Origin of the sequence: Kytococcus schroeteri, from assembly GCF_002847825.1 — a bacterium.
Lineage (GTDB): Bacteria > Actinomycetota > Actinomycetes > Actinomycetales > Dermatophilaceae > Kytococcus > Kytococcus schroeteri.
In genome coordinates this window covers 80,412-172,891 of sequence record NZ_PKIZ01000003.1, presented here as the reverse complement: position 1 = coordinate 172,891, position 92,480 = coordinate 80,412, and the positions used below count along the sequence as shown (strand labels likewise).

The 92,480-nt window shown below is 73.0% G+C and carries 80 protein-coding genes, 1 tRNA gene and 2 pseudogenes; 46 read left to right on the top strand and 37 right to left on the bottom strand.

Translation table 11 applies throughout. The features are described 5' to 3' along the window. Positions 1-124: 124 nt before the first annotated feature. Both CYJ76_RS02840 and dcd read right to left on the bottom strand, forming a co-directional pair. A pseudogene (locus CYJ76_RS02840) lies at positions 125-772 on the bottom strand (ABC transporter ATP-binding protein); the annotation flags it as partial. A gap of 77 nt (positions 773-849) precedes the next feature. Further along, complete coding sequence (dcd, locus tag CYJ76_RS02835; RefSeq protein ID WP_101849195.1) at positions 850-1,434, bottom strand: dCTP deaminase; 585 nt, start codon at positions 1,432-1,434, stop codon at positions 850-852. A gap of 111 nt (positions 1,435-1,545) precedes the next feature. Between dcd and CYJ76_RS02830 the strand changes: the two genes are divergently transcribed. Continuing rightward, positions 1,546-1,619, top strand: a tRNA-Gly gene (locus CYJ76_RS02830). Positions 1,620-1,695: 76 nt separating this feature from the next. Here CYJ76_RS02830 and CYJ76_RS02825 read toward each other — a convergent pair. From CYJ76_RS02825 to CYJ76_RS02810, 4 genes are all read right to left on the bottom strand, one after another. Continuing rightward, positions 1,696-3,387 (bottom strand): dipeptide ABC transporter ATP-binding protein, encoded by a 1,692-nt coding sequence (locus CYJ76_RS02825; protein ID WP_238138128.1) that lies wholly within the window; start codon positions 3,385-3,387, stop codon positions 1,696-1,698. Between the two features lie 5 nt (positions 3,388-3,392). Further along, positions 3,393-4,271, bottom strand: a complete 879-nt coding sequence (locus tag CYJ76_RS02820; protein ID WP_101849193.1) for an ABC transporter permease — start codon at positions 4,269-4,271, stop codon at positions 3,393-3,395. 128 nt (positions 4,272-4,399) lie between these two features. Next, positions 4,400-4,849, bottom strand: coding sequence for an anthrone oxygenase family protein (locus CYJ76_RS02815; protein ID WP_180802185.1), 450 nt, complete (start codon positions 4,847-4,849; stop codon positions 4,400-4,402). Between the two features lie 22 nt (positions 4,850-4,871). Beyond that, positions 4,872-5,576, bottom strand: coding sequence for an NAD(P)-dependent oxidoreductase (locus tag CYJ76_RS02810; protein WP_168168492.1), 705 nt, complete (start codon positions 5,574-5,576; stop codon positions 4,872-4,874). A 100-nt stretch (positions 5,577-5,676) separates the two neighbouring features. Here CYJ76_RS02810 and CYJ76_RS02805 point away from each other — a divergent pair, with 100 nt between their 5' ends. Next, on the top strand, positions 5,677-6,603 hold the full coding sequence (locus tag CYJ76_RS02805) for an AraC family transcriptional regulator (RefSeq protein WP_101849191.1): 927 nt from the start codon (positions 5,677-5,679) through the stop codon (positions 6,601-6,603). Here the strand turns inward: CYJ76_RS02805 and CYJ76_RS02800 are convergent. From CYJ76_RS02800 to CYJ76_RS12360, 7 genes are all read right to left on the bottom strand, one after another. Further along, a complete protein-coding gene (locus CYJ76_RS02800) occupies positions 6,598-7,545 on the bottom strand; it encodes an ABC transporter permease (protein WP_070705577.1) in 948 nt (315 codons plus the stop codon). The two genes, CYJ76_RS02805 and CYJ76_RS02800, sit on opposite strands and share 6 nt — an antisense overlap. A gap of 25 nt (positions 7,546-7,570) precedes the next feature. Continuing rightward, positions 7,571-9,028, bottom strand: coding sequence for an alanine/glycine:cation symporter family protein (locus CYJ76_RS02795; protein WP_101849190.1), 1,458 nt, complete (start codon positions 9,026-9,028; stop codon positions 7,571-7,573). 75 nt (positions 9,029-9,103) lie between these two features. Then, on the bottom strand, positions 9,104-10,642 hold the full coding sequence (locus tag CYJ76_RS02790; protein WP_070705579.1) for an ABC transporter substrate-binding protein: 1,539 nt from the start codon (positions 10,640-10,642) through the stop codon (positions 9,104-9,106). Between the two features lie 106 nt (positions 10,643-10,748). After that, positions 10,749-11,420 (bottom strand): hypothetical protein, encoded by a 672-nt coding sequence (locus CYJ76_RS02785; RefSeq protein ID WP_141494201.1) that lies wholly within the window; start codon positions 11,418-11,420, stop codon positions 10,749-10,751. Beyond that, positions 11,417-12,652, bottom strand: coding sequence for a hypothetical protein (locus tag CYJ76_RS02780; protein ID WP_070705581.1), 1,236 nt, complete (start codon positions 12,650-12,652; stop codon positions 11,417-11,419). The genes CYJ76_RS02785 and CYJ76_RS02780 overlap by 4 nt, the downstream gene beginning before the upstream one ends. After that, positions 12,649-13,404: an ABC transporter ATP-binding protein gene (locus CYJ76_RS02775; protein ID WP_101849188.1), complete on the bottom strand. Its 756-nt coding sequence runs from the start codon at positions 13,402-13,404 to the stop codon at positions 12,649-12,651. Before CYJ76_RS02775 ends, CYJ76_RS02780 begins: the two co-directional genes overlap by 4 nt. A 13-nt stretch (positions 13,405-13,417) precedes the next feature. Beyond that, on the bottom strand, positions 13,418-13,588 hold the full coding sequence (locus CYJ76_RS12360) for a hypothetical protein (protein WP_180802184.1): 171 nt from the start codon (positions 13,586-13,588) through the stop codon (positions 13,418-13,420). Between the two features lie 204 nt (positions 13,589-13,792). On the opposite strand from CYJ76_RS12360, the gene CYJ76_RS02770 reads away from it, so the two are divergent. Continuing rightward, positions 13,793-14,950 carry an oxidoreductase gene (locus CYJ76_RS02770; protein ID WP_070705584.1) on the top strand — a complete coding sequence of 386 codons (1,158 nt, stop codon included), beginning with the start codon at positions 13,793-13,795 and terminating at the stop codon, positions 14,948-14,950. Between the two features lie 114 nt (positions 14,951-15,064). Further along, positions 15,065-15,781, top strand: a complete 717-nt coding sequence (locus CYJ76_RS02765; RefSeq protein ID WP_070705585.1) for an arsenate-mycothiol transferase ArsC — start codon at positions 15,065-15,067, stop codon at positions 15,779-15,781. A 65-nt stretch (positions 15,782-15,846) separates the two neighbouring features. Here CYJ76_RS02765 and CYJ76_RS02760 read toward each other — a convergent pair whose 3' ends face one another. Further along, the gene (locus CYJ76_RS02760) at positions 15,847-16,161 is read right to left on the bottom strand and encodes an ArsR/SmtB family transcription factor (protein ID WP_070705586.1); all 315 of its coding nucleotides are present in this window, start codon (positions 16,159-16,161) and stop codon (positions 15,847-15,849) included. 145 nt (positions 16,162-16,306) lie between these two features. Between CYJ76_RS02760 and arsB the strand changes: the two genes are divergently transcribed. The 5 genes from arsB to CYJ76_RS02735 all read left to right on the top strand — a co-directional run bounded on the left by arsB (position 16,307) and on the right by CYJ76_RS02735 (position 21,965). Further along, positions 16,307-17,416, top strand: a complete 1,110-nt coding sequence (gene arsB, locus CYJ76_RS02755) for an ACR3 family arsenite efflux transporter (protein ID WP_101849187.1) — start codon at positions 16,307-16,309, stop codon at positions 17,414-17,416. Next, positions 17,416-18,312, top strand: coding sequence for an arsenate reductase/protein-tyrosine-phosphatase family protein (locus tag CYJ76_RS13145; protein ID WP_101849186.1), 897 nt, complete (start codon positions 17,416-17,418; stop codon positions 18,310-18,312). The genes arsB and CYJ76_RS13145 overlap by 1 nt, the downstream gene beginning before the upstream one ends. 7 nt (positions 18,313-18,319) lie before the next feature. Continuing rightward, the gene (locus CYJ76_RS02745; protein WP_101849185.1) at positions 18,320-19,450 is read left to right on the top strand and encodes an ArsO family NAD(P)H-dependent flavin-containing monooxygenase; all 1,131 of its coding nucleotides are present in this window, start codon (positions 18,320-18,322) and stop codon (positions 19,448-19,450) included. Beyond that, on the top strand, positions 19,447-20,229 hold the full coding sequence (locus CYJ76_RS02740; protein WP_180802183.1) for a class I SAM-dependent methyltransferase: 783 nt from the start codon (positions 19,447-19,449) through the stop codon (positions 20,227-20,229). Before CYJ76_RS02745 ends, CYJ76_RS02740 begins: the two co-directional genes overlap by 4 nt. A gap of 134 nt (positions 20,230-20,363) precedes the next feature. Further along, entirely contained in the window at positions 20,364-21,965 is a 1,602-nt protein-coding gene (locus CYJ76_RS02735) for an HNH endonuclease signature motif containing protein (protein ID WP_238138122.1), read from the top strand. Positions 21,966-22,041: 76 nt separating this feature from the next. On the opposite strand, the gene bsaP is transcribed toward CYJ76_RS02735, so the two are convergent. Then, a complete protein-coding gene (gene bsaP / locus CYJ76_RS13285; protein WP_083323651.1) occupies positions 22,042-22,284 on the bottom strand; it encodes a biotin synthase auxiliary protein BsaP in 243 nt (80 codons plus the stop codon). Positions 22,285-22,309: 25 nt separating this feature from the next. Continuing rightward, positions 22,310-23,347 carry a biotin synthase BioB gene (gene bioB, locus CYJ76_RS02725; protein ID WP_101849183.1) on the bottom strand — a complete coding sequence of 346 codons (1,038 nt, stop codon included), beginning with the start codon at positions 23,345-23,347 and terminating at the stop codon, positions 22,310-22,312. Positions 23,348-23,483: 136 nt separating this feature from the next. Between bioB and CYJ76_RS02720 the strand changes: the two genes are divergently transcribed. The 4 genes from CYJ76_RS02720 to CYJ76_RS02705 all read left to right on the top strand — a co-directional run bounded on the left by CYJ76_RS02720 (position 23,484) and on the right by CYJ76_RS02705 (position 27,469). Further along, complete coding sequence (locus tag CYJ76_RS02720; RefSeq protein WP_101849182.1) at positions 23,484-23,753, top strand: hypothetical protein; 270 nt, start codon at positions 23,484-23,486, stop codon at positions 23,751-23,753. 251 nt (positions 23,754-24,004) lie between these two features. Continuing rightward, entirely contained in the window at positions 24,005-25,864 is a 1,860-nt protein-coding gene (locus CYJ76_RS02715; protein ID WP_070705593.1) for an acyl-CoA dehydrogenase, read from the top strand. A 220-nt stretch (positions 25,865-26,084) separates the two neighbouring features. Next, positions 26,085-26,738, top strand: coding sequence for a hypothetical protein (locus CYJ76_RS02710; RefSeq protein WP_070705594.1), 654 nt, complete (start codon positions 26,085-26,087; stop codon positions 26,736-26,738). 98 nt (positions 26,739-26,836) lie between these two features. After that, positions 26,837-27,469, top strand: a complete 633-nt coding sequence (locus tag CYJ76_RS02705) for a hypothetical protein (protein WP_101849181.1) — start codon at positions 26,837-26,839, stop codon at positions 27,467-27,469. Between the two features lie 48 nt (positions 27,470-27,517). On the opposite strand, the gene CYJ76_RS02700 is transcribed toward CYJ76_RS02705, so the two are convergent. The 4 genes from CYJ76_RS02700 to CYJ76_RS02685 form a co-directional block, all read right to left on the bottom strand. Continuing rightward, positions 27,518-28,360 carry a carbon-nitrogen family hydrolase gene (locus tag CYJ76_RS02700; RefSeq protein WP_070705838.1) on the bottom strand — a complete coding sequence of 281 codons (843 nt, stop codon included), beginning with the start codon at positions 28,358-28,360 and terminating at the stop codon, positions 27,518-27,520. 97 nt (positions 28,361-28,457) lie between these two features. After that, positions 28,458-30,548 (bottom strand): cytochrome c oxidase assembly protein, encoded by a 2,091-nt coding sequence (locus CYJ76_RS02695; RefSeq protein WP_101849180.1) that lies wholly within the window; start codon positions 30,546-30,548, stop codon positions 28,458-28,460. A 204-nt stretch (positions 30,549-30,752) separates the two neighbouring features. Further along, positions 30,753-31,418, bottom strand: coding sequence for a hypothetical protein (locus CYJ76_RS02690; protein WP_101849179.1), 666 nt, complete (start codon positions 31,416-31,418; stop codon positions 30,753-30,755). Continuing rightward, positions 31,418-32,032, bottom strand: coding sequence for a DUF2380 domain-containing protein (locus CYJ76_RS02685; RefSeq protein WP_144043022.1), 615 nt, complete (start codon positions 32,030-32,032; stop codon positions 31,418-31,420). Before CYJ76_RS02685 ends, CYJ76_RS02690 begins: the two co-directional genes overlap by 1 nt. Positions 32,033-32,518: 486 nt before the next feature. Here CYJ76_RS02685 and CYJ76_RS12160 point away from each other — a divergent pair. Next, positions 32,519-32,835, top strand: a pseudogene (locus CYJ76_RS12160) (ISL3 family transposase); the annotation flags it as partial. A 101-nt stretch (positions 32,836-32,936) separates the two neighbouring features. Here CYJ76_RS12160 and rplI read toward each other — a convergent pair. From rplI to CYJ76_RS02650, 5 genes are all read right to left on the bottom strand, one after another. Continuing rightward, positions 32,937-33,383, bottom strand: a complete 447-nt coding sequence (gene rplI, locus CYJ76_RS02670; protein WP_070703327.1) for a 50S ribosomal protein L9 — start codon at positions 33,381-33,383, stop codon at positions 32,937-32,939. A 33-nt stretch (positions 33,384-33,416) separates the two neighbouring features. Next, positions 33,417-33,662, bottom strand: coding sequence for a 30S ribosomal protein S18 (gene rpsR / locus CYJ76_RS02665; RefSeq protein WP_070703328.1), 246 nt, complete (start codon positions 33,660-33,662; stop codon positions 33,417-33,419). 103 nt (positions 33,663-33,765) lie between these two features. Next, complete coding sequence (locus tag CYJ76_RS02660; protein ID WP_070703329.1) at positions 33,766-34,329, bottom strand: single-stranded DNA-binding protein; 564 nt, start codon at positions 34,327-34,329, stop codon at positions 33,766-33,768. Positions 34,330-34,404: 75 nt separating this feature from the next. Beyond that, positions 34,405-34,692 carry a 30S ribosomal protein S6 gene (gene rpsF / locus CYJ76_RS02655; RefSeq protein ID WP_070703330.1) on the bottom strand — a complete coding sequence of 96 codons (288 nt, stop codon included), beginning with the start codon at positions 34,690-34,692 and terminating at the stop codon, positions 34,405-34,407. A 175-nt stretch (positions 34,693-34,867) separates the two neighbouring features. Next, positions 34,868-35,923: a hypothetical protein gene (locus CYJ76_RS02650; protein WP_144043021.1), complete on the bottom strand. Its 1,056-nt coding sequence runs from the start codon at positions 35,921-35,923 to the stop codon at positions 34,868-34,870. Between the two features lie 595 nt (positions 35,924-36,518). On the opposite strand from CYJ76_RS02650, the gene CYJ76_RS02645 reads away from it, so the two are divergent. The 10 genes from CYJ76_RS02645 (at position 36,519) to CYJ76_RS02600 (ending at position 51,663) form a co-directional block, all read left to right on the top strand. Beyond that, complete coding sequence (locus CYJ76_RS02645; protein WP_101849175.1) at positions 36,519-37,598, top strand: inositol-3-phosphate synthase; 1,080 nt, start codon at positions 36,519-36,521, stop codon at positions 37,596-37,598. 112 nt (positions 37,599-37,710) lie between these two features. After that, complete coding sequence (locus tag CYJ76_RS02640) at positions 37,711-38,793, top strand: glycosyltransferase (protein ID WP_083323410.1); 1,083 nt, start codon at positions 37,711-37,713, stop codon at positions 38,791-38,793. Continuing rightward, positions 38,790-39,908, top strand: coding sequence for a glycosyltransferase (locus tag CYJ76_RS02635; protein ID WP_070703520.1), 1,119 nt, complete (start codon positions 38,790-38,792; stop codon positions 39,906-39,908). The genes CYJ76_RS02640 and CYJ76_RS02635 overlap by 4 nt, the downstream gene beginning before the upstream one ends. After that, positions 39,905-42,016: a WcbI family polysaccharide biosynthesis putative acetyltransferase gene (locus CYJ76_RS12155; RefSeq protein WP_144043020.1), complete on the top strand. Its 2,112-nt coding sequence runs from the start codon at positions 39,905-39,907 to the stop codon at positions 42,014-42,016. The genes CYJ76_RS02635 and CYJ76_RS12155 overlap by 4 nt, the downstream gene beginning before the upstream one ends. Further along, positions 42,013-43,302, top strand: coding sequence for a glycosyltransferase family 2 protein (locus tag CYJ76_RS02625; RefSeq protein ID WP_101849174.1), 1,290 nt, complete (start codon positions 42,013-42,015; stop codon positions 43,300-43,302). Before CYJ76_RS12155 ends, CYJ76_RS02625 begins: the two co-directional genes overlap by 4 nt. Next, complete coding sequence (locus CYJ76_RS12150; RefSeq protein WP_141494831.1) at positions 43,299-44,489, top strand: glycosyltransferase; 1,191 nt, start codon at positions 43,299-43,301, stop codon at positions 44,487-44,489. The genes CYJ76_RS02625 and CYJ76_RS12150 overlap by 4 nt, the downstream gene beginning before the upstream one ends. Then, positions 44,486-45,343: a glycosyltransferase family 2 protein gene (locus CYJ76_RS12145; protein WP_141494830.1), complete on the top strand. Its 858-nt coding sequence runs from the start codon at positions 44,486-44,488 to the stop codon at positions 45,341-45,343. The genes CYJ76_RS12150 and CYJ76_RS12145 overlap by 4 nt, the downstream gene beginning before the upstream one ends. 106 nt (positions 45,344-45,449) lie before the next feature. After that, positions 45,450-47,549 (top strand): acyltransferase family protein, encoded by a 2,100-nt coding sequence (locus CYJ76_RS02610; RefSeq protein ID WP_238138121.1) that lies wholly within the window; start codon positions 45,450-45,452, stop codon positions 47,547-47,549. Next, positions 47,546-49,516 (top strand): glycosyltransferase, encoded by a 1,971-nt coding sequence (locus tag CYJ76_RS02605; RefSeq protein ID WP_101849173.1) that lies wholly within the window; start codon positions 47,546-47,548, stop codon positions 49,514-49,516. Before CYJ76_RS02610 ends, CYJ76_RS02605 begins: the two co-directional genes overlap by 4 nt. Next, the gene (locus CYJ76_RS02600; RefSeq protein WP_101849172.1) at positions 49,513-51,663 is read left to right on the top strand and encodes an acyltransferase family protein; all 2,151 of its coding nucleotides are present in this window, start codon (positions 49,513-49,515) and stop codon (positions 51,661-51,663) included. Before CYJ76_RS02605 ends, CYJ76_RS02600 begins: the two co-directional genes overlap by 4 nt. 194 nt (positions 51,664-51,857) lie before the next feature. On the opposite strand, the gene CYJ76_RS02595 is transcribed toward CYJ76_RS02600, so the two are convergent. After that, positions 51,858-53,900, bottom strand: coding sequence for a glycosyltransferase family 2 protein (locus CYJ76_RS02595; RefSeq protein ID WP_180802182.1), 2,043 nt, complete (start codon positions 53,898-53,900; stop codon positions 51,858-51,860). A 221-nt stretch (positions 53,901-54,121) separates the two neighbouring features. Between CYJ76_RS02595 and CYJ76_RS02590 the strand changes: the two genes are divergently transcribed. The 8 genes from CYJ76_RS02590 to CYJ76_RS02555 all read left to right on the top strand — a co-directional run bounded on the left by CYJ76_RS02590 (position 54,122) and on the right by CYJ76_RS02555 (position 63,797). Then, complete coding sequence (locus CYJ76_RS02590; protein ID WP_101849170.1) at positions 54,122-54,535, top strand: hypothetical protein; 414 nt, start codon at positions 54,122-54,124, stop codon at positions 54,533-54,535. Then, complete coding sequence (locus CYJ76_RS02585) at positions 54,525-57,758, top strand: glycosyltransferase (protein WP_101849169.1); 3,234 nt, start codon at positions 54,525-54,527, stop codon at positions 57,756-57,758. Before CYJ76_RS02590 ends, CYJ76_RS02585 begins: the two co-directional genes overlap by 11 nt. Continuing rightward, complete coding sequence (locus tag CYJ76_RS02580; RefSeq protein WP_101849168.1) at positions 57,755-58,867, top strand: glycosyltransferase; 1,113 nt, start codon at positions 57,755-57,757, stop codon at positions 58,865-58,867. Before CYJ76_RS02585 ends, CYJ76_RS02580 begins: the two co-directional genes overlap by 4 nt. Beyond that, positions 58,860-59,483: a hypothetical protein gene (locus tag CYJ76_RS12355; RefSeq protein ID WP_101849167.1), complete on the top strand. Its 624-nt coding sequence runs from the start codon at positions 58,860-58,862 to the stop codon at positions 59,481-59,483. The genes CYJ76_RS02580 and CYJ76_RS12355 overlap by 8 nt, the downstream gene beginning before the upstream one ends. A 128-nt stretch (positions 59,484-59,611) precedes the next feature. Next, entirely contained in the window at positions 59,612-60,877 is a 1,266-nt protein-coding gene (locus CYJ76_RS02570; RefSeq protein ID WP_070703759.1) for a nucleotide sugar dehydrogenase, read from the top strand. Further along, complete coding sequence (locus CYJ76_RS02565; RefSeq protein ID WP_101849166.1) at positions 60,874-61,815, top strand: ABC transporter permease; 942 nt, start codon at positions 60,874-60,876, stop codon at positions 61,813-61,815. The genes CYJ76_RS02570 and CYJ76_RS02565 overlap by 4 nt, the downstream gene beginning before the upstream one ends. Further along, complete coding sequence (locus tag CYJ76_RS02560) at positions 61,802-62,686, top strand: ABC transporter ATP-binding protein (RefSeq protein WP_101849165.1); 885 nt, start codon at positions 61,802-61,804, stop codon at positions 62,684-62,686. Before CYJ76_RS02565 ends, CYJ76_RS02560 begins: the two co-directional genes overlap by 14 nt. Positions 62,687-62,690: 4 nt before the next feature. Further along, on the top strand, positions 62,691-63,797 hold the full coding sequence (locus tag CYJ76_RS02555) for a glycosyltransferase family 4 protein (RefSeq protein WP_101849164.1): 1,107 nt from the start codon (positions 62,691-62,693) through the stop codon (positions 63,795-63,797). A 36-nt stretch (positions 63,798-63,833) separates the two neighbouring features. Here CYJ76_RS02555 and CYJ76_RS02550 read toward each other — a convergent pair whose 3' ends face one another. Beyond that, positions 63,834-65,147 carry a UDP-glucose dehydrogenase family protein gene (locus CYJ76_RS02550; protein ID WP_101849163.1) on the bottom strand — a complete coding sequence of 438 codons (1,314 nt, stop codon included), beginning with the start codon at positions 65,145-65,147 and terminating at the stop codon, positions 63,834-63,836. A gap of 116 nt (positions 65,148-65,263) precedes the next feature. Here CYJ76_RS02550 and CYJ76_RS02545 point away from each other — a divergent pair, with 116 nt between their 5' ends. Continuing rightward, positions 65,264-65,482 (top strand): biotin/lipoyl-binding carrier protein, encoded by a 219-nt coding sequence (locus CYJ76_RS02545; RefSeq protein WP_070705070.1) that lies wholly within the window; start codon positions 65,264-65,266, stop codon positions 65,480-65,482. Between the two features lie 4 nt (positions 65,483-65,486). Here CYJ76_RS02545 and CYJ76_RS02540 read toward each other — a convergent pair whose 3' ends face one another. Further along, on the bottom strand, positions 65,487-66,941 hold the full coding sequence (locus CYJ76_RS02540; RefSeq protein WP_101849162.1) for a CCA tRNA nucleotidyltransferase: 1,455 nt from the start codon (positions 66,939-66,941) through the stop codon (positions 65,487-65,489). A 111-nt stretch (positions 66,942-67,052) separates the two neighbouring features. Between CYJ76_RS02540 and CYJ76_RS02535 the strand changes: the two genes are divergently transcribed. The 6 genes from CYJ76_RS02535 to trxA all read left to right on the top strand — a co-directional run bounded on the left by CYJ76_RS02535 (position 67,053) and on the right by trxA (position 74,975). Continuing rightward, entirely contained in the window at positions 67,053-67,535 is a 483-nt protein-coding gene (locus CYJ76_RS02535) for an NUDIX hydrolase (RefSeq protein WP_070705064.1), read from the top strand. After that, positions 67,523-69,565: a hypothetical protein gene (locus tag CYJ76_RS02530; RefSeq protein ID WP_144043019.1), complete on the top strand. Its 2,043-nt coding sequence runs from the start codon at positions 67,523-67,525 to the stop codon at positions 69,563-69,565. Before CYJ76_RS02535 ends, CYJ76_RS02530 begins: the two co-directional genes overlap by 13 nt. A gap of 22 nt (positions 69,566-69,587) precedes the next feature. Next, positions 69,588-71,273 carry a murein biosynthesis integral membrane protein MurJ gene (gene murJ / locus CYJ76_RS02525; RefSeq protein WP_070705058.1) on the top strand — a complete coding sequence of 562 codons (1,686 nt, stop codon included), beginning with the start codon at positions 69,588-69,590 and terminating at the stop codon, positions 71,271-71,273. A 65-nt stretch (positions 71,274-71,338) separates the two neighbouring features. Further along, entirely contained in the window at positions 71,339-73,417 is a 2,079-nt protein-coding gene (locus CYJ76_RS02520; protein ID WP_070705054.1) for a hypothetical protein, read from the top strand. A gap of 118 nt (positions 73,418-73,535) precedes the next feature. Then, positions 73,536-74,612, top strand: coding sequence for a thioredoxin-disulfide reductase (gene trxB / locus CYJ76_RS02515; protein ID WP_414467270.1), 1,077 nt, complete (start codon positions 73,536-73,538; stop codon positions 74,610-74,612). A 36-nt stretch (positions 74,613-74,648) separates the two neighbouring features. Further along, complete coding sequence (gene trxA, locus CYJ76_RS02510) at positions 74,649-74,975, top strand: thioredoxin (RefSeq protein WP_070705051.1); 327 nt, start codon at positions 74,649-74,651, stop codon at positions 74,973-74,975. A 231-nt stretch (positions 74,976-75,206) separates the two neighbouring features. Here the strand turns inward: trxA and CYJ76_RS02505 are convergent, their stop codons facing one another. The 9 genes from CYJ76_RS02505 to rpmH all read right to left on the bottom strand — a co-directional run bounded on the left by CYJ76_RS02505 (position 75,207) and on the right by rpmH (position 80,983). Next, positions 75,207-76,259: a ParB/RepB/Spo0J family partition protein gene (locus CYJ76_RS02505; protein ID WP_101849159.1), complete on the bottom strand. Its 1,053-nt coding sequence runs from the start codon at positions 76,257-76,259 to the stop codon at positions 75,207-75,209. A gap of 212 nt (positions 76,260-76,471) precedes the next feature. Continuing rightward, complete coding sequence (locus tag CYJ76_RS13185; protein ID WP_371327537.1) at positions 76,472-76,576, bottom strand: 50S ribosomal protein bL37; 105 nt, start codon at positions 76,574-76,576, stop codon at positions 76,472-76,474. A 101-nt stretch (positions 76,577-76,677) separates the two neighbouring features. Continuing rightward, complete coding sequence (locus CYJ76_RS02500; RefSeq protein ID WP_101849158.1) at positions 76,678-77,793, bottom strand: ParA family protein; 1,116 nt, start codon at positions 77,791-77,793, stop codon at positions 76,678-76,680. Further along, on the bottom strand, positions 77,790-78,512 hold the full coding sequence (rsmG, locus tag CYJ76_RS02495) for a 16S rRNA (guanine(527)-N(7))-methyltransferase RsmG (protein WP_070705897.1): 723 nt from the start codon (positions 78,510-78,512) through the stop codon (positions 77,790-77,792). Before rsmG ends, CYJ76_RS02500 begins: the two co-directional genes overlap by 4 nt. Next, positions 78,505-79,017: a Jag family protein gene (locus tag CYJ76_RS02490; protein WP_101849157.1), complete on the bottom strand. Its 513-nt coding sequence runs from the start codon at positions 79,015-79,017 to the stop codon at positions 78,505-78,507. Before CYJ76_RS02490 ends, rsmG begins: the two co-directional genes overlap by 8 nt. Before the next feature lie 3 nt (positions 79,018-79,020). Further along, the gene (gene yidC / locus CYJ76_RS02485) at positions 79,021-80,103 is read right to left on the bottom strand and encodes a membrane protein insertase YidC (protein ID WP_101849156.1); all 1,083 of its coding nucleotides are present in this window, start codon (positions 80,101-80,103) and stop codon (positions 79,021-79,023) included. A 57-nt stretch (positions 80,104-80,160) separates the two neighbouring features. Continuing rightward, positions 80,161-80,466, bottom strand: coding sequence for a membrane protein insertion efficiency factor YidD (yidD, locus tag CYJ76_RS02480; protein WP_083323712.1), 306 nt, complete (start codon positions 80,464-80,466; stop codon positions 80,161-80,163). After that, complete coding sequence (gene rnpA, locus CYJ76_RS02475; RefSeq protein WP_070705894.1) at positions 80,466-80,834, bottom strand: ribonuclease P protein component; 369 nt, start codon at positions 80,832-80,834, stop codon at positions 80,466-80,468. The genes yidD and rnpA overlap by 1 nt, the downstream gene beginning before the upstream one ends. An 11-nt stretch (positions 80,835-80,845) precedes the next feature. Beyond that, positions 80,846-80,983, bottom strand: a complete 138-nt coding sequence (rpmH, locus tag CYJ76_RS02470) for a 50S ribosomal protein L34 (protein WP_070705893.1) — start codon at positions 80,981-80,983, stop codon at positions 80,846-80,848. 441 nt (positions 80,984-81,424) lie between these two features. Here rpmH and dnaA point away from each other — a divergent pair, with 441 nt between their 5' ends. The 7 genes from dnaA to gyrA all read left to right on the top strand — a co-directional run. Further along, complete coding sequence (dnaA, locus tag CYJ76_RS02465) at positions 81,425-82,876, top strand: chromosomal replication initiator protein DnaA (protein WP_238138125.1); 1,452 nt, start codon at positions 81,425-81,427, stop codon at positions 82,874-82,876. Positions 82,877-83,474: 598 nt separating this feature from the next. Next, complete coding sequence (gene dnaN, locus CYJ76_RS02460; RefSeq protein WP_070703499.1) at positions 83,475-84,611, top strand: DNA polymerase III subunit beta; 1,137 nt, start codon at positions 83,475-83,477, stop codon at positions 84,609-84,611. A gap of 62 nt (positions 84,612-84,673) precedes the next feature. Continuing rightward, the gene (gnd, locus tag CYJ76_RS02455; protein WP_070703500.1) at positions 84,674-85,660 is read left to right on the top strand and encodes a phosphogluconate dehydrogenase (NAD(+)-dependent, decarboxylating); all 987 of its coding nucleotides are present in this window, start codon (positions 84,674-84,676) and stop codon (positions 85,658-85,660) included. Further along, the gene (recF, locus tag CYJ76_RS02450; protein ID WP_101849154.1) at positions 85,657-86,829 is read left to right on the top strand and encodes a DNA replication/repair protein RecF; all 1,173 of its coding nucleotides are present in this window, start codon (positions 85,657-85,659) and stop codon (positions 86,827-86,829) included. Before gnd ends, recF begins: the two co-directional genes overlap by 4 nt. Then, a complete protein-coding gene (locus CYJ76_RS02445) occupies positions 86,826-87,398 on the top strand; it encodes a DciA family protein (RefSeq protein WP_238138120.1) in 573 nt (190 codons plus the stop codon). Before recF ends, CYJ76_RS02445 begins: the two co-directional genes overlap by 4 nt. 291 nt (positions 87,399-87,689) lie before the next feature. Continuing rightward, entirely contained in the window at positions 87,690-89,807 is a 2,118-nt protein-coding gene (gyrB, locus tag CYJ76_RS02440; RefSeq protein WP_070703502.1) for a DNA topoisomerase (ATP-hydrolyzing) subunit B, read from the top strand. A gap of 189 nt (positions 89,808-89,996) precedes the next feature. Beyond that, on the top strand, positions 89,997-92,480 hold a 2,484-nt coding region (gene gyrA, locus CYJ76_RS02435), incomplete at its 3' end, for a DNA gyrase subunit A (RefSeq protein WP_269148601.1).

Genomic DNA, 92,480 nt, shown 5'->3' with positions numbered 1-92,480 from the left:
CGTTAGCGTGGGACACGAAGGCCTCCTAGGTGCGTGCAGCGGTTCTTAGACAGCTCCACTCTCGCAACAGGAGGCCTTCACCTGTCAGCGAGTCACGCAACAACGTCCCTGGACATCACACCTAGGCCAGGTGGCCGCCCTCACGGAGGATGGCCACCTGGTGCCCCAACTTCATCGCCTCGTCGATGTCGTGGGTGACCATGACGATGGTGGTGCCGAACTCCTCCTGGATGCGCAGGAACTCGTCCTGCAGGTGCTCACGCACGATGGGGTCGACGGCGCTGAACGGCTCGTCCATGAGCATCAACGGCGGGTCCGCCGCGAGCGCCCGGGCCACGCCCACGCGCTGCTGCTGGCCACCGGAGAGCTGCGCGGGGTAGCGGTCGGCGAGCTGCGGGTCGAGCCCCACCCGCTCCAGCAGCTCCAGCGCCCGCGTGCGGGCCCTGCGCTTGTCCCAGCCCACCAGCATCGGCACCGTCATGACGTTGCGCAGCACCGTCTGGTGCGGGAAGAGCCCGCCGTGCTGGATGACGTACCCGATGGTGCGGCGCAGCTCGTCGGCGTCGAGCTCGGTGTTGGGCCGGCCGTCGAGGAGGATCTGCCCCTCGGAGGGCTCCACCATGCGGTTGATCATGCGCAGGCTGGTGGTCTTGCCGCAGCCGGAGGGGCCCACCAGTGCCGTGATGTGCCCCCGCGGGCACTCCAGGTGCAGGTCGTCCACGGCCACGGTGCCGTTGGGGTACCGCTTGGTCACGCCCTCGAAGCGGATCATGGCCTCGACCCTACGCGGGCCCACCGACAACCGCAGGCCGACGGACTCGGGGCCCTCACCGCATCGCGGCGGAGGGGTCAGATGGCGGTGCGGTGGAAGTTGCTCCAGCTGCGCGAGGCGGTCGGCCCGCGCTGGCCCTGGTAGTGCGAGCCGTACTTGTCGCTGCCGTAGGGGTGGTCGGCGGGCGAGGAGAGCTGGAAGAAGCACAGCTGGCCGATCTTCATGCCCGGGTGCAGCACGATCGGCAAGGTGGCGACGTTGCTCAGCTCCAAGGTGACGTGGCCGGAGAACCCCGGGTCCACGAAGCCGGCCGTGGCGTGGGTGAGCAGCCCGAGCCGCCCCAGGCTGCTCTTGCCCTCCACGCGGGCGGCGATGTCGGTGGGCAGGGTGATCTGCTCGTAGGTGCTGCCCAGCACGAACTCGCCGGGGTGCAGCACGAAGGACTCCTCGCCGTCCACCTCCACGAGGCGCGTCAGGTCGGGCTGCTCCTGCGCGGGGTCGATCACCGGGTACTTGTGGTTGTCGAACAGCCGGAAGAAGCGGTCGAGGCGCACGTCCACGCTGCTGGGCTGCAGCATCGACGGCTCCCACGGGTCGAGGCGCACGGCCGAGTCGTCGCCGGCGTCGATGCGGGCGGAGATGTCGCGGTCGGACAGCAGCATGGGGCGAGGTTACCGGGGCGAGTGCGGTGGCTCACAGCCGTTGAACGAGACCTCGCGCGCCCGTGGCGGGCACCCCCGGGAGCCCGTGTACCATGGGCTCCCGCAACCCCCGCGGGTGTAGTTCAATGGTAGAACATCAGCTTCCCAAGCTGAATACGCGAGTTCGATTCTCGTCACCCGCTCCACCACCCCGTCCGGCACCGCCGGGCGAGGTTCTTGCGTCCCGGGACGCCTGCGCCGCACGCACGGACCGCGCCGCACTCAGACCGCCATGCGCGGGATCGCCTCGATGAGGGAGCGGGTGTAGTCCGTCCCCGGCGCGGACCACAGCTGCTCGGTGGGCGCCACCTCCACCAGCTCACCGCGCCGCATCACGGCCACCCGCTCACACACGTGCCGGACCACCGAGAGGTCGTGGCTCACGAAGACCAGGGTCAGCCCCAGCTCGTCCACCAGCTCCCCGATGAGGTCCAGCACCTGCCCGCGCACGCTCACGTCCAGGGCGGAGACCGGCTCGTCGGCCAGCAGCACCCGCGGCGAGGGCGCCAGGGCCCGTGCGATGCTGATGCGCTGCCGCTGCCCGCCGCTGAACTGGTGCGGGTGGCGCCGCATCATCGACGGCTCCAGGCCCACCCGGCGCAGCAGCTCGGCCACGCGGTCGTCCCGGTCGCCCCCGGACCACCCCTGCGCCACGAGCGGCTCGGCCACCACGTCGCGCACGGTCATCCGCGGGTCCAGCGAGTCGCGCGGGTCCTGGAAGACCATCTGCACGCTCTCCCGCAGCCACCCGAGCCGGCGCTCCGGCACGCCCGAGACCTGCCGCCCGAGCACCTCGACCCGCCCCGATGCGGGGGACTCCAGCCCCGCGACCAGCCGCAGCAGCGTCGACTTGCCCGACCCCGACTCCCCGACGATGCCGAAGCGTTCGCCGGGCTCGACGGTGAGGCTCACCCCATCGAGCGCCACGACCTGCGGCCGGGCGGAGAACAGGCTCCGGCGGGGGCGGGTGTAGACCTGCCGGACGTCCTCCACCGCGACGGCGGGAGCCTCCGGCGGGGTGCTCTCGCCGGGCTCGGCCACCGCATCGACGCCGGGCGAGCCGGCGAGGTCGAGCGCCGTGGTACCGGTGCCCGCGCGGGGCTTCAGGCGCGAGGCTGCCACCAGGGCCTGCGTGTACGGGTGCTGGGGGGCGCCGAGGACCTCGGCCACCGTCCCGCGCTCCACCACCTGCCCGTCCTTGAGCACCACCACGCGCTCACACACCTGCGAGACCACGGCGAGGTCGTGAGTGATGAACAACAACGCCGCGTCGTGCTCGCGGGCGCCGTCGAGCACCTGGCGCAGCACGGTGGCCTGCACGGTCACGTCCAGGGCGGTGGTCGGCTCGTCGCAGATCAGCACGTCGGGGTCGTTGGCCAGCGCGATGGCGATGACCACCCGCTGCCGCTGCCCGCCGGAAAGCTGGTGCGGGTGGGCGCGGGCGACTCCCTCGGCATCGGTGATCCCCACGCTCTCGAGCAGCTCCACGGCTCGGCGGGAGGCGGCGTCCCCGCGGGCGGTGCCGTGGATCTCCATCACCTCGGCCACCTGGTCGCCGACGCGCATCGTGGGATTGAGCGCGCTCATGGGCTCCTGGAAGACCATCGAGAGGTCCAGGCCGCGGATGCGCGACATCGCACGGTCGCTGGCGCCGACCACCTGCGTGGTGGCACCCCCCTCGGGCGTGAGCTCGATGCTGCCCGTGGCGTGCAGGTTGTCCGGCAGCAGCCCCATGATCGCCAGGGCCGTGAGCGACTTGCCCGACCCGGACTCACCGATCAGACCGACGCGCTCGCCCGCATCGAGGGACAGGTCCACCCCGGAGACCAGGGTGCGGTGGCGGGTGCCGACGGACAGGTCGCGCGCCACCAGGCGGGGGCGCGGGTCAGGCGGTGCGGGGGTGTCGGCGGCCATGTCACTCACTGGTCGACCACCTGCATCTGCGGGTCGAAGCGGTCACGCAGCCCGTCGCCGAGCAGGTTGAACCCCAGCACGGCCAGCGCGATCGCCACCCCGGGCACGATCGCCAGGCGCGGATCCGAGGCCAGCAGCGACTGGCTCTCCTGCAGCATCCGACCCCAGCTGGGCGTGGGCGGCGGGGTGCCGAAGCCCAGGAAGCTGAGCCCGGCCTCGGCGAGGATCGCCAGCGCGAAGCTCACCGACGCCTGCACGATGACCAGGCCGAGCACGTTGGGCAGCACGTGCCGCCAGCCGATCGATGCGGGGCGCCGCCCGGCCACGCGGGCGGCGGTGATGAACTCCCGCGGCAGGACGCCCAGCGCCCCGGCACGGGTGACGCGGGCGAAGCTGGGGACGCTGGCCAGCCCGATGGCGACCATCGCCGAGGTGGTCGAGGCCCCGAAGACCGCGGCGAACATGATGGCCAGCAGCAGACCGGGGAAGGCCAGGCCGATGTCGGCGGCGCGCATGATCAACCCGTCGAGCCAGCGCGGCCCCATCGCCGAGAGGATGCCGAGCGGCACCCCCAGCAGCGCGGCCACGCCCACGGCCACGAAGCCCACGTAGAGCGTCGTGCGCGCCCCGACGAGGACCTGGCTGAAGGTGTCGCGCCCGAACTTGTCGGTCCCCAGCCAGTGCTCGGCGCTCGGCCCCTGGAGCCGGTCGGAAGCGACCACCCGGGTGGGGTCGAAGGGGGTCCACACGTAGGAGAGCAGCGCCATCGCCACCATCACGGCCACGATCACCCCGCCGACCACCAGATAGGCGCGGCCGGCACGGCTCGGGGGGCGGGCGGCGACCGGAGCGGGGGCCGCGGCAGCCAGGGACGGGGTGGGCATGGAGGCAGCCTACGGAAGCGGGTGGAACCCCTGGTGCATCTCCCAGGTGTCAGGAGTCCATCGTGCCGCAGCACGTCGACGAGTCCGGCAGCGCGCAGTTGTCCCGTGTCGACAGGGACAGGAAGGCGTCAGGACATACGCGCGGCGACCAGCAGCACCACCAGCGCGGCCAGCCCGGAGGCCGTCCGCACCAGATTGGCCCGCTGCCACGGCCCACTGAACGCCGCCCAGGCTTCCGACGGCGCACCTTGGGCCTCGGCCAGCGCGCCGTTGAGGGGCACGTTGACGAACCCCGTCACGACCACAACGCCCACCACCTGCAGCACCACCGCGAAGCCGACCAGCAGCGCAGGCAGCCACGCCCGCTCCAGCAGCAGACCCACCCCGCCGGCGGCCGCCGTCAACGGCGCCGTCGCGAACGGCACGAGGAACAGCGGCGTGAGCACCGTCTCGTTGCATCTCCGCATTGCCGCCACGGCCACGGGCGCCGGCAGGGAGTCCAGGGCCGGCAGGACCACGACCGACCAGGTGGCCCAGAACCCAGCCAGCACAGCGGCGAGCACCAGGGCGAGACCCATCACGACATCGAGCACGGGGGCCTCAGCTCGAGAGCGCAACGGTGGCCCCGAGGTGCTCCGAGGAGGTTGCCCAGCGGGCCAGGCAGTCGGCCACCTGGTCGATGCCGACATCCATGGAGACCACCCGACCGTGCGGGTCGGCCACCACCGGCGCGCTCGCGGCGGGGCGCAGGTTGACCGGCCGGGCGATGGTCCAGTCGAGGCAGGAGGACCGCACCAGCTCCTCCTGACGGGCGTGGTCGGCGAACTGGGGGTGCAGCAGCCCGGCGATGACGAGCCGCATGCCAGGTGTCAGGACCCCGGCGGAGTCCCCCACCCCGGTGCTGGAGAGCACGACGAGGCGCCGGGCGCCCGTGGCGCGCATCGCCTCGATGACGTGACGCGTCCCGCGGGAGCGGACGTCGTCCGCCGTACCCCGGGAGCCGCGCAGTCGCACCCGCAGCGGGTTCTCGGAGATGCCGAGGGCGACGACCACGGCATCGACCCCCTCCAGCGCCGCGCGGACCGCCTCGGGATCCAGCGCGTCCACCGGCCGATGGGGAGGCGGGGCACCGGGGTCGGGCGTGCGTGAGACGGGCACCACGCGGTGGCCGGCCTCGCGGAGGCGCTGCGACACGCGCTGGCCGACGCGGCCGGAGGCTCCGACGACGGCGACGGTGACCGGGACCGCTGCAGGCAGGGCACCGTCCGCGGCGGGGGCGGTGATGGGGGCTTCTGGGTGAGTCATGACGGGTCCTCTCTGATCGTGTGGTGTCATCGTGGCGAGGAATCGAGGGACGATCCATGCCCGGAAGTCCTCCATCCATGATCGATCGTCCGGAGGACCGATGGACCCGAGCCCCTTGGGTGCCCTGCTGCGCTCGCGTGGGATCTTCCACTGCGACACGAGGCTCGACGGGTCGACCGCCGTCGACCTCCCGGCGCTGCCAGGGTCAGTGATGTATCACCTGGTCCTGCAGGGCACGTGCGTGGTGATCTGCGACGACACCACGGTGACCCTCGGGGAGGGGGAGATCGTCCTCGCCCCGCACGGCACCGGACACCGCATCGCGGCCCACGGAACGCCCCTGTGGACAGTGGGTCTGGCCGAGAGCGGCCGGGTCGACCTGGGCGGCGGTATCGAGCAGCTGGACCTCGGTGGGCGCGACCCGGCCCTGCACCTGGTGTGCGGCGCTATCGCCCTGGAGCACCCGGCCTCCCCCCGGTTGCCCGCGCGCCTGCCGCCCCTGCTGCGGGCCGCGGCCGAGGGGGAGGACGTCGCCGCTCTGCGGGCCGTGGCCGCCTTGGTGCTGCGGGAGGCGCAGGAACAGGCCGAGGGGTGGGCTCAGGTCAGCGCACACCTGGTGGAGGGGCTGGCACTGCGTGAGGTTCGGCGAGCCGTGAGGGAGGCGCCGACCGAGGCGGGGTGGTGGGCCGCCAGCCGGGACGACGCCATCGGACCGGTGCTGGGCGCGGTGCTGGCGAACCTGGCCCACCCGTGGGGCGTCACGGGGATGAGCCGGGTGGCGGGCCTGTCGCGCAGCGCCTTCAGTGCTCGGTTCACCGCGCTCACCGGGGAGGCGCCGATGGCGTGGGTTACCCGGGTACGCATGGCCGAGGCGCACCGGCTCCTGCGGGAGGGTTCCGGCGTCGCGGCCGTCGCCCGGGCCACCGGCTACGGGTCGGAGGTGTCGTTCCGCCGGGCGTTCCGGCGGGAGACCGGCATCCCCCCGGGGCGGGTCAGAGCACACCCCGGGACGCCGCAGTGGTCATGAACGGCCTCCGATGCGGGGGTCGATCACCACGTACAGCACGTCCACCAGGAAGTTGACCACCAGCACCATGGCCACCAGCACCATGACCACGTCCTGCACCAGGATCAGGTCGCGCTGCGCGACGGCGTCCACCAGCATCGAGCCCACCCCGGGGATCACGAAGACGCGCTCGATGACCACGGCCCCCACCAGCATCGAGGTCAGCGACAAGCCCAGCACGGTCACCACCGGCACCGCGGCGTTCCGCCACCCGTGGCGCGCCAGCGCCCGACCCCGGGTGAGCCCCTTGGCCCGCGCGGTGCGGATGAAGTCGGTGTCCATCACCTCCAACACGGCGTTGCGCACGTAGCGGGCCAGGATCGCCGCCTGCACCAGCGCCAGCGAGACCGCGGGCAGCACCAGGTTGCGCAGGAACTCCCCCACCCCCTCGATGGGGGGAGTCCACCCGCCGGAGGGCAGCCACCCCAACCGCACCGCGAACAGGGCAATGAGCAGGATGCCCGCCAGGAAGGCCGGCACCGCCATGCCCACCTGGCTGGCCGCGGAGAGCACCACACCCACGCCGGACCGGTGCCGCAGGGCCATCACGGCTCCCAGCGGCACGGCGACCAGCACCGCGAGCGCCATCGCCGTGCCCACCAGCCACAGGGTGACGGCGAAACGGTCCACCAGCTGCGGGGCGATCTCCGCCCGGGAGACGTAGGACTGCCCCAGGTCCAGGGTCAGCAGGCCGGTCACCCACTCGGTGTAACGCACCGGCCAAGAGCGGTCGAGCCCGAACTCCTCCCGCATCTGCGCCACGGACTCCTCAGAGGCGTTCAGCCCCAGGGCCACCCGCGCCGGGTCACCGGGCAGCACCGCCATCACCGCGAACACGATGAGGCTCGCCACCGCCAGGCTGACCAGCAGGACGGCGAAGCGGGAGGCCAGGCGCAGCAGCATCAGACCCGCCCGAGATCCATGCCGCTCACCGCTTCTCCCCCGCGGCGGCGCGGACCTCGGGCATGCCCATGCCGTCACCCCACAGCGAGACGTTCCGGGCCTGCGGCAGCTCGGAGCGGCGGAACACGGGCTCCTCGCCCCGCTTGCGCTGATCGTCGTAGTTCTTGAGCATCGCGATGGCCAGACCGCCCAGCGGCAGGATGGCGATGAGGTTGATGGTGGCCATGAAGCCCATCACCAGGTCGGCCAGGTTCCACACCAGCGCCACCGAGCCGAGCGCGCCGCCGACCACGCACAGCACCACCAGCACGCGGAAGACGATGATGGCCAGCTGGGCGTTGCGCTTGCCGGCCAGGAACCGGATGTTGGCCTCCCCGTAGTAGCTGTTGCCCAGGATGGAGGACCACGCCAGGAAAAAGATGACCACCGACAGGAACGGCCCGGCCCAGCTGCCCACCTGCTCCTGCAGGGCGCTCTGGGTGAGGCCGATTCCCTGCGGGTCGTCGACGCCGAACTGGGGGTTGGACAGCAGGATCACGAAAGCCGTGGCCGAGCAGACGATGATGGTGTCGAAGTAGACGCCCAGGGCCTGCACCAGACCCTGCTTGGCCGGGTGGCTCACCGAGGCCGTCGCCGCCGCGTTGGGCACCGAACCCATACCGGCCTCGTTGGAGAACAGGCCGCGGCGCATGCCCTGCATCAGCGCCGCGCCGATGCCGGCCCCCGCGACCTCCTTGAAGCCCAGCGCGTGCCCCACGATGTGGGCGAACATGGCCGGGACCTCGGTGATGTTCAGCGCCACGACCACCAGGGCCACCAGGATGTACAGCGTGGCCATCACCGGGACGATGACCTCGGTCACCGCCGAGACCCGCTTCACGCCACCGAAGATGACCACGCCGGTCAGCCCCGCCAGCACCAGGCCGGTGATCAGCGCGATGTTCTCCACCCCGGAGAGCGTGTCCTGCAGCGAGTAGCTGATCGAGTTGGACTGCACGGCGTTGAAGACGAAGCCGTAGGTGAACGTGATGATCACGGCAAAGAGCACGGCCACCGGCTTCCAGCCCAGCCCGTCGCGGATGTAGTACGCCGGCCCACCGACGTACCCGTCCCCGCCCTTGACCTTGTACAGCTGGGCCATGGTGGACTCGACGAAGGCCGTCGCGCCGCCGATGATGGCCAGCACCCACATCCAGAACACCGCCCCGGGGCCACCGACGGCGATGGCGACGGCCACCCCGGCCACGTTGCCGGTGCCCACGCGGGAGGCCGCGGAGACGGTGAAGGCGCGGAAGGCGGAGATGCCGTCATCGGAGTCCGAGCCGGGCTTCTCCAGGATGTTGCGCACCATCTCCGGCAGCAGGCGCAGCTGCACGACGCCGGTGCGGAGGGTGAACCAGACACCGGCGATGACCAGGAGCACGATCACCAGGTACCAGTAGTACCCGTTGATGTCGGAGATCTTGGTGGCGAGAGCATCCATGGGGGGCAGCGTACGTGGGCCGCGGGCCGGAACCGCAGTTCCTGATGGGGTGACGCGCGCCGGAGGACGCTCACCTCATCGGCGCAGGGCGGTGAGGTCGAACCCCTCGGTGACGGCGTTGGTGGGGATGCCCTGGATGTCGGCGTCGGCCACCACCAGGTTCGGCAGGAGGAAGAGGAAGTCCGCCGCCGCGTCGGTGCTGATGATCTCGGCCGCCTTCCTCATCTGCTCGGTCTGCTCCTCCTGCGTGCCGGCGTCCGCGGCCTGCAGGGCCTTGGTCAGCTCGGGGTTCTCGTAGCGCAGGTAGTACTCGGGGTTGCCGAACACGTTGCCGAGGTCGCGCGGCTCCACGTGGGCGACGATGGACAGGTCGTAGTCGGCGCTCGAGTACACCTGCTCCAGCCACGATGCGGGGAACTCGAGCTGGTCGAGCTGCACCCGCAGACCGGCCTCCTCCAGCTGCGACTTCACCACCTGCCCGCACTCGGTGGCGTACGGCAGGGTTGGCACGCGCAGGCGCAGGGGGCGGTCGACGCCGGCCTCCTCCACCAGGTCCTTGGCCTTCTCCAGGTCGTGGGGGAAGTCGCCGGTGCGGTCGGTGTACCAGGGGTCGGTGGGCGGCACCATGGAGCCGATCAGCTCGCCCTTGCCCGCCCAGCAGGTGTCCAGCAGCGCCTGGTGGTCGATGGCATGACGGATCGCCTGGCGCAGCGGCTCGGACTGCATGGTGGCGTTGCCGTGGTTGAAGCTGAGCACGACCTCGCCGTTGGTGGTGCCCTCGATGACCTGCAGGTCGTCCTTGCCCTCGAACTGGCTGAGGGACTCCGGAGCCTGCACGGTGGTCTCGATGTCGATGTCGCCGGTGAGCATCGCGTTGTTCAGCGCAGTGCCGTCCTTAAAGTACCGGAAGACGGCCGTGGCGAAGTACGGCTTCTCGCCCGTGAAGTCCTCGCGGCGCTCCAGGGTGATGCGGTCACCGCGCTTCCAGTCGGTGACGTCGTACGGGCCGGAGCCGACCGGATTGGTGGCCAGCTCCGCATCGGTCTCGCTGGGGAAGACGGCGCCGACGCGGGTGGTCATGGCGTACAGCCAGCTGTTGCTGGGCTCGGACAGGGTGACCTCGACGGTGTGGTCGTCGGTGGCCTCGGCGGACTCGACGACGTCCATCTGGGACTTCAGCGAGCTGGTCCAGGCCGTGCCCTGCACGGCCTCGATGCTGGAGACCACGTCCTGCGCGGTGAGCTCGCTGCCGTCGGAGAAGGTGCGGTCGGTCGGCAGGGTGAAGGTGTAGGTGAGGCGGTCGTCGGACACCTCGTGCGACTCCGCGAGCGCATCGACGATCTCGCCGGACTCGGGGTCGACGGTCACGAGGGTCTCGTAGACGTTGCCGAGCAGCAGCTGCGGGATCGCGGCACCGTCACCGGTGCGGAAGTCCAACGTGGCGGGCTCGGCCACCAGGCCGAGGGTGACGGTCTCGTCGGAGGGCCCGCTGGCCCCCTCGGAGCCGGAGGTGCCGGAGCCGTCGGGGTCGGTGGAGCTCCCGGCGCTGCAGGCAGTGAGGACGAGCAGTGCAGCCCCGGCGAGGGCTGCGGCGCGGCGGGTGGAACGGTTCACGGTGACTCCCAGATCGCGGGGCGGCACCCTTGCCACCCTCGGACGGCGCACAGTCTGCGCCGTCGGGGGCCCTCTTGGCCAGTTCCCGGCGCCCGGGGGTGGTGGTTCAGGCGTCCAACCCGACGAGGGTGGGCCGCGTGGTGCGCCAGACCCACACCGCCGTACCCGCCGCCCACACACCCCAGGCCGCGGGCATCGATGCGGGGTGCGGCGTGCTGGCATCGACCGCCCACGGCAGTCCCACGTCCCCCACCAGTGCCTGGCACACCACCAGCGCGGCGGCGAGGGCCACCGCGAGGACGGAGCCCACCCAGCGCCCCAGCAGACCGATGCAGGCCAGCGCGATCCCGGCCGCCGTGAGCCCAGCGCCCACGGACTGCTCGACGACACCCGGGTAGACGATGAGGTGGACCGCTTGGCCAGGGGCCTGGCTGACGGCATCTCGCACGGACTCCGGCCACCACCCTGCGAGCACCTTCGCGAGCCGGGGGACGGCCACGGCCACCAGGGCCACAACCAGGCACGGAACGAGGGCCCACCCCCTCAGCCGTGGGTGCCCGGTGACCTCCCACAGCCGGTGGGCCGGAGCCCACGCCGCGGCCGTGGCCACTGCGGTGAGCACTGCGAGCACCTCCCAGAAGCGCACCATGCGTGGGTGGACGAGGTCCACGTGGACGGCCTGTCCCCAGCTGATGGACATCGCCACCAGTGCCAGCGCGACCGCCGCGCCCGCGGCACCCGCCGAACGGCCCGACAGCCACATTCGCCAGGGGCTCACCGGAGGGCCTCGGGGCCCAGGCGGCAGGACTTGATCTCGCTCCGGTGCTCGGCGTACCAAGCGCGGAACTCCTCGACCGACAGGGCGGACGCACCTGTCCCCTTCTCCGCCGGCCCGGGGGAGGCAGCGCGACGGCGGATCTCCTCGGCCAGGTCCGTCGAGGCCTCCATGTTCCCCTGGGCGACCCCCGGCCCGCAGGAGCTGCTGCCCGCAAGCTGTGATGCCACGCCGCGCGTCACCGTGCCCACCGCGGAGGACCGGTCCCGTTGCCCGAGGCCCCGCAAGGGGAGGTCGGTGGGTTGGTGGGATGCCGCCGCCTCGGTGGCCAGCGTCATCGGACCCGCTCCGGTCGCGCCCACCATCGCGTCGATGCTGCCGCTCGCCGCGGCCACGAGCTGCTGCTCCTCGGGGGCCGAGCAGAGGGTGACGTGCTGCCGCTCGAGGCACACCGCCTCACCGCTGGCGGTGACGATGTCGGGTCGAAGCCCCACCGAGACGGCCGCCAGTGCGACCGCACCCGCCCCCGCCGCCAGGGCACTGGCCGGCAGTTGACGGGCTCCTCGTGGGGTGGCCAAACGCCAAGCGGCCAGCAGCAGCAGCGCCCCGGCCACCAGCGCCAGCACAGCCAGTCTCGAGAGCGTCGCAGGCCAGGCCATCTCCCACCCGGGCGCGGGGAAACCATTGCCCCACCACGGCGTGATGCTGGCCAAGGGGGTGCCTCGCACCTGCGCCGGCAGGAAGAGCAGGGCGAGGGTCACGAGCGGGGCCAGGAGCACACCCCATCGGCCCAGCAGGGTGCCGAGGGCCATCCCGAGGATCGGCCACAGGGCCAGCAGTGCGATGCCGGCGACGGTCGCCAGAGCGTCCCCGAAGCCGAGCGATCCGGGCGCTCCCCGGGCGAGGGTGATGGTCAACGGCACCAGTCCAATCACGCCCCCCGCCCACAACGCGACGACCAGCGAACCCACCTCACCGGCCAAGAGACTGGGGATGCTGCGGCCGGTCGACCGCCCGGGGGCGACGCTGCCGGGACCGTGCCGCAAACCCGTCACCGCCCCCCACACCGCACCGAGCACCGCCGCCCAGACCGAGTAGTCCCGGACGGTCAAGGGAAGGCGCCCCCAGTCAGCCGGGGGCCAGTCACGGGGTGCCTCCACGGCGAAGGAGAGCGCCACGAGCAACGCCAGCACCGCGAGCGACAGCGGGTGGTGGGCGGCGGACAGGCGCCTCATGCGGCGGGCACCGGGTCGGCCAGGACGGCGCGGTAGCCCGCCTCGAGGGGAGACACGACATCGCCCCCGCCGAGATCAGCCAGATCCGCCACGGTGCCGTCGAACCGGAAGCTGCCGTGGCCCATCACGACAGCACGCTGGGCGATGTGCGCGATGTCCTCGACGATGTGGGTGGTCACGACCACGATGCGATCGCGTCCCAGCTCAGCCAGGTCGTCGCGCAACCCAGCGCGCTGGACCGGGTCCAGAGCTGCGGTGGGCTCGTCCAAGAGCACCACCTGCGGGTCATGGGCCAAGGCACACGCGATGCCGAGGCGCTGGCGCATGCCGCCGGACAGGGAGCGTGCGCGGGAGGTGGCCCGGTCCGACAGGCCCACCCGCGCCAGGGCGCGGTCTGCGGCGGCGGGCACCTCCGCCGCATCGACCCCCTGCGCCCACGCCGCGACCTCCACGTTGCGGCGGACACTGGAGAAACCCATGATCGTGAACTTCTGCGGCAGGTAGCCGATGAGGCGGCGGGCCCCCTCCAGACCCGGGCCGGGCCGCTGGCCCTCGAAGACGCGATGGTCCCCGATGGCCAGCGAACCGGCGGTCGGTGCGACGTGCGTGGCGAGGATCGACATCAGCGTGCTCTTGCCCGCTCCGTTCGGCCCCAGCAGACCGAACACGCCGGGCTCGAGGGTGAGGTCGACCGCATCGAGCGCGGTCCTGGTGCCGTACCGCTTGGTGAGCCCTGCCGCCTGCAGCTGCACGTCGTTCCTCTCGTCAGAACGTGAATCGGTCCGAGGCCACGGATGCCCCGGTGGCACCGTACCCCGGCGTGGCTGCGTAGATCTTGCACCCGCTTCCGTCCGTCGTGCCCGCGGCCTGAGCGATCATCGGGGTGGCACAGATCGTCGCCGCCGCGACCATCAACCCCGTCCACTTCTTGTTCACGATTCCTCCAGTGTGTGAAGTGCCGGCATGTGCCGACTCACGAATTCCACACACACACGATGTCCATACCCAGGGGAGATCTTGGGCAAACCTTTACCCAACTGAACTGGTCGAGGGCAGACGAGGTTCACGCGGACTGAGGAATTGCGGGCCACAAGGGTGCGTTCACGCCCCGGACGCCCGCCCCACCACATCGGAGGACCCATGCCCCGCCCCATCGCCCTGTTCGAGCCCATGACGCTGCGCGACCTGGAGGTCCGCCACCGGGCGTGGGTGGCCGCGATGTGCCAGTACTCCTGCGACCCCGTGACCGCGCCCGGCGTGCCCAACGACTGGCACCTGGTGCACCTGGGTGCCTTCGCCACCGGTGGAGCCTCGATGATCGTGACCGAGGCAGCGGCCGTCACCCCCGAGGGCCGGATCTCCCCCCACGATGCGGGGATCTGGAACGACGAGCAGGTGGCCGGCTGGCGCCGCGTGAACGACTTCGTGCACGGCCTGGGCACGGGCGTGACCACCGCGGTGCAGCTCGCGCACGCCGGGCGCAAGGCCTCGACCTGGCGCCCGTTCGGCACCGACGGCCGCAGCGGGTCGGTGCCGGTGGGGGCCGACGCGCAGGGCTACGCGCACAGCATCGAGACCTCCGGGTGGCAGACGGTCGCCCCCACCGACGAGGCCTTCGGCGACCTCGATGCGCCCCGCGCGCTGACCGATGCGGAGGTCCGCGCCACCGTGACCGCGTTCGGCGACGCGGCCGAGCGCGCTGTGGCGGCCGGCTTCGACGCGGTCGAGATCCACGGCGCCCACGGGTACCTGGTGCACCAGTTCATCTCGCCGTTGGTGAACACGCGCACCGACGCCTGGGGCGGCGACGAGGCGGGCCGTCACCGGTTCGGCCTCGAGGTGGTGCGCGAGGTGCGCGGGCGCGTCCCCGCATCGATGCCGGTGCTGCTGCGCATCTCCGCGACCGACTGGGAGGACGTCGAGGGCGACGTGGCCTCGCTGCAGCGGTTCGTGGTGGCCGCGGCGGAACTGGGGGTCGACTTCGTGGACGTCTCCAGCGGTGGCAACCTGCCGGCGCCGAAGATCGTCTCCGGGCCGGGCTACCAGGTGCGCTTCGCGACGGCCGTGCGGGAGGCGTTGCGGGAGGCCGGGTTCGAGGTACCGGTGGGGGCAGTGGGTGAGATCAGCTCGCCGCACCAGGCCGAGACGATCGTCGGGCAGGAGCAGGCCGATGCGGTGCTCCTCGCGCGGGCGGCTCTGGCGGACCCGCACTGGTGGATGCGCGCCGCATCGGAGCTGGGGGCGCAGCCGGTGGCCATCGGGCAGTACGAGCGGGCCCGGGTGGACCGGCTGGCCTGAGCCGCCCAACTCGCCGGGCGCCGAAACCCTTCCCCGAAAGTGAATACTGGGTTAACATCGGGTGAATTACCGGGGCGGAGGCACGGGATGCCCCGCCGCACGCAGGAGGCACCCATGACCATCATCGGCACCGCCCAGCAGTACGAGCACGCGGTGGAGCGACTGGCCAGCGAGTTCGACGCCGTGTTCACCCGCGACGAGGTGGCCCGCGAGCTGCACGCCGTCCGCGAGGACATGGAGGCCACCGCCAGGGTCCGCGACCACATCCCGGTGCTGGCCGAGCGCTACGCCAAGGAGAACCTCCAGGCCCTGGCCCACGCCCGCGGCGCCACGGTCACGGGGCACCCGGTGGTGATGTTCGTCAGCCCTCGCAACGCCAGCGCCACCCAGATGGCCGCCGTGATGACGGACAAGTACTCCGGCGGCCGCATCCACGTGCTCTCCGGCGGGGTCCGCCGCGCCAAGGAGATCGCCCCCGCCGTGATCCAGGTGATGCAGGAGCACGGCATCGACACCACCACCCTGTACCCCCGCGCCGTGAACCGCGACGTGCTCCACGCCGCCGACGTGGTGGTGAGCATCGCCAGCCCCGACCTGGGCGAGGACTTCACCGCCAAGCAGCACGTGGACTGGCACATCACCCTGGACGAGGACGACGTCGAGTCCGTGCGCGCCACCCGCGACGAGCTCAAGGTCCGCGTGGACGCGCTGATCGAGTCCCTCCTGGGCGAGGGTTCCGTCCTCTCGGCCGAGGAGGCCGCCGCCTACCAGGCCGCCAAGCAGGGCAGCCGCACCCAGACCACCCCGGCCCGCGAGGCCCAGCCCGCCTGACGGACCTGATGGGGTGAGCCCGGCCGGTGCCTCGTCGCACCCGCCGGGCTCACTCGCGCCGCGACTCAGGCGAAGAGCTCCCCCACGGCCGCCCACGCCTGCTGGTCGAGTGCGTACCAGGCCCACTGCCCCCGCTTCTCGCGCGTGAGCAGCCCCGCATCGACCAGCACCTTGAGGTGGTGGCTGACCGTCGGCTGCGCCAGGTCGACCACCTCCTGCAGGTCGCACACGCAGGCCTCGCCGCCGTCGGCCGCGCGGATGGCGGCCACCAGCCGCACCCGCGCCGGGTGCCCGAGCGCCTTCATGACCGATGCCGTGTGCTCGGCCTCCGCGTCCGAGATCGCCACCGGGAGCCCACCACAGCACACATTGACGTCCATCGATGCATTGTGTCACGATTCCTCCATCGACAGCTGTCGATGCACGGGCGCGTCATTCCCCTCACGTCGTGGCGCGTCCCGTGTCCACCCCTGCACGATCCCCGCCGACGCCCTCCCCCCCGACCGCCCACCGAGAGGACCCCCGGTGACCACCACCCAGACCCCACCGGATGCCGCCGAGGCCCAGGTCACCGAGCGCCTCTCCACCCTGGACCGCTACCTGCCGCTGTGGATCGGCGCGGCGATGGTGGCCGGGCTGCTGCTGGGCCGCATCGTGCCCGGGGTGGGCGAGGCGCTCAACACCGTGCAGGTGGACGGCATCTCGCTGCCCATCGCCATCGGCCTGCTGGTGATGATGTACCCGGTCCTGGCGAAGGTCCGCTACGACCGCCTCGACACGGTGACCGCCGACCGGCGCATGCTGGGCAGCTCCCTGCTGCTCAACTGGGTGCTGGGCCCGGCGCTGATGTTCGCCCTGGCGTGGATCTTCCTGCCCGACCTGCCCGAGTACCGCACGGGCCTGATCATCGTCGGTCTGGCCCGCTGCATCGCGATGGTCATCATCTGGAACGACCTCGCCTGTGGTGACCGCGAGGCCGCCGCCGTCCTGGTGGCGATCAACTCGGTCTTCCAGGTGGTCATGTTCGGCCTGCTCGGCTGGTTCTACCTGGCCGTCCTGCCCGGCTGGCTCGGCCTGGACACCACCGGGCTGGACGTCTCGATGTGGCAGATCGCCAAGAGCGTGCTGATCTTCCTGGGCATCCCGCTGGTGGCCGGCTTCCTCACCCGCCACCTCGGGGAGCGCCGGATGGGCCGCGAGCGCTACGAGAACCGCTTCCTGCCGGCCATCGGCCCGTGGGCGCTGTACGGGCTGCTCTTCACCATCGTCGTGCTCTTCGCCCTGCAGGGTGAACAGATCACCTCGCGCCCGCTGGACGTCGCCCGCATCGCGCTGCCGCTGCTGGCCTACTTCGTCCTCATGTGGGGCGGTTCGTACGCCCTGGGCCGGGCGCTGGGGATGGGGTACGAGCGCACCACGACGCTGGCGTTCACCGCCGCGGGCAACAACTTTGAGCTCGCCATCGCCGTCGCGATCGCCACCTTCGGACTCACCTCCGGTGAGGCCCTGGCCGGTGTGGTCGGGCCGCTCATCGAGGTGCCGGTGCTCGTGGGGCTGGTCTACGTCTCCCTCTGGCTGCGCCGCCGCCTGTTCACCGCACCGTCCGCCTCGTCGACCACCGCAGGAGCCCGCTGATGACCACCTCCGATGCCGTGCCCCCCACTCCGTCGACGACTGGCCGCGGACCGGGCGACCGCCCCGCCGTCATGTACGTCTGCGTCCACAACGCCGGCCGCTCGCAGATGGCCGCCGCGTGGACGCGCGCGCTGGGCGGCGACCGCGTCGAGGTGCGCTCCTCGGGCTCCCAGCCGGCCGAGGCCGTGAACCCGGCCGCCGTGGAGGCGATGGCGGAGGTCGGCATCGATGTGGGCGCCGTGGCCCCGCGCGTGCTCAGCCGCGAGGACATGGAGGCCTCCGACGTGGTGGTCACCATGGGCTGCGGCGACGAGTGCCCGTACGTGCCCGGGGTGCGTCGCGAGGACTGGGCGCTGGACGACCCGGCTGGGCGCCCCGTCGAGGAGGTCCGTCCGGTGCGCGACGAGATCCGGCGGCGTGTGGAGGAGCTGCTGCGCTCCCTCGGCGTGGAGCCGATGGCGTGGCCGCGGCCGCAGGAGCGCGTGGTGACCTTCGTGTGCTCGAGCAACCGGGGCAAGTCGCAGATGGCCGCCGGGCTCATGCGGCGTCTGGTCGTGCCCGGCGTGCAGGTGCTCAGTGCCGGCGTGGCCGCCGCGCCGTGGGAGAAGGGCGTCAACGGGGAGTCGGCGGAGTCGCTGGGCCTGGTGGGCGCCTCGCTGGCCGGGGAGCACCCCAAGCAGCTGACGCCGGAGCTGGCGGCGGCGAGCGACGTCATCGTGCTGGTGGGCGACAACGCGCAGCTGCCGGCGGAGCTGGAGGGGCACCTGCCCGGTGACGTGCGCCGGTGGAGCACCGAGGAGCCGTCTGAGCGCGGACTCCAGGGCGCCGAGCGCATGGCGGCCCTGCGCGACGAGATCGACGGCCGGGTGCAGGCGCTGGCGGACGAGCTGCGCTGAGGCACCGGTGGACGCGGAGGCGGACGTCGTCGTCATCGGCGGCGGGCAGGCCGGACTGGCCACGAGCTACTGGCTGCGGCGCGCCGGCATCGGGCACGTGGTGCTCGACGACGCCGACGGGCCGGGTGGCGCGTGGGCGCGGATGTGGCCGAGCCTGCACGCGTTCAGCCCGCCGCAGCACTCGTCGCTGCCCGGGTGGCTCATGCCGCGGTGGACCGGTGAGGGAGCGTTCCCCTCGCGGCAGCACGTGGCCGACTACCTGACGGCGTACGAGGAGCGCTACGAGGTGCCCGTCCAGCGGCCCGTGCGGGTCGATGCCGTGCGGCGCGAGGGCGAGCGACTGGTGGTCGAGGGGCGACGCGAGGGCGAGAGATCGGCCTGGTGGGGGCGGGCCGTGGTGAGCGCCACCGGCACGTGGTCGCGGCCGTTCTGGCCGAGCGTGCCGGGCCTGCGGGAGTTCGCAGGCGCACAGCTGCACTCGGCGCAGTACCGGGGGCCGGAGTCGGTGCCGGGCGGGCGGGTGCTCGTGGTGGGTGGAGGCAACACCGGGGCGCAGCTGGCGGCGGAGCTCGCGGCATCGCGCGAGGTGGTGTGGGCGACGCAGCGTCCGCCACGCTTCATGCCGCCCGAGGTGGACGGACGGGTGCTCTTCGACGTGGCCACAGCACGGCGGGCCGCCCTCGATGCCGGCCGTCCGGACGACGGCGGGGTGGGGACGCTCGGCGACATCGTGCAGGTGCCGGAGGTGCGCGCGGCCCTGGCCGAGGGGCGCTTGGGTGCCGTGCCGATGGTGGCGCGGCTCACCGCATCGGGCGTGGTGTGGGGCGAGGAGGCGGCGGAGGCGGCCGGTTCCACGTGGAACAGCCCGCCCGTGGCGCCGGGCGAGGAGCTGCCGGTGGACGCCGTGCTGTGGTGCACGGGGTACCGACCGGCGCTGGCCCACCTGCGACCGCTGGGGGTGCGCGGTGAGCGCGGGCACGTGGCGGTGGCACCGGGGTCGATGACGCGGGCCGCCGGGGAGCCGCGGCTGCACCTCATGGGCTACGGAGACTGGACGGGGCCGGCGTCGGCGACGCTCATCGGAGTGGGGCGGCCCGCACGCGCGGCGGCGCGGGAGATCGAGGAGGTGCTGCGGTGAGCGGGGCGGGGTCGGACGGTGCGTGGGGCGCGGTCGAGGCGTACCGACGGTCGTTCGGGGCGCTGTGTGCCGGGGTGCACGACCTGCTGCTGGACGCGCTGCCCGCCGGGCGGGTCCTGGACGTCGGGTGCGGTCCGGGCGGGCTGCTGGGACGGGCGCTCGACCGAGGGTGGGACGTGGCGGGGGTCGACCCCTCACCCGCGATGGTGGCCTGCGCCGCGCGCGTGGCACCCGGACGGGTGGAGGTCGGCGGGCTCCCGCGCCTCACGGTGGCGAGCGGGAGCCAGAGCGGGGTGGTGGCGAACTTCGTCGTGAACCACCTCGGCCACCCGGTCGACGGGGTGCGCGAGATGGCGCGCGTGCTGGCGCCGGGCGGACGCGTGGCGATGACGGTGTGGCCGGCAGGAGGCGCCGGGTGGGGTGGGCTGGTGGGCGAGGTCTTCTCCGCAGCGGGCGCACGGGAGGTGGCGCCGGAGCGACTGCCCGAGGAGGTGGACTTCCCGCGGACCCCGCAGGGCCTGGCCGGCCTGTGTCGGGAGGCCGGGCTGACGGTGCGCGAGGCCCGGACCGTGGAGTGGGAGTGGGCGGTGGCCCCGGCGGACCTGTGGGCGGGTGTCGAGGCGGGGATCGCCGGGCCCGGGCGCAGGTTCCTGGCGCAGGACCAGGCGACCCGGGTGCGGGTGCGGGAGGCGTGGAGGGTTCGGGCGGGAGCCCGGGCGCAGGGTGGCGTGCTGCGCTTCTGGAACGAGGCGGTGCTGGTGGTGGGTGAGCACCGATGAGCGGATGTCCACAGGGTCCGCTGGCCGGGCAGCCCCAGCATCACACCGTTCACATGTTCGATGCACGGGTTGCACTTGATGCAATACATGTACTATTCTTGAGGTAGCCGGTCGGACAGGGGGTCCGACCCTCGGTGAGCCACGAGGGGGTGGTGTACGTGCCCAAGACGATGCCGGAACGGTTCCCACAGGACGCGGGTGCGCCACCCCGCGTGGTCGACGGTGGCTCGACCACAGCCCCGATCGCGCCGGGGCAGCCGCCGGGCAGCGCCGGCGCCTGGCACGAGGTGACCGAGGCGTTCGCCGCCGCGGACCAGGCCGTGGACCGACTGCTGGCCGCGCTGACCGCGGCCGGCTCCGAGGAGGACCTGCCCGTCAGCCCCTCGGAGCTCGAGTGGTTGACCCGGACCGCCACGCGCTTCGGGGACCGGGGCCAGCAGGTCCGCGTACGCTCCCACTCGGTGCTGGCCACCGCGCGCCGGGCCGGGCGGGCCGTGCACGACGACGACGCACAGTTCGCGGCGGCAAAGAACGCCCGCACCTCTGGCGGGACGCGGCGCGACGCGGTACTGGCCGAGGCACTCGCGGAGCCCGTGGGCCCTCCCCCGTCTCCGGGGACCACGTCGGACGAGGCGGGAAGTCCCTCGACCCCTGAACCGGGGCCGCCCACCGCGCCGGGACCGCGTCCGTTGGCACGCGCGCTCGATGCGGGGCTGCTCTCCCAGGAGCACGCGATGGTGGTCCTGCAGGAGCTCGACGCCCTCCCCGCAGACGTGGACCCCGCACTACGACTCCGGGCCGAGGAGGTGCTCGTCCGCAAGGCCGAGCGACTGACTCCTCGTTCGTTGCGCCGGGCGGCTCGCCGCGTCCTGGGAGAGCTGGGCGTGCCGGAGGCCGTGGTGGACAGCCACCAGGACGAGCGCGTGCGCACTCAGGAGCAGAAGGCGTGGGAGGCCGCGTCCTTCTGGATGCGCGACAACGGCGACGGCACCGTCCACGGGCGGTTCACCCTCCCCGCGCTCCAGGGCCACATGCTCGGCAAGGTGCTCGATGCGCTCGTGGCACCGCGGCGACTGGCGCGCAAGGACGCGACGGACAGGACCCCAGTCGAGACTGCGGGGCCAGAGGCAACCGGGAGGGAGCACCTCTCGTGGAAGGACCGGCAGGTCGACTGGGCCCACGAGAAGGGCAAGGCCCTCTGCGAGCTGATCGACCACCTGCCCACCCACGAGTTGGGCGGTCGGACCAACGTCACGGTGCTGGTGACCACCACCCTGGAGACCCTGCGCGGTGAGACCGACCGAGCCGGCCTCACCGACACGGGGGTCGAGGTGTCTGCCGGCGAGGTGCGCCGACTGGCTGCCGGCGCGGGCATCGTCCCGGTGGTCCTCGGCGGCGACTCCGTCCCCCTCGACCTCGGGCGACGGACCCGGTTGTTCACCGAGACGCAACGCCGGGCCCTCGCCCTGCGCTACACCGAGTGCGCCGAGGAGAACTGCGATCGACCGTTCGCCTGGTGCGAGGTCCATCACGTGGACCCCTGGGGGTCCGGGTCGGCCCGGGGCGGCCCCCCGGGCGGGGCCACGGACCTGGTCAACGCCCTCCCCCTGTGCGGCCGGCACCATCGGCGGCTCGAGGACCCCTCGCTCACCCACACGATCACCTGCGACGGCGAGGGCCGCGGGGTCCTGCGTTTCCACCGGCGGGGCGGGCGGAGCAGGAGGGCGGACCAATGAGTGGACACCGCCCGCCCTGCCGTCGACCCACACGGGTCGGTCAGGTCGCTCATGCTGCCCAGGACACTCGGGCCGCTCAGGCCGTGGTGACCCCGTGGCGGGAGCAGGACGCCGTCCACCCGCGTGGCGTCACCTGCACCACCATGCGCCGACGGCAGGCAGGGCAGTACCGGGGCGGCTCCAGCTCGAGGCGCCGGGTGCAGGTGTCGTGCCCGGCATCCGCGAGCGGCTCGCCGCAGTGTCCGCAGTACGTGGGATGGACGGCGTGGGCGTCAGGGGTGGCGGCGCCGGCGTCGGCACCCCTCCCACCGCCGGCCACGACCCTCGGACCCTCAGCCGCCACGTCAGATGGTCTTGCTGAGCGCCTGGATGGGCATCTTCAGCTCGGCCAGCAGGTCGAGGTCCTGCTGCGGGTCGCGACCCAGCGTCGTGAGGTAGTTGCCCACGATGATCGCGTTGATGCCGCCGGTGAGGCCCTGGCGGGTCCCGAGCTCCCCGAGGGTGATCTCACGGCCGCCGGCAAAGCGCAGGATGGTGCGCGGCAGGGCCAGGCGGAAGGCGGCGATGGTGCGCAGCGCGTCCTGGGCCCCCATCGGCTCCAGGTCGCCGAACGGCGTGCCGGGGCGCGGGTTGAGGAAGTTCAGCGGCACCTCGTGCGGCTCCAGGGCCCCCAGCTCGGCGGCGAGCTCGGCGCGCTGGCGGACGGACTCGCCCATGCCCACCAGGGCGCCGCAGCACAACTCCATGCCGGACTCGATGACCATGGCGCAGGTCTCGAGGCGCTCGTCGTAGGTGTGGGTGGTGACCACCTGGTCGAAGTAGGAGCGCGCCGTCTCGAGGTTGTGGTTGTAGCGGTGGACGCCCATCTCCACCATCTGGTCCACCTGCTCCTGGGTGAGCATGCCCACCGAGACCGCGATGTCGATGTCCACCTCGGCCTTGATGGCGGCGATGGCGTTGCGCAGCTGGTCCATGAGGCGCTCGTCCGGACCGCGCACGGCGGCCACGATGCAGAACTCGCTGGCCCCGGTCTCCTTGGTCTCCCGGGCGGCCTTGATGAGCTCCTTGACGTTGAGCCACACCGCGCGCACCGGGGAGGTGAACTGCCCGGACTGGCTGCAGAAGTGACAGTCCTCCGGGCACCCGCCGGTCTTCAGCGAGACGATGCCCTCGACCTCGACGCCCTCACCGTTGTGACGCACCCGCACCTCGTGGGCCAGGGCCAGCAGCTCCTCCACGCGCTCGTCGGGGAGGTTGAGCACCTGCTCCACCTGGTCGGCGTCGAGGCCCACGCCGCGCTCGAGCACCTGCTCACGGGCGACGGCGAGGATGTCCCCGGAGTCGGCGGGGCGGGCAGCGGTCAGGGTGGTGGCGTCCGTCATACGGACCAGTGTGACCCACGGCACGCAGCGGCCGGCACCCGGGGCCGGGTGTCTCGGCAATCCTCGTGTGCGAGGCTGGTTGCACCGAGAGTCGTGACCGCACCAGCACCAGCACCAGCACCGAGGAGAACCTCGTATGACCACCCGTCTCACGCCGCGCCTGCTCCCGATCGGAGTCGGCCTGCTGACCCTGGGCCTCGCCCTGTTCCTGTGCGTGTGGTTCTCCACGGACATGGCTGCCATCGACGCCATGGAGCAGGGTGGCCCGGACGCCCCCGGGATGACCACGGCCGAGCTCACGGCGATGCTCGCCTCGCCGGCCCTGCTCCTGGCGGGCCTGGTGCTCGCCCTGGTCGGCTGGGCCCGCCGGGAGGCACCTGCAGGAGCCAGCACACAGCGCCGGTGACCGGAGGCAGGGACAGGCGGTGCACGCTGCCCCGGAGGCAGGGGCACGGGTGGCGCACGCTGACCCCGGGCGCGCGGACAGAGGCGGTGCACGCTGACCCGCCCCCGCTGGCCACAACGGTTCCACCCCTCCGCAGTATCCGGTGCACGGTGTTGCACACAGTGCCGGGGCCGGGCATCATGTGTGACACAGCGCACCGGGTACTTGCCTCCGCCCGGCACGACCCCACCCTCGACGAGGAGCAGGCACCGATGAGCCACTACAAGTCCAACGTCCGCGACCTGGAGTTCAACCTCTTCGAGGTGTTCAACCGCCAGGAGGTGCTCGGTCAGGGCGTCTTCGAGGAGGTCGACGCCGACACCGCCCGGGAAGTGCTGTCCGAGGTGGCCCGCCTGGCGGAGAACGAGATCGCCGCCTCGTTCGCCGAGGCGGACCGCAACCCGCCGGTGTTCGACCCGCAGACCCACTCCGCGACCATGCCCGAGGCGTTCACGAAGTCCTACCGGGCGTGGGCCGACGCAGAGTTCTGGCGCCTCAACTTGGAGCCCGAGCTCGGTGGCACCCTGGCCACCCCCAGCCTCAACTGGGCCATCGCCGAGATGGTGCTCGGCGCCAACCCGGCCGCGTACATGTTCTCGGCCGGCTTCAGCTTCGCCAACATCCTCTTCCGCAACGGCACCGAGCAGCAGAAGAAGCTCGCCCAGCTCATGATCGACCGCCAGTGGGGCGCCACGATGGTGCTCACCGAGCCCGATGCCGGGTCCGACGTGGGCGCCGGCACCACCAAGGCCGTGCAGCAGCCCGACGGCACCTGGCACCTCACCGGCGTGAAGCGGTTCATCACCAACGGTGACGCCGACTTCTACGAGAACAACGTGCACTTCGTGCTCGCCCGCCCCGAGGGCGCCGGCCCCGGCACCAAGGGCCTCAGCCTGTTCATCGTGCCGAAGTTCCACGTCGACCTGGAGTCCGGCCAGATGGGTGAGCGCAACGGCGCGTTCGTCACCAACATCGAGCACAAGATGGGCCTCAAGGTCTCCACCACGTGCGAGCTGCGCTTCGGCGAGGACCCCGACGTTCCTGCCGTCGGCACGCTGCTCGGCGAGGTGCACGACGGCATCGCGCAGATGTTCCAGGTCATCGAGTACGCCCGCATGATGGTGGGCACCAAGGCCATCGCCACCCTCTCCACCGGCTACCTCAACGCGCTCGAGTACGCCAGGAGCCGCGTGCAGGGCGCCGACATGCTGCAGATGGGCGACAAGGCCGCCCCGCGCGTGACCATCACTCACCACCCGGACGTGCGCCGCAGCCTCATGCTGCAGAAGGCCTACGCCGAGGGCCTGCGCGCCCTGGTGCAGTACACCGCCACCTTCCAGGACACCGCCCACGCGTGGCGCGCCCAGAACCCCGGCGCCGAGCCCGAGGCCGGGTCCGAGGCGGCGATGGCCGACCGCATCAACGACCTGCTGCTGCCGCTGGTGAAGGGCGTCGGCTCCGAGCGGGCGTGGGTGCTGCTGGGCACCGAGTCGCTGCAGACCTTCGGCGGTTCGGGCTTCCTGCAGGACTACCCGCTGGAGCAGTACGTCCGCGACGCCAAGATCGACACCCTCTACGAGGGCACCACGGCCATCCAGGCCCAGGACTTCTTCTTCCGCAAGATCCTGCGCGACCGCGGCGAGGCCCTCGGCGCGGTGGCCGGTGAGGTGCAGGCCTTCCTGCAGGCCGGCGGGGCCGAGGAGCTCGCCGGTGCCCGCGAGCAACTCGGCAAGGCCCTGGCGGAGCTGCAGCAGCTGCTCGGGCTGCTCACCGGGTGGGCCCAGGCCGCCCAGTCCGACCCGCAGGAGCTCTACAAGGTGGGCCTGCAGTCCACCCGCCTGCTCATGGCCGCCGGCGACGTAGTGATCGGCTGGCTGCTGCTGCGCCAGGCCCAGGTGGCCTCCGAGAAGCTGGCCGCGGGCGCCGCCGGCGAGGACCGGGACTTCTACACCGGCAAGGTGGCCGCCGCGCGCTTCTTCGCCACCGAGGTGCTCCCGCGCATCGGGGCGGACCGTCGGGCGGCCGAGGCGACCGGCCTGGACCTCATGGAGCTCCCCGAGAGCGCCTTCTGAGCCCGGGCGGCCGAGACCACCCGGAGGGTGACCGCGCCCTCCGGGACCGCACCGGGAGCCCGACCACGACCGGTGGTCGGGCTCCCTCCCTCCACCCACGGAGTGACGGCCCCCGCCGGGACGGCCGCCTAGCGTGAGGTCGATCCCACCCCCACCGCGTCGTCCCGGTGCCGCACACCCCGTGCCGCCACCCGCGCCGCGCCATCAGAAGGAGAGCACCATGCGTACCACCCGCACCCTCGCCCTGCTGACCTCCGGCCTCGTCGCGGTCGGCACCCTCACCGCCTGCGGTGGCACCGACCCGCTGAGCAACGACGAGGCCAAGGAGGTGCTGCTCACCGAGGACAACTTCCCGCTGGACGGCTACAAGCGCGGCACCGTCGAGGACGGCGAGGCCAAGGACGAGGCCATGGACGTCTCCGAGATGGAGAATGGCCTCAAGCAGCTGGGCGAGATCAGCGAGGAGTGCCAGAAGGCCCTCGACGATCTGGACGGCCTCAAGGCCTCGGACCACATCGACCAGGGCGCCTCGGTGGACTTCACCAAGGGCCAGTCCAACGTCTCCGTCATCGCCGCTGGTGTGAAGGACGACGGCAAGAAGCTGCAGGACGCGTTCGCCACCCTGGGTGCGCACTGCGACGACATCGAGAAGTCCGAGGGGGGTCTGTCCGTGAAGATCGGCTTCGATGAGGTGGACCAGGACGACTTCAAGGGCACCCAGATCACCGTCGACGCCATGGGCCAGAAGAAGGAGACGACCATGGGCGGTCGCCTCGTCGGCGAGAACTTCGTCGGTGTCTTCGGCAGCGACGTCAGCAAGGACGACGTGCTCAAGGTGGCCGACGCGCAGGCCAAGGCCATCGAGGACAAGTGAGCCTCGGGGCCACCCGGCCCTGACCACCGCGAGGGGGCGGTCCACACACGGTGCGGACCGCCCCCTCGGCGTGCACGCGGCTCTGCCACACTCGCGGCATGACCTCCCTGCGCCGCCCCGCCGCCGTGCTGACCGCCCTGCTCACCGTGCCCGCCGTCGCCGCCTGCGGTGGCGGCCCCGACGCCCTCGACGACGCCGCCGCCGAGAAGGCCCTGCTCAGCCAGGACGACTTCCCCCTCGACGGCTTCACCCGTGGCGAGGTGACCACCGGCGTGCAGAAGGCCACCGACTTCGACCCCTCCACCCTCCCGGACACCGACGAAACGTGCCACAAGGCCCTCGAGGACTTCAGCGCCGTGAAGCCCGAGGAGTACCTCTCCAGCTCGGCCTCCGCCCGCTTCGAGGACGGCAAGGACAAGAGCGTGGACCTGCAGGTCTCCGGCACGAGCAAGGAGCCGGAGAAGCTCATCGAGATCACCCGCGCCCTCGGGGAGTGCAAGGAGGTCAAGAGCTCCGGCGGCGGGGTGGACCTGACCACGTCCTTCGAGGAGTTCGAGAACGACGACGTGCGGGGCGTCCGCGTCCGCTCCGAGGCCGGTGGCCAGACGCAGGAGATCTGGATGGGCGGCCGCACGGCCGGCGACAACGTCGTCTACGCCACCGCCACCGGCGTCTCCGAGGACGACCTCGCGAAGGTCGTCAACGAGCAGGTCTCGACGATCGAGGACTGACGCCCGAGGTGACCCGGCGGCCGGGCGACGCCCCCGGCCACGCCCGCCTCACCACCGCCGCGCGGCGAGCACGGGGAAGTCCTCCCGCTGCTGCGCCGTGTGCGCGGGGTCGAGGACGGCGCGCAGCACCTGCTCGCCGTCCCCCGCCTCGGCCAGCACGCTGCCGGCGGCGTCGACGACGACGCTCGCCCCACCCATCTCGTGGTCGCCGGCGTGGGTCCCGGCCGTGTTGCACGCGATGACGGGCATCTGGTTCTCGATGGCGCGCGCCCGCAGCAGGGTGCGCCAGTGCTCGCGGCGCGGCATCGGCCACGCGGCGGGGATGACGAGCAGGTCGGCCCCGGCGTCGAGACCGGCGCGGAAGAACTCGGGGAAGCGCAGGTCGAAGCAGGTGGCCAGGTGCGCGGTGAAGCCCTCGATCGGCACCGTCACCAGGTCGGAACCCGCCTCGATGGTGCGCGCCTCGCCGCTGCTGAAGCCGAAGCGGTGCACCTTGCGGTAGGTGGCCCGCAACGCCCCGTCGGGGCCGAACACCAGCGAGCTGTTCCACAGGTCCTTGCCCTCCGGGCCGGGCTCGGCGCTGCGCTCCACGGTGGACCCGGCGTGCAGGTGCACCCCCGCGTCGCGGGCCGCGGCAGACATCGCCCGCACCACCGCCAGGGCGGGGTCGTCCGGGCCGTCGGCGGGCACCGTGCCCACGGCGGGCACCTGCTGGGCCCGCTCCGCCCAGTGCTTCACGTCGAAGCCGCCCACGGGCCACAGCTCGGGCAGCACCACGAGGTCCTGCCCCGCCTCGGCCCGCACCATTCCGGCCACGCGCTCGATGCGGTCGGCCATGGCCTCGTCGTCGCCGTAGGACACCTGGATCACGCTGACGGAGAGCTCGCTCATCCTCCGCACGGTACCGGCAGCGCCCCCGGGCCGACGGGCCACCGGGGGCGCTGCAGGGCAGCGGGTGCGGCCGGTCCGGGGAGGCGGCCGCACCGGGTCAGGGCCGCGGGTTGCGCCCCATCCGCGAGAGCTGCTCGTTGTACGCGCGCAGCTCGGCGTCCTCGTCGCGGGCGGCCTTGCGGTCGTAGCGGCGGCTCTCCCGCTCGTCGCTGTTGGACCACTCCAGACCCACCATGATGGCCAGCACCACCACCGGCAGCTCGCCGATGCCCCACGCGATGCCGCCGCCGAGCTGCTGGTCGGCCACGAGGTCCTTGACGTACGGCAGGTCGATGGTCTGGAAGAAGTCCGGCGCCAGCAGGTAGGTGCCCATCATCATGGCCACGCCGAAGAAGGCGTGCCCGGCCAGCGTGGCCAGCATGACCACCAGGCGCAGCGGGGCGGGCCACTTGACGCCGCCGGGGTCGGGGCCGGCCAGCGTCCACACGAACAGGTAGCCCACCAGCAGGAAGTGCGCCACCATCGCGACGTGCCCGCCGTGGGTGGTGAGCGCGATCTCCAGCGCGGGCGACCAGTAGAAGACCACCAGCGAGACGAAGAAGAGCAGCGCCGCCACCACCGGGTGGCCGATGAACTGCGCGTAGCGCGAGTGCACGATGCCCAGCAGCCACTCCCGGGGGCCGATGGTGCGGTCCTTGCGGGCCGGCAGGGTGCGCATGGCCAGGGTCACCGGCGCGGCCGGCACGAGGAAGAACGGGATGGCCATCATGAGCGTCATGTGCATGACCATGTGCATGGAGAACATGACGCGGCCGTAGACCGTGGGTGCGCCGTTGACCACGTAGAGGAAGAGCAGCCAGCCGAAGACCCACAGCGGCAGCCGGTACCAGGGCCAGGCGTCGCCGCGGCGGCGCAGGCGCAGCCACCCCCACGTGTACAGGGCGATGGCCACCACGCCGATGGTGGTGAACAGCCACTCCACCTGCCAGGCCGTGAACCAGCTCGATGCCGTGAGCGCGGGCGGGCGCGGGTAGCCGGTGAGCGCCACCGCCGGGTCGCCGATGGCCTCGCCGGTGAGCTCGGGCACGGGGGTGGGTGTGCGGGCCAGCGCGGAGCCGAGGCCGGCGGCCACGGCCATGACGAGCAGCTCGAGGGTGGCCAGGCGGGCGAACAGGCCACCGGCACGCTCGGCGGCGGGGCCCTCCCCGACCTCGGTGGCCCCCGCCCCGCGCTCCGCCTGCTCGAGGCGGGCCACCACCTGGCGGCGCATCACCGCGCCGAAGACGCCGAGCACCACCAGGAGCCCCACCTTGGCCAGCAGCAGCTGGCCGTAGGCGGTGGTGAGCAGGTCGCCCCACCCCACGCGGAGGCTGGCGTTGAGCACGCCGCTGAGCCCGGTGACCACGAAGGCGCACAGCGCCACCACGGAGTAGCGACGCACGGCCACCGCGCGGTCCTGCCCGAGGCCGCTCCACAGCAGCGCCAGCCCGAGCAGGCCGCCCACCCACACGGCCACGCCGATGAGGTGGCCGCCGTAGCCGTTGACGGCGGCGTCGTGGTCGAGCGAGCCGCCGGAGTGGCCGGTGAAGGCCAGCGGCAGGGTGGCCCCGATGGCCAGCCAGAAGGCCCAGTGCAGGCCGCTGCGCCCGGTGCTCCAGGCGCACAGCGCCGCCACCACCAGGGCCAGGATGCCGGTGAGCTGGAACTGCACGAGCAGTCCGAGGTCCCACCAGAAGGCGAAGTACTGCTGCCAGAAGCCCTCGGCCCCGATGGGGGTGCCGAGCACCTCGGAGAAGGTGAGCACCGCCAGCACCCAGCTGGCCAACCCCCACAGGAGCGACCCGACGAGGGCCACGCGCCCGAGCAGGGCCAGACGGTGCGTGGACCGCCGTTCGGGGACCACGAAAGCCGCGACGCCGAGCGCACCGACGGTGGTGACCATGCCGGTCATGACCAGCGCCCGGACCACGGGCAGGGCCCAGCGGACGAATGCCCCCGCATCGACCAGGAGGAGCTGCCGCGTGGCGCCGCTCAGCCAAGAGGCACCCACCGCCGTGACCGCCATCAGCAGCGCAATGGCGCCCAGAGCAGCCCACGGGGCACGCTGGCGGGCTGACTCCTGCACTGCGGGAGCGGGGTTCTCCGGCGATGCCGTGGGGCGGGGCGGGGACTGCTGGGACTCGGACATCACCGACACAGCGTAGTTTGTCGGCTCTTCCGATCTGAGTGTGTAGCAGTGGTGGTGTGACCGACCAGACCAGCGCCCACGACCCGCTGAGCTACCTGCCGCTGGGCATCGAGGTGGCCGAGGGCTGAGTGACCCGCCTGCCGAACGCCCGAGATGCGCACTGGTGCGCATCTCGGGCGTTTCCGTCTGCGGTGTGTGGGTCGATCAGGTGGTGGCTGGGCGCAGGAGCTCGGGGCAGCAGCCGGGGTCGGGCCAGTCGGCGAAGTCGACGCCCATGCGCTGTCGCCATGCCTCGGCCTGGTTGTCGCACTGCTCGGTGTCCCAGACCGGGTGGGGGTGGCGTCCGACTTCCACGAGGCGGACATCGACCCCGGCTGTGGTGAGGGCGTTGGCGACACGTTGGGTAACGTATTGGTAGCCCGTGTCGCCGGGGTGGTAGACGTCGCTCCCGTCCCAGCCCTGGGGCGTGGGGTCGGTGCAGTAGGACTCGATCGTCCACGCGGCAGGCATTCGCACCACGCGCACGTGTTCGTCGTGGAAGTCATCGGAGTAGGCCGGTGAGGTGCCGGTGATCTCCAGGCCCCACCAGGCGCCGGGCTTGATGGCCTGCACCTTCTCCGAGGGTGGCGGCAGCTCGTGGAAGGTGACGCCGGTGGCGCCGATGGCTTCGATCGCGTTCTTGAAGGAGTCATGGACGACGGTGCCGATGATGTCCACCGGGACGCCGAGTTCGTGCAGCCCGATGGCGCTCGTCAGGTCACCCTTGAGGGTACGGCGATCGGTGGTCTCCAGGTGGCCGCCGCGGTGCACCAGCCCGTTGCCCATGTACTTGTCCTGCAGGAAGAAGTGCGGCTCGGTACGCGTGATCATCAGAAGTGGATCCTGTAACCAAACTCCGCACTGAGCTTCCGTGCGAAGTTGAACGTCTCAAGCTGCGTTGCTGTGCGATTGCGACCGATCCACTCCTCCCACTTTTTGTTGTAGGCGTAGGCTTCGCGGCGGTGCTTGTTGAGTTGCACCCACGAGCCGTAGGTGGGGTTGTGGATGTTGAAGCGCCTCGAGTCGAAGAATGGCGAGAACTTCTTGGGGAAGACGTGGTGGGCGTCGAAGTCCGCCATCCGGTTGTGTTCCTTGTTGGTTTGCACCTTGAGGTTGTAGCGGAAGTTCGCCGATGTCATTGCGCGGAAGTTCATGCCCCCGCAGTCAGGGTGCTCGAGGTCTCCACCGCGAGTTTGCTGCAAGGCCTCGAGGTCCAGCTGCTGTACCGTCGGGTCGGGATTGGAGAAGAACTGTCCTGCATCGAGTTCTGGTCCGTCGAAGAGTTCCCCGTCGGTCATGGGGGCGGGCTCAACGGATGGAAGCTCGACAGCAGTCTTGATGGGGGCGGAGGAGGTGTCGGAAAAGACACTCTGGGAAGCGTTGTCTGGCTTGTCCATGATGCTGCAGAGCGCGTTCGCACTGGTTGGTGCGAGGGTGGCGATCATGGTTGCTGCAATGAGCGTGAAAAGCCTTCTCACGGTGGTCTCATCTCTCGGTTGGGTTGATGTTGAGTTGAGTCTTGTGTGGGGGGGTAGGGGTGTCAAGACGTTGTGGGTCACGGTTGCGTAACACGGCTCTTCCGATCTGAGGGTGTAGCAGTGGTGGTGTGACCGGGTCGAGGTAGGGGTCGAGGTCCCCTGATGATGGGGGTTCCTACACCGACCCGACCAGAAGACCTCGACCTGCGTGAACTTACCTTTGATGCCCCTGATCTGACGACCTTCGCCCGCCTGGACGAGCTTGGCCTCGTCGCGGATGGGGCAGCGCGTGGAGCCTGACCGGGCGGGCGCTGGAATGCCGGGTGGTCGCGGGCGATGACGACGCGTTCGGCCGGCACTGCGGGGCCGAGGGCCGCCGGGTCCTGATCGATGACCCCACCCGGTTTGACGGCCTCACCGTCGTCATCGATCTGACCCCGATCCGCGACGGGACGGGTCGGGCAAGATCTCCACGGCCACCGCGGCCGGGCCGGCGATCCGCTCTACTGCGCGCGGCGGACCCCGCACACTGGCGCCAACCTGCTCATCGGCAAGCAGGCCCGCAGAATCGAGTCCCTGATCGCCGCCTACCACCACCCAGACCGGCGCGAAGGCCGGGCACGAGCAACGGCCCGACCGACGCGATCAACGGCCGCCTCGAGCACCTCCGAGGGTCCGCCCTCGGCTTGCGCACCCTGACCCACGACGTCGCCCGATCCCTCCTCGAAGCCTGCGGCTTCAGACCACGACTACACCCACAGATCGGATGAGCCAGTGTGTCGGGCCCGACCCCGCCCGCGCCCCGGGCACGCGAACGGGCCCACCCCCCGGAGGAGTGGGCCCGTCCTGCGTGGAGCGGGTGCTCGGCCGATCAGGCCTCGACGACCTGCAGCTTCACGGTCGCCAGCACCTCGGGGTGCAGGCGGATCGTGGCGGTGTGGTCGCCCAGGGCCTTGATGTGGCCGCCCATCTCGATGCGGCGCTTGTCCACCTGCGGACCGCCGGCGGCCAGGATGGCCTCGGCGACGTCGGCGGAGGTCACGGCACCGAACAGGCGACCGCTCGCGGTGGTCTTGCCCTTGACCTTGACGGCGCGGCCCTCGAGCTGCGCCTTCTGGGCCTCGGCCTCCTCCAGCGACTTCACCGCACGCGAGGCGCGGGCCGCACGGATGGCCTCCACCTGCTTCTCACCGCCCTTGGTCCACGGGGTGGCCAGGTTGCGGGGCAGCAGGTAGTTGCGGGCGTAGCCGTCCTTGACGTCGACGACGTCGCCGGGCTCACCGAGGCTGCTCACCTCGTGGGTCAGGATGATCTTCATGGCTTCTCCTCCTCGAAGTCTCTACGGCTGCGATCAGCGAGCGGAGCTCGAGTAGGGCAGCAGGGCCATCTCGCGGGCGTTCTTCACGGCCTTCGCGATCTGGCGCTGCTCCTGCACGGAGACGCCGGTGACGCGACGGGCGCGGATCTTGCCGCGGTCGGAGATGAACTTCCGCAGCAGGGCGGTGTCCTTGTAGTCGATCTTCTCGATCTTGGCGGCCTTGAGCGGGTTCGCCTTCTTCTTGACGGGCTTGGGGTTGCGCACAACGGACTTGGCCATCGTGGTGCTCTCCTTCGAAAGGTGTGGTGACGGTCAGGTCACCGGTGATTGAGAGCCCGAGCGGCAGTTCTCACCGACTGCTCGGGATGGGTGCGACCGAGGATCAGAACGGGGGCTCGTCGTAGTTCGGAGCGGCATCCCAGGAGCCCTGGGGCTGGCCGCCACCGGTGTTGCCACCGGAGGCCCACGGGTCGTTCTGCTGCTGGTTCTGCTGCGGGGCGCCGCCCTGCGGGACGGAGTTCCAGCCGCCGCCCTGGCCACCGGCGTTGCCGCCGGAGTTGCCACCGAAGCCGCCACCGCCGGAGCGCTGGGTCTTGGTGGTGCTGGCCGTGGCGTATCGGAGGGAGGGGCCGATCTCGTCGATCTCCATCTCCACCACCGTGCGGCGCTGGCCGTCCTGCTCGAACGAGCGCTGCTTGAGGCGCCCCTGGGCGATGACGCGGGTGCCCTTCTTCAGCGACTCGGCGACGTTCTCCGCCGCCTCGCGCCAGATGGAGCACCGCATGAACAGCGTCTCGCCGTCCTTCCACTCGTTCGCCTGACGGTCGAACTGGCGGGGGGTGGAGGCGATGGTCAGGTTCGCCACCGCTGCACCGTTCGGCGTGAAACGCAGCTCGGGGTCAGCGGTGAGGTTTCCGATGATCGTGATGACGGTGTCGCCGGCCATGACCGGCCTCCTTCTCTCGCGGTGTGCAGTTCCTCAGTCGTGACGGCTGGGGTGACGGTCGCGTGGACCGTCGCCTCAGACGGTCGGACGCTGGAGCTTGAAACGCAGCACGGACTCGTTGAGTCCGAGCTGGCGGTCGAGCTCCTTGGCGGTGTCCGTGCCCATGGTCAGGGTGGTGACCACGTACAGGCCCTCGGACTTCTTCTTGATGTCGTAGGCCAGACGGCGACGACCCCAGATGTCGGTCTCGTCGACGGAACCACCCTCGGCCTTCACGACGGTGAGGAGCTTCTCCACCATCGCCGGCAGGGTGCGCTCGTCGGTCTCGGGGTCGATGATCATCATCAGCTCGTACTGACGCATGCGTGAACCCACCTCCTTCGGTCTCGGCGGCCACGGTCTCTCCGTGGCAGGAGGGTCACTGTCGTCGCGCCCCACGCCCCCATGATGGCGGTCGACCGGCCCCGTCGCCCCTCCCCGTGACGGGGCCTGTGGACGACCTGACACCGGCATCGCGGCGCACGACAACTTGTGGAGTCTACCGGAGGCGGGCAGTCCTCGACGACCGCAGCACCAGCAGCGTCACCAGCACCACCCAGGCCGCCAGCCGGAGGGCCACCACCGCCGCGTAGCCGTCCTCCGGCATCCCCATGCGGGTGTTCGAGGCCCGCCCCAGGTACATCCACACGAAGACGAAGTGCAGCCCCTCCACGAGCACCCACCACAGGTGCGTCCGCCAGCCCCACCCCGCCAGCGCGACGAAGGGGACCGCCAGCAGGCCGAACTGCGTGGGCACCTCCGGCTGCAGCGCCGCGGCCACCAGCGCCCCGGCCCCCAGGGCTGCGCCCACCTCCTGGCCGGTGGTGGCGCGGCGGGCGAGCACACCGCCCAACAGGGCGCCGAGCACCAGGCCGCCCACCGCCAGGGTGGCCACCGCCCAGCCCGGCGGCGCCGCACCCAGGCCGCGCACCACGCTCCACACGCCCCCGTTGCCCGCCCCGGCGTCCCAGAACGCCAGGCCGGAGAGGCTCCGCCGGTTCCACACCAGCCACGGGACGCACACCGCCACCGCCGTGAGCACCATCGGCACCCACGCCCAGCGCAGCGCACGCGGGGCGGCCACCACACAGGCCACCGGCAGCACCACCAGTAGGGGCATCGCCAGCACCGCCAGCACCCACACCACGCCGGCCGCGGCCGCCGACCCCGTGGAGCCGCGGCGCCACAGCACGCACCCCCACACCGCGAGCGCCAGCCAGACCAGCAGGTCCGACACCATCGCCAACGGCACGAGCAGCGGGGAGAGGGCCACGTGCGAGGCCGCCCACGGGTCCGAACCCTCGGCGCGTGCCCAGTCCACGACCGCCACCACCAGCGCGGCCACCGCGAGAACGAGCAGCACCGCCCACACGGCGAAGTAGGCCTGCTGGTCGAAGCGCTGCGGCACCGGGCCCAGGGGCAGGCCGGCCAGCCACAGCAGCGTGGTGCGCACGGGCGCCACCTGGGCCATCTCGGTGCCGGGGCTGGACCAGGGCACGTGGCCGTCGTCGAGGCCGGCGTTGGCCCAGCGCACCACCGGGTCGGAGTAGCACATGCGCCAGATGAGCTGCGGGCTGCGCCAGCCGCCGGTGATGCAGTTGNACCGCGGCCGGGAACCACGGCCCCCGGACCCGCGGCAGGGCGCTCAGGGCCACGAGCACCGCGGCCGGGAACCACGGCCCCCGGACCCGCGGCAGGGCGCTCAGGGCCACGAGCACCGCGGCCGGGAACCACGGCCCCCGGACCCGCGGCAGGGCGCTCAGGGCCACGAGCACCGCGGCCGGGAACCACGGCCCCCGGACCCGCGGCAGGGCGCTCAGGGCCACGAGCACCGCGGCCGGGAACCACGGCCCCCGGACCCGCGGCAGGGCGTGGCGGCCGGTGGAGCCCCCGACCGCCCCCATGGCCAGGCGGGGCACCGGATCGGCGGCGGGGCGGGAGCGACGCCCCCGCACGGCCTGCCGCACCGCCTCGAGGCCGCGGGCCCCCTGCACACGCCTGATCCGCTCCACTGCCACTCCCGTCGGGCTCGTCCTGACGCCCCATCATCACCCGTCACACCCCCGGCACGCGGCCTACACTCGGTCGCGCGTGGAACAACCTGCCGGGCTGCGGCGTTTGTCACGCCGGAAAGCAACAAAGGGAGAGACATGTCCACTGTCCGTGTCGCCATCGCAGGCGTCGGAAACTGCGCCACCTCGCTCATCGAGGGCGTCGAGTACTACCGCAACACCCCGGCCGACGGCACCGTGCCGGGCCTCATGCACGTCGACTTCGGCGGGTACCACGTCGGCGACGTGGAGTTCGTGGCCGCGTTCGACGTCGACGCCGACAAGGTGGGCAAGGACCTCTCCGAAGCCACCCGTTCGGGCCAGAACAACACCATCCGGATCACCGACGTGCCGCACACCGGCGTGGAGGTGCAGCGCGGCCCCACCCTGGACGGCCTGGGCAAGTACTACCGCCAGACCATCGAGGAGTCCTCCGCCGAGGCCGTGGACGTGGTGCAGGCACTCAAGGACTCGCAGGCCGACGTGCTCGTGTCCTACCTGCCGGTGGGCTCGGAGGAGGCCGACAAGTTCTACGCCCAGTGCGCCATCGACGCCGGCGTGGCCTTCGTCAACGCGCTGCCGGTGTTCATCGCCAGCGACCCCGAGTGGGCGCAGAAGTTCCGCGACGCGGGCGTGCCGATCGTGGGCGACGACATCAAGTCCCAGGTGGGCGCCACCATCACCCACCGCGTGATGGCCAAGCTCTTCGAGGACCGCGGCGTGGAGCTGGACCGCACCTACCAGCTGAACGTGGGCGGCAACATGGACTTCAAGAACATGCTCGAGCGCGAGCGCCTGGAGTCCAAGAAGATCTCCAAGACCCAGGCCGTCACCTCCAACGTGCAGCACCAGTTCGAGGACCGCGACGTGCACATCGGCCCCTCGGACTACGTGCAGTGGCTGGACGACCGCAAGTGGGCCTACGTGCGCCTCGAGGGCCGCGCGTTCGGCGACGCCCCGCTGAACCTGGAGTACAAGCTGGAGGTCTGGGACTCCCCCAACTCCGCCGGCATCATCATCGACGCCATCCGCGCGGCGAAGATCGCCAAGGACCGCGGCATCGGCGGCCCGATCCTCTCCGCCAGCGCCTACCTCATGAAGTCCCCGCCCGAGCAGCGCCCGGACGACCTGGGCCGCGCCGAGCTGGAGAAGTTCATCCGCGGCGAGGTGGACAGCTGACCCGAGGGGGTCGCTGAGCCCGCGCGAGGGCACCGACTGTTCGGGTTGCCGAGGGGGCGGGGTGGGTCGACACTGGACCCGCCCCGCCCCCTCCTCGTCGCCCGGGAGTCCCATGGCCGCCCCGCCCCGCCCGATGAGCATCCTGCTCGCGGGCCACTGCCGTTCGGCCATCGCCCTGCCGTTCGCCGGGGGGCTGGAGGCCATCACCTGGCACCTCGCCCGCGGGCTCGTGGCGCGCGGCCACCGGGTGACCCTCTTCGGCGCGCGCGGCTCGGACTGCGGGCCACAGGTTCAGGTGGTGAGGCCGGAGGACCTGGGCGTGCACGTGGACCCGGTGGCGCCGTGGGACGAGACCCGGGCCGACGTCAACCGCGCCTTCAAGCGGCTGGCCGAGCACGTGCCCACGCTGGACGTGGACCTGGTGCACAACAACAGCCTCAACCCCACGCTGCTGGAGCACGACCTGGGGCGCCCCGTGGTCACCACGCTGCACACCCCGCCGCTGCTGCCGATGATGCACGCCTTCCGCCGCCGCCCGCCGGCGCCGGGGAGCGTGAACGCGGTGAGCGCCTTCACCGCCCGCCAGTGGGGTCCGGTGGTGGACGCCTCGGTGGTGCACAACGGCGTGGACGCCGACCTGTGGCCGGCGGGCCCGGGCGGGGGCGGGTTGGTCTGGTTCGGGCGGCTGGTGCCGGAGAAGGGGCCGGACGTGGCCGTCGCGATGGCGCGCCGGCTGGGGATGCCGCTGCGCCTGGTGGGGCCGGTGAGCGACCGGGCGTGGTTCTCCGACCACTTGGAGCCGATGCTGGGCGGGGACGTGGAGTACCTGGGGCACCTGCGCACCTCGGAGCTGGCCGAGGTGGTGGGCTCCAGCGCGGCCACCCTGGCGACCCCGCTGTGGGACGAGCCGTTCGGGCTGGTGGCGGCGGAGTCCGGGGCGTGCGGGACACCCGTGCTGGGGCTGGCGCGGGGTGGCCTGCAGGAAGTGGTGACCCCGGAGGTGGGCCGGCTGGTGACGCCCGACGCCTGGGAGGAGCAGGTGCACGCAGCCGCCGAGGAGGTGCTGGCGCTGGACCGCGCGGACGTGCGCCGCCGGGTGGAGCGCGACTTCTCCATGGACACGATGGTGGCCGAGCACGAGGCGCGCTACGCCCGGCTGCTGCAGGCCAGCGCGCACCTGAAGGCGGTGCGGTGAGCACCCGCCGGCACCCGGTGCGCGTGCTCAGCCTGCCCGCCGGCCACGCGTACGTGCGCAGCGTGCTGGCCGGCGCGTCTGGGGTGGAGCTGCTGCCCGACCCACCCGTCCCCGGGGCACCGGCCGGGCAGTGGTGGCCCTCACCGGCCTGGGACCCGCAGTGGGTGCGGGCGCACCGCACGGAGGTGGACCTGGTGCACGTGCACTTCGGCTTCGAGCACCTCGCGCCCGCCCAAGTGGCCGACTGGACCGACACCCTGCGCCGGGTGGGCCTCCCACTGGTGGTCACGGTGCACGACCTGGACCTGCCGCACGCGGTGGAGCAGGACGACCACCGCGCCCGGGTGCGCCTGCTGGTGGAGGCGGCCGATGCCGTGCTGACGCTCACGCCCGGCGCGGCCGACCGCATCGAACGGGCGACCGGGCGGCGGGCGGTGGTGGTGCCGCACCCGGCGATGGAGCCGCGCGAGCACATCGAGGAGGCGGTGCGTGCACCGCGCCCGGAGGGGCCCGTGCTCGTGGGGGTGCACCTGAAGTCCCTGCGCGCCAACGCCGGCCGGACCCGCCTGCTCGACGGGCTGCTGGCCGCTACCGACGCCCTGGGCCCGGCCGCGTGCCGGCTGGAGGTGACGCTGCACCGCGAGCTGCTGCGCCCGGGGGTGGCCGGGGACGTGGCCGCCTGGGTGCGGGACGCCCCCGAGCGGGTGGACGTGCGCGCCGTGGACCCGTTGGACGACGCGGCGTTCAGCACCTACCTGCAGCACCTGGACGTCTCCGTGCTGCCGCACCGGTGGGGCACGCACTCCGGCTGGGTGGAGCAGTGCCACGACCTGGGCGTGGTGCCCCTGGCACCCAGCGTGGGCCACCTGGCTGAGCAACGCGTGGAGCACCTGTGGGCGTGGGAGGGAGAGCGGCCCGAACCGGCCTCGCTGCGGACGGCTCTGGAGGGCGCGGTGACCGCGGCGCGGGCCGGGCGGTCGGCGGAGCAGGCACGCGCCTGGGCCGACCACCGGGCCCGGGAGACCGAGGCGGTGGGGCGTGCCCACGTGGCGGTGTACGAGCAGGTGGTGGACGAGCAGGCGGCACGGGACCGTGCCGCGCGGGAGGCGTCGTGAACGGGCAACAGGGCACGGGAACGGGTGTGGACGAGGGGCGCCGTCGCCACTACGGGGGCTTCTACGGCATCGAGGAGGTGCCCGACGGCCCGGTGGGGATGGTGCACGGCAACTGCCAGGCCGAGTCGCTGCGGGTGCTGCTGGAGTTGGCCGACCCCGCGCGCACGTGGGTGCGGGTCCCCCCGGTGCACGAGCTGACCGCCGAGGACCTGCCCCACCTGGACCGGTTGCTGGCCCGCACCACGGTGGTGGTCACCCAGCCGGTGCGCGACGACTACCGCGACCTGCCGCTGGGCACCGCGCAGGTGGTGGCCCGGGCGGCGCGCGGCGCGCAGCACGTGATGGCGCCGATCGTGCGCTACCGCGGTCTGCACCCGCAGCAGCGGCTGGTGCGGGGCCCCGGCCTGCCGGACCCGCCCCTGGTGCCCTACCACCACACGGGGGCCGTCGCCCGGGCCGCCGGGCTGGCCGACCCGCTCCCGGGAGCCGATGCGGTGCGTGCGGTGGCGCAGGCGTCACTGGCCGAGCTGCGGCGCCGGCAGGAGGCCGCCGGGGCGGTGCCGGTGGACGACCTGCTGGTGGGCGCCGGCGCGCGGGCCACGAACACCATCAACCACCCGGGCAACCCGGTGCTCATGGGCCTGGCGCAGCGCGTGGCCGAGCGGGTGGGGGCCGGGGCGGTGCCGGACCCGGGGCGCGAGCTGCTGCGCTCGGTGTTCGCCCCGGTGACCGCCGCCACCCTGGACGCGCTGGGACTCGAGGGCGAGCCACGCGATGACTGGCTGGTGGACGGGCGGGCGGTGCCCGACGAGGAGGTGGTGGCCACCCAGGCCGCGTGGCTGCGCGCGAACCCGCGGGTGCTGGCCGCCTGTGCGCGGGCGGTCCGCGACGACCTGCTGCTCGCTGGGGTGGTGGGCCGGCCGCGCCGGGGTGCGGGCGCCGGGGCCGGTGGAGCGGCCGGCTCCGGTGGGCTCGAACCGAGCGTGGCGCCCTCCGGCGACCCCGAGCAGGTGGCCACCACGGACACCGACGACGCGCTGCACGTGGTGGTGGGACCGGACCAGCACGGGGTGGTGCTGCACGCCCGGCGGCTGGCGCACGCGGGAGCGGGTGAGCTGCTGCGGCTGGCCACCGAGGACCTGGCCCCCGATGACGTGGCCGCCAGGGCCTGGAGCGCACCGGACGGCCCGGCCACCCGTCTGGCCGGGCGCACCGTGGTGGTGCACTTCACCGACCGCGCGTTCGGCCCCACCCCGTCGGCGGCCGCCGACGCGCTGGAGCGCCTGGTGGCCGCCACGGCATCGGTGCAGGTGGTGCTGCACGACGTGCCCCAGCCCAGCGACGGCACCGGACAGGAGGCCCGCACCGCGGCCTACCACCGCGTGTGCGCGGCGGCCGACGCGGTGGTGGTGAGCAGCGAGCACGAGCGGGGGCTGCTGGCCGCGGCCACGGGGGTGGACGCCGACCGCATCGGCGTGGTGCCGCTGCCCGTGGAGCGCGAGGTGCGTCAGCCCGCGGGGTCCGTCACGACCGACGAGGGTGTGCCCGATGACGTCCCACCGGGCAGGTGGGTGGCCACCCTCGGCTTCCTCTACCCCGGCAAGGGCGTGGAGGAGGTGGTGGACGCCACCGCCGCGGCCGCGCGTGACCCGCGCCTGCCCGCCGACCGCCGCCCCACCGGCGTGCTCAACCTCGGCCGCCCCGCACCGGGTCACGAGGAGCTCGTCGACGCCCTCGAGCAGCGCGCCGCCACGGCCGGCACCCGGTTCGTGACCACCGGCTGGCTCACCGAGGACGAGCTCGCCGCCGCCTGCCGCGCGGTGGACGTGCCGGTGGCCCACCACCGCCACGTGTCGGCCTCCGGGTCGGTGAACTCGTGGCTCGCCGCCGGCCGCCGCCCGTTGGTGGCCGACTCGCCCTACGCCCGGGAGCAGGCCGCCCGGATGCCGGGGGCCCTCCGGCTGGTGGGCCACGACGACGCGCTGCACGAGCTCACCGGGGCGCTGGTGGACGCGCTGGGCGACCCCGCATCGACCCACCAGGGCCAGGACACCGACCTGTGGCCCTCCTGGCAGGAGGCCGCCGAGATGCTGAGGAACCTGCGATGACCACCCCGAGCGTGACCGTGGTGGTGCCGCACCACGACTCCCCCGAGCGCCTGGCCCGGCTGCTGCAGGCGCTGCGCCACACCACGCTGCCGGCCGACCGTGTGGACGTGGTGGTGGCCGACGACGGCTCGCCCACCGCGCCCGTGCTGCCCACCGACCACCCGCTGCGGCTGCGTCTGGTGCGCCAGGAGCGGCGGGGCTTCCGGGCCGCCGCGGCGCGCAACCTGGGTGCGGCCGCCGCCACCGGGGAGGTGCTGGTGCTCCTGGACGGCGACATGCTGCCCGAGCCGGACTGCCTGCGCGTGCTGGCCGAGGCGGCATCCGGCCCGGTGCCGACGCTCGTGGTGGGCCGGCGGCGGCACCACGACGCGGCCGGGTGGACGCCGGCTGCGGTCACCGACTGGCTCACCGGGCACGGCCCCGCCCCGGTCACCCTCCCCGAGCCGGCGTGGCTGGCCGAGGGCCTGGCGGGCACCGACCACCTGCGTGCCGCGGACGACGCGAGCTTCCGCTACGTGATCTCGGCGGTGATGGCGGTGCCGCGGGCGGCCTTCCTGGCCCTGGGCGGCTTCGACGAGACCTTCGTGGGCTACGGCGGGGAGGACTGGGAGCTGGCGCAGCGAGCCTGGCTGGCCGGGTGGGACCTGCGCCACCGCCCCGATGCCGTGGCCTGGCACGACGGGCCGGAGATCTCCGGGCGCCCCGAGGACCTGGTGGCGGTGAAGAACGCCGAGACCGCCCACCTGGCCACCCGCCTCACCCACCCGCTGGTGCGCGGCCGCGGCCTCGTGCACGCCCTGCCGGACCTGGTGGTCGAGGCCGACGCGAGCCGGTGGACGCTCGGGCAGGGGCTCGTGGCCGTGGAGTCCTGGCTGCGCCGCGGGGACACGGGGGTGTGGTTCGGCGGGTCGGCGGCGGCCGAGCTGCAGCGCGCCCTGGCCGCGGACCCGCGCGTGCACCCCGGCAGCCCGGACCGTGAGGTGCTGTCCCGCTGCCGGTGGCGCGTGCGCACGAGCGAGCCGGTGACCACACCCACGGGCTGGGAGCCGGTGGCGCGACGCGGCGTGGCCGGGCCGCCGGCCAGCCCGGGCGCGGGGCGGGGCGCCGCACCGGTGCAGGTGGCCCGCACCCGTGACCTCGCGCGGGCCCGCCTCACCCTGGCCACCGACGAGCCGGGGCAGACCGCCTCGGGGTGGCACGGCATCGCCGTGGAGGGGCCGGCCGCCCGCCTGCGGCGCGTGCCGGCGTCCACGATGGTGGAGCGCGCCCGGCAGGAGCACGCGTGATCGGCTACTACGTGCACCACGTGGGGTCCGGCCACACCAGCCGGGCCCTCGCCGTCGCCGCCGCGTACCGCGCGCTGACCGGCGACGAGGTGGTGGGGCTGGGCAGCCGCCCGCGGCCCGACGGCTGGGTGGGGCCGTGGGTGCGGCTGGTCGACGACACCGACGGCATCACGTGGGAGGCACCCGGGCGGGCGACGCCCCGCCACGAGCAGAGCGCCGGCGGGTCCCTGCACTTCGCGCCATTGCGCACCGGGGCCGTGGGGTTCGGCGAGCGCCAGCGCCAGGTGGCCGCCTGGGTGGCCGCCGCGCGGCCCGAGGCGGTGGTGGTGGACGTGTCGGTGGAGGTGGTGGCCCTGGTGCGGCTGCTGGGCGTGCCGGTGGTGACCGTGGCGATGCCGGGCGACCGCACCGACGCGCCGCACCGGCTGGGGTACGACCTCGCGAGCGCCGTGGTGGCCTGCTGGCCGGCCGGTGCGCACCCCGACCACGTGGTGGCCCACGGGGAGCTCGCGGCGCGGACGACGCACGTGGGCGGCGTGCCGCACCCGGACGGCACGGATCCCGGGGGTGCCGCCGCGGGCTCCTCGGCGGGTGCACCGGCTCGGGGTGGGGTGCGCGACGCCGCGCTCGGCGTGGTGCTCTGGGGCCACGGCAGCGACGCCCCCGGTGCGGAGCACCTGGCGGCGCTGGAGCAGGCCGACCCCGGCGTGCGGTGGGCGCTGGCCCGCGACCTGCCCCCGACCGAGGTGCGCGCACTGCTGCGCCGTGCCGGCACGGTGGTGACGCACGCGGGGCAGGGCGCCGTGGCCGACGTGGCCACCGCCGGCACGCCCGCGGTGGTGCTGCCGCAGCCCCGCCCGCACGACGAGCAGGTGGCCACCGCGCGCGCCCTGGGACGCATGGGGCTGGCCGCCACCCCCGGTCTCGGGTCCACGACCGGCGAGGGGCCCCTCACGGCATCCGGGGCCACATCCGGACCGTCCTGGCCCGCGCCCGGGGAGTGGCCCGGGCTGCTCGCCCGCGCCCGCGCCATGGGGGGCGGCGCGTGGGGTCACTGGCTCGGGTCCGGCGCGGCCGGCATCGCGCAGGTGGTGGCCGCCGCGGCCCGCCCGGGCGAGCAGCCCGCCGGGCCCACCCCGGACACGGCACCCGAGCACCCCACTCCCGACCCCGAGGAGGCCCCGTGACCACCGCCGTCCTCACCCTGGTGCACGGCCGCCACGACCACCTGGCCAACCAGCGGCGGTCGCTCGCGGCATCGGACCGGGTGCCCGACCTGCACGTGGTGGTGGCCATGGACGACGCGGCCATCCGCTCGGTCACCGGGGCCCACCCCGTGCCCGGCTGCCGCACCCTCGTGGTCGACGTCAACACGACCCCCGAGGGCCTGCCGCTGGCCGCCGCGCGCAACCTGGCCGCCACCACCGCCACCGAGGCGGGGGCCGACGTGCTCGTGCTCCTGGACGTGGACTGCATCGCCGAGCCGGAGCTCGTGGGCACCTACACCGACGCCCTGGCCGCGCACCCCGTGGGCGACACGCCCGCCCTGTGGTGCGGCGTCACCGGGCGCCTGCGCGAGACCGACCCGCCCGCCGCCTACCCGGTGGAGGACCTGCCCGCCCTGCGCGCCCTCTCCGACCCCGCGCCCGGGCGCCCCGTGCCGACCCCCGGCGAGGTGGTGCCCGAACCCGACCTCACCCGCTTCTGGTCGCTCAACTTCGCGATGACGCCCGCCGCCTGGCGCACCGTCGGCGGCTTCGACGAGGCGTACGTCGGCTACGGCGGGGAGGACACCGACTTCGCCCAGCGCCTCGGCGCGGCCGGTGGGCGCCTGCTGTGGCTCGGCGGCGCGGTGGCCCACCACCAGTGGCACGAGAGCCACTCCCCGCCGTGGGACAAGGTGGCCGACGTGGTGCGCAACGGCCGCGTCTTCGCCGAACGGTGGGGCTGGTGGCCGATGGAGGGGTGGCTGGAGCAGTTCGCGTCGGCGGGCCTCGTGCGGCGCGACGACGCCGGCGGGTGGGTGCTCGTCGCGGGCTGAGCACCCCGGCGTGCGGGGACCGCGGCGTTATCGTTGCTCCCCACGGACCTCGGTCCACCCCGTCCGACCTGTGTCGTCCCCCCTCCAAGGAAACTCCGTGAGTCAAGTGGCCAGGAAGCCCGTCGGTGCCTCCAGCACCGGCAGCCAGCGGCCGTCCTCGTTCCGCCCCGACGTCGAGGGCCTGCGCGCCATCGCCGTCCTCTCGGTGATGGCCTACCACGCGGGCCTCCCGCTCGTCACGGGCGGTTTCGCGGGGGTGGACGTGTTCTTCGTGCTCTCCGGCTTCCTCATCACCGGTCAACTCCTCAAGGAGGTGGACCGCACCGGCCGGGTGGACCTGCCGGCCTTCTACGGCCGCCGCGCCAAGCGCCTGCTCCCCGCGGCCACCACCGTGCTCATCGTCACCGGGCTGCTCACCTGGCTGCTGCTGCCGGCCACCCGGTTCAAGGAGATCGCCTGGGACATCGCGCTCTCGGCGCTCTACATCGTCAACTGGCGGCTGGCCGACCGCTCCGTGGACTACCTGGCCGAGGACTCCCAGCCCTCCCCGGTGCAGCACTACTGGTCGCTCGCGGTGGAGGAGCAGTTCTACGTCGTCTGGCCGCTGGTGCTGCTGCTGGTCGGCCTGGTCGTGACGCGCACGCGCTTGCCGCTGGCACCGGTGGCCACCGTGGGGCTGCTCGCCATCGCCGTCCCCTCGCTCGTCTGGTCGGTGGTGCACACCGCCTCCAGCCCGGCCACGGCCTACTTCGTCACCACCACCCGCCTCTGGGAGCTCGCCCTCGGCGGCCTCGTGGCCTGCGGTGTGGCCGTCTGGGCCAGCCTGCCGCGCCTCGTGGGCAGCCTGCTCGTGGTGCTCGGCCTCGTGGTGCTGCTGACCAGCCTGTTCGTGGTCACCTCCTCCACCCCGTGGCCGGGCAGCGCCGCCCTGCTGCCCACCGTGGGCACCGCCCTGGTGCTCGTGGGCGGGGCCCGCGCCCGCGGCCCGGTGGTGCGCCTGCTCGGCTCGGCCCCGATGCTGTGGGTCGGCGCCCTGAGCTACTCGCTCTACCTGTGGCACTGGCCGCTGGTGACCGTGGTGGAGCAGGGCGTGTACGAGGACGGCGCCCCGATGTGGGCGAGCGTCGCCGCCGTGCTGGCCGCCTTCCCGCTCGCCTGGGCGGGGCACCACCTCATCGAGAACCCGGTGCGCTTCGCCACGCCGTTCAAGCGCACCCGCAACGCCCTGGCGCTGGGCGGCACCCTCACCGCGGTGGGCGCCGTGGCGGCCCTCGGCCTGGTGCAGCTGGCGCCCAGCACCAAGCAGGTGGACGCGAACCCGGAGACCGCCGCCGGCCGCGTGGGCGCCGAGGTGCTGCTGCCGCAGGACGTGGACCCCGACGAGGTGCCGGCCGACGTGCGCCCCGTGGTGGGCGAGGGGGCCGTGCCCGACGCCCCGGAGGCCATCACCCCGGACCCGCTCGAGGTGACCAAGGACTACCCGCCCACGTACGACCAGAACTGCGTGGACAGCGTGGACGGCAACCAGCTCAAGGAGTGCACCTTCGGCCAGGAGGGTGCGAAGAAGACGATCGCCGTGGCCGGTGACTCGAAGATCGACCAGTGGGTGCCCCTCATCGACGCGTGGGCCAGGGACCACGGCTACGAGGTGCGCACCTACCTGAAGTCCGCCTGCCCGTACAACGACCAGCTCATGGACTCCGAGGACGCCCGCTGGAAGGACTGCCACGACTGGGGCCAGGAGGTGCACGAGAAGATCACCGCCCAGCAGCCCGACCTGCTGCTCACCAGCTCGCTCGTGGCCGGCGGGGCTCAGGGCGACGACAAGGTGTCCCAGGGCTACGAGACCTTCTGGCGGCCGCTGGCCGAGAAGGGCACCACCGTGGTGGCCGTGGCCGACACCGCCGGCCCCACCGACGGCCCGCAGTACGAGTGCGTGGCCGAGCACCTGGACGCGGTGGGCCAGTGCGCCTTCGAGGACGACGGCGGCCGCGGCACGCCGGCCCTCGAGCAGGCCGTGGAGCAGGTGGACGGGGCGGCGATGATGTCCCTCAACGACTTCGTCTGCCCCGAGGGGACCTGCCCGGCCGTCATCGGCGACGTGCTGCCCCACCGGCAGGGCAGCCACGTCAGCAACACCTACGTCACAACCCTCGGCGGCGTGTTCGACGCGCGCCTCGAGGCCGCCATCGAGGAGGCCCGGTGAGTCCGGCATCCGTGGGCACCGCCCACCACCCCCGCCCGGGAACCCGCGGCGCGACGCCCCTGCAGTCCCCCGGGAGCCGGGACCTGCTGTGGTGCGCCGCCAGCCGGGGCCAGGTGCACGCCGCCCTGCCCACGGTGCGCCACCTGCTGCGCCAGGGGCACCGGGTGGTCCTGGCAGCTCCCGCCGAGGCGTGGGAACCGACCCTGGCCGAGGCACGCGACGACGAGGACGCCACCGCCCTGCTGGAGGAGCTCGCCGCCGGCGGGCTGCGCGTGGTGCACCCCGAACCGGGCGAGGCCGGCGACGCCCACGGGCTCCTGCACGCGCTCAACGCCGGGGGCGAGGAGTCCTTCGCCCACGACCTGGTGCGCGACCCGCGCCTGCCCGCGCTGGCCGAGGGGGCCCTCGTGGTCTGGCCGGGCACCACCCACGCGGTGGAGCTCGACGCCGTGGACGTGCTCACCGGCGACGCCGCCCGGGCAGCCGTGGCCGGGCTGCTGGCCGAGCCGGTGCGCGCCGGCGCCCTCTCGCCCGAGGCCGTGCTCGGTCTGGCCCGCGACGTGCCCGAGGCGGTGACCGCCCGCCAGCGCGTGGACGCCTCCACCGCCCTGCTGCGCCAGGGCCGCTGGACCGGCGGCACCGCGCGCATCCAGCGGCAGATGAAGGCCCTGGCCGCCCCGGACCTGGCGGGCGACGACCTCACCGCCCTGGTGGGCCTGGCCTTCCACCGCACGCTCCACGCCGATGCGGTGTCCACCCCGATGGTGGACAACCCCGGCGCGTGGCTCTCGCCCCTGCGCACCGTCGCGGGCTGGAAACGCCTGACCGCCGAGCAGCCCCGCCCCGCCGCCACCCCGCGGCCCACGGGCCCCGCCCCCCGCGTGCTGCTCCTGCCCGGCACCTACGGCCGCTTCGAGCAGCCCGTGGTGCGGGCCCTGGAGGCCGCCGGCTGCACGGTGGACGTGCTCGACCTGGCCGAGCTGGCCCCGGTGCTCTCCAGCCGCCTGGTGCGGGCGGAGAACCTCGAGGCGGTGCAGCGTCTGGTGCTCGACGGCGAGCACGGCCTGCCCACCGAGGTGACCGACCGCATCGCGGCGGCCGACGTGCTGTGGGCCGAGTGGGCCGACCTGCCCGCGGTGTGGCTGAGCCACCTGGCCGCCCCTCACCAGCGCATGGTGCTGCGCGTGCACAGCCTGGACGTGCTCGACCCGTGGCTGCACCTGGTGCGCTGGGCGTCGGTGGACGCCCTCGTGGCCGTCGGGGCGCCGGTGGCCCGGGTGGCGCTCGGCGTGCTCGGCGCCCGCACGGACCTGCCGCCGGTGCACGTCATCGGCCACGTGCTGGACGGCCACTGGTTCGACGTGCCCACCACCGACGACGCCCACCGGCGCCTGGTCATGGTCAAGTGGGGCCGCCGCGTGAAGGACCCCCTCAAGGCCCTCGAGCTGCTGGCCCGCCTCCGCGAGCACGACCCGGCGTGGCGCCTGCGCCTCATCGGCCAGGACATCGCCGATGCCGGGGAGAACGGCACGTACGCACGGCAGGTCGCCGAGCGGGCCGCGCAGGACGACGTACGCGACGCCCTCGAGCTCGTGCCGCAGACCGACGACGTGGCCGCCCACCTGGCCGGCTGCGGGTTCGTGGTGAGCTCCAGCCGCCGTGAGTCCTTCCACCTGGGCCTCGTGGAGGCCGCCGCAGCCGGGTGCGTGCCGGTGGTGCGCAACTGGCCGGTGTTCGCCCGCCGCGGCGGCGCGCGCGACGTGCTGCCCGACGACTGGGTGGTGGACGGGCCCGACGCCCGCTGGGTGGACGCCGCCGCCGAACGCGTGCTGGCCCACGCCGACCGCACCACCTGGGAGGCCGCCTCCGCGGCGACCCGCGCCCAGGTCCGAGACCACTTCCCCGCCGACGAGACCCTCCGACGCCTCGCATCCGTGGCGCTGGACCGTGAGGACACCACTCGATGAGCTCTGCTGCCCCCACCGCGCCCGCCGCCTCCTCCGTCCCCGGCGGGCACCGCCCCACCTCCTTCCGCCCCGACGTGGAGGGCCTGCGCGCCATCGCCGTCCTCTCGGTGCTGGCCTACCACGCCGGCCTGCCCGTCATCACCGGCGGTTTCGCGGGCGTGGACATCTTCTTCGTGCTGTCGGGCTTCCTCATCACCGGCCAGCTGCTCAAGGAGGTGGACCGCACCGGCACGGTCGACCTGCCGGCCTTCTACGGCCGCCGCTTCAAGCGCCTGCTCCCCGCGGCCACGATGGTGCTGCTGTTCACCGCCATCGGCACCTGGCTGCTGCTGCCGCTGACGCGCTTCAAGGACGTGGCGTGGGACATCGGCGCCTCGGCGGTGTACCTCATCAACTGGCGGCTGGCCAACCAGTCCGTGGACTACCTGGCCGAGGACACCGAGCCCTCGCCGCTGCAGCACTTCTGGTCGCTCGCGGTGGAGGAGCAGTTCTACGTGGTCTGGCCGCTGGTGCTGCTCGTGGTGGGCCTGGTGGTGCGCCGCGCCCGCACCCCGCTGGCGCCCACGGCCACCCTCGGCCTGCTCGCCATCGCCGTGCCCTCGCTGGTGTGGTCAGTGGTGCACACCGCCTCCAGCCCGGCCACGGCCTACTTCGTCACCACCACCCGCCTGTGGGAGCTCGCCGTCGGTGGCCTGGTGGCCTGTGGCGCGACGGTGTGGCCGCGGCTGGACCGCCGCCTCGGTGCGGCGCTGGTGGCCGTCGGCCTGCTGATGCTGGGCGTGGCCTTCCTGGTCATCACCAGCAGGACGCCGTGGCCGGGCAGCGCCGCCCTGCTGCCCACCATCGGCACCGCCCTGGCCCTCGTCGGCGGCTACACCGCGCGCGGCCCGCTGCAGGCGGCCCTGGGCTCGGCCCCGATGCTGTGGGTCGGCGCCCTGAGCTACTCGCTCTACCTGTGGCACTGGCCGCTGGTGATCTTCACCCAGCAGGGCCTCTACGACGGCGAGAAGGCGCCCCTGTGGGCCACCGTGGCCGCCGTGCTGCTGGCCTTCCCCCTGGCCTGGGCGGGCAACCGCCTGGTGGAGAACCCGGTGCGCTTCGCCGCCCCGTTCAAGCGCACCCGCAACGCCCTGGTGCTGGGTGCCTCGCTCACCCTCACCGGTGTGCTGCTGGGCACGGCCCTGCAGGTGGTCGCGCCCGGCAAGGGCACCGACGAGAACGCCGCCGGCGCGCGGGCGCTGCTGCCGGACGAGGAGAAGGCGAAGGACGCCCACGCCGGCAAGGGTGTGCGCGGCGTCAACGCGGTGCTCAAGGCCAAGCCCGACCCCGCCGCCTACCCGGACAACCCGGAGACCATCACCCCCGACCCGCTGGACGCCACCGAGGACGTGCCGCCGCAGTACGCCGACGGCTGCCAGGTGTCCCTGGACTCCGCCGAGCCGCACGAGTGCGAGGCCGGCGACCCCAACGGCCAGAGGACGGTGGCCCTGGTGGGCGACTCCAAGGCCTTCCAGTGGCTGCCGGGCCTGGACGCGTGGGCCAAGGAGCGCGGCTACACGGTGCGCTCCAACACCAAGTCGGCCTGCGCCTTCTCGGCCGCCCTGCAGGCACCCGGCGGCACGCCGAACACCTCGTGCAAGGAGTGGGGCGACAAGGTCGCCGACTCGCTGCAGGCCGACCCGCCGGACGTGCTCGTGGTCTCCGGCCTGCGCTCCGAGGCGCTGGTCGAGGAGGGCGGCACCAAGACCTCCCGCGAGGCCATCGTGAAGGGCTACCTGGAGCACATCCAGCCGCTGGTCGACGAGGGCACCACCGTGGTGGCCATCGCCGACACGCCGCAGCCCAAGACCAAGGTCTACGAGTGCGTGGCCGAGAACAGCTCGCACGTCTCGGTGTGCGACTTCCCGGAGCGCGACGGCGTGGGCACCCCGGCGCTCGAGGAGGTCATGAAGGAGGTCGACGGCTCCCTCATCGACTTCAACGACCACCTCTGCCCCGAGGGCACCTGCCGCGCGGTGAACGGTGGCGTGCTCACCTACCGCCAGGGCAGCCACGTGACGGCCACCTGGGTGGCCTCGCTGCAGCAGGTGCTGGACGCCCGCATGGACGCCGCGCTGGACAAGGCCGGGAAGGGCCAGAAGGGCTGACGCCCACGATCAGCCACTCATGTGTCACTGGATGCGCGGGCAGACACCCTCCGCGGCACCCAGTGACACATGAGCGCACAGCGGTCGTGCCCGCCCTGCGTTGAGTCGTCGTTTCTCGGGGTCGAGACCGGCTCTGGACCCCGAGAAACGACGACCCAACGCCCAAGGGGTGTGCTGGGTGGAGCGAGCTCCGCTCAGGCTCGCCAGGGGGCCGGGCGCGCACCCTCGATGCCGCAGTGCCCCGCACCGTGCCGGGTGACCCACTGCGGCGCGGTGCCGAACGCCTCGCGCAGCTGCCCGGGCACCACCATGAGGTCCCCGATGCTGCCCGCACCGGTGTCCTCGGCCAGCCGGTCGGCGTCCAGCCACACCCGCTCGGCCCGCACCTTCCCCGCGTCGCGCGCGGCGAGCCCCGCGTCGAGCACCAGCAGGTTCTGCGCCAGTGTCGCCTCGTTGGCCGAGACGTAGGTCAGCCCCTCGGCCACGATGAGGTCGCCCACCGCGCCGGCCAGCTCCGGCCGCCGCTCGGTGAGGGGCAGCGGGCGCTCCTGGTGCCACAACACGGGGCGGATGCCTGCGTCGAGGAACTCGCGCAGCTGCGCCACCCGCTCGGGCTGGCTGAAGTCGCCGCGCAGCACCCAAGCGTGCGTCACCTCCTCGCCGCTGGAAGGGTACCGCCCGCCGTCGGGCGCGGGCAGGTCGCGGTTCCACGCCCGCGGCACGCTGAACGGCATCGTGGCGGAGGAGTCGATGCCGGACGCCCCGGCCAGCTGCCGCGAGCGCGGCCCCTTGCCACCCCCGGCACGCCGGATCGCCCGGTGCCACGCGGCGTACACCCCGCGGTAGAGCAGCCGGTCGGGGTTGTTGCGGTTCCACATGAAGTCGCCGCGCGAGAGGCTGCCGGTGCTCAGGCGGATGACGGCCAGGTAGTCGTCGATGTCGCGCACCGGGCGGCCCAGCGCGTCGAGCCGGAAGTGGTACTCCGAGTCCGCGCCCTTGCGCACGGCCTGGAAGCCACCCACCTCCTCCAGCACGGAGCGGCGCACCATGAGGCTGGAGGCGTTGCGGCGGTCCGGCGGGTAGCCGAGCCACTGGTGGGTGAGGTCGTCCTTGACCCGGATGGCCTGCGACCGGTTGGCGGGCACCTTGGGGTGGGCCTCCAGGTCGCGCACGTGGCGCTCGATGCGCTCGGGGTGCGACCAGTCGTCGGCGTCCTGCACGGTCACGTACTCGCCGTGGCTGATGCCGATGCCGTGGTTGCGCGCCACGTACGAGCCGCCGTTGGCGGGCATGCGCACCACGGTGATGCGCGGGTCCATCCGGCCGACCTGCTCGAAGACGGCGTCGAACTCCGGCCCGGACGCGTCGTCGAGCACGAGGATCTCCAGGCGCCGCCAGGTCTGGGCGGTGATGGACCGCACCGAGGTCACCAGCCCCTCGGCGTCGGGCTGCCAGCACGGCATGAGCACGGTCACCAGCGGCCCGTCCTCCACGTGGTGGGGCGCGGCGGCCTCCATCCGGTCGTACGGGGTGCTGCCCGATGCGGTGAGCGTCACCGGGGTGCAGCGGCTCTGTGTGAAGCGGGTGTTGAGCGACTCCAGCCATGCCACCTCGGCCGCGGACCCGGGCTGCGGGGCGGTGGCGCCCTCCCCGAGGGCATCCAGCCGCGCCAGGTCGGTGCGCACGCCCTGCACGATCTGCTTGCGGGCCCCGGGCAGGTCCACCCAGCGGCGGGCCAGTTCGGGACGGCCGGAGAGCAGCGCCTGCTGCAGCGGGATGGCGCGCAGCTTGGGCGGCAGGGCCTCGGCGCCGTGGGTCTCCAGGAGGGCCTCGAAGAGCCGCAGCCCGCGGGCGGTGGACTCCTCGTCGAGCGCGCGGCCGCTCCAGAAGGCCGCCACACAGCCCACCTGGTGCAGCAGCCGCTCGCGGGCCTCCCCGGCGTGCGCGGCCAGGGCGGGCCCGGCCACGGTGGGGGCCAGCACGGCCTCGAGGGTGGGGGCGGTCTCCACGTGGGCGGCCAGCTGCGGCATCGAGAGGGCGCCGTCGGTGGCCACGCGGGCCAGGGTCTCCACGAGCACCGGCGCGTCGGTGCGCAGCGCGGTGTGCAGGAGGGCCAGGGGGGTCTCGGCCGCGGCGGCCAACCATGCGAAACCAGCCTCGTCGGCGCCGTGGCGGGCGGCGTCCACGGCGTGGTCGGTGAGCGAGGCGGCGGGACGCGCGGTGCGCAGGGGTGCCACGAGTGGTCCTTCCGGGTGCCGGGTGGGCCGCCTGGCGCGGCGCTGCGGTCTGCTCGTCGAGGGGGTCGTCGGGCGACACCCCGGGACGGATCGGGACGATCGTACGCGGGGCGCTGCCATACTCTCCGGTGACGTCGCCGGGGTCCGCCCCACCGCCGACGCCCACCCGCAGACACCAGACCGCAACGCCTCACGCACCACGTGTGCCGGAACGGGAGCCCATGAAGTCCACGAAGATGCTGGCCGCCGTCGGCGGTGCCCTCCTGCTGGTGGTGCTCGCCGCCGTCGGGGCGGCCCTCCACCAGTACTGGCTCACCGCGGGCGCCCTGGGGCTCATCATGACGGCGCAGCTGGTGGTGTCCCTGGACACCAACCGCCGCACCCGCTACCTGCCGCGCCGCGTCAAGACGCTGCTGCAGACCGTGGCCGTGGGCACCAAGCCGGGCAGCGCCCCCGCCGCGCGTCCCGCCCCGGGCACGCCGGCGCCGTCGGCCCGCCCGGCCGCCGCCCCGCAGCAGGACGTCACCGGCGCGGTGCGCCTCATCCAGGCCCAGTACGTGGGGCGCCTCGACCGCGCGCAGTCCGCCCTGGAGTCCGCGGCCGAGGACCTGCGCTCCGCCCGCGATGACCGCTGAGCGCCTGCCGCCGTCCACCCCCGGCACAGCGGAACCCGCCCCCACGGTGGCGGTGCCGACGGCGGCCGCACCCCGCCCGCTCACCGACGAGGCGGTGGCCGCCGACCACGCCGGTCACGCGAGCCGCCACCCGGACCGCCTGGTGGCGACGCTGCTGCGCACCAAGTCGGTGGCCGGCCGCGCCGTGCTGGCCCTGCTGGCCGGCGGCGAGGGCACCACGCCCGCGCAGCTGGAGGACCTGGGCCGCCGCATCGATGCCGGGGATCTGCCCGCCGACGCGCCCGAGGCCACCGGCGCCCTGCCGGACCCGGACCCGGCGCTGCTCACCCAGTACGCCCGCGTGGTGGCGCTGCAGCTCGCCACGCCCGAGGACGTCTCGGCCGCCCTGGGCCTGTTCTCCCTGGCCCACACGCTGAGCGACGGCAGGCACCCGGCCAAGGCGGCCGCGGACCTGTGGTCCCAGCTGCTCGTGGTCCGGCAGGCCCCCGGCGACGCCGAGCGGGCCCGCACCGTCATCGAGCGTGGCACCGGCACCCCCGAGCCCAGCGAGCTCTCCGCCATCGACCTGCTCAACCCGTGGCGCACCGCCGACGGCAGCGGGGTGGGTGCCCGCCCCGAGCCCGCCGCCCACGAGCGCTGGTGGCAGGAGTTCTCCGGCCGCCTCGGCGCCGGGCTGGGCGCCACGGTGCGCCTGGGCGACGTGGACGACCTGTTCGACCGCGCCTGGCTGGCCGGCCACGGCCTGGACGCCGACAGCCTGCTGCGCACCCCCTTCGACCGCCTCGTCGGCGAGGGCGGCACGCCGGTGGACCACCCCTTCCGCGTCACCGTCATCATGAGCGCGTTCAACCCCGGCCCGGAGGTGCTCCTGGCCGCCCGCTCGATGGTGTCGCAGACCTGGCAGAACTGGGAGCTGCTCGTCGTCGACGACGCCTCCCCGGCCCCCACCCCCGGCGTGCTCGAGGCCATCGAGGACCTGGACCCCCGCATCCACGTGGTGCGCAAGGCCGTCAACGGCGGCACCTACCGCTGCCGCAACACGGCCATCCGCCGCGCCACGGGCGACGCCATCGTGGTGCTCGACAGCGACGACTGGGCCCACCCGGAGCTGCTCGAGGCCGGTGTGCGCCCGCTGCTCACGCCGGACGACCCGTCGCTGGCCCCCGCCATCGCCACCCGGCAGCGCGCCCTGCGCATCGGCGACGACCTGCGCATCACCCGCCCCGGCTACCCGGGCGCCATCTCCTGCGCCCCCTCGCTCATGGTGCCGATGGTGGGCGGCGTCTCCCGCATCGGCTTCTTCGACCCCGTGCGCAAGGCCGCCGACACCGAGTACGCGCGCCGGTTGGAGGCCGCCACCGGCGCCGAGGTGCTGCAGACCGAGCACGTGCTGGTGCTCATGCGCACCGACGCGGGCTCGCTCTCCGCGGCGGACTTCACCCGCGGCTGGCGCCACTCCTCGCGCCACGAGTACAAGAACGCGTACGCCAGCTGGCACGCCGCCATCAAGCAGGGCGACGACCCCTGGCTGGACCCCGACGGCCCGCCACGGATCGCCGGCCCGCACCGCTGGAGCTCGGCGGTGAAGGTCCCCGAGGCCGCCCGCCCCCACGTGGAGGTGGTGGTGGCCGGTGACTGGCGCCGCTACGGCGGTCCGCAGCGCTCGATGATGGAGGAGATCCACAGCCTGCTCGAGGCCGGGCACTCCGTGGGCGTCATGCACCTGGAGGCGCTGCGCTTCATGCGCACCACCGACGACCCGCTGTGCGCGCCGGTGCAGGAGCTCCTCGATGCCGGACGCGTGCGCCTGGTGCACCTGGACGACGCGGTGGACGTGGACCTGCTGTTGCTGCGCTACCCGCCGATCCTGCAGTACCCGCCGCACGCGCCGGTGGACAAGCACGGCCAGCCGTCCGCCGTCCGGCCCCGCCACCTGGTGATCGTGGCCAACCAGGCCCCCGCCGAGCGCGACGGCACGGACCAGCGCTACACCGTGCCGACCGTGGAGGCGCACGCCCGCGAGCTCTTCGGCACCGAACCGTTGTGGACGCCGCAGGGGCCCAGCATCCGCACCATCCTGCGCGAGCACACGTCCGCGCTCACCGACTGGGACGACCCGGGCCTGGTGGACACCGCCACCTGGCCCACCCGAGACCCCGACGCGCCGCTGCCGGCGGTGCCCGTGGTGGGCCGCTACTCGCGCGACGACCGCATCAAGTTCCCCACCACCTGGGAGACGCTCGCCGCGGCCTACGACCTCGGCCCGGGCGTGCACGTGCGGATGATGGGCGCCCCGCGCACGGTCAAGCGCCTGCGCGCCGAGGCCACGGCCGCCGGCCGCCCCGCCCCGCAGCCCGCCTGGGAGCTGCTGCCCCACGGCGCGATGCCGGTGGAGGAGTTCCTGGCCGGCACGGACGTGTTCGTCTACGTGGACAACCCGGACGCCCACGAGGCCTTCGGCCGCACCCTGCTCGAGGCCGCGGCCAGCGGCGTGCCGGTGGTGACCATCCCCAAGCACCGCGAGACCTTCGGCGACCTGCTGCTCTACGCCGAGCCCGAGGAGGTGCCGGCGGTGGTGCAGCGCCTGCTGGCCGACCCGGTCGCCTACCGGGAACGGGTGGAGCACCAGCTGCGCGTGGTGGCCGAGCGCTACTCGCGGGCGTCGTTCACCCAGCACGTGGAGGGGCTCGTCGGCCCGCCCACGCCGGAGGAGGACGAGGCCGACGCCCCGACCACGGGCGCCCCGGCCCCCGACGTCCCCGCGGTGCCGGTCGTGGTCACGGTGGCCCCCACCGGCGACCCGCGCCTGCCCCTGGAAGTGGCCGTGGACGGCCCGGCCCACCCTGACCCCCGCCTCGTGGCCCGCACCATGCCGCTGCGCCGCCCGGCCGACGGCGAACGCGCCGACGCGCTGGCGGCCGTGGGCTCCCCCGAGGCCGTGCAGGCCGCCCTGGGTGCCCACGCGGCGGCCACCGCGTCCGGTGCCGGCGAGCAGGCCGCCCTCGAGGCCGCCCAGCGCGTGCCCGGCACCCGCGCCGTGGTGCTCCTGCGCGACGGCGAGGTGGCCGCTCTGGTGCCCCGCGGCACCACCACCGAGGTGGATGGCCGCACCGTGGCCCTGCAGCTGCCCACCGAGCCGCTCGCCTCGGGCCTGGTCTGGCGCGCCCTGGCCCCCTCGCCCCAGCGCGTCTCCGTGCTGGCCCCGCCCCAGGAGGCCGCGTGAGCCCCGCCAGCCTGCCCGCCGACCGCCCGCGCGTGCTCATGATGAGCAGCAACGGCGCCGGCATGGGCCACCTCACCCGCCTGCTGGCCTACGCCCGGCACCTGCCGGCGGCCCTGCCCGGCGTGGAGGTCTCGTTCCTCTCGTTGTCCACCGCGGCCCCGATGGTGCGCACGCTCGGCTACGACACCGAGTACCTGCCCAGCACCGGCGCCACGGGCATGCGCTCGGTGGAGTGGCGCCGCTTCTTCGCCCAGCGCCTGCACGACGTGCTGGAACGCGTCCGCCCGGACGTCGTCGTCTTCGACGGCACCCACCCCTACCGCGGCATCGACGCCGCCGTGGAGGCCTTCGGCGACACCCGGTGGATCTGGTCGCGCCGCGGCATGTGGAAGCCGGGCCGCAACACCGACCAGCTGGAGAAGACCGACTGGTTCGCGCGCGTCATCGAGCCCGGTGACCTCTCCGCCGCCGCCGATGCGGGCGCCACCGCCGGCGTGCAGGACCCCCGCGTGCACCGCGTGGGCCCGGTGACCCTGGTGGACCGCGACGACCTGCTCGACCCCGACGAGGCCCGCCGCCACCTGGGCCTGCCCGTGCAGGGCCGTCTGGCGCTGGTGTCCCTGGGCGCCGGCAACATCAACGACACCTCCGACGCGGTGGGCGCGGTCTCGGCGGCGCTGCGGGAGCGCGGCATCGGCGTGTGCGTCACGCAGCCGGCCATCGCCGAGCGCGCCGTGGACGCCACGGACGTGCACGTGGTGCGCGACTTCCCCATCTCCCGCTGCTTCGGCGCCTTCGACCTGGCCTTCGTGGCCGGCGGGTACAACAGCTTCCACGAGTCGCTGCGCCTGGGCCTGCCGAGCGCCTTCGTGCCCAACACCGACACCAACCTCGACGACCAGGCCGCCCGCACCGGGCACGCCGGCGCGTCCGGTTGGGCGGTGGACCTGCCGGAGGTGACGCCGGCCGCAGCGGCCGTCGCCGTGGACCGCCTGCTCGCCGAGGGCCCCGCGATGGCGCGCACCGCCGCCGCGTCGGACCCGGGCAACGGCGCCGCCGACGCCGCGGCCACCATCGCCGACGTGGTGCAGGAGGTGCGCCGTGGCTGACCGACTCACCGACCTCGCCAAGCAGGGCGCGCGCCTGGTGCGCTCCCAGCCCGTGCTGCAGCGCGGCGTCCACTCGGTCACCGAGGTGGTGCGCTCCCAGCCGGTGCTCGTGGACGCACTGAGCCGGCTGGCCGCCCTGGAGGGGGACGAGCGGATCCTGCCGCTGGCCACGCCGCCGGCCGCCGTGGAGGCGCGCCGGGCGGCCTTCCCCGAGGACCCCGGTCCGGAGCGCTGGCCGGTGGTCGGCGTGGAGACCCACCACCTGGGGGCCGAGGAGGAGCAGGCCCTGGCCGCAGTGGCCCGCCAGCAGCTGGCCGAGCCGTGGTTCCGCCCCGTGTTCCTGGCCAGTGAGGCCGCTGCGGCCGCGGCACGCGCCACCGGCTGCCCGTTCGACCTCGTGCCCGCCCACGCCACCGGCCCCGAGGTGCTGGGGCAGCGGGTGGCCGACCTGCTCACCGGCTTCGGTGCCACCTCCGTGCTGCGCGCCGACGCGGCGGGGCTGGCGCCCGAGCACCTCCTGGCGCTGCGCACGGTGGCCGCCCGCCAGCGGGTCGCCCGGGAGGCGCGCGCCGCGCGTTCCCGCGGCTTCCTGCGCCTGCACACCCCCGGCCGTTGAGCCCGGCGCGTCGGCATGATCACATGGTCGACACCCCAGAAACCCTTCCTGCGCCACCCGGCGCGGGTAGCATGACCGCGACGAGTGTGGCCTGCCATCTGCGCAGGCAGAACTGAGAAGGAGTTCTCGTGACTGCTGATGTTGTGATCGTCGGGCAGGGCTATGTCGGCCTCCCCCTGGCGCAGGAAGCGACCCGGGCCGGGCTGAAGGTGGTCGGCTACGACATCACCCAGTCGCTGGTGGACGCCCTGAACTCCGGGGTCTCCCACGTCGACGACCTCTCCGACGCCGACATCGCCGAGATGCTCGCCGCCGGCTACGAGGCCAGCACCGACGAGACCCGCATGGCCGGCGCCAAGACCATCGTGATCTGCGTGCCCACCCCCCTGTCCGACGAGGGCGGCCCCGACCTGCGCGCCGTCGAGGGCGCCACCGCCGCCATCGGCCGCAACCTCAAGCCCGGCACCACGGTCATCCTGGAGTCCACCACCTACCCGGGCACCACCGACGAGGTCGTCCGCCCGATCCTCGAGGAGCTCTCCGGCCTGACCGCCGGCAAGGACTTCCACCTGGCCTTCTCCCCCGAGCGCATCGACCCGGGCAACGAGAAGTTCGGCGCCAAGAACACCCCCAAGGTCGTCGGTGGCTTCACCCCCGAGGGCGGCGACGCCGCCGCGGCGTTCTACGAGCAGTTCGTCGACACCGTGGTCCGTGCCAAGGGCACCCGCGAGGCCGAGACCGCCAAGCTGCTGGAGAACACCTACCGGCACATCAACATCGCCCTGGTCAACGAGATGGCCCGCTTCTGCCACGACCTGGGCATCGACCTGTGGGACGTCATCGACGCCGCCAAGTCCAAGCCCTTCGGCTTCCAGGCCTTCTACCCCGGCCCGGGCGTCGGCGGCCACTGCATCCCGATCGACCCGAACTACCTGTCCCACAACGTGCGCTCCCGCCTGGGCTACCCCTTCCGCTTCGTGGAGCTCGCCCAGGAGATCAACTCCCAGATGCCCACCTACGTGGTCTCCCGCGCGCAGGACGCCCTGAACGAGGACGGCAAGGCCCTCAAGGGCGCCACCGTGCTGCTGCTGGGCGTCACCTACAAGCCCAACATCGCCGACCAGCGCGAGTCGCCGGCCGTCCCGCTGGCCAAGGCCCTCGCGGCCAAGGGCGCGAACGTCCAGTTCCACGACCCCAAGGTCGAGCAGTGGCGCGCCCTGGGCGACCAGGCCACCAAGGTCACCGACGCCCTGCAGGGCGTCAAGGACGCCGACCTGACCATCCTGGTGCAGAACCACAAGGAGTACGACGTGCAGGCCCTGGCCGAGGCCGCCACCCGCATGCTCGACACCCGCGGCGTCACCACCGACACCGAGACCAGCCAGCGCCTGTGACCCCCGACCCCACCGGGGTCCCCACCGCCGGCGGAGGGCCGTCCCCCCAGACCCCCTCCGCCGGCGGTTCGCTGTCCTCGGCCGAGCTCGAGGCCATCGCGCGCGCCAACGGCCTGCGCCGCGTGGGCCACCGTCCCCCGCTGGGCGAGTACCTGCGCGACCTGTGGAGCCGCCGCCAGTTCCTGTGGACCCTCTCCACCGCGCAGGCCTACGCCAAGACGCAGGAGTCCCGCCTGGGCCAGGTGTGGGCGGTGCTCAACCCGGTGATGCTGGCCGGCGCCTACTTCCTGATCTTCGGCCTGCTGCTGGACACCCGCGGTGGCACCCAGAACTTCGTCGGCTTCCTCACCGCGGGCATCTTCACCTTCGTGTTCCTGTCCACGGTGATGAGCCAGGGCGCCCGGGCGGTCACCGGCTCCATGCAGCTGGTGCGCTCGTTGTCCTTCCCGCGCGTGCTGCTGCCCATCTCCAAGGTGACCACGGAGCTCATCGCCGCCGTGCCCACCTTCGCTGTGCTGCTGGTCATCATGCTGGCCACCGGGGAGCGGCCCGATGCCGAGTGGCTCCTCTTCCCCGTGGCCCTCCTGCTCATCGCGAGCATGTCGCTGGGCATCGGCATGGTCTTCGCGCGGCTGGTGCACGACTCGCGCGACGCCGCCAACCTCATCCCGCTGGTCATCCGCCTGCTGCGCTACGTCTCGGGCGTCTTCTACAGCGTGGACCACTACCTGGGCGCCGCCGGTGCCCCGCACTGGCTGGTCCTGGTGATGACCTACCAACCGGTGGCCGTGATGATGACGCTGGTCCGCGAGAGCCTCCTGGGCGAGACCGCCGTGGACCCCGTCACCTGGCTGGCCGGCCTGTTCTGGGCCGTCGTGCTGCCGCTGGGTGGCCTCATCTGGTTCTGGCGGGGGGAGGGCACCTATGGACGCGGCTGAGCGGGTCCCCACGGTGGTGGTCGACCACGTCGACATCCACTACCGCATCTACGGCACCGGCGAGCACCGTGCCGCCCAGACCACCGGCGAGGGCCGCCGCAGCGCCCTGGCCCGCGCCGGGCACCGCATGGTCGGTGGTGGGCAGGACGAGGTGCACGCCGTGCGCGGCGTGAGCCTGGTGGCCCACCGCGGCGAGTCCATCGGCCTCATCGGCCGCAACGGCTCGGGCAAGTCCACCCTGCTGCGCGCCATCGCGGGCCTGCTGCCGCCCTCCTCGGGGCGCATCTGGGTGCAGGGGCGCAGCACGCTGCTGGGCGTCAACGCGGTGCTCATGCCCACGCTCTCGGGCGTGCGCAACATCCAGATCGGCTGCCAGGCCCTGGGCATGTCACGCCACGAGGTCGACGAGCGGCTGGACGACATCATCGCCTTCTCCGGCCTCGGCGACGCCGTGAACCTGCCGATGAAGGCCTACTCCTCGGGCATGGCCGCCCGCCTGCGCTTCGCCATCTCCACCGCGGTGGTCCCCGACGTGCTGGTCGTGGACGAGGCGCTGGCCACCGGTGACGCGGACTTCCGCGACCGCGCGCAGAAGCGCATCGCGGAGATCCGCGAGCAGGCAGGCACGGTGTTCATGGTGAGCCACTCCAACGCCATGATCCGCAAGCAGTGCGACCGCGCCATCTGGCTGGACTCCGGCGTCATCAAGCAGGACGGCCCGGTGGAGGAGGTCATGAAGGCCTACGAGAAGGCCGGCCCCGGGGCCCGGAAGCCTGCCGCCAAGAAGCCGCAGCAGAAGGCCCCGGCCAAGCCTGCCGCACAGCAGGGCCAGAAGCCCTCGCAGAAGCCCGCCCAGCCGCCCCAGGCCTGATCCCGTGCGCGTCCTCGTCGTCACCACGGTCCACCACCCCGGCGACGCCCGCATCCGGGAGCGCCAGGTGGCCGCCATGCTCGATGCGGGGTGGCGGGTCACGTACGCGGCCTCCTTCACCGCGCACGGCCTCCCGGTGCCCGACGGCAGCGGGGGCCTGGACGGCATCGACCTGCCGCGGGCCCAGGGGCGCCGCCGACTGCGCGCGCTGCTGGCCGCCGCCCACGTGGTGCGCACCGAGGGGTCCCTGCACGACGTGGTGCTCCTCCACGACCCGGAGCTGCTGCTCACCGTGCCCTTCTCCGGGGTGGCCGACCGCGTGGTCTGGGACGTCCACGAGGACCCGGCGGCCGCACTGCCCACGCGCTCCTACCTGCCCGGGCCCACCGGCACCTGGGCCGCGGCGGCCGTCCGCACCGTGGAGCGCCTGGCCGAACGTCGCCTCACCCTGCTGCTCGCCGAGCACGCCTACGCAGGACGTTTCACGGGAAACCACACGGTGGTGCCCAACACCGTCCCCTGCCCGGCCGAGGAGCCCCCCGCCCCGGGCACCGACCGCGTGGTCTACCTGGGCAACGTGACGCGCCTGCGCGGCAGCGACGAGCTCGTGGCCCTGGGCCGTGCCCTCCACGAGGCCACCGGCGGCACCTGCACGCTCCACGTCATCGGGCCCGCCACGGGCGAGTGCGCCGCGGACCTGGCCGCCGCCCACGAGCGTGGCCACCTGGTGCACCACGGCTTCGTGCCCAACGCCGAGGCCGCCCGCCTGCTCGACGGCGCCCTGGCCGGCGTGAGCCTGCTGGGCGACCTGCCCAACTTCCGCCACTCCATGCCCACCAAGGTGCTGGAGTACATGGCCCACGGCCTGCCCGTGGTCACCACGCCGCTGCCGCTGGCCGTGACCGAGGTGGAGGCCGCGGACTGCGGCGTGGTGGTGCCCTTCGGCCCGCAGGGCGTCGAGGAGGCCCTGGCGTCCCTCCTCGCCTGGCGCGAGGACGCCGCTGTCCGCACCGCGATGGGGGCCCGGGGACGCGCGCGGGCCGTCACCCACCACAGCTGGCAGGCGACGGCCCCGGTCTTCCTCGACGCACTGCGCCGCGCCGCCCGCTGAGGGGACGACGCGGCGCAACCGGTCGGTGCTCGGGCCTCAGGGGCGGCCGAGCCCCCGGTAGGTCCAGCCGGCGGCGCGCCAGGCCTCGGCGTCCAGGGCGTTGCGGCCGTCGATGACGGTGGGCCGGCCCACGATCTCCTTGAGCGCCGCGGGGTCCAACTCGCGGAACTCCTTCCACTCCGTCAGGTGCACCACGAGGTCGGCGCCGGTGATGGCGTCCTGCGCGGAGCCCGCGTAGGTGAGGGTCGGGTAGACCTTGGCCGCGTTGGCCATGCCCTTGGGGTCGAAGACGTGCACGTCGGCACCCGCCAGGTGCAGCTGGCCGGCCACGGCCAGCGCCGGGGAGTCGCGCACGTCGTCGGAGTTGGGCTTGAACGCCGCACCGAGCACCGCCACGCGGCGGCCGTGCAGGTCGCCGCCCAGCTCGCGGCGGGCCAGCTCCACCACGTGCTCGCGGCGGCGGGAGTTGATCTTGTCGATCTCGGCGAGGAACTCCAGCGCGTGCCCGGCCCCCAGCTCGCCCGCGCGGGCGGAGAAGGCACGGATGTCCTTGGGCAGGCAGCCACCGCCGAAGCCCACACCGGCGTTGAGGAACTTGCGGCCGATGCGGTCGTCGTGGCCGATGGCGTCGGCCAGCTTGGTGACGTCCGCGCCGGCGAACTCGCAGATCTCGGCCATCGCGTTGATGAACGAGATCTTGGTGGCCAGGAAGGAGTTGGCGGCCACCTTCACCAGCTCGGCGGTGGGCAGGTCGGTCACCACCACGGGCGTGCCGTCCTGTTCGATCGTCTGCGCGTACACCTCGCGCAGGACCTTCTCGGCGCGCTCGGAGGTCACGCCGAAGACCAGCCGGTCGGGGTGCAGCGTGTCCTGGACCGCGAAGCCCTCGCGGAGGAACTCCGGGTTCCACGCCAGCTCGGCGGTCACGCCCTCGGGGGTGTGCTCGGCCACGTACTCGGCCAGGCGCTGCGCGGTGCCCACCGGCACGGTGGACTTGCCGGCCACCAGCGCGCCGTCCTTGAGGTGCGGGGTGATGGAGGCGATCGCGGAGTCGATGTAGGTGAGGTCCGCGGCGTGGGAGTCGGCCTTCTGCGGCGTGCCCACCCCGATGAACACCACGTCGGCGTCGGAGATCTCGGAGAAGTCGGTGCTGAAGCGCAGCCGGCCGCTGGCCACCTGCTCGGCGAGGATGGGGTCGAACCCCGGCTCGTAGAACGGGCTCGTGCCGGACTGCAGCGCAGCGACCTTGGCCTCGTCGACGTCCACCCCGACCGTGTCGAAGCCCAGGTGGGCCATCCCGGCGGCGTGCACGGCCCCCAGGTAGCCGGTACCGATCACTGCAACGCGCATTCGCGTGCCTCCTTCGCCCTCACGGGCCCTCGCGGGTTCCGGCTCACGATATGCGATGCCGGGTGCCGGGCCGACGCGCACGCGGCCCCGCGCCCGGCGGTGGGAGAATCCCCACCATGAGCCAGCAGATCCTCTCCGAACTCGTCGCAGGTGTCGCCGCCGTCCACGTCACGGTCGGCCAGAAGGTGCAGGCCGGCACCGAAGTGGCGCTCCTGGAGTCCATGAAGATGGAGATCCCGGTGCTGGCCGAGGCCGACGGCACCGTCGAGGCCGTGCACGTGGCCCCCGGCGACGTCGTCCAGGAGGGCGACTCGCTCGTCGTCCTCTCGGACTGACCCCTCAGGCCTCGCGGGCCGCCCACCAGCGCCGCAGCTCGGCCTCCGCCGCCTCGGCACCCACCGGCCCGGCGTCGAGCCGGTACTGCAGTAGGTGGTCGTAGGCCTCGCCGAGCACCGGGCCCGGCGGGATGTCCAGCACCTGCATGATCTGGTGCCCGTTGAGCTCCGGGCGCACCGCCGCCAGCTCCTCCTCAGCCTGGATGCGGTCGATCCGCTCCTCGAGCTCGTCGTAGGTCCGGCTCAGCCGGGCGGCCTTGCGCTGGTTGCGGGTGGTGCAGTCGGCCCGGGTCAGCAGGTGCAGCCGCGACAGCATCGGACCGGCGTCGGTGACGTACCGGCGGACCGCGGAGTCCGTCCACTCGCCCTCGCCGTAGCCGTGGAAGCGCAGGTGCAGCTCCACCAGGCGCACCACGTCGCGGATGGTGTCCTTGTCGTAGCGCAGGGCACGCAGCCGCTTGCGGGCCATCTTGGCGCCCACCACCTCGTGGTGGTGGAAGCTCACGCGCCCCCCGGGCAGGAAGCGGCGCGTCGGCGGCTTGCCGATGTCGTGCAGCAGCGCGGCCAGGCGCAGCACGAGGTCGCGGTGCGGCACCTCCTCGGCGGCCCCCTCGCGCGGGCCCTCCAGGTCGATCGCCTGCTCCAGCACGATGAGGGAGTGCTCGTAGACGTCCTTGTGGCGGTGGTGCTCGTCGGTCTCCAGCTGCAGCGCGGGCAGCTCCGGCAGCACCTGCTCGGCCAGCCCGGTGTGCACGAACACCTCGAGCCCGGCGCGCGGCCGGTCGGCCAGCAGCAGCTTGGTGAGCTCGTCGCGCACCCGCTCGGCCGAGACGATCTCGATGCTGGCGGCCATCTCCTGCATCGCGCCCATCACCCGGGCCGAGGGCACCAGCCCCAGCTGCGCGGCGAAGCGGCAGGCCCGCATCATGCGCAGCGGGTCGTCGGCGAAGGACTCCTCGGGCACGGTGGGGGTGTCCAGCTCGCCCGCGGCGAGCGCCTCGAGCCCGCTGTGGGGGTCCACGAACTCCAGCTGCGGCAGGCGCAGCGCCATGGCGTTCACGGTGAAGTCCCGGCGCACCAGGTCGTCGGTGAGGCTCTCGCCGAAGCGCACCTCGGGCTTGCGGCTGGCGCGGTCGTACACGTCGGAGCGGTAGGTGGTGATCTCCACCATCTCCTCGCCCTTGCGCGCCCCGATGGTGCCGAAGGCGCGGCCGAGGTCCCAGGTGGCGTCCGCCCACCCCTCCAGCACGGCCTCGATGTCGTCGGGCCGGGCGTCGGTGGTGAGGTCCAGGTCGGGTGAAGTGCGACCGAGGAAGGCGTCGCGCACGGGCCCGCCCACGAGGGCCAGCTCGAAGCCGGCGGCGGCGAAGCGCTCCCCGAGCTCGCTGAGGAGCGGCATCACGGGAGCCAGGTGCTGCAGGGCACGCTGGAACAGCTCGGAGGTGGGGGTGTCGGTCACGGCAGGACAGTGCTCCTGGGTCGGGACGGGCGCGGCGCACGAGTCTACGGGGGGCCGCCCGGCAGGTCGGTCGGCAGACGTCCTCGCAGGTCAGGCCGCTACCATGTCCAGATGACTCTCTCGATGCATCACGCGGTGCAGTCGCCTCGGCGGCTGCCCTCGATGCGCGAGACCTCCGCCGGCGGGGTGGTCGTCACGGTGGAGCCCGGACGGGCCCGGCTGGCCCTCATCGCCCGCTTCAACCGCGCCCACCGCCTCGAGTGGTGCCTCCCCAAGGGCCACGTGGAGGCCGGTGAGACGCTCGTGGAGACGGCGGTCCGCGAGGTGGCCGAGGAGACCGGCATCCGGTCGCGCCCCGTGCTCACGCTGGGCACCATCGACTACTGGTTCTCCACCCCCGAGCGCCGCATCCACAAGCGGGTGCACCACTTCCTCCTCGAGGCGGTGGGCGGTCACCTCACGGTGGAGGAGGACCCGGACCACGAGGCCGTGGACGTGCAGTGGTTCGACCTCGCGCACGCGCACCGCACCCTGACCTTCCCCAACGAGCGACGCATCGCCCAGATGGCGTGGCGCCGGCTGTGCGGCGGCTGACCCGGCGGGGCCTGCGACTGGGGGTGGCCCTCGCGGCCGTGGGGGGTGCGCTCCTGCCCTCGGCCCTGCCCGCACCGGCGGCCACCGCCGCGCACCTCCCCTCCTCCTCGGTCACGGGACGCCACCTGCCCGCCGAGGCCGCGGCCGACCGCCCCCCGGTGGACCTGCGGGTCGACGAGGTGGCCCCGGGGTGGGTGACCGGGGGCCACGACGTGCGGCTCACCGCATCGCTCACCGCCGCCGACACCGAGGTGACCGACCTGCGCGTCACCCTCTCCACGGCCGCCCCGCTGGACAGCCGCAAGGAGGTGACCGCCTGGCTCGACGCCGGGGGCGGCGAGCGTCGGCGCGAGCAGGTGCGCAGCGCGGGACGCCTCAGCATCGGCGCCTCCCGCGAGGTGGCCCTCGACCTCACGAGCCCCACCGTGGACCGCCCCCGCGTGCTGCCGGTCTCCGTGGCCGTCTCCGGGGTGGTGGACGGCGAGCGCCGCCTGCTCGACGTGCAGCGCACCGTCGTGCCCGTGCTGCCCGAGGGCGGGGTGGACCGGACCACCGCCCGCGTCGGCTGGGCGGTGGGGGCCACGGCTCCCCTGTCGGCCGCTCTCCTCGACGAGGAGGACGACGAGCGACGCGCGGCCTGGACCCGCGCCCTCGACCTCAGCGGGTCGGTGGCGGCCGCCACGGACCTCGGGGACCGCGTCACGCCCGTCGTGGACCCCGCGGTGGTGCCCCACCTCTCCGGTGACCGCGCCGACGCCCTGGGGACCTCCCGTGACGGTGCGTGGCGCCTGGTCCGGCACGCCGTGGACCCACTCGACGTGGACCCCGCCCGGGAGTCCCTGTGGCGCCATGCCACCGCTCCGCAGGAGGGCGTGGAGCGTCCCCTGGTGCTGGACCTGAGCTCCAGCTCCGGACGGCAGGGCAGCGACGACCCCCGGCTGCACCGCCTCGTGGACGCCACCGCCGAGGACACCGTGGTGCTGGCCCCCTCCGGCTTCCGCGGCGAGGACACGGCCAGCGGTCGGGACGCCGCCGCGGACCCGGGCAACTGGTGGCGCGGCCACCGGGTGGGGTGGGTCGACCAGGCCTCGAGCCACCACCTCGGCGAGCAGGAGAGCGCACCTCAGGGCGACGCCGGCGGACGGGCGCTGCCCGGACAGGCCCTGCTGGGGCTCACGCTCCTGGCCGACGAGACCCGGGAGGCCCACGGTGCGGACCCGGGGCAGGTCCCCGACCTCGTGCTGGCCCCGGACCCGGCCCGCGTGGACGCCGCCGCCCTGCGGCACGCGGTGGACCTGGCCACTTCGGCCCCCTGGCTGCAGTCCGTGCCCGCCGCCGAGATGCTCGCGTGCACCCGGGACTGCCCCACCGAGGCGCCCGAGGGCACTGCCTCCTGGCCCGCCATCGAGCCGCGCACCCCGCGCCCCTCGCCGCCGGCCGAGCTGCCCTCCGTGACCGGGGACGCCGCGGCCCTCGCGGAGGTGGTCGACCGCGGGCCCACCGACCTGCTGCGCGACGGCCCGCTGGCCCAGCTCTCCACCGTCTGGGAGAACGAGGAGCAGCGCCAGCAGTCGTGGACGGAGCTGCACCGCACCACCGACGACCTCCTCCGCGCCCTCGACGTGGAGGACAGCACCGTGAACCTGCTGGCCGACGACGCCGAGCTGCGCGCCACCGTGGCCAACAGCAGCACCACCTCGTTCCACGACCTCCGCGTGGTGGTGCGGCCCGGCAACGACCGCGTCACCGCCGACCAGCCCGAGGGGTCCCTGGGGCTGGGGGCCCGTGGCCGGGCGAGCACCTCGTTCACCGCCCGCACCCACGCCGCCGGCCAGGTGCCGGTGCGCATCCTGGTCACCACCCCCGACGGCGGGCGCGTGCTGGCCCGCGGCGAGGTCACCGTGAACGCCCGGCCCGCCACCGGCTGGTGGTACGCCGGCATCGGTATCGTGACCGCGCTCCTCATCGGGTTCGGCGCCTGGCGCACGGTGCGCCAGGTGCGGGCCGGAGCCACCCCACCGCCCTCCTGACCGTCCCAGACCGGAGACCCCCGTGAGCAACTCCTCCTCCGTGGGCCGCAACGCCGCCCTCATGGCCGCCGGCACGCTCACCTCCCGCGTGCTCGGACTGGTGCGCGTGGCCCTGCTGACCGCGGCGCTCGGTGCCGCCACCGACGTCGGCAACGCCTTCGACACGGCCAACCAGCTGCCCAACGTGCTGTTCATCATCATCGCCGGGGGTGTGCTCAACGCGGTGCTCGTGCCGCAGCTCACCAAGGCGATGCGCCACTCCGACGGCGGTCAGGACTTCACCGACCGGCTGCTCACCCTGGCGCTGGTCATCATGGGCGCACTCACCGTGGTGGCCGTGCTGGCCTCGCCGCTGCTCGTGGCGCTCTACGGGTCGGGCTACTCCCCGGAGACGGCGCGGCTCTCGGTCTTCTTCACGATGCTGTGCCTGCCGCAGATCTTCTTCTACGGCCTGTACACGCTGCTGGGGCAGGTGCTCACCAGCCGTGAGAACTTCGGCCCGTACATGTGGACGCCGGTGCTGGCCAACGTGGTGCAGATCGCCGGCATCGTGGCCTACCTGCTGGTCTTCCCGCGCGAGCCGCGGGTCGCCGACGTCACCTGGCCGATGGTCCTGCTGCTGGGCGGCAGTGCCACGCTCGGCATCGTCATCCAGGCCGTGGCACTGATCCCGCCGCTGCGCAAGGTCGGGTTCCGCTACCGGCCGCGCTGGGGCTTCCGCGGGGTGGGGCTGCGCTCGGCCTCCCAGGTGGCGATGTGGTCGCTGGCCACCATCGTCGTGGCCCAGTTGGGCGTCATGGCCAACAAGTCGGTCCTCTCGCACGCACCCCACGGCGTGGCCGGGCAGGCCGCCTACACCAGCGCCTTCCTCATCTTCATGCTGCCGCACAGCCTGGTGACGGTCAGCCTGCTCACGGCCATGTACCCGGCCATGTCGCGCCGCATCCACGACCGCGACATGGCCGGCGTGGCCGGCGACCTGCGCCGCGGCCTGCGCAGCACCACCGCGGCGGTCATGCCGCTGGCGGCCCTGCTGCTCGTGATGGGCCCGGCCGTGGCGGCGCTGATGTTCCCCTCGCAGACCACCAACACGGTGCGCGCCATCGGCTTCGCGGTCGGCGTCCTGGCCGTCGGACTGGTGCCCTACGCCGCCATCGCGCTCTTCCAGCGGGCGTACTACGCCTTCGAGGAGGGCTACAAGCCCTTCGTCATCCAGATCCTCTCCACCTGCCTCATCGTGGCGATGGCGCTCATCGCCCTGGGGCTGCCGCCGGAGAAGGTGCTGCTCGGCATCGCGCTGGCGCAGACGCTCTCGCAGTTCGGCGGTGCGGCCTTCTCCACCCTGCTCATCCGCCGCCGTGTGCCCGGGCTGGCGCTGGGCTCCCTCGTGGCCTTCTACGCGCGCCTGTCGGTGGCCAGTCTGGCCGCGGCGGCCACCGCCTGGGGTTCGATGCAGTGGGTGGCCCGCCGCACCGGCGCCGATGCCCTGGTCTTCGGCACGGACCTGTCCAACCACTGCGGGGGTCCCGGTGAGATCGCCTGCCGCGAGGTGCCCCGGGTGGCCGACCAGTGGCTGCCGGTGGCCTTCACGGCGCTGCAGGCCGGGCTGGTGTTCGTGGGGGTCTTCGCCCTGCTGGCCGCGCTGCTGCGCATCGACGAGGTCTCCGGCGTGGTGCAGCAGGTGGTGCGCCGCCTGAAGCGCGCCTGAGCCGCCCCTAGGGCCTCCTACACTCGCAGGACGCACCCCTGCGCCATCCCGACCGAGAGGACATCGTGCCCGCACTGCAGCCCGGTGACATCGTGAACGGCCGTTACGAGCTGCTGCACCCGGGGTCCCCGGTGCCGGGCGTGGAGCGCTGGATCGGCCGCGACACCACGCTGCACCGCCACGTGGACCTCTGGATCACCCCGGACGACCACCCGCTGGCCGCCGCCGCCCAGGACGCCGCCCGCCGCGCGGCCCTCGTGGAGGACGGGCGCCTGCCGCGCGTGCTCGACATCGGTGTGGAGGACGGCCTGCAGTGGGTCGTCACGCAGCACGACGCCCGCTCCCGGTCGCTCGTGGAGCTCGTGGAGGAGGGGCCGCTGCCCGCGCACGAGGCACGGCGGCTGGTGGGCGAGGCCGCCCTGGCCCTCGAGTTGGCCCGGCGCCACGGCGTGCACCACCTGGCGCTCACCCCGGAGTCGCTCCGGCGTGACGCCGACGGCGGGGTGGTGGTCACCGGGCTGGGTCTGGCCGCGGCCCTTGCGGGCACCGACTCCCTCGACGCCGACCGGGCCGCGCAGCGCGACACCCGCGGCCTGCTGGCGCTGCTGCACGCGGGGCTCACCGGCACCTGGGGCGGTGACACCGCCTCGGCCCTCCCACGCGCGGAGCGCGACGGCCTCGGTGTCGTGCGCCCCTCCGAGGTGGTGGACCACGTGCCGCACGACCTCGACGAGCTCTGCTCCCACCTGGGCCTCGGGGGGCACCCCGTCCTCAACGGGCAGGAGGTCCGCACCCCCGGCGAGCTCGCGGAGGTCCTGGCCCCGTGGAACAGCAGCACCGTCCCCGGGCGGGGCCGGCGGAGGGACCGCGGTGCGGCCTCGGACACCACCCGTGCCGTGCCGGCGGCCGGCGCCGTGACCACCGCCGTCCCCGCGGCGGGCCCCGAGCAGAGCGGGAGCACCCCCGAGGAGACGACTGCGGACGCGCCGACCACGACCATCCCCGTGGTGGGGGCTGCTGCGGCCTCGGCGGCCGCGTCCGGTCAGGCCTCCTCGGCGTCCGGCCCGGAGGCCACGGGTGCCGCTGCCGGCGAGGCCGTCGACGCCGAGGCGCCGGAGGCAACGCACACCGACGGCACCGAGGAGGGTCCTCAGGACCGTCCCGCCGCCGCAGCCGCGGGTGGAACCGGTGGCCCGGGGCGCACGCAGCTGCTGGTCGCCGGCCTCGGGGCCCTGGGGGCAGCGGCCGCCCTGGCCCTGCTCGCGCTCGGCGCGCCCCACCTCCTGGGCGGCGACGACGCCGAGGACAGCGCGGCCCCCACGAGCACCACCCAGCCGGGTTCTCCCGCGCCGGCGGAGCCCGCCCCGGAGGACACACCGACCCCGACGGCCTCCTCGCCGCAGGACGTCACGCCCTCACCGGACGACACCACCGGTCAGGGTGACGAGCCGTCCCCGGACTCCGGCACGCCCTCGCAGACCGACGGGCCCACCGGCACCGAGCCTGCAGACACGGCCACGGACGGCGACACTCCTACGCCCACCACGCAGGACACGGCATCCGACTCCCCGGAGCCCACCACGGCCCCGGCGCCCACGCCGACGACGCCGTCCCCCGAGGCGCCCGAGAGCCCCACCACCACGCGCGAGACGCGGCCTTCACCGTCCGAATCGCCCTCTGCCAGCGCACCGTCCAGCGAAGGCAGTGCTCCGGGCAAGCCCTACCGGCTCCACGGGATCATCGGCTACGACCCCTTCCACGACGGTGACGAGCACACCGACTGGACCCACCGCATCAACAACCCGGCCACCGACCTCGCGTGGTCCACGCACAAGTACGACCACCCGCCGTTCGGTGGCTACACCGACGCGCTGGGCCTGCGCGTCGACCTCGGTGACCTGCGGACCGTGCACGCCGTCGACATCGGCATGCCGCAGGGCGACTGGACCTACGAGGTCCGCGTCGGCCCCAGCCAGGACGTGGGCCGTGCCGTGACCATCGGCGGACGCCGTGGCGGTGGCGACGTCACGTGGACCGCCGAGAAGCCCGTCCAGGGCCGCTACGTCTTCGTGTGGTTCACCGGCACGGGGCAGGGGCCCGACGGCAAGTGGTCGGCCCAGCTCAAGGACATTACCGTCCGCTGACCCCCTCGCCCGCCACCCCGGGGCCATGAGGTCCCCGCGGAACACCGGGCCCCGCCCGACTGTTGTCACCCCCGGTGCCCAGGCACCGCGCCCCACCCCCGGACCCCCAGGAGCCCTCGTGAGCATCATCGCCCAGACGTCGGCCGTCTCGCTGCCGACGCAGACAGCCGCCCAGCCCGCCACCGAGCCGGTCGAGGGCGAGGTGCGTGAGGTCGTCATCGTCGGCTCGGGCCCGGCGGGGTACACCGCCGCCGTCTACGCCGCACGCGCCAACCTGCGCCCGCTGGTCTTCGAGGGATCGGTCACCATGGGCGGGGCGCTCATGAACACCACCGAGGTGGAGAACTTCCCGGGCTTCACCGACGGTGTCATGGGCCCGGACCTCATGATGCAGATGCGCGCCCAGGCCGAGCGCTTCGGGGCCGAGCTGGTCACCGACGACGTCGTCGAGATGGACCTGGCCGGCGACGTGAAGGTTCTCCGCGACGGGACGGGCGGCACCTACCGCGCCCGCACCGTCATCCTCGCGATGGGCTCGGCCTATCGCGAGCTCGGTCTTCCTCGCGAGAAGGAGCTCTCCGGCCACGGCATCTCGTGGTGCGCCACGTGCGACGGTGCCTTCTTCCGTCAGCAGCACATCGCGGTCGTCGGTGGCGGTGACTCCGCCGTGGAGGAGGCCACCTTCCTGACGCGCTTCGCCGACAAGGTGACGCTGGTGCACCGCCGTGACGCCCTCCGCGCGTCCAAGGTGATGGCCGACCGTGCCGCGGCCGACCCCAAGATCGAGTTCGCCTGGAACTCCGAGGTCTCCGAGATCCTCGGCGAGGACAAGCTCTCCGGCGTCCGCCTGCGCGACACGCAGACCGGTGAGGAGCGCGAGCTCGACGTCACCGGCCTGTTCATCGCCATCGGCCACGACCCGCGCAATGAGCTCGTGAAGGGTCAGATCGACCTCGACGAGAGCGGCTACGTGCAGGTGCAGGGCCGTTCCACGCTGACCAACCTCGCGGGCGTGTTCGCCTGCGGCGACCTGGTGGACCACACCTACCAGCAGGCCATCACCGCAGCCGGCTCCGGCTGCCAGGCCGCCCTCGACGCCGAGCGCCACCTCGCCACGCTGGACGCGTCCACCGTGGAGACCGCCCAGACCGCGCCCGCTGCGGACGAGACCGTCCCCGGCGACGCGCCCGCCTGACCCGACCAACCCGAACCACCACCACAGGAGGAACCCATGGCTGGAACCAGCACCACCACCGACGCCACCTTCGACCAGGACGTCCTCAAGAGCGACGTCCCCGTCCTCGTCGACTTCTGGGCGGACTGGTGCGGCCCTTGCAAGCGCGTCGCCCCCATCCTCGAGGAGATCGCTGGCGAGACCGAGGGCAAGCTGCGCATCGTCAAGCTGAACACCGACGAGAACCCGCAGACCGCCGCCAAGTACGGCATCACCTCCATTCCCACGATGCACGTCTTCTTCCAGGGCGACATCGCCAAGACGATCATCGGCGCGCAGCCGAAGCCCAAGCTACTCAAGGAGCTCGAGCCCTTCCTGGGCTGACGTCCTCCCACTGCTCCGAAGGGGCCCGCGAGCCACGTGCTCGCGGGCCCCTTCTGCGTGCCGGCCTTCCTTCGCCTGCGCCTCCACGTCCTGACCCATCCGGCGCATGGGCCGCGACGCGCCCGTTCCACGTGAAACATCCACCCTGCACGACGGGGACGACACGAACGGGGCGGGTGATGTTCCACGTGGAACATCACCCGCCCCGTCTCCGTGGGCGCCGCCTCCGGGTCAGGCGTCGGGCGCCAACAGGGTGAGGATGCGGTCGAGGTCGTCCTGCCCCGCGAACTCCACGGTCAGCGTCCCCTTGTTCCGCCCCATCTTCACCGACACCCGGGTGTCCCACCGGTCGGAGAGCTCCGCAGCCAGGTCCTCGTGCTCAGGGGAGGTGCGGCGGCTGGGCAGACGACGACGGCCTGTCTTCTCCTGCTCCGCCCCAGCACCGAGAGCGATGAGCTCCTCCAGGCCGCGGACCGAGAGACCCTCGGCCACGACGCGCTGGGCCATGCGCTCCATCGCGGCTCCGTCCTCCAGACCCAGCAGGGCGCGGGCGTGCCCCGCGGACAGGACCCCGGCCGCCACCCGACGGGCAACGCTCGGGGGCAGCTTGAGCAGGCGCAGGGAGTTGGTGATCCGCGGCCGGCTGCGCCCGAGGCGCTTCGCCAGCTCCTCGTGGGTGCACCCGAAGTCCTCGAGCAACTGACCGTAGGCCGCCGCCTCCTCGAGGGGATTGAGCTGCACCCGGTGGAGGTTCTCCAGGAGCGCCTCACGGAGCATCTCCTGGTCCTCGGTCTGGCGCAGGATGGCCGGGATCGTCTCCAGTCCGGCAAGACGCGACGCGCGGAGACGGCGCTCACCCATGATGAGCTCGTAGCGGTCACCCGCCGTCCGCACCACGATGGGCTGCATGACCCCCAGCTCGCGGATGCTGTGTGCGAGTTCCTCGAGGTCGTCCTCGTCGAACACCTCGCGCGGCTGCCGCGGGTTGGGCACGACCTCGTCGACCGGCAGCTCCACAAGGCGGGCCGGGGCGTCGACCAGATCCTTGGCGTCCGTCGAGGGTGTCGCGGTCGCCTCGGGGCCCTCCGCACCGGCGGGCGCCGCCTCGCCCCCGGCGGCTGCCGTGGCCGACGGGGACGTCAACCCACGCGATCCACTGTCGGCGCTGGGCGCCGCTGCCTGGTCACGCTGCGCGAAGTAGACGTCGCGGGGCCGCGCCCCGCCGTCCTCCTGGGGAATCAGTGCCCCGAGACCTCGCCCCAGTCCTCGTCGCTGCCCTGCCATGCTGTCTCCTCTCGACGCCTTGCCCTGCCGGACGACCCCCAAGTCTCCCATGCAGCGCGAACGTCGACCTCCACGGTCCACATGGCATGTTTCACGTGAAACGCGACGAGCGCTTCCCATCGGGCCCGTTGACTCACGGCATGTGGAGCCCACAACAGATCAGGCGACCCTCCCGAGGGGAGGGCCGCCTGGTGGGAACGCGAGGCTCCTGATCAGCTGCTGGGGCGCTTGCCGTGGTTGGCCTTGCCCTTGCGCTTCGTCTTGCGCTTGCGCGCACGCTTGCTCGACATGGTGACCTCCTGAGCCTTCTGAGACATCGAAGCGCCCCTGAGGGCGCGTATCGCGCAGTATCTCATACCCGGAACCACCGGATCACGTCCACGAGGTGACGTCAGGCACCACGTCACCCCCGCACCCCTCAGGACCAGCGGGCGACGACCTCCTTGGCCGCCGAACGGTAGGCCCGGGCCCCCGGGCCGTCCGCGTCGTAGGCCAGGACGGTCTGCCCGTAGGAGGGCGCCTCGCTGATGCGCACGGACCGCGGGATGAGCGTCTCCAGCACCACCTCACCGAAGTGGTCACGCACCTCCTGCGCCACCTGCGTCGCCAGTCGCGTGCGCGCGTCGAACATCGTGAGCAGGATGCCCCCGAGGCGGAGCTCCGGGTGCAGGTGCCGCTGGATGAGGGAGATGTTGCGCACGAGCAGGCTCACACCCTCCAGGGCGTAGTACTCGCACTGGATCGGGATGAACACCTCGTCGGCCGCCACGAACCCGTTCACCGTGAGCAGGCCCAGGCTCGGCGGGCAGTCGATGAGGACGACGTCGTACGTCTGCGCCTCGCGGATCTCCTGCAGGGCCCGGCGCAGACGGTTCTCCCGCGCCACGAGCGAGACCAGCTCGATCTCGGCACCCGCCAGGTCGATGGTGGCCGGCACCACGCTGATGCGTTCGCTCTCGGGCGACACCTGGGCCACCTGCTCGAGCGTGGCCTCGTCGATGAGCACGTCGTAGACACCAGCCACCCCCGACTGGTGCTCGATGGACAGGGCGGTGGAGGCGTTCCCCTGCGGGTCCAGGTCGATGACGAGCACCTTCAGCCCACCCTCGGCGAAGGCGGCGGCGAGGTTCACCGTGGTGGTCGTCTTGCCGACGCCACCCTTCTGGTTGGCCACCGTCATGACCACGGTCCTCGAGGGGGCCTTCAGCGGCGTGGGGCGACCACGCTCCTTGCGCTCGGCGGGGGTGAAGGGGGGCACCGGATCGTCGTCCTCGTCGTCGTCCGTGGAGGGCTCACCGGTCGGGGCGGACGACCCCTCGGCAGCGGCCGTGGTCGTGGACCCCGCCGCGGCCCCGTCGGTCCCGCCCTGCGCGGTGTCCACCGGGGACTCCTGCGGGACGGCCCCCACGGCCGGCACGCGCTCCACCGACGAGGGCGCCACCGTCGGCTGCCAGCCCACCGGCGCGGTCCCCGGCGTGGGGGCGGTGGGGGTGGCGGGGTGGCTCCCATTGGGCCAGCCGACGGGGTTGCTCATCGCTTCTCCTTGCTCCGGGACCGACGGCCGCGGGAGCTGCCTCCCGAGCGACCGACGTCCTCCTTGGTGACGATCACCACCGTGGTGGGGACCTCCAGGTACGCCGACCCACAGTCCACCACGTCCACGGCACCGCCGCCCAACCGCCGCAGCACCTTCTGCGCCTGCTCGACCTCCTGCTGGGCGGAGGACCCCTTGAGGGCCACCATGCGACCGCCGGTCTCCACCAGCGGGAGGCACCACGGGGCCAGCACCTCGAGGCGGGCCACGGCCCGTGCGGTCACCACGGGGGCCGTCGTCCCGTCGTCGAGGTTCTCTGCACGAGAACGGATCACGGCCACACGGTCGCCCAGGCCCAACTTGGAGACGACCTCGTCCAGCCACACGGTGCGCCGCAGCATCGGCTCCACCAGGGTCACCCGCGTCTCGGGCGCGGCCAGCGCCAGCGCGATGCCGGGCAGCCCAGCCCCGCTGCCCACGTCGAGCACGTGGTCGGCGCCGTCGAGGACCTCGGCCACCACGGCGCAGTTGAGCACGTGGCGCTCCCACAGCCGGGGCACCTCCCGCGGGCCGATGAGGCCCCGCTCCGTACCGGAGGTCGCCAGCATCTGCGCGAACCGCTCGGCCTGCGGCAGCAGGTCACCGAAGACCCGTGCCGCGGCCTCCGGGCTGGGGGCCAGGCCCTCTCCGCCGGCCTCGGGGGCGTCCACGTCACTCACCGGCCGGCGCCGGGGAGACCACCACGTAGCGGTTGGGCTCCTCGCCCGCCGAGGACGAGTGCAGCCCGCCCGCCAGCACGCGGTCGTGCACCACCTTGCGCTCGAAGGCCGTCATCGGCTCCAGGGAACGCTCGGTGCCGCTCTCGCGCACGGCCTCCACGGTGCGATCGGCCAGCTGCTCCAGCGCCTTGCGGCGGTCGGCGCGGTACCCGGCCACGTCCACCATGAGGCGGCTGCGCTCCCCGGTCTCTGCCTGCACGGCCAGGCGGGAGAGCTCCTGCAGGGCCTCCAGCACCTGGGCGCCGGGGCCGGCGAGACGGCGCGGCACCGTGCCCTCCTCGGAGTCCACGATGCTCACCACCGCCCGGTCGGCCTCGTGCTGGACGTCGATGTCGCCGTCCATGTCGGCCAGGTCGAGCAGGGTCTCGAGGTAGTCCGCCGCGATCTCGCCCTCGACCTCGATCTGCGCGGGGGTCCGCTCGGGGTGCGCCGGTGCGTCGGCCATGGGTCAGCCCTTCTTCCGCTGCTTCTTGCTCTTCTTGCTCTTCTTGCGGCGCACCGGCTGGGAGCGCTGCCCGCCGGTGCCGCCCTGGGCCATGCGGGTACCGGCCGAGACCGGGTTCACCTGCGGCCCCGAGGCCCCCTTGCCCGAGGAGGTCGAGCGACCCCCGTCGGTGGCCCCGTCCTTCTCGTCACCGAGCGCGTGCGCCCCGGAGTCCTTGCCGCCCACGGGCGCCAGCGTCATGCGCGTGGGCTCCTGGCCCTTGGCGATCTGGCGCGCGTGCATGCGGCGCTCGGCCTCGGTGTTGGGCGTCGGCATGTGGCGGATGATGTACAGCTGCTGGAAGTAGGACCACAGGTTGCTCAGGGTCCAGTACACGAGCAGGGCGATCGCGAAGTTCACACCGGTGAAGGCCAGCACCAGCGGCATGACGTAGAGCATGATCGTCTGCGACTGCCCCATCGGCCCTTCCTTGGCCGTCTCGGGCATGTTGATGTCCATCGACATCTTCATGCTGAAGAAGGTGAACGCGGTCATGAGCACCACGAGCACCAGCGCCACGACCTTGGGGGTCACGCCGGGGTCGTGCAGGAAGGTGTCGGAGAGCTCGGCCCCGAAGATCGAGGCGGAGTCGAAGGAGCGCGCCAGGTCCTGGGTCATGAACCCGATGGGGGCGTGCGCGCCGTCCGCGACGCCCGGGACGGCACGGAGCACCCGGAACAGTCCGTACATGATGGGGATCTGCAGCAGCAGCGGCAGGCAGGAGGCCATCGGGTTGGTGCCGTTGGCCCGGTAGAGCTCCATGGTCTCGGCCTGCTGGCGCTGCATGGAGGCCTGGTCGCGCTTGCCCTTGTACTTCTGCTGGATCTTCTTGATCTCGGGCGCCAGCAGCTGCATCTTGCGGCTGCTGTGGATCTGCTTGATCACCAACGGGATCATGGCCAGGCGGGCCAGGACCACCAGGGCGAGAATCGACAGGACCCAGGTCCAGCCCGACTCGGAGGGCATCCCCAGGGCGGTGAGGCCCCGGTGGGCGCCGGCGAGGATGGCTGCCACGGCCCATTCGATGGGGTAGAGCAGATTCGGCACGGAGAATCCTTCGTCTGTGGACTGCTGAGGTTCAGGGGGTGGGGACCGCAGGGCCCGTCAGGCCGCGTCCCACTCGGGGCCATTGTCCCCCGGGTCGGGCCGGGTGTGCAGGCCGCCCGGGTCGGTGCCGGGCACGGGGTCGTAGCCGCCGTGCGACCACGGGTTGCATCGTGCCACGCGCCAGACCGCCAGGGCAGTGCCACGGAGGGCGCCGTGCTCGGTGAGGGCGGTGACGGCGTAGGCCGAGCAACTCGGGTAGTAGCGGCACGTGGGCGGCAGGAGGGGGGAGACCAGCCGCTGGTAGCCCCACACGAGCACGAGCAGGGGCCAGGCCAGGAGGGGACGCCCGCCGACGCGCCACATCAGGCGCCCCGGGGGACCGCGCGGGCCAGGCAGCGGTCGAGATCGCGCACGAGGGCGCTCCACTCGGCGGTGGCGCTGGCGGGATGGGCCCGCACCACGAGATCGTGCCCGGCGGGCAGGTCGGCCAGCCGATCGGCCACGAGGTGGCGCAGGCGACGCTGCACGCGGGAGCGCACCACCGAGTTGCCCACCTGCTTGGACACGACGAAACCGACCCGCACGGGGTGCGGGTCGGTCTGGTCGGGCGTCGAGGGCCGGGGGGTCAGCACCACGGACATCGTGGTGGACGAGCCCTTGCGGCGGCCGGTACCGCGGAGCACGGCCGTGAAGTCACGGCTGCGTCGCAGTCGGTGGCGGGCCGCCAGCACCGCGGGTCCGCTCAGGCGGAGATCTTGGCGCGGCCCTTGCCGCGGCGGGCGGCGAGGATGGCACGGCCGGCGCGGGTGGACATGCGGGCGCGGAAGCCGTGCTTGCGGGCGCGACGACGGTTGTTGGGCTGGAAGGTGCGCTTGCTCATGGTGTCTCCTGGTCGTTCGGGCAGGCCCTGGTTCCCCGGGCTTGCGGCCCCGCTCCACGCATGCCGGTCGGCACGACGGCGGGGGGATGGCGAGTGCCCGAGCTCCGTGGGCACCTCATGGGCCGTGCGCCGACGCCCCCGGAGGGGTCACCACGGCGCAGACCGGACCCCTCACCCTACGTTTTGCCCCGCTCCCGGGTCAATTCAGCGCGGAGTCGGGTGTGGAGAGCCTGTGGACAACGGCTATCGTTGGGTCTCACCCACCACGCACGTTGGGTGTGTCCACAGGGTGTGGACGATGGTGTTGACAACGCCCCAGGGCGGGCGATCCGCACCTCGTGACCCTGGGGACGGACGTGTGCACGACGCCCCGGAACGCTGTGAGGACCCCCTGTGAGCCAGACCCCCGACGACCACGCCGCCGCCATCTGGCACGAGGCCATGGTCCGCCTGCAGGGAGCAGGCCTCGCCCCGCGCGACGTCGGCGTGCTCCGTCTGGCCACGCTGGTGGGCCTGCTCGACGCGACGGCCCTCATCGCCGTGAAGTACGACCACGTCAAGGACGCGGTGGAGGGCCACCTGCGGGACGACGTCGCCACCGCGCTGTCCGAGGTCCTCGACCGCGACGTGCGCCTGGCGGTCTCCGTGGACCCCGACGCGGTGGCCGCCGTCCAGGAGCCCGCCCAGGCCCCGCCCGCGTCCCCGGCGCGAGCGTCCACCACGGGTTCGTCCACAGCTGTGGACGAACCCGTGGAAAACTCCCGCGAGGTCCCCGCGCAGCCCGCGGCGCAGAGCGCCCCCGCCCCTGTGGAGGGCACCGGAGCCCCGGCGTCCCAGGGTGTGGAGCGGGACTACTCCGCACTGAACCACAAGTACACCTTCGACACCTTCGTGCTGGGTTCCTCCAACCGGTTCGCGCACGCCGCGGCCACCGCCGTGGCCGAGGCCCCCGCCCGCGCCTACAACCCGCTGTTCATCTACGGCGGGTCGGGGCTCGGCAAGACCCACCTGCTGCACGCCATCGGGCACTACGCGCGCACCCTCGACTCCTCGGTGCGGGTCAAGTACGTGAACTCCGAGGAGTTCACCAACCAGTTCATCAACGCGGTCTCGGCGGGCCAGGCGAACGCCTTCCAGCGCCAGTACCGCGACGTGGACGTGCTCCTCATCGACGACATCCAGTTCCTGCAGGGCAAGGAGCAGACGATGGAGGAGTTCTTCCACACCTTCAACACGCTCCACAACAGCGAGAAGCAGATCGTCATCACCTCCGACCAGCCGCCCAAGAAGCTCAGCGGCTTCGCCGAGCGGATGCGGTCGCGCTTCGAGTGGGGGCTGCTCACCGACGTGCAGCCGCCGGACCTGGAGACCCGCATCGCGATCCTGCGGCGCAAGGCGGCGGCCGACAAGCTCGACATCCCCGACGACGTGCTGCACCTCATCGCGTCGAAGATCTCGTCCAACATCCGCGAGCTCGAGGGCGCCCTGACCCGCGTGACGGCTTTCGCGAGCCTGTCGGGCTCCCCCCTGGACGAGTACCTGGCGCGCACCGTGCTCAAGGACGTGATGCCCGGGGGCGACTCCGGCCAGATCACGCCGGGGACGATCCTCGAGGAGACCGCGGCCTACTTCACCATCTCGGTGGAGGAGATCCAGGGCGCCTCCCGCTCGCGCAACCTCACGCGCGCCCGGCAGATCGCCATGTACCTGTGCCGTGAGCTGACCGACCTCTCGCTGCCCAAGATCGGCAAGGAGTTCGGCGGGCGCGACCACACGACCGTCATGCACGCAGAGCGCAAGATCAAGCAGCTGCTCAGCGAGGACCGTCGCGTCTACGACGAGGTCAGCGAGCTCACGAGCATCATCCGCAAGAAGGTGGCGCGCGGCCGCTGAGCCAGCGCGTCCCCTCCCCTCCTCCCGCGTCGTCCCCATCCTGTGGGGCCTCGGTCCACACCGCCGTCCGCAGGGTGGTGCACAGGTGCGCTCCGCGGCAGCGGGCCCCGTTTGACAGCGATTCACCGGATCTCCACAACGTGTGGACAAACTTGTGGATGTGGACGAGGTCACGTCAGGTCCACACCGGGCCGGGCCGCCACGACCCCCTGTGCACGTTCCTGTGGGCACCTGTGGGAATCCCCCTCCGGGGCGTGGACGGGACGGGCCGGTTCTGTGGGAGCAGGTGTGGACGCCGATCCGTCGTCCCCATCCCCCGCGGTCCGCCCACAGCTCGTCCGCAGGCCTCGTCAACAGGAGGATTCCGCTCCACGCCGCGCAGGACGGCCGTCGTCCCCAGTTCCCACAGCACCGATGACGACGACTACCCGGTTTCTCGAGGAGGGGTTGCGCACCGCGTACGTGGGGGGTCGTGCTGAGCCAGGTGCGGTGAGGGATCGGGGCTCGGAGGGTGGCGGTGGCTCGCGCTAGGCTTCGCCGGACGTCGCAGGCGCCGTGGACGGGACAGTGGTCCGCATGGCCGAGCAGTGAGGAAGCCATGGAGTTCCAGGTTCAGCGTGAGGTGTTGTCCGAGGCCGTCGCGTGGGTGGTGCGCGGTCTGACCAACCGTCCGCCGGTGCCGGTGCTCGCCGGTGTGCGCCTGGTGGCCGACCCCGCCGGCACGCTGACCCTCTCGGCCTTCGACTACGAGGTCTCCGCCGAGGTCACCGTGGAGGCCGACGTGGTGGAGGGCGGCGAGGCCCTGGTGCTGGGTCGCCTCCTCTCGGAGATCTCCCGCTCCCTGCCGGACAAGCCGGTGCGCATCCAGCAGGAGTCCGGCAAGCTCCAGGTCACCTGTGGCTCCAGCCGCTTCGCGCTGCTCGAGATGCCGCTGGGCGACTACCCCTCGCTGCCCACCTCCCCCGAGGCCAGCGGCACCGTGGACGGCTCGCTGTTCACCAAGGCCGTGGCCCAGGTGTCCGTCGCCGCCGACCGCAGCGACGCCCTGCCGATCCTCACCGGTGTGCACGTGGAGTTCGACCGCGACCGCATCACCATGCTGGCCACCGACCGCTACCGCATGGCCCGCCGCGAGCTCACCTGGACGCCGCGCGACCCCTCGGCCCACCACGTGGCGCTGGTGCCCTCGCGCACGCTGTCGGACACCGCCAAGAGCCTGGGGGCCGTGGGCCCAGTGGACATCGCGCTGGGCGACGAGGCCGGCGGCAAGGGCCTCATCGGCTTCTCCGCGGGACAGCGCCACAGCACCACCCGTCTGCTCGACGGCGAGTACCCCAAGCTCTCCAGCATCTTCCCCACCAGCAGCGAGGTGGACGCCGTGGTGGAGACCGGCGCCCTCATCGAGGCCATCAAGCGCGTCTCGCTCGTGGCCGAGCGCACCACGCCGGTCCGCCTGCGCTTCACGCCCGGCTCGGTGGCCATCGAGGCCGGCACCGGCGACGACGCGCAGGCGTCCGAGGCCGTGGAGTGCACGCTGGACGGCGACGACATCGACGTGGCGTTCAACCCGGGCTTCCTGCTCGACGGCCTGGGGGCCCTGGGCACGGCGTTCGCGCGCATGTCCTTCACCCAGCCGGGCAAGCCGGTGCTGCTCACCGGCCAGGCCGAGGTCGACGGCGAGTCCGACGACTCGTTCAGCTACGTGATCATGCCGGTGCGCTTCCCGGGGGCCTGAGTCCCGCGGGATACGGTGGAGGCCGCAGCAGCCTCCCCAGCCTCGACTCACCAGGAGTGGTCATGCAGATCGGACTCGTCGGCCTCGGCAAGATGGGCGGCAACATGAAGACCCGCCTGGAGCGGGCCGGCCACGAGGTCATCGGCTTCGACCTCGATCCCCAGCTGCGTGACGTCGACAGCCTGCAGGCTCTGGCGGAGACCCTCACCGGGCCGCGCGTGGTGTGGGTGATGGTCCCGCACGGCAAGCCGACCCGGAACACCATCACCGAGCTGGCCAGGCACCTGCAGCCCGGTGACCTCGTCATCGAGGGTGGCAACTCCCCCTACCAGGACGACGTCGAGCACGACCGGATGCTGGCCGCGCAGGGGGTCGGCTACGTGGACTGCGGCGTCTCCGGCGGCATCTGGGGCCTGGAGAACGGCTACGGCCTGATGTGCGGTGGCCGGACCGAGCACGTGGAGATGGCGATGCCGATCTTCGACGCGCTGCGCCCCGAGGGCCCCCGCGACGAGGGCTTCGTGCACGCCGGCGAGGTGGGCGCCGGTCACTACGCCAAGATGGTGCACAACGGCATCGAGTACGGGCTCATGGCGGCCTACGCCGAGGGCTACGAGCTGCTCATGGCCAAGGACATCGTCAAGGACGTCCCCGGTGCCTTCAAGGCGTGGAGCCGCGGCACCGTGGTGCGTTCCTGGCTGCTGGACCTGCTCGTGGACGCGCTGGAGGAGAAGCCGGACCTGGAGGGCGTGTCGGGCTACACCACCGACTCCGGCGAGGGCCGCTGGACCGTCATCGAGGCCGTGGAGAACGCCGTGCCGATGCCGGTGATCTCCGCCGCGCTGTTCTCGCGCTTCGCCTCGCGCCAGGAGAACTCCCCCGCCATGCAGGCGGTGGCCGCGCTGCGTGGTGGCTTCGGTGGCCACGAGGTGATGCAGTTCGGCAGCGAGCCGTGGGACCGCGACCGTCCCCAGCAGGTGCACCGTGCCGCCGAGCCCGCCGACACCCGGGGCCAGGCGACGCCCGGGGCCACCGACGACGAGGCGTGAGGCTCCGCCACCTGGCGGTGCGCGACTTCCGGTCCTACGAGGAGGCCGCGCTCGACCTGCCGGCCGGGGTGACCGTGCTGGTGGGCCGCAACGGCCAGGGAAAGACCAACCTCGTGGAGGCCGCCGGCTACCTCGCCACGCTCGGCTCGCACCGGGTGAGCAGTGACGCCCCGCTGGTGCGCTTCGGGGCCGAGCACGCGATCATCCGGGGCGCCGTGGAGCGCGACGGCCGGGAGACGGTGCTCGAGCTGCAGCTCAACCCGGGGCGGGCCAACCGCGCGCAGCTGGGGCGTTCCCCCGTGCCCCGGCCGCGTGACCTGCTGGGCACCCTGCGCACGGTGCTCTTCGCCCCGGAGGACCTGGCCCTGGTGAAGGGCGACCCGGCCACCCGGCGGGCCTACCTGGACGCACTGCTCGTGGCGCGCCAGCCGCGCTGGGCGGGGGTGCAGGGGGACTACGCGCAGGCGCTCAAGCAGCGCAACGCCCTGCTGCGCGACGCCCGTTCCTCCCGCAGCACGCCGTCGGCCTCCACCCTGGCGATGCTGGACGCCTGGGACGAGCACCTGGCGATGGGGGCCGCTTCCCTCCTCTACGCTCGTCTACGCCTGGTGCAAGATCTACGGAGATTCGTGGAGAACGCCTATCGAGAGGTGAGCGACGCCCAGTCCGAGGCGGGCATCGCCTACCGCTGGTCACTGGTGGGCGAGGAGGCCGACGCCGCGGCGCAGGCTCTGGTCGACGGGGGCGAGGTGCCCGAGCGCGAGGAGCTGGCGCGCCTCGTGGTGGCCTCCCTGGCGCAGCTCCGGCAGCGCGAGCTGGAGCGCGGCATCACACTGGTGGGGCCGCACCGTGAGGAGCTCGAGCTGACCCTCGGTCCGGTGCCGGCCAAGGGCTACGCGAGCCACGGGGAGTCGTGGTCGTTCGCGCTGGCCCTGCGGTTGGCGGCCTTCCACCTGCTGCGCACCGACCTGGGCACCGACCCGGTGCTGGTGCTCGACGACGTGTTCGCCGAGCTGGACGCCGGGCGGCGCGAGCGGTTGGCGCAGATGGTGGCCGACGCCGAGCAGGTGCTGGTGACCGCGGCGGTGGAATCCGACATCCCGCCGAGCCTGCGGGAGAGCGCCCACCACGTGGACGTGACCATGGGCCACGCCGAGGCGCGCACGTGAGCACCCCGGGACCGCTCGGCGGGCCGGTTGACCGGAGCGGCAACGGACCCGCGAGCGGGGACCCGGCGGGCGGCGAGGCCGAGCTGGACGCCGCGGACCTGACCCTGGCCCGGATGCGGGACATGGCCCGGGCGCGTGGTCTGCGCCCCGGAGCACCCGGGCGGCGCCGCCGGAAGGACTCCCCCGGCCGGGCCGGCACCTCCGGCAAGGGCCGCTGTGACCCGCAGACCCTGGGTGCGGAGTTCACGCGGATGATCGAGGACCGCGGCTGGGGCGACGAGCTCAAGGTGGGCCGCGTGATGGGCGACTGGGTCGGCATCGTGGGTGCCGACGTGGCCGGCCACAGCCTGCCGGAGAGCTTCGAGGACGGGTGCCTGGTGGTGCGGGCGGAGTCCTCCACCTGGGCCACGCAGCTGACCATGCTGACCAGCACGCTGCAGCGCCGGCTGGACGAGGAGCTGGGCTTCGGGGTGGTCACGAGCGTGCGCGTCATCGGCCCGGCGGCGCCGTCCTGGCGCCACGGCCCGCGGCGCATCTCCGGCCCGGGCCCGCGCGACACCTACGGGTGAGGTGGCCCCGGGTCCGATGCGGGCCCCTGTGGCCGTTCGTGGGGGTGGTGGCCGTACCCGCCCACGGGTGGGGACCCGCTCGTCGCTCGTGAGGTTCCTCCCGGCCCGATTTCGGGGCCGTGAACCGGTGGACGGCCATGGGGAATCGGCGTCCTCTTGCTAAGATGGGGCGTTGCATGTGTCCTCGCGCGCCCGCGCGCGTGAGAGAGGTGCGGGTACGCCAGTGCCCGCCGCACGGCATCGAGCAGCACCCCGCACCACCGACAACGACCAGCCGTCCCAGGGAGTCCCGTGGCCGACCAGCCCCAGCAGCCCACCGCGTCGTCCTCCAGCTACGACGCCAGCTCGCTCCAGGTGCTGGAGGGCCTCGAGGCCGTCCGCAAGCGCCCCGGCATGTACATCGGCTCCACGGGCGAGCGCGGCCTGCACCACCTGGTGTGGGAGATCGTCGACAACGCGGTGGACGAGCACCTGGCCGGGTACGCCGACCGGGTGGAGGTGACGGTCCTGCCGGACAACGCCGTGCGCGTGGTGGACAACGGCCGCGGAATCCCCACCGACGTGCACGCCAAGGAGGGCATCTCCGGTGTGGAGCTCGTGCTCACCCAGCTGCACGCCGGTGGAAAGTTCGGCGGCGACTCCTACGCGGTCTCCGGTGGTCTGCACGGCGTGGGCTCCTCGGTGGTGAACGCCCTGTCCACCCGCATGGAGGTGGAGGTGCGCCAGAAGGGCCGCGTGCACCGCATCGAGTTCGACAACGGCGTGCCCACTGCCCCGCTGCAGGCGATGGAGGAGGTGCCCGAGGACGAGACCGGCACCACCATCACCTTCTGGCCGGACGGCGACATCTTCGAGACCACCCTCATCGACTTCGAGACCCTGCGGGCGCGCTTCCAGCAGACCTGCTTCCTCAACAAGGGCCTGACCATCCAGCTCACCGACGAGCGCCCGCGCGCCACCGACGCGGACGACGAGGGCCTGGACGACGCTGATGCGGACGTTGCCGACGGCCTGACCAAGGGTGCCGACGGCGAGCAGGTCAACGACGCCCCGCAGGAGGGTGACCAGGGCGCCGAGGGCGAGGCCGCCGAGAAGCCCCACCGCTTCCGCACCGTCACCTACCGCTACGACGACGGCCTGCTGGACTACGTGCGCCACCTCAACAGGTCCAAGAAGTCCGAGCCGGTGAACGAGGAGGTCATCGCGTTCGAGACGGAGGACACCGAGCGCATGCTGCAGTGCGAGATCGCGATGCAGTGGACCACCTCGTACTCCGAGTCCGTGCACACCTACGCCAACTCGGTGAACACCCACGAGGGCGGCACGCACGAGGAGGGCTTCCGCGCCGCGCTGACCCGTCTGGTCAACGAGTTCGCCCGGGCCCACAAGCTGCTCAAGGAGAAGGACGCCGCCCTCACCGGTGACGACGTCCGCGAGGGCCTGACCGCCGTCATCTCCGTGAAGCTCGGCGAGCCGCAGTTCGAGGGCCAGACCAAGACCAAGCTGGGCAACTCCGAGGTCAAGGGCTTCGTGCAGCGCGCGATGGCCGACCAGCTGGGCCACTGGCTGGAGGCCCATCCGTCGGAGGGCAAGGCCATCGTGGGCAAGGCCGTGCAGGCCGCCCAGGCGCGCATGGCCGCCCGCAAGGCCCGCGAGGCCACCCGCCGCAAGGGCCTGCTCGAGTCCGGCGGTCTGGCCGCCAAGCTCAAGGACTGCCAGAGCAACGACCCCACGGTCTCCGAGGTCTTCATCGTCGAGGGTGACTCCGCCGGCGGTTCGGCCATCGCCGGGCGCAACCCCTTCAACCAGGCCATCCTGCCCATCCGCGGCAAGATCCTGAACGTCGAGAAGGCCCGCCTGGACAAGATCCTCGCCAACACCGAGGTGCAGGCGCTCATCTCGAGCTTCGGCACCGGCATCGGTGAGGAGTTCGACATCGAGAAGGCGCGGTACCACAAGATCGTGCTCATGGCCGATGCCGACGTGGACGGCATGCACATCCGCACCCTGCTGCTCACGCTGCTCTTCCGCTTCATGAAGCCGCTGGTGGAGCACGGGTACGTCTATTTGGCGCAGCCGCCGCTGTACCGCCTCAAGTGGACCAACGCCGAGCACGACTTCGCGTTCACCGACCGGGAGCGTGACGCCCTCATCGAGGCCGGCCAGGCCAAGGGGCGCCGCCTGCCCAAGGAGAACGGCATCCAGCGCTACAAGGGTCTGGGTGAGATGAACTACTCCGAGCTGTGGGAGACCACCATGGACCCGGACAACCGCGTGCTGCGCCAGGTGACCATGGACGACGCCGCCGCGGCCGACCAGGTGTTCTCGGTGCTCATGGGCGAGGACGTGGAGTCCCGCCGCTCGTTCATCCAGCGCAACGCGCACGACGTGCGCTTCCTGGACATCTGACGCTCGATCAGAGCTTCTACGACTTTCTAGCGACTACGAGATACTGAGGTAGGCACTGTGAGCGAGCAGCCCCCGCAGGACCCGAACGAGCCGATCGAGCCCACCGACGAGACCCCGGTGGAGGGGACCGGGGCCGGCGATGCCGAGCAGCCCACCGAGGGCGCCCAGGTGGCCGCCGGCACCGACCCGGTGGACGACCTGCCCGCCCCCGTGGCCCCGGCGTGGGACGCCATCCCCGAGCACGGCCGCATCGAGCCGGTGGACCTCTCCAGCGAGATGCAGCGCAGCTACATCGAGTACGCCATGAGCGTCATCGTGTCTCGCGCGCTGCCGGACGTCCGTGACGGCCTCAAGCCGGTGCACCGCCGCATCGTGTACGCCATGTACGACGGCGGCTACCGCCCCGACCGCTCGTACAACAAGTGCGCCCGCGTGGTGGGCGACGTCATGGCCAACTACCACCCGCACGGCGACTTGGCCATCTACGACGCGATGGTGCGCCTCTCGCAGCCGTGGGCCATGCGCTACCCGCTCATCGACGGCCAGGGCAACTTCGGCTCCGCCGGTGACGACGGTGCCGCCGCCCCGCGTTACACCGAGTGTCGCATGCAGCCGCTGGCCATGGAGCTGGTGCGCGACATCACCGAGGACACGGTCGACTTCGAGCCCAACTACGACGGCCGCACCCTGCAGCCGACCGTGCTGCCGGCCCGCTTCCCCAACCTGCTGGTCAACGGCTCGGCCGGCATCGCGGTGGGCATGGCCACGCAGATCCCGCCGCACAACCTGCGGGAGGTGGCCGAGGGCTGCCAGTGGCTGCTGGAGCACCCCGAGGCCTCCAAGGAGGAGCTGCAGGAGAAGCTGCTCCAGGTCATCAAGGGTCCGGACTTCCCCACCGGGGCCAAGATCATGGGCCGCTCCGGCATCGAGGACGCCTACCGCACCGGCCGCGGCTCCATCACCATGCGTGCCGTGGTGGAGGTGGAGGAGATCCAGGGCCGCACCTGCCTGGTGGTCACCGAGCTGCCCTACCAGGTGAACCCCGACGCCCTGGCCCGCAAGATCGCCGAGCTGGTGAAGACCGGCAAGCTGCAGGGCATCGCGGACCTGCGCGACGAGACCTCCGGTCGCACCGGCCAGCGCCTGGTCATCGTGCTCAAGCGCGATGCCGTGGCCAAGGTGGTGCTCAACAACCTCTACAAGCACACCCAGCTGCAGCAGAACTTCGGCGCCAACATGCTGGCCCTGGTGGACGGCGTGCCCCGCACGCTGCCGCTCAACGCCTTCGTGCGCCACTGGGTGGACCACCAGGTCGAGGTCATCGTCCGCCGCACCACCTACCGCCTGAAGCGCGCCGAGGAGCAGATCCACATCCTGCGCGGCCTGCTCAAGGCGCTGGACATGCTCGACGAGGTGATCGCCCTCATCCGCCGCTCGCCCACCGTGGAGGAGGCGCGCGACGGCCTGATGGAGCTGCTCGACATCGACGAGGTCCAGGCGCGCGCCATCCTCGACATGCAGCTGCGCCGCCTGGCCGCGCTGGAGCGCCAGAAGATCATCGACGAGCACGACCGCCTGCAGGCCCTCATCGAGGACCTCCAGGACATCCTGGCCACGCCCGCCCGCCAGCGCACGATCATCAGTGAGGAGCTCGCCGAGATCGTGGACAAGTACGGCGACGAGCGCCGCACGGAGATCGTGCCCAACGACGCCGAGGTCAACATGGAGGACCTCATCCCGGACGAGAACGTGGTGGTCACCATCACCCGGGGTGGGTACGCCAAGCGCATCCGCGTGGACGCCTACCGCTCGCAGCGCCGCGGCGGCAAGGGCGTGCGCGGCACCACGCTGCGCGCCGACGACGTGGTGGACCACTTCTTCACCACCCAGACCCACTCGTGGCTGCTCTTCTTCACCGATGCCGGGCGCGTCTACCGCGCGCGGGCGTGGGAGCTGCCCGAGGGGTCGCGCGACTCCAAGGGCCAGCACGTGGCCAACATCATGGCCTTCGGCCCGGACGAGAAGATCGCCCAGGTGCTGGCCATCAAGGACTACGAGGCCGCGCCCTACCTGGTGCTCGCCACCAAGAACGGCCTGGTCAAGAAGACCCGCCTCACCGAGTACGACTCCCCGCGCTCCGGTGGCCTCATCGCCGTCAACCTGCGCGAGGGCGACGAGCTCGTGGGCGCGCGCCTGGTGGACGGTGAGGACGACATCCTGCTCGTGAGCCGTCAGGGCCAGAGCCTGCGTTTCCGGGCCTCGGACGACCAGCTGCGCCCGATGGGCCGCGCCACCTCGGGTGTGACCGGCATGCGCTTCCGCGGCGACGACGAGCTGCTGGTCATGCGCACCGTGCCGCACGAGCAGGCCGACGGGGCCCAGGTGTTCGTGGTGTTCGAGAACGGCATGGCCAAGCGCACCAGCGTGGACCAGTACCGTGTGCAGGGCCGTGGCGGCCTGGGCATCAAGGTGGCCAAGGCCACCGAGAAGGCCGGCGACCTCGTGGGCGCCCTCGTGGTGGGCGACCACCACGAGGTGATGGTGGTCATGAGCTCGGGCAAGGTGGTGCGCAGCCGCGCCGACGAGGTGCGCCTCACCGGGCGTGACACCTCCGGGGTGCGCTTCGCCGACCCGGGCAAGAAGGAGCACATCGTGGCCGTGGCCCGCGCCCAC

Bases quoted from the DNA above. Each gene is read 5' to 3' on its own strand.
- dcd (WP_101849195.1), bottom strand. From the start codon at position 1,434: ATGCTGCTGTCCGACCGCGACATCTCCGCCCGCATCGACGCCGGCGAC.
- CYJ76_RS02825 (WP_238138128.1), bottom strand. From the start codon at position 3,387: ATGGCCGCCGACACCCCCGCACCGCCTGACCCGCGCCCCCGCCTGGTG.
- CYJ76_RS02820 (WP_101849193.1), bottom strand. From the start codon at position 4,271: ATGCCCACCCCGTCCCTGGCTGCCGCGGCCCCCGCTCCGGTCGCCGCC.
- CYJ76_RS02815 (WP_180802185.1), bottom strand. From the start codon at position 4,849: ATGGGTCTCGCCCTGGTGCTCGCCGCTGTGCTGGCTGGGTTCTGGGCC.
- CYJ76_RS02810 (WP_168168492.1), bottom strand. From the start codon at position 5,576: ATGACTCACCCAGAAGCCCCCATCACCGCCCCCGCCGCGGACGGTGCC.
- CYJ76_RS02805 (WP_101849191.1), top strand. From the start codon at position 5,677: ATGGACCCGAGCCCCTTGGGTGCCCTGCTGCGCTCGCGTGGGATCTTC.
- CYJ76_RS02800 (WP_070705577.1), bottom strand. From the start codon at position 7,545: ATGCTGCTGCGCCTGGCCTCCCGCTTCGCCGTCCTGCTGGTCAGCCTG.
- CYJ76_RS02795 (WP_101849190.1), bottom strand. From the start codon at position 9,028: ATGGATGCTCTCGCCACCAAGATCTCCGACATCAACGGGTACTACTGG.
- CYJ76_RS02780 (WP_070705581.1), bottom strand. From the start codon at position 12,652: ATGAGGCGCCTGTCCGCCGCCCACCACCCGCTGTCGCTCGCGGTGCTG.
- CYJ76_RS02770 (WP_070705584.1), top strand. From the start codon at position 13,793: ATGCCCCGCCCCATCGCCCTGTTCGAGCCCATGACGCTGCGCGACCTG.
- CYJ76_RS02765 (WP_070705585.1), top strand. From the start codon at position 15,065: ATGACCATCATCGGCACCGCCCAGCAGTACGAGCACGCGGTGGAGCGA.
- CYJ76_RS02760 (WP_070705586.1), bottom strand. From the start codon at position 16,161: ATGGACGTCAATGTGTGCTGTGGTGGGCTCCCGGTGGCGATCTCGGAC.
- CYJ76_RS13145 (WP_101849186.1), top strand. From the start codon at position 17,416: ATGACCACCTCCGATGCCGTGCCCCCCACTCCGTCGACGACTGGCCGC.
- bioB (WP_101849183.1), bottom strand. From the start codon at position 23,347: ATGACGGACGCCACCACCCTGACCGCTGCCCGCCCCGCCGACTCCGGG.
- CYJ76_RS02720 (WP_101849182.1), top strand. From the start codon at position 23,484: ATGACCACCCGTCTCACGCCGCGCCTGCTCCCGATCGGAGTCGGCCTG.
- CYJ76_RS02715 (WP_070705593.1), top strand. From the start codon at position 24,005: ATGAGCCACTACAAGTCCAACGTCCGCGACCTGGAGTTCAACCTCTTC.
- CYJ76_RS02710 (WP_070705594.1), top strand. From the start codon at position 26,085: ATGCGTACCACCCGCACCCTCGCCCTGCTGACCTCCGGCCTCGTCGCG.
- CYJ76_RS02705 (WP_101849181.1), top strand. From the start codon at position 26,837: ATGACCTCCCTGCGCCGCCCCGCCGCCGTGCTGACCGCCCTGCTCACC.
- CYJ76_RS02700 (WP_070705838.1), bottom strand. From the start codon at position 28,360: ATGAGCGAGCTCTCCGTCAGCGTGATCCAGGTGTCCTACGGCGACGAC.
- CYJ76_RS02695 (WP_101849180.1), bottom strand. From the start codon at position 30,548: ATGTCCGAGTCCCAGCAGTCCCCGCCCCGCCCCACGGCATCGCCGGAG.
- CYJ76_RS02690 (WP_101849179.1), bottom strand. From the start codon at position 31,418: ATGATCACGCGTACCGAGCCGCACTTCTTCCTGCAGGACAAGTACATG.
- CYJ76_RS02685 (WP_144043022.1), bottom strand. From the start codon at position 32,032: ATGATCGCCACCCTCGCACCAACCAGTGCGAACGCGCTCTGCAGCATC.
- rplI (WP_070703327.1), bottom strand. From the start codon at position 33,383: ATGAAGATCATCCTGACCCACGAGGTGAGCAGCCTCGGTGAGCCCGGC.
- rpsR (WP_070703328.1), bottom strand. From the start codon at position 33,662: ATGGCCAAGTCCGTTGTGCGCAACCCCAAGCCCGTCAAGAAGAAGGCG.
- CYJ76_RS02660 (WP_070703329.1), bottom strand. From the start codon at position 34,329: ATGGCCGGCGACACCGTCATCACGATCATCGGAAACCTCACCGCTGAC.
- rpsF (WP_070703330.1), bottom strand. From the start codon at position 34,692: ATGCGTCAGTACGAGCTGATGATGATCATCGACCCCGAGACCGACGAG.
- CYJ76_RS02650 (WP_144043021.1), bottom strand. From the start codon at position 35,923: ATGTGCTACTCCGACCCGGTGGTGCGCTGGGCCAACGCCGGCCTCGAC.
- CYJ76_RS02645 (WP_101849175.1), top strand. From the start codon at position 36,519: ATGTCCACTGTCCGTGTCGCCATCGCAGGCGTCGGAAACTGCGCCACC.
- CYJ76_RS02640 (WP_083323410.1), top strand. From the start codon at position 37,711: ATGGCCGCCCCGCCCCGCCCGATGAGCATCCTGCTCGCGGGCCACTGC.
- CYJ76_RS02625 (WP_101849174.1), top strand. From the start codon at position 42,013: ATGACCACCCCGAGCGTGACCGTGGTGGTGCCGCACCACGACTCCCCC.
- CYJ76_RS02600 (WP_101849172.1), top strand. From the start codon at position 49,513: ATGAGCTCTGCTGCCCCCACCGCGCCCGCCGCCTCCTCCGTCCCCGGC.
- CYJ76_RS02590 (WP_101849170.1), top strand. From the start codon at position 54,122: ATGAAGTCCACGAAGATGCTGGCCGCCGTCGGCGGTGCCCTCCTGCTG.
- CYJ76_RS02585 (WP_101849169.1), top strand. From the start codon at position 54,525: ATGACCGCTGAGCGCCTGCCGCCGTCCACCCCCGGCACAGCGGAACCC.
- CYJ76_RS02560 (WP_101849165.1), top strand. From the start codon at position 61,802: ATGGACGCGGCTGAGCGGGTCCCCACGGTGGTGGTCGACCACGTCGAC.
- CYJ76_RS02550 (WP_101849163.1), bottom strand. From the start codon at position 65,147: ATGCGCGTTGCAGTGATCGGTACCGGCTACCTGGGGGCCGTGCACGCC.
- CYJ76_RS02545 (WP_070705070.1), top strand. From the start codon at position 65,264: ATGAGCCAGCAGATCCTCTCCGAACTCGTCGCAGGTGTCGCCGCCGTC.
- CYJ76_RS02535 (WP_070705064.1), top strand. From the start codon at position 67,053: ATGACTCTCTCGATGCATCACGCGGTGCAGTCGCCTCGGCGGCTGCCC.
- trxA (WP_070705051.1), top strand. From the start codon at position 74,649: ATGGCTGGAACCAGCACCACCACCGACGCCACCTTCGACCAGGACGTC.
- CYJ76_RS02505 (WP_101849159.1), bottom strand. From the start codon at position 76,259: ATGGCAGGGCAGCGACGAGGACTGGGGCGAGGTCTCGGGGCACTGATT.
- CYJ76_RS13185 (WP_371327537.1), bottom strand. From the start codon at position 76,576: ATGTCTCAGAAGGCTCAGGAGGTCACCATGTCGAGCAAGCGTGCGCGC.
- CYJ76_RS02500 (WP_101849158.1), bottom strand. From the start codon at position 77,793: ATGAGCAACCCCGTCGGCTGGCCCAATGGGAGCCACCCCGCCACCCCC.
- CYJ76_RS02490 (WP_101849157.1), bottom strand. From the start codon at position 79,017: ATGGCCGACGCACCGGCGCACCCCGAGCGGACCCCCGCGCAGATCGAG.
- yidD (WP_083323712.1), bottom strand. From the start codon at position 80,466: ATGTGGCGCGTCGGCGGGCGTCCCCTCCTGGCCTGGCCCCTGCTCGTG.
- rpmH (WP_070705893.1), bottom strand. From the start codon at position 80,983: ATGAGCAAGCGCACCTTCCAGCCCAACAACCGTCGTCGCGCCCGCAAG.
- dnaA (WP_238138125.1), top strand. From the start codon at position 81,425: ATGGTCCGCCTGCAGGGAGCAGGCCTCGCCCCGCGCGACGTCGGCGTG.
- dnaN (WP_070703499.1), top strand. From the start codon at position 83,475: ATGGAGTTCCAGGTTCAGCGTGAGGTGTTGTCCGAGGCCGTCGCGTGG.
- gnd (WP_070703500.1), top strand. From the start codon at position 84,674: ATGCAGATCGGACTCGTCGGCCTCGGCAAGATGGGCGGCAACATGAAG.